General features: G+C 62.4%; 109 protein-coding genes and 1 pseudogene. 76 read left to right on the forward strand and 34 right to left on the reverse strand.

Translation table 11 applies throughout. The features are described from left to right. Window positions 1-110: 110 nt before the first annotated feature. Window positions 111-722 carry a S24 family peptidase gene (locus YUU_RS0147570; RefSeq protein WP_027528414.1) on the reverse strand — a complete coding sequence of 204 codons (612 nt, stop codon included), beginning with the start codon at window positions 720-722 and terminating at the stop codon, window positions 111-113. 171 nt (window positions 723-893) lie between these two features. Here YUU_RS0147570 and YUU_RS0147575 point away from each other — a divergent pair, with 171 nt between their 5' ends. Together YUU_RS0147575 and YUU_RS0147580 are read left to right on the forward strand one after the other, a co-directional pair. After that, entirely contained in the window at window positions 894-1,415 is a 522-nt protein-coding gene (locus YUU_RS0147575) for a GcrA family cell cycle regulator (RefSeq protein ID WP_027528415.1), read from the forward strand. 59 nt (window positions 1,416-1,474) lie between these two features. Further along, window positions 1,475-2,056, forward strand: a complete 582-nt coding sequence (locus tag YUU_RS0147580; RefSeq protein ID WP_027528416.1) for a hypothetical protein — start codon at window positions 1,475-1,477, stop codon at window positions 2,054-2,056. A 130-nt stretch (window positions 2,057-2,186) separates the two neighbouring features. Here the strand turns inward: YUU_RS0147580 and YUU_RS54665 are convergent, their stop codons facing one another. Together YUU_RS54665 and YUU_RS0147590 are read right to left on the reverse strand one after the other, a co-directional pair. After that, entirely contained in the window at window positions 2,187-3,185 is a 999-nt protein-coding gene (locus YUU_RS54665) for a DUF3592 domain-containing protein (protein WP_035665387.1), read from the reverse strand. A gap of 134 nt (window positions 3,186-3,319) precedes the next feature. After that, window positions 3,320-3,676 (reverse strand): hypothetical protein, encoded by a 357-nt coding sequence (locus tag YUU_RS0147590; RefSeq protein ID WP_027528417.1) that lies wholly within the window; start codon window positions 3,674-3,676, stop codon window positions 3,320-3,322. A gap of 200 nt (window positions 3,677-3,876) precedes the next feature. Between YUU_RS0147590 and YUU_RS0147595 the strand changes: the two genes are divergently transcribed. The 3 genes from YUU_RS0147595 to YUU_RS0147605 all read left to right on the forward strand — a co-directional run bounded on the left by YUU_RS0147595 (window position 3,877) and on the right by YUU_RS0147605 (window position 5,451). Next, the gene (locus YUU_RS0147595; protein WP_027528418.1) at window positions 3,877-4,341 is read left to right on the forward strand and encodes a hypothetical protein; all 465 of its coding nucleotides are present in this window, start codon (window positions 3,877-3,879) and stop codon (window positions 4,339-4,341) included. Window positions 4,342-4,797: 456 nt separating this feature from the next. Then, window positions 4,798-4,980, forward strand: a complete 183-nt coding sequence (locus YUU_RS0147600; RefSeq protein WP_027528419.1) for a hypothetical protein — start codon at window positions 4,798-4,800, stop codon at window positions 4,978-4,980. A gap of 129 nt (window positions 4,981-5,109) precedes the next feature. Next, window positions 5,110-5,451, forward strand: a complete 342-nt coding sequence (locus YUU_RS0147605) for a phasin (RefSeq protein WP_027528420.1) — start codon at window positions 5,110-5,112, stop codon at window positions 5,449-5,451. A gap of 284 nt (window positions 5,452-5,735) precedes the next feature. Here YUU_RS0147605 and YUU_RS0147610 read toward each other — a convergent pair whose 3' ends face one another. The 5 genes from YUU_RS0147610 to YUU_RS0147625 all read right to left on the reverse strand — a co-directional run bounded on the left by YUU_RS0147610 (window position 5,736) and on the right by YUU_RS0147625 (window position 9,588). After that, window positions 5,736-6,053, reverse strand: coding sequence for a cytochrome c (locus YUU_RS0147610; protein ID WP_027528421.1), 318 nt, complete (start codon window positions 6,051-6,053; stop codon window positions 5,736-5,738). A gap of 35 nt (window positions 6,054-6,088) precedes the next feature. After that, window positions 6,089-6,235: a hypothetical protein gene (locus YUU_RS59965; RefSeq protein ID WP_156944968.1), complete on the reverse strand. Its 147-nt coding sequence runs from the start codon at window positions 6,233-6,235 to the stop codon at window positions 6,089-6,091. A 110-nt stretch (window positions 6,236-6,345) separates the two neighbouring features. Continuing rightward, window positions 6,346-6,726 (reverse strand): hypothetical protein, encoded by a 381-nt coding sequence (locus YUU_RS0147615; RefSeq protein ID WP_198031991.1) that lies wholly within the window; start codon window positions 6,724-6,726, stop codon window positions 6,346-6,348. Window positions 6,727-6,839: 113 nt separating this feature from the next. After that, complete coding sequence (locus YUU_RS0147620; RefSeq protein ID WP_027528423.1) at window positions 6,840-7,670, reverse strand: alpha/beta fold hydrolase; 831 nt, start codon at window positions 7,668-7,670, stop codon at window positions 6,840-6,842. Between the two features lie 121 nt (window positions 7,671-7,791). Further along, a complete protein-coding gene (locus YUU_RS0147625) occupies window positions 7,792-9,588 on the reverse strand; it encodes a ShlB/FhaC/HecB family hemolysin secretion/activation protein (RefSeq protein WP_027528424.1) in 1,797 nt (598 codons plus the stop codon). A gap of 131 nt (window positions 9,589-9,719) precedes the next feature. Between YUU_RS0147625 and YUU_RS0147630 the strand changes: the two genes are divergently transcribed. The 3 genes from YUU_RS0147630 to YUU_RS0147640 all read left to right on the forward strand — a co-directional run bounded on the left by YUU_RS0147630 (window position 9,720) and on the right by YUU_RS0147640 (window position 14,937). After that, entirely contained in the window at window positions 9,720-10,880 is a 1,161-nt protein-coding gene (locus tag YUU_RS0147630) for a FecR domain-containing protein (protein ID WP_027528425.1), read from the forward strand. A gap of 63 nt (window positions 10,881-10,943) precedes the next feature. Further along, the gene (locus tag YUU_RS0147635; protein ID WP_027528426.1) at window positions 10,944-13,694 is read left to right on the forward strand and encodes an EAL domain-containing protein; all 2,751 of its coding nucleotides are present in this window, start codon (window positions 10,944-10,946) and stop codon (window positions 13,692-13,694) included. 61 nt (window positions 13,695-13,755) lie between these two features. Beyond that, complete coding sequence (locus YUU_RS0147640) at window positions 13,756-14,937, forward strand: OpgC domain-containing protein (protein WP_027528427.1); 1,182 nt, start codon at window positions 13,756-13,758, stop codon at window positions 14,935-14,937. Here YUU_RS0147640 and YUU_RS0147645 read toward each other — a convergent pair. After that, window positions 14,934-15,194 (reverse strand): hypothetical protein, encoded by a 261-nt coding sequence (locus YUU_RS0147645; protein WP_027528428.1) that lies wholly within the window; start codon window positions 15,192-15,194, stop codon window positions 14,934-14,936. The two genes, YUU_RS0147640 and YUU_RS0147645, sit on opposite strands and share 4 nt — an antisense overlap. Before the next feature lie 269 nt (window positions 15,195-15,463). On the opposite strand from YUU_RS0147645, the gene rocF reads away from it, so the two are divergent. The 4 genes from rocF to YUU_RS0147665 all read left to right on the forward strand — a co-directional run bounded on the left by rocF (window position 15,464) and on the right by YUU_RS0147665 (window position 18,798). Next, window positions 15,464-16,441 carry an arginase gene (gene rocF / locus YUU_RS0147650; protein ID WP_027528429.1) on the forward strand — a complete coding sequence of 326 codons (978 nt, stop codon included), beginning with the start codon at window positions 15,464-15,466 and terminating at the stop codon, window positions 16,439-16,441. Between the two features lie 170 nt (window positions 16,442-16,611). After that, complete coding sequence (soxC, locus tag YUU_RS0147655) at window positions 16,612-17,883, forward strand: sulfite dehydrogenase (RefSeq protein ID WP_051390309.1); 1,272 nt, start codon at window positions 16,612-16,614, stop codon at window positions 17,881-17,883. Then, window positions 17,870-18,409, forward strand: coding sequence for a c-type cytochrome (locus YUU_RS0147660; protein ID WP_027528431.1), 540 nt, complete (start codon window positions 17,870-17,872; stop codon window positions 18,407-18,409). The genes soxC and YUU_RS0147660 overlap by 14 nt, the downstream gene beginning before the upstream one ends. A 107-nt stretch (window positions 18,410-18,516) precedes the next feature. Next, the gene (locus YUU_RS0147665) at window positions 18,517-18,798 is read left to right on the forward strand and encodes a hypothetical protein (RefSeq protein ID WP_027528432.1); all 282 of its coding nucleotides are present in this window, start codon (window positions 18,517-18,519) and stop codon (window positions 18,796-18,798) included. Window positions 18,799-18,815: 17 nt separating this feature from the next. Here YUU_RS0147665 and YUU_RS0147670 read toward each other — a convergent pair whose 3' ends face one another. The 3 genes from YUU_RS0147670 to YUU_RS0147690 all read right to left on the reverse strand — a co-directional run bounded on the left by YUU_RS0147670 (window position 18,816) and on the right by YUU_RS0147690 (window position 22,346). Beyond that, a complete protein-coding gene (locus tag YUU_RS0147670; RefSeq protein WP_027528433.1) occupies window positions 18,816-20,030 on the reverse strand; it encodes a mandelate racemase/muconate lactonizing enzyme family protein in 1,215 nt (404 codons plus the stop codon). 615 nt (window positions 20,031-20,645) lie between these two features. After that, window positions 20,646-21,932 (reverse strand): NRAMP family divalent metal transporter, encoded by a 1,287-nt coding sequence (locus YUU_RS0147685; protein WP_027528434.1) that lies wholly within the window; start codon window positions 21,930-21,932, stop codon window positions 20,646-20,648. Between the two features lie 228 nt (window positions 21,933-22,160). Next, on the reverse strand, window positions 22,161-22,346 hold the full coding sequence (locus tag YUU_RS0147690) for a hypothetical protein (RefSeq protein ID WP_027528435.1): 186 nt from the start codon (window positions 22,344-22,346) through the stop codon (window positions 22,161-22,163). A 256-nt stretch (window positions 22,347-22,602) separates the two neighbouring features. Between YUU_RS0147690 and YUU_RS0147695 the strand changes: the two genes are divergently transcribed. The 9 genes from YUU_RS0147695 (at window position 22,603) to YUU_RS0147730 (ending at window position 30,836) form a co-directional block, all read left to right on the forward strand. Next, window positions 22,603-23,076, forward strand: coding sequence for a cupin domain-containing protein (locus YUU_RS0147695; protein ID WP_027528436.1), 474 nt, complete (start codon window positions 22,603-22,605; stop codon window positions 23,074-23,076). A gap of 1,375 nt (window positions 23,077-24,451) precedes the next feature. Further along, window positions 24,452-25,498, forward strand: a complete 1,047-nt coding sequence (locus tag YUU_RS54675; protein WP_051390310.1) for a tetratricopeptide repeat protein — start codon at window positions 24,452-24,454, stop codon at window positions 25,496-25,498. 438 nt (window positions 25,499-25,936) lie between these two features. Further along, window positions 25,937-26,236 (forward strand): hypothetical protein, encoded by a 300-nt coding sequence (locus YUU_RS0147705; RefSeq protein ID WP_027528437.1) that lies wholly within the window; start codon window positions 25,937-25,939, stop codon window positions 26,234-26,236. A gap of 56 nt (window positions 26,237-26,292) precedes the next feature. After that, window positions 26,293-26,736 (forward strand): GNAT family N-acetyltransferase, encoded by a 444-nt coding sequence (locus tag YUU_RS0147710; RefSeq protein WP_027528438.1) that lies wholly within the window; start codon window positions 26,293-26,295, stop codon window positions 26,734-26,736. A gap of 260 nt (window positions 26,737-26,996) precedes the next feature. Continuing rightward, window positions 26,997-28,259, forward strand: coding sequence for a CaiB/BaiF CoA-transferase family protein (locus tag YUU_RS0147715; RefSeq protein ID WP_027528439.1), 1,263 nt, complete (start codon window positions 26,997-26,999; stop codon window positions 28,257-28,259). A 55-nt stretch (window positions 28,260-28,314) separates the two neighbouring features. Further along, entirely contained in the window at window positions 28,315-28,785 is a 471-nt protein-coding gene (locus tag YUU_RS58125) for a glutathione S-transferase N-terminal domain-containing protein (protein WP_051390311.1), read from the forward strand. Further along, window positions 28,731-28,970, forward strand: a complete 240-nt coding sequence (locus YUU_RS63195) for a hypothetical protein (RefSeq protein ID WP_371260619.1) — start codon at window positions 28,731-28,733, stop codon at window positions 28,968-28,970. Before YUU_RS58125 ends, YUU_RS63195 begins: the two co-directional genes overlap by 55 nt. 63 nt (window positions 28,971-29,033) lie before the next feature. After that, window positions 29,034-30,263, forward strand: coding sequence for an acyl-CoA dehydrogenase family protein (locus YUU_RS0147725; protein ID WP_027528440.1), 1,230 nt, complete (start codon window positions 29,034-29,036; stop codon window positions 30,261-30,263). 9 nt (window positions 30,264-30,272) lie between these two features. Further along, window positions 30,273-30,836, forward strand: a complete 564-nt coding sequence (locus YUU_RS0147730) for a flavin reductase family protein (RefSeq protein WP_027528441.1) — start codon at window positions 30,273-30,275, stop codon at window positions 30,834-30,836. Window positions 30,837-30,870: 34 nt separating this feature from the next. Here YUU_RS0147730 and YUU_RS0147735 read toward each other — a convergent pair whose 3' ends face one another. Continuing rightward, window positions 30,871-31,779 (reverse strand): NAD(P)-dependent oxidoreductase, encoded by a 909-nt coding sequence (locus YUU_RS0147735; protein WP_027528442.1) that lies wholly within the window; start codon window positions 31,777-31,779, stop codon window positions 30,871-30,873. Window positions 31,780-31,957: 178 nt separating this feature from the next. Here YUU_RS0147735 and YUU_RS0147740 point away from each other — a divergent pair, with 178 nt between their 5' ends. From YUU_RS0147740 to YUU_RS0147765, 6 genes are all read left to right on the forward strand, one after another. Continuing rightward, a complete protein-coding gene (locus YUU_RS0147740) occupies window positions 31,958-32,941 on the forward strand; it encodes an ABC transporter substrate-binding protein (RefSeq protein ID WP_027528443.1) in 984 nt (327 codons plus the stop codon). 75 nt (window positions 32,942-33,016) lie between these two features. Continuing rightward, window positions 33,017-34,711 (forward strand): dihydroxy-acid dehydratase, encoded by a 1,695-nt coding sequence (gene ilvD, locus YUU_RS0147745; protein WP_027528444.1) that lies wholly within the window; start codon window positions 33,017-33,019, stop codon window positions 34,709-34,711. 123 nt (window positions 34,712-34,834) lie between these two features. Beyond that, complete coding sequence (locus YUU_RS0147750; protein ID WP_027528445.1) at window positions 34,835-35,680, forward strand: ABC transporter ATP-binding protein; 846 nt, start codon at window positions 34,835-34,837, stop codon at window positions 35,678-35,680. Next, the gene (locus tag YUU_RS0147755) at window positions 35,677-36,462 is read left to right on the forward strand and encodes an ABC transporter permease (protein ID WP_027528446.1); all 786 of its coding nucleotides are present in this window, start codon (window positions 35,677-35,679) and stop codon (window positions 36,460-36,462) included. The genes YUU_RS0147750 and YUU_RS0147755 overlap by 4 nt, the downstream gene beginning before the upstream one ends. Continuing rightward, window positions 36,459-37,226 carry an ABC transporter permease gene (locus YUU_RS0147760; protein WP_027528447.1) on the forward strand — a complete coding sequence of 256 codons (768 nt, stop codon included), beginning with the start codon at window positions 36,459-36,461 and terminating at the stop codon, window positions 37,224-37,226. The genes YUU_RS0147755 and YUU_RS0147760 overlap by 4 nt, the downstream gene beginning before the upstream one ends. A gap of 40 nt (window positions 37,227-37,266) precedes the next feature. Then, complete coding sequence (locus YUU_RS0147765; RefSeq protein WP_027528448.1) at window positions 37,267-38,313, forward strand: peptidase M29; 1,047 nt, start codon at window positions 37,267-37,269, stop codon at window positions 38,311-38,313. Here the strand turns inward: YUU_RS0147765 and YUU_RS0147770 are convergent. From YUU_RS0147770 to YUU_RS0147790, 5 genes are read right to left on the reverse strand one after another with little or no spacing between them, the layout of a single operon-like run. Then, window positions 38,310-39,302, reverse strand: a complete 993-nt coding sequence (locus YUU_RS0147770; RefSeq protein ID WP_027528449.1) for a 3-hydroxybutyryl-CoA dehydrogenase — start codon at window positions 39,300-39,302, stop codon at window positions 38,310-38,312. The two genes, YUU_RS0147765 and YUU_RS0147770, sit on opposite strands and share 4 nt — an antisense overlap. Next, window positions 39,299-40,393, reverse strand: coding sequence for an NAD/NADP-dependent octopine/nopaline dehydrogenase family protein (locus YUU_RS0147775; RefSeq protein ID WP_027528450.1), 1,095 nt, complete (start codon window positions 40,391-40,393; stop codon window positions 39,299-39,301). Before YUU_RS0147775 ends, YUU_RS0147770 begins: the two co-directional genes overlap by 4 nt. Then, window positions 40,390-41,925, reverse strand: coding sequence for a class I adenylate-forming enzyme family protein (locus YUU_RS0147780; RefSeq protein WP_027528451.1), 1,536 nt, complete (start codon window positions 41,923-41,925; stop codon window positions 40,390-40,392). The genes YUU_RS0147775 and YUU_RS0147780 overlap by 4 nt, the downstream gene beginning before the upstream one ends. 2 nt (window positions 41,926-41,927) lie before the next feature. Further along, entirely contained in the window at window positions 41,928-43,214 is a 1,287-nt protein-coding gene (locus YUU_RS0147785; protein ID WP_027528452.1) for an acyl-CoA dehydrogenase family protein, read from the reverse strand. Next, the gene (locus YUU_RS0147790) at window positions 43,211-44,041 is read right to left on the reverse strand and encodes an alpha/beta fold hydrolase (RefSeq protein ID WP_027528453.1); all 831 of its coding nucleotides are present in this window, start codon (window positions 44,039-44,041) and stop codon (window positions 43,211-43,213) included. The genes YUU_RS0147785 and YUU_RS0147790 overlap by 4 nt, the downstream gene beginning before the upstream one ends. A gap of 189 nt (window positions 44,042-44,230) precedes the next feature. On the opposite strand from YUU_RS0147790, the gene YUU_RS0147795 reads away from it, so the two are divergent. The 3 genes from YUU_RS0147795 (at window position 44,231) to YUU_RS0147805 (ending at window position 47,290) form a co-directional block, all read left to right on the forward strand. Further along, window positions 44,231-44,992, forward strand: a complete 762-nt coding sequence (locus YUU_RS0147795) for an SDR family NAD(P)-dependent oxidoreductase (RefSeq protein ID WP_027528454.1) — start codon at window positions 44,231-44,233, stop codon at window positions 44,990-44,992. Between the two features lie 38 nt (window positions 44,993-45,030). Next, the gene (locus tag YUU_RS0147800; RefSeq protein ID WP_027528455.1) at window positions 45,031-45,867 is read left to right on the forward strand and encodes an enoyl-CoA hydratase family protein; all 837 of its coding nucleotides are present in this window, start codon (window positions 45,031-45,033) and stop codon (window positions 45,865-45,867) included. A gap of 172 nt (window positions 45,868-46,039) precedes the next feature. Beyond that, on the forward strand, window positions 46,040-47,290 hold the full coding sequence (locus tag YUU_RS0147805) for a flavin-dependent oxidoreductase (RefSeq protein WP_027528456.1): 1,251 nt from the start codon (window positions 46,040-46,042) through the stop codon (window positions 47,288-47,290). Between the two features lie 11 nt (window positions 47,291-47,301). Here the strand turns inward: YUU_RS0147805 and YUU_RS0147810 are convergent, their stop codons facing one another. Both YUU_RS0147810 and YUU_RS0147815 read right to left on the reverse strand, forming a co-directional pair. After that, window positions 47,302-47,754: a cupin domain-containing protein gene (locus YUU_RS0147810; protein ID WP_027528457.1), complete on the reverse strand. Its 453-nt coding sequence runs from the start codon at window positions 47,752-47,754 to the stop codon at window positions 47,302-47,304. A 37-nt stretch (window positions 47,755-47,791) separates the two neighbouring features. Continuing rightward, window positions 47,792-48,967 (reverse strand): ABC transporter substrate-binding protein, encoded by a 1,176-nt coding sequence (locus YUU_RS0147815; protein WP_027528458.1) that lies wholly within the window; start codon window positions 48,965-48,967, stop codon window positions 47,792-47,794. Between the two features lie 301 nt (window positions 48,968-49,268). Here YUU_RS0147815 and YUU_RS0147820 point away from each other — a divergent pair, with 301 nt between their 5' ends. The 3 genes from YUU_RS0147820 to YUU_RS0147830 all read left to right on the forward strand — a co-directional run bounded on the left by YUU_RS0147820 (window position 49,269) and on the right by YUU_RS0147830 (window position 52,065). After that, window positions 49,269-49,760: a MarR family winged helix-turn-helix transcriptional regulator gene (locus tag YUU_RS0147820; RefSeq protein WP_027528459.1), complete on the forward strand. Its 492-nt coding sequence runs from the start codon at window positions 49,269-49,271 to the stop codon at window positions 49,758-49,760. Window positions 49,761-49,902: 142 nt separating this feature from the next. Further along, window positions 49,903-51,594 carry a benzoate-CoA ligase family protein gene (locus YUU_RS0147825; protein ID WP_027528460.1) on the forward strand — a complete coding sequence of 564 codons (1,692 nt, stop codon included), beginning with the start codon at window positions 49,903-49,905 and terminating at the stop codon, window positions 51,592-51,594. Between the two features lie 15 nt (window positions 51,595-51,609). Beyond that, window positions 51,610-52,065 carry a RidA family protein gene (locus YUU_RS0147830; protein ID WP_027528461.1) on the forward strand — a complete coding sequence of 152 codons (456 nt, stop codon included), beginning with the start codon at window positions 51,610-51,612 and terminating at the stop codon, window positions 52,063-52,065. Window positions 52,066-52,073: 8 nt separating this feature from the next. On the opposite strand, the gene YUU_RS0147835 is transcribed toward YUU_RS0147830, so the two are convergent. Beyond that, window positions 52,074-52,802, reverse strand: coding sequence for a CBS domain-containing protein (locus YUU_RS0147835; RefSeq protein WP_027528462.1), 729 nt, complete (start codon window positions 52,800-52,802; stop codon window positions 52,074-52,076). 218 nt (window positions 52,803-53,020) lie between these two features. Here YUU_RS0147835 and YUU_RS0147840 point away from each other — a divergent pair, with 218 nt between their 5' ends. Together YUU_RS0147840 and YUU_RS0147845 are read left to right on the forward strand one after the other, a co-directional pair. Beyond that, window positions 53,021-53,389 (forward strand): hypothetical protein, encoded by a 369-nt coding sequence (locus YUU_RS0147840; RefSeq protein WP_027528463.1) that lies wholly within the window; start codon window positions 53,021-53,023, stop codon window positions 53,387-53,389. 34 nt (window positions 53,390-53,423) lie between these two features. After that, window positions 53,424-55,277 (forward strand): alpha/beta hydrolase, encoded by a 1,854-nt coding sequence (locus tag YUU_RS0147845; RefSeq protein WP_027528464.1) that lies wholly within the window; start codon window positions 53,424-53,426, stop codon window positions 55,275-55,277. On the opposite strand, the gene YUU_RS0147850 is transcribed toward YUU_RS0147845, so the two are convergent. The 3 genes from YUU_RS0147850 to YUU_RS0147860 are packed head-to-tail and all read right to left on the reverse strand — an operon-like array spanning window position 55,274 to window position 58,794. Then, window positions 55,274-56,248 (reverse strand): CHAD domain-containing protein, encoded by a 975-nt coding sequence (locus tag YUU_RS0147850; protein WP_027528465.1) that lies wholly within the window; start codon window positions 56,246-56,248, stop codon window positions 55,274-55,276. The two genes, YUU_RS0147845 and YUU_RS0147850, sit on opposite strands and share 4 nt — an antisense overlap. An 8-nt stretch (window positions 56,249-56,256) precedes the next feature. Further along, a complete protein-coding gene (locus YUU_RS0147855) occupies window positions 56,257-57,798 on the reverse strand; it encodes a bifunctional aminoglycoside phosphotransferase/ATP-binding protein (RefSeq protein ID WP_027528466.1) in 1,542 nt (513 codons plus the stop codon). A 12-nt stretch (window positions 57,799-57,810) separates the two neighbouring features. Continuing rightward, window positions 57,811-58,794, reverse strand: coding sequence for a zinc-dependent alcohol dehydrogenase family protein (locus YUU_RS0147860; RefSeq protein ID WP_027528467.1), 984 nt, complete (start codon window positions 58,792-58,794; stop codon window positions 57,811-57,813). A 167-nt stretch (window positions 58,795-58,961) separates the two neighbouring features. Between YUU_RS0147860 and YUU_RS0147865 the strand changes: the two genes are divergently transcribed. From YUU_RS0147865 to YUU_RS0147885, 5 genes are all read left to right on the forward strand, one after another. Next, complete coding sequence (locus tag YUU_RS0147865) at window positions 58,962-59,804, forward strand: universal stress protein (RefSeq protein WP_027528468.1); 843 nt, start codon at window positions 58,962-58,964, stop codon at window positions 59,802-59,804. A gap of 165 nt (window positions 59,805-59,969) precedes the next feature. Beyond that, window positions 59,970-62,663 carry a bifunctional acetate--CoA ligase family protein/GNAT family N-acetyltransferase gene (locus YUU_RS0147870; protein ID WP_027528469.1) on the forward strand — a complete coding sequence of 898 codons (2,694 nt, stop codon included), beginning with the start codon at window positions 59,970-59,972 and terminating at the stop codon, window positions 62,661-62,663. A gap of 256 nt (window positions 62,664-62,919) precedes the next feature. Then, the gene (locus tag YUU_RS0147875; protein ID WP_027528470.1) at window positions 62,920-64,056 is read left to right on the forward strand and encodes an ABC transporter permease; all 1,137 of its coding nucleotides are present in this window, start codon (window positions 62,920-62,922) and stop codon (window positions 64,054-64,056) included. A gap of 2 nt (window positions 64,057-64,058) precedes the next feature. Then, on the forward strand, window positions 64,059-64,838 hold the full coding sequence (locus YUU_RS0147880) for an ABC transporter ATP-binding protein (protein WP_027528471.1): 780 nt from the start codon (window positions 64,059-64,061) through the stop codon (window positions 64,836-64,838). 3 nt (window positions 64,839-64,841) lie between these two features. Beyond that, complete coding sequence (locus YUU_RS0147885) at window positions 64,842-65,945, forward strand: MlaD family protein (RefSeq protein WP_027528472.1); 1,104 nt, start codon at window positions 64,842-64,844, stop codon at window positions 65,943-65,945. 6 nt (window positions 65,946-65,951) lie between these two features. Here the strand turns inward: YUU_RS0147885 and YUU_RS0147890 are convergent, their stop codons facing one another. Next, a complete protein-coding gene (locus YUU_RS0147890) occupies window positions 65,952-66,269 on the reverse strand; it encodes a cytochrome c (protein WP_027528473.1) in 318 nt (105 codons plus the stop codon). Between the two features lie 158 nt (window positions 66,270-66,427). Here YUU_RS0147890 and YUU_RS0147895 point away from each other — a divergent pair, with 158 nt between their 5' ends. From YUU_RS0147895 to YUU_RS0147905, 3 genes are all read left to right on the forward strand, one after another. Continuing rightward, window positions 66,428-67,141, forward strand: coding sequence for a Crp/Fnr family transcriptional regulator (locus YUU_RS0147895; RefSeq protein WP_027528474.1), 714 nt, complete (start codon window positions 66,428-66,430; stop codon window positions 67,139-67,141). Window positions 67,142-67,247: 106 nt separating this feature from the next. Then, on the forward strand, window positions 67,248-67,382 hold the full coding sequence (locus YUU_RS62560) for a hypothetical protein (protein ID WP_256375347.1): 135 nt from the start codon (window positions 67,248-67,250) through the stop codon (window positions 67,380-67,382). Window positions 67,383-67,670: 288 nt separating this feature from the next. Continuing rightward, window positions 67,671-68,399, forward strand: a complete 729-nt coding sequence (locus YUU_RS0147905; protein ID WP_027528475.1) for a Crp/Fnr family transcriptional regulator — start codon at window positions 67,671-67,673, stop codon at window positions 68,397-68,399. 12 nt (window positions 68,400-68,411) lie between these two features. Here the strand turns inward: YUU_RS0147905 and YUU_RS0147910 are convergent, their stop codons facing one another. Further along, entirely contained in the window at window positions 68,412-69,188 is a 777-nt protein-coding gene (locus tag YUU_RS0147910) for a cyclase family protein (protein ID WP_027528476.1), read from the reverse strand. 530 nt (window positions 69,189-69,718) lie between these two features. Here YUU_RS0147910 and YUU_RS0147915 point away from each other — a divergent pair. The 4 genes from YUU_RS0147915 to YUU_RS0147930 all read left to right on the forward strand — a co-directional run bounded on the left by YUU_RS0147915 (window position 69,719) and on the right by YUU_RS0147930 (window position 73,477). Further along, window positions 69,719-70,690: a TRAP transporter substrate-binding protein gene (locus YUU_RS0147915; RefSeq protein WP_027528477.1), complete on the forward strand. Its 972-nt coding sequence runs from the start codon at window positions 69,719-69,721 to the stop codon at window positions 70,688-70,690. Between the two features lie 66 nt (window positions 70,691-70,756). Then, entirely contained in the window at window positions 70,757-71,308 is a 552-nt protein-coding gene (locus YUU_RS0147920; RefSeq protein WP_027528478.1) for a TRAP transporter small permease, read from the forward strand. Beyond that, the gene (locus YUU_RS0147925) at window positions 71,299-72,591 is read left to right on the forward strand and encodes a TRAP transporter large permease (RefSeq protein WP_027528479.1); all 1,293 of its coding nucleotides are present in this window, start codon (window positions 71,299-71,301) and stop codon (window positions 72,589-72,591) included. The genes YUU_RS0147920 and YUU_RS0147925 overlap by 10 nt, the downstream gene beginning before the upstream one ends. A 79-nt stretch (window positions 72,592-72,670) precedes the next feature. Next, complete coding sequence (locus YUU_RS0147930) at window positions 72,671-73,477, forward strand: SDR family NAD(P)-dependent oxidoreductase (protein ID WP_027528480.1); 807 nt, start codon at window positions 72,671-72,673, stop codon at window positions 73,475-73,477. A gap of 15 nt (window positions 73,478-73,492) precedes the next feature. Here YUU_RS0147930 and YUU_RS0147935 read toward each other — a convergent pair whose 3' ends face one another. The 4 genes from YUU_RS0147935 to YUU_RS0147950 are packed head-to-tail and all read right to left on the reverse strand — an operon-like array spanning window position 73,493 to window position 77,777. Continuing rightward, window positions 73,493-74,191, reverse strand: coding sequence for a substrate-binding domain-containing protein (locus tag YUU_RS0147935; protein WP_027528481.1), 699 nt, complete (start codon window positions 74,189-74,191; stop codon window positions 73,493-73,495). Beyond that, window positions 74,188-76,320 carry a xanthine dehydrogenase family protein molybdopterin-binding subunit gene (locus YUU_RS0147940; RefSeq protein WP_027528482.1) on the reverse strand — a complete coding sequence of 711 codons (2,133 nt, stop codon included), beginning with the start codon at window positions 76,318-76,320 and terminating at the stop codon, window positions 74,188-74,190. Before YUU_RS0147940 ends, YUU_RS0147935 begins: the two co-directional genes overlap by 4 nt. Further along, entirely contained in the window at window positions 76,317-76,787 is a 471-nt protein-coding gene (locus YUU_RS0147945) for a (2Fe-2S)-binding protein (RefSeq protein WP_027528483.1), read from the reverse strand. The genes YUU_RS0147940 and YUU_RS0147945 overlap by 4 nt, the downstream gene beginning before the upstream one ends. A gap of 15 nt (window positions 76,788-76,802) precedes the next feature. Beyond that, window positions 76,803-77,777 (reverse strand): tripartite tricarboxylate transporter substrate binding protein, encoded by a 975-nt coding sequence (locus YUU_RS0147950; RefSeq protein ID WP_027528484.1) that lies wholly within the window; start codon window positions 77,775-77,777, stop codon window positions 76,803-76,805. A gap of 225 nt (window positions 77,778-78,002) precedes the next feature. On the opposite strand from YUU_RS0147950, the gene YUU_RS0147955 reads away from it, so the two are divergent. Together YUU_RS0147955 and YUU_RS0147960 are read left to right on the forward strand one after the other, a co-directional pair. After that, the gene (locus YUU_RS0147955; protein WP_027528485.1) at window positions 78,003-80,093 is read left to right on the forward strand and encodes a molybdopterin oxidoreductase family protein; all 2,091 of its coding nucleotides are present in this window, start codon (window positions 78,003-78,005) and stop codon (window positions 80,091-80,093) included. A 151-nt stretch (window positions 80,094-80,244) separates the two neighbouring features. Next, window positions 80,245-81,027, forward strand: a complete 783-nt coding sequence (locus YUU_RS0147960; RefSeq protein WP_027528486.1) for an enoyl-CoA hydratase/isomerase family protein — start codon at window positions 80,245-80,247, stop codon at window positions 81,025-81,027. Window positions 81,028-81,081: 54 nt separating this feature from the next. On the opposite strand, the gene YUU_RS54685 is transcribed toward YUU_RS0147960, so the two are convergent. Together YUU_RS54685 and YUU_RS54690 are read right to left on the reverse strand one after the other, a co-directional pair. Then, the gene (locus tag YUU_RS54685; RefSeq protein WP_156944973.1) at window positions 81,082-82,320 is read right to left on the reverse strand and encodes a hypothetical protein; all 1,239 of its coding nucleotides are present in this window, start codon (window positions 82,318-82,320) and stop codon (window positions 81,082-81,084) included. Window positions 82,321-83,650: 1,330 nt separating this feature from the next. Continuing rightward, window positions 83,651-85,399 (reverse strand): reverse transcriptase/maturase family protein, encoded by a 1,749-nt coding sequence (locus YUU_RS54690; protein WP_051390313.1) that lies wholly within the window; start codon window positions 85,397-85,399, stop codon window positions 83,651-83,653. A gap of 1,035 nt (window positions 85,400-86,434) precedes the next feature. On the opposite strand from YUU_RS54690, the gene YUU_RS60815 reads away from it, so the two are divergent. The 3 genes from YUU_RS60815 to YUU_RS0147990 all read left to right on the forward strand — a co-directional run bounded on the left by YUU_RS60815 (window position 86,435) and on the right by YUU_RS0147990 (window position 89,166). After that, a complete protein-coding gene (locus YUU_RS60815; RefSeq protein ID WP_371260620.1) occupies window positions 86,435-86,551 on the forward strand; it encodes a hypothetical protein in 117 nt (38 codons plus the stop codon). A gap of 301 nt (window positions 86,552-86,852) precedes the next feature. Next, complete coding sequence (locus tag YUU_RS0147985; protein ID WP_027528487.1) at window positions 86,853-87,914, forward strand: toprim domain-containing protein; 1,062 nt, start codon at window positions 86,853-86,855, stop codon at window positions 87,912-87,914. A 316-nt stretch (window positions 87,915-88,230) separates the two neighbouring features. After that, a complete protein-coding gene (locus tag YUU_RS0147990) occupies window positions 88,231-89,166 on the forward strand; it encodes a DUF2493 domain-containing protein (protein ID WP_027528488.1) in 936 nt (311 codons plus the stop codon). 386 nt (window positions 89,167-89,552) lie between these two features. On the opposite strand, the gene YUU_RS0147995 is transcribed toward YUU_RS0147990, so the two are convergent. Next, window positions 89,553-91,091, reverse strand: a complete 1,539-nt coding sequence (locus tag YUU_RS0147995) for a Fic family protein (protein WP_027528489.1) — start codon at window positions 91,089-91,091, stop codon at window positions 89,553-89,555. A gap of 931 nt (window positions 91,092-92,022) precedes the next feature. Here YUU_RS0147995 and YUU_RS0148000 point away from each other — a divergent pair. After that, complete coding sequence (locus YUU_RS0148000) at window positions 92,023-92,337, forward strand: DUF736 domain-containing protein (protein WP_027528490.1); 315 nt, start codon at window positions 92,023-92,025, stop codon at window positions 92,335-92,337. A gap of 13 nt (window positions 92,338-92,350) precedes the next feature. Here YUU_RS0148000 and YUU_RS63200 read toward each other — a convergent pair whose 3' ends face one another. Further along, on the reverse strand, window positions 92,351-92,770 hold the full coding sequence (locus YUU_RS63200) for a multiprotein-bridging factor 1 family protein (protein ID WP_371260618.1): 420 nt from the start codon (window positions 92,768-92,770) through the stop codon (window positions 92,351-92,353). A 106-nt stretch (window positions 92,771-92,876) separates the two neighbouring features. On the opposite strand from YUU_RS63200, the gene YUU_RS58145 reads away from it, so the two are divergent. The 23 genes and pseudogenes from YUU_RS58145 (at window position 92,877) to YUU_RS0148110 (ending at window position 113,746) form a co-directional block, all read left to right on the forward strand. Further along, window positions 92,877-93,158 (forward strand): DNA -binding domain-containing protein, encoded by a 282-nt coding sequence (locus YUU_RS58145; RefSeq protein WP_084802051.1) that lies wholly within the window; start codon window positions 92,877-92,879, stop codon window positions 93,156-93,158. 144 nt (window positions 93,159-93,302) lie between these two features. Next, window positions 93,303-93,497, forward strand: a complete 195-nt coding sequence (locus YUU_RS0148010; RefSeq protein ID WP_027528492.1) for a transcriptional regulator domain-containing protein — start codon at window positions 93,303-93,305, stop codon at window positions 93,495-93,497. A 58-nt stretch (window positions 93,498-93,555) separates the two neighbouring features. Further along, window positions 93,556-94,077 (forward strand): DUF2285 domain-containing protein, encoded by a 522-nt coding sequence (locus YUU_RS0148015; RefSeq protein ID WP_245288340.1) that lies wholly within the window; start codon window positions 93,556-93,558, stop codon window positions 94,075-94,077. A gap of 150 nt (window positions 94,078-94,227) precedes the next feature. Next, window positions 94,228-94,506 carry an AlpA family transcriptional regulator gene (locus YUU_RS0148020; protein ID WP_027528494.1) on the forward strand — a complete coding sequence of 93 codons (279 nt, stop codon included), beginning with the start codon at window positions 94,228-94,230 and terminating at the stop codon, window positions 94,504-94,506. A 2-nt stretch (window positions 94,507-94,508) separates the two neighbouring features. Next, window positions 94,509-94,934 (forward strand): annotated as a pseudogene (locus YUU_RS62235) (replication initiator protein A); the annotation flags it as partial. A 437-nt stretch (window positions 94,935-95,371) separates the two neighbouring features. Then, complete coding sequence (locus YUU_RS0148025; RefSeq protein WP_027528495.1) at window positions 95,372-95,827, forward strand: DUF2840 domain-containing protein; 456 nt, start codon at window positions 95,372-95,374, stop codon at window positions 95,825-95,827. Between the two features lie 4 nt (window positions 95,828-95,831). Continuing rightward, on the forward strand, window positions 95,832-96,338 hold the full coding sequence (locus tag YUU_RS0148030) for a S26 family signal peptidase (RefSeq protein ID WP_027528496.1): 507 nt from the start codon (window positions 95,832-95,834) through the stop codon (window positions 96,336-96,338). A gap of 2 nt (window positions 96,339-96,340) precedes the next feature. Next, window positions 96,341-97,234, forward strand: coding sequence for a lytic transglycosylase domain-containing protein (locus YUU_RS55945; protein ID WP_063621905.1), 894 nt, complete (start codon window positions 96,341-96,343; stop codon window positions 97,232-97,234). A gap of 263 nt (window positions 97,235-97,497) precedes the next feature. Continuing rightward, window positions 97,498-99,252, forward strand: coding sequence for a DUF3363 domain-containing protein (locus tag YUU_RS0148040; RefSeq protein ID WP_027528498.1), 1,755 nt, complete (start codon window positions 97,498-97,500; stop codon window positions 99,250-99,252). A gap of 111 nt (window positions 99,253-99,363) precedes the next feature. Then, a complete protein-coding gene (locus YUU_RS0148045) occupies window positions 99,364-101,364 on the forward strand; it encodes a conjugal transfer protein TraG (RefSeq protein ID WP_027528499.1) in 2,001 nt (666 codons plus the stop codon). A 9-nt stretch (window positions 101,365-101,373) separates the two neighbouring features. Beyond that, window positions 101,374-101,811 carry a hypothetical protein gene (locus tag YUU_RS0148050; protein ID WP_027528500.1) on the forward strand — a complete coding sequence of 146 codons (438 nt, stop codon included), beginning with the start codon at window positions 101,374-101,376 and terminating at the stop codon, window positions 101,809-101,811. Between the two features lie 951 nt (window positions 101,812-102,762). Beyond that, window positions 102,763-104,067 (forward strand): MFS transporter, encoded by a 1,305-nt coding sequence (locus YUU_RS0148055; RefSeq protein ID WP_245288343.1) that lies wholly within the window; start codon window positions 102,763-102,765, stop codon window positions 104,065-104,067. A 253-nt stretch (window positions 104,068-104,320) separates the two neighbouring features. Next, window positions 104,321-105,241 (forward strand): P-type conjugative transfer ATPase TrbB, encoded by a 921-nt coding sequence (gene trbB, locus YUU_RS0148060; RefSeq protein ID WP_035665402.1) that lies wholly within the window; start codon window positions 104,321-104,323, stop codon window positions 105,239-105,241. After that, on the forward strand, window positions 105,238-105,564 hold the full coding sequence (locus tag YUU_RS0148065) for a TrbC/VirB2 family protein (RefSeq protein ID WP_027528503.1): 327 nt from the start codon (window positions 105,238-105,240) through the stop codon (window positions 105,562-105,564). The genes trbB and YUU_RS0148065 overlap by 4 nt, the downstream gene beginning before the upstream one ends. Continuing rightward, entirely contained in the window at window positions 105,564-105,827 is a 264-nt protein-coding gene (locus tag YUU_RS0148070) for a VirB3 family type IV secretion system protein (protein WP_027528504.1), read from the forward strand. The genes YUU_RS0148065 and YUU_RS0148070 overlap by 1 nt, the downstream gene beginning before the upstream one ends. 10 nt (window positions 105,828-105,837) lie before the next feature. Further along, the gene (trbE, locus tag YUU_RS0148075) at window positions 105,838-108,279 is read left to right on the forward strand and encodes a conjugal transfer protein TrbE (protein ID WP_027528505.1); all 2,442 of its coding nucleotides are present in this window, start codon (window positions 105,838-105,840) and stop codon (window positions 108,277-108,279) included. Continuing rightward, window positions 108,276-109,010 (forward strand): P-type conjugative transfer protein TrbJ, encoded by a 735-nt coding sequence (trbJ, locus tag YUU_RS0148080; RefSeq protein WP_027528506.1) that lies wholly within the window; start codon window positions 108,276-108,278, stop codon window positions 109,008-109,010. Before trbE ends, trbJ begins: the two co-directional genes overlap by 4 nt. Beyond that, the gene (gene trbK-alt, locus YUU_RS0148085) at window positions 109,010-109,390 is read left to right on the forward strand and encodes a putative entry exclusion protein TrbK-alt (protein WP_027528507.1); all 381 of its coding nucleotides are present in this window, start codon (window positions 109,010-109,012) and stop codon (window positions 109,388-109,390) included. Before trbJ ends, trbK-alt begins: the two co-directional genes overlap by 1 nt. Further along, on the forward strand, window positions 109,387-110,604 hold the full coding sequence (gene trbL, locus YUU_RS0148090; protein ID WP_027528508.1) for a P-type conjugative transfer protein TrbL: 1,218 nt from the start codon (window positions 109,387-109,389) through the stop codon (window positions 110,602-110,604). The genes trbK-alt and trbL overlap by 4 nt, the downstream gene beginning before the upstream one ends. Window positions 110,605-110,654: 50 nt before the next feature. Further along, window positions 110,655-111,335, forward strand: a complete 681-nt coding sequence (gene trbF / locus YUU_RS0148095) for a conjugal transfer protein TrbF (protein ID WP_027528509.1) — start codon at window positions 110,655-110,657, stop codon at window positions 111,333-111,335. A 29-nt stretch (window positions 111,336-111,364) separates the two neighbouring features. Further along, window positions 111,365-112,306 carry a P-type conjugative transfer protein TrbG gene (gene trbG / locus YUU_RS0148100; RefSeq protein WP_027528510.1) on the forward strand — a complete coding sequence of 314 codons (942 nt, stop codon included), beginning with the start codon at window positions 111,365-111,367 and terminating at the stop codon, window positions 112,304-112,306. After that, complete coding sequence (locus tag YUU_RS0148105; protein WP_027528511.1) at window positions 112,303-113,499, forward strand: TrbI/VirB10 family protein; 1,197 nt, start codon at window positions 112,303-112,305, stop codon at window positions 113,497-113,499. The genes trbG and YUU_RS0148105 overlap by 4 nt, the downstream gene beginning before the upstream one ends. A 4-nt stretch (window positions 113,500-113,503) precedes the next feature. Then, complete coding sequence (locus YUU_RS0148110) at window positions 113,504-113,746, forward strand: DUF2274 domain-containing protein (protein WP_027528512.1); 243 nt, start codon at window positions 113,504-113,506, stop codon at window positions 113,744-113,746. The last annotated feature ends 15 nt before the right edge of the window (window positions 113,747-113,761 follow it).

The following is a 113,761-nucleotide window of genomic DNA, read 5'->3' on the forward strand; positions in this document are numbered from 1 at the left end:
CCCAGCCCGCCTCAAGGTGAACCGCAGTATTTCGGAAAATAAGAATATAGTCAAGCCTCGACTTCCAAAAATCGGAAATCGAGGCTCTGTGGTCTCGGGCAGGCCGCGCGTTACTTGCCCTTGCCTTTGCGTGCGCGTGCCGACTTGGCACGCAGCCGCTCGAGCTGGCCCTTGGGCATGGTGAGGCAGATTTCGCCGACCCACTCCAGCTTCACGCCGACGATCGGCTTGGCGTTGAAGCTGGCGAGATTGACGACCGAGGGGGTCTTGCCTCGTTCGATGGTCTTCAGATAGCGCTCCCCCGTCTTCAGCCGGACCACGGCCTCTTCGCCATAGAAGCTCGACAGCGGGAAACGCTGCTCCTTGTAGACCACGATCACGTCGCCGTTCTCGTACTTGGGCAGCATCGAATCGCCCATGACCTCGAAGGCGACGGTCTCCTCCATGATCGGGAAGGGCAGCACGATGTCGCCCAGTCCTTCCGGCGGGACCTGCTCATATTCCGGCTCGATCACGGCGCCGGCGCCGACCCGGCCCATGATCGGCGAGAGATTGAGCTCAAGGTATTCCATAATCGGGAGGATTTCCGACGCCTTGACCAGGCGCTCGCCGCCGAGGATTTCGGAGACCGCGCCCGGTCGGACGCCCATGGCCTGGGCCAGCCCGCCCTTGCTCTTGCCTGACCGCTTCAGGCCCCGTTCGATCATCGTCGCGTCCAGCATGGTGATTTCCCTCGTTTGTCCAGCTTCGTGACAACCTTAAACCGAAATTCGGAATTATCTATTACGAATATCAGAATTCTAGATTGACATTGTATTCGGAATATCGGAAAGTATGTCTCGCCTCAAGAACGTCGTTCGGACCAGATGGGGCGCATCACAGGGCAAGACAGCATGGAACCGGGCAACTGGGCGTCGGAGCATTCCGACGCGCTGCGCGACTATTTTCTCAAGGGATTGTCTTTCGCGGAGATCGGCAAGGAGATTAACGCAAGATTTGGAACGAATTACAGCCGAAACGCGGTGATCGGGCGGGCCAAGCGGATGGGGCTCGCTGCGACCAAGCAGATGCCAGCTCCGCCGATCGCGCCGCATCTGCCGAATGGATTGTTCCCGCAGCTCTGGCCAAACCCTGCGGGGAAAGGCGAGGCGTTCAAGCCGCCCCTCGTGCCGGCCGAACCGGTCAAGCTGCGCTGCGTCGGGATCCGGCCGCGGCTGGTCCCGTTGCTCGCGCTCGAACCCGGCGACTGCCGCTATCCGTATGGAGGGGACAAGGACGGGGAGCTGATCGCCTTCTGCGGTCATCCCCGGCGCCCGGGCTCCAGCTATTGCACGCCCCATTTTCACCTGACCTCCGGGCCCGACACGGCGCGAACGACCGGCCCGGTCATCCTGCGGCTCGTCGCGGCCGCCTGAACCTGGCCGCCCCGTGCTGGGAATCCGATTTTCATCGTTTTGTGTCAAGGAGTATCCAAGTGGCACGCGCCAAACGCAGCAAGACCTTTCGCCTGGGAGGGATCTACGAGCGCAGGTCACGCGACCTGCCGCTCCACGCCGAAGTGGCGGAAGTCGAGGTCGATAATCCCTTAGGCCTTGATCCCGGCGAGAAAATCATCGCGCTGCGCTCGATTCGCCACGATCCGTTGGGCCGGCTCCATTCCCATCACCAGATCGACGAAGCGCAGTACCGCGGCGGCCGTGCATTCCAGAACGACTGGGAGAAGGCGGAGCGGGGGCCGCAGGCGGTCGATCCGAGCCGCGAATATGTCGACGGCACCCTCGGCCGTGAGCCCGTCACTGAGAGCCAGCGCCAGGCAGTGTTGCGGCTGAACCGGATCGAGCGCGAGCTCGGCACGGACGGTGCGGCGCTCGTGCACGACGTTTTGGTGCTCGGACTGACAATGGAGCAGGTCGGCGAACGCCGCGCCGTGCGCAGCCAGCGCTGGAACGACTATTTCTCCAAGAGGCTGCAGGAATGCCTCGATCGGCTGGCACAGGTCTACGGCTTTGCGACTGACGGCGGCACGACGAGCCCGCCCGGCGCCAAAGCGCTGTGAGATCTTCATCGCGCTTCAGGTTTGTTGTTCGAGCATGATCTCCGCGCAAACGCGTTCCGCGTTTGTCGCGAGAGAAAACCACGTCACACTTTGCGCTAACGCGGCCCTCCGGGCCGGATCATGCGCTAGCTCAGGAGAAGCTGGCGCGAACTAAGATCCAGAGCAGGGCCGTTCCAACGGCGAAGCTGATTGCGCCGAAGATCAGCGGCGCGAACGAGCCCTGGCGGCTTTCCGGCTCGAGCACGGCATGGGACGGCCGCCGGGGATCGTAATGGACCGTCACAGCCTGGCCGGGCGGATATTTGCCGGCTGCGTTTTCGGCGAGCTCGCGAAGCCCATAGATGCCGGTCCAGCCCCAGTTTGGGCGGACGCCGACGAAATCCCGATTGCCGACGTGGTAGGCGTAGCGGAGATCGACCTGGTAGCGGTGGATCTTCTTGACGCGCGTCCGGTCGTCGTCGCTGCGCTCCTCGATCATCTCCTCGATCACGCGCGAAGCCGTCACGGTTCCCGGAATGGTCGGCCAGCGCAGGCTTGCGGTGGCGAGCCGGCGCATCCGGACAAAGCCGAGAATGGCGGCAACGGCCGCGGCGAAAGCGAGTGCGGGAAGCAGGAAGGCGAACAGAGGCACGCCGCCGGCGGCATAGAGCACCCGGCCGGCGACCACGTGCGCGATCAGAACGGCTGCGATGATGCCGAACGTCACGGTGAGGGCGATCTGTGCCGAAAGGTTGCTGACCTGCGAGGGATCGAGGACGGCATTGCCGGGGTCTTTCGGATCGACGTGAACGTCGACCACGGCCCCGACCGGATACTGCGCCGCCTGTCGCATGGCGAGCGTTCTCGTCGTCATTGCCGTGCCACCGATCCTCGTCCTGTCGCTCTCGAACTCCCGGCCGCCGACCCGGTAGCGATAGCGAACGAGCGGGGTTGCATCGTCCAGGTCATCGGATACGTACGCTGACGGCGCTTTCACGTCCGATGCGATGATGACGCCTTCGACGGCTATCCAGCTGGTGGCGGCCTGGATACGGCCACGCAGGCGAAGCAGGTTGAACAGCATGCCGCCAAACATCAATGTGCAGATGCCGGCGCCGATCTGGGTCCAGAGCAATTGGGTGCTATCCACGGTATGCGCTTTCTCGCTTGAGGAAGGGACAGGGACAGTCCGGCGCCGCTTTTTGTCGACATGCCCAAGAGCGCGAAGAGATTGGATGAATCGTCATCGCGCTCTGGGTTATCGTTCGAGCGTGATCACGCATCTCACGGATGCGGCATGATCTGGTACGGCGTCGTGTAGGGTTCGACGCGGAGCGAGGCGTTGGCCAGCAACCCGATCTTGGCGGTCGGCGCCTGCTGCAACTCGCCGTTCTGGCCGCGGTGGACGTTGTATTGCCATACGGTGAGATCGCCCTTCTGCGCCAGCGCATGGGCCACCGCGCTGGCGTCGGTGCCGCCGAGCGCCTGGAGCTCTTCGGCGTTCAGTCCGATGACGATTTCGTCCTTGACGGTGACGATCTTGAACAGGTTCATCTTGGCCTCCTGCGCCCATGCGCCGTGTGATGCGAGAGTGAAAAGCGCAACCGCCGCGCCCTTGACGAGATCGCTGCGAGAAAGCATGCCGTCTTCCCTTGCTGGACACGCGCCCGAATCGTTGGTCGAAAAAGTCAGCCAGGGCGCCCGTGATCTGCGTGGCCGTGTCGCACTGGGCCTTTGGTCGCCCGCTTGCGAATGACGGTTCATGTCTTTGAAAAATATCGTTGTAGGTGAACCGCGAGGCGGGGCCCCGCGTCCAAGTACGAGAATGAGGGGACCATCTGATGAAATTCGCCGGCGTCGTTTGCTTTCTTGCTTCTGTGGTTGCGGCCAGCATCGCTCACGCAGCTGACCCCTCCTACGTCGGAAGCTGGAAATTCACGAGCGCGCTGGTGGCGCCTTGGGCGGATCCGCAGCATAAGCCCGACAGCGCCGAGCAGGCGCGGCTGATGGGCAAGATGGTCCTCGTCAAGGCCAAGGAAATCTTGGGCCCGCGCCCCTTCGCGTGCGCCAAGCCGCAGTACAAGCTCACCGACTACGGCGCCGACATGATCTTTCAGGGCGCTTTCGACGAGATGCAGCACTCCAGCAAGAAGGCCGATCCGAAGGCGCTCGCCGCCTCGCTCGGCTTCACCGGCGACAAGATCAAGACGCTAGAAACAGGGTGCGAGATCGATTTCCACTTCGTGGATGATGCGACCATCGAAGCGGGCCTCAACGACTACGTCTACACGCTGAAGAAGCAGTAGCCCGATCAGTTCGCGGCCCCCGGCGTGGACTCCGTGCCCTGCCGGTCCCGAACCGGGGCGCAATCCCCCAAATCGAAATAATATGTGCGCATCGTGCCCCCCGTTCCCCGTTCATAATGGGAAACAAAATAAGCCGCGTTGTCGCATTGACGCAGATCAAGCCAAGGTGCAGCTATGACCTGCTGAATCCTGTCGCAGGCGGGGGTGGACCAGGTCCGTCATCCGGAATTTGCCGAGGTGCGGTGACGATGAAGCAACCCTCTCCCAGGAGTTTGGCTTGCCGGAAGGGTTGTTCCTTGTCATAATTGCAACCTCATCGGGTCCGCCCGATCCGTTGCGAGCATGCGGTTTGGCGGTCCGCCCGCGGTCGCCCGGCCGAGAGCTGTTCATGTCCGAGGTCCGGTTCTCGAATCACGTCTGCCGTCTCACGAAGGCCGTTCCTTTCATAGGTGCGAGATGAAAAACCTCAATTTCGCGACTGAATTGCACCTGAAGCTGGGGGCGCCTGCGAGTCAAACCGTCGAGAGCCTGCGACTGCTCCGCGCATTTCTCAAGCTCGCGCCGCGGCAGCGTTTCGAGGTCATCAAGCTGGTCGAAGACCTCACCACCGAAGAGATTCCCGAACATCCGCTTTCGTGAGGCGAGGTATCGCCCGTCGACGTCCGAACCAGAACCGACCGCCCCAGGGATCCCTGACGCCAGCCTAGCCGCTGGAATGCGATCCGATAAGTGTGATAAATCAGTTAGGGACAAGGGGAGGACGGCGACATGATCGAACCGAAGCTCGAAGTTCCGGCCGAATTGCGCGATCTGGCCGAGAAGACCATCGATCAGGCGGAGAAAGCCTTCGGCCTGTTTTTCGATGCTGCCACCAAATCGATGTCATCGGTGCCTGGAACCGGTACGGAGGTTTCCAAGCAGGCGCTTGCTTTTACCGAACAAAACATGAAGGCGGCGTTCGAGCACGCGCGCAAGCTGGTTCACGCAACCGATCTTCAGGAAGCCATGCGGATCCAGTCCGAATTCCTGAGAAGTCAATTCACCAACGCCGGCGAGCATATGCGACAGATCACCGGCAACCTGATGCAGCCCGGCAAAGGCAAGTCCTGAACCGCGGGCGGTCGCGCGTGCTCACAAATTGATCTTGCGTGAGAGCGTCGCGCAGAATTCAATCGCAGGGCAGGTCCATGATGGGCCACCGGATGAACATACCGTCCGCCGTCCGTCATCCTTTCTGCTGATCCCTGTCGGCTCAACCGGCAGGGATTTGCATTTGAGGGGCGCGTTGTCGTTTGAACATGATCTCCGCGCAAACGCGTGCCGCGTTTGTCGCGAGGGAAAACCGCTTCACACTTTGCGCTAACGCGCCCTCGGCCGGATCATGCTCTCACGTGCTACTGGCGCAGCGAGCCGATATAGGCGGCAATGTCGCCGGCCTCGACCCGGCTCAACGGGAAGTTCGGCATCTTCGGATGTGGATCGAGCAGGAAGAAGGCAAGCTTCTCCGGCGTGAAGTCGGGCCTGCGCGCGATGGCGGCAAAGGCGGGGACGTCCGCGCTCGCTTGTTTCTGTTCGCTCGTCACGACGTGGCAGCTCGCGCACCAGCGCTTTGCAAGATCGGCGCCGTGATCGGGATCGGCGGCGAAAGCCGGCGATCCGGACAGGCCGGCTGCCATGATCAGGGTTGAAAGCCGTCTGACAGGCGCGCGCATGGGGCGTCCTTGAACCATTTGTCCGGCGACCGTGCTCAACCGCAGCACGATCCGGGGAATTGGGAGAGGTCGATGCGGGCGATGATCGACCGGACCAGCCTGCGGGTGGAGCGGTAGAGGCGGCGAAGAAAGGCCGGCGCAGCCGCGGCGGGCAGCCTTAGACTTTGTGTGTAGTGCGACATCTGGGCTTCCCCGACGCTCGAGGTGTGCCTTGTCGCGCGTTCGGCGCCGAGCCGCCTTGATCTGCCGCAAGCTGGCCTGGATGGGACGTAAGCCACATTTGATGGCTGGACTATCCGAACAGCCAGGACTTGGGATTAGCGATCGGTTTGTGCTCGATGAGCAACAGGCTGCCCTTGACGACGCGGACCACTGACCAGACGAACCACCAGGCAAAAATCGGAAAGCCGATCAGCACCGTGCACAGCGGAATGGCGACCGCGAGGTACGCCAGTCCGATCCAGAAGGTCCTGATCTGAAACTGGTAGTGCGAGCGCGGCACGGGGTCCGCATCGTCGATCTTCACATGCGCGATGATGACGCCGATCAGCGCCGAAATCCCGGTAAAATAACCCACGCCGTAAAGCACGTAGACAACGACGGCGAGGCTGTCGTGCGAGACGACGGGGCGCTGGTTTTCGTAAGGGAGTGTTATGGCCGCCTCCGTTGCCACGGGATCGAACTCTGCGAACGCCCATTAGGTCGCTCTTGCCATGTTCCCGGTTCAACAAACCATGATTATTGGAGAAAAAGGGAACCTTGCGTGCCCTCGATTGACGAGTGAGCCTAGTAATCGCCTGGGTTCATGATCATCGGGCTCGTCGTATCGGTCGGCGCGAGCTCGCTGCTGGAGCTGCTGCGCAGGAACTGATCCAGCGTGGCCTGGATCTTCTCCTTCACCGAATCCGGGCCCCGGTCGCTCAACTCGGTGTGCTGGGCGCCTGTATTGATGATGTCGATGCCGCGCAATTTTGCCTGCTCGGGCGTTGGCAGGACGCCGGGATCGGTGACGAACTTCGGGTCCTTCGAGCGGAATGACAGGATCTTTAGGTGATCGCTGAGCACGAAGGGCACCCGCAGATTGTCGAGCGTGATCACCTTCGACACCAGCTCGGGATGCTGATGGGCGACATACATGGAGACGTCGCCGCCGTTGGAGTGACCAACCAGCGTGATGTGATCGTATTCCGCGTTCTCCTGCTGCTTCTTCAATTCGTTCAGGACGAAGAGGATGTTGGCCTCGCAGCGCATGTAAACGCCCTTGCGACCGACATAGGGCTGGCCGGCCTTGGTCATCAGGGGCGGATCGGTCGGCAGATCCTGCTGGATGCTGGCCACGAGATATCCGCGCGCGGCGAGCACGTTGGCGAGAAACGAATACTCGATGGCCTTGACCGTGTTGCCGTTGCTGATGACGGCGAGCGGAAGCTTCCAGAGGCCGAGATTGGCCTTGGTCTCGTAGTCGCGGCGCACGGCGATGTCGACCGAGACCGGCCGCTGGCGCGCGGCATCGAACAGGTTGAGCGTCTCGTGGCGGATCGCGAACTTGCTCACGGCGACATATTCGCCCGCGGCAAGGACGCAAAGGAACGCCAGAATCGCGAAAGCCCTCTTCATCGTTTCATCCCGATCACTTTTCACAGAGGTATGATGGGGAACTCGCGGATCGAGCGATTGTGAGGGCGAGACGGGATTAAATTTAGGCAAGCTTGATCGCAGGCTAACGTTAGGCCGGAAACTAGATGCAGTTCGCCTGGCCGCGCTCCGGGCAGAGCCTGAAGGCACTCGATAGCGTGAACAGGAACCGCGCGTTCCGCCGCTCATTGTCAGGCGCGCGATAGCTGAGCGGAACTGCGACGGCGAGATCGGCTCGCAAATCGTCCCACAGGAACAGGCGTATGCCGGCGCCGGCGGATGTCAGCGACAGTCCGTCACTCAGCCGATAGCCATCGTTCCACACCGCGCCGGCATCGGCAAAGCCGTAGATCTGGTAGCCGGTCCAGTAGCGGAAGTTGACCGTCTGGTCGAAGCGGAGCTCGATCGATCCGGCAAGCCCATTGTCGCCACTGATTTCGGCGGCGCCATAGCCGCGGCCGAAGGCGGCGCCGCCGAGATAGAATTGTTGCGAGCTGAACAGCGGCCGGGACGCGGTCTGGCTTGCGCCTGAGAGCTTGATCGACCAAGCGTCGGTGAGGGTCTGATAGCGCGTGAACCAGGCGTTCAACACCGAGAAGTTCGCCGAGGCGCCGTCGCGCGACAGAAGGTCGTCGGTCCAGTGCGAGGCGCCGAAGATGTCGAGTCCCTGGCGGTAGGTCAGGGTCAGATAGTTGGTGCCGCCGAAGCGGTCCTGCAGCCGGTAATCCGAGGTCAGGCTCGCGGTCCTGATGTGGTCATTGTACCACGGCCCAAACATATCGTGCTCCGATACGTTGCTGAACGCTAAGGCCGAGGTGAGCGTGAGCGAAGATGCTTGCGACTGAAGCGGGACGATGCTTGCCCGTAGTTCGAAGGCTTCCGTCGTCGTGATGTCGCTGTCGAGGCGACGGGCATCGCCCGGCCGCACCGCGCTGTACAGGATCGAGGCGCCGAGCCGTACGCCGTCGACGCCGACCGGCGCGTCATAGGACAATCGTCCGAAGCCAAGCTGACGTGGATCGTTCGCGATCGTCGACAGGTTGACCGCCAGCGTATCGCCGGGCGCGAGGTAAGAATTGAAGGCGCCGGTCGCATAGGTCTGCCACGGTCCGACCGACGATGATCCAAGATTGTCCAGGCCGAACGAGCTGAAGATGTGCCAGGTCTTCAGGAAGACCGTGAGGCGGAAACGGCCGCTCGCGGTGCCAATCTCCTCGAGCTCGGTATCTGCGATCCGCACCCCCGGCCATCCGTTGATCAGATAAAGCTGGCGTTCGAGCGTGGCGAGGTGCGAGGGATGTTCGCCGAGGACCGGCCCCAGCATCGGACGGATGCCGAACTGCTCGGCGCCATCGCCTTTCAAGTCGGCCTCGACGATGGAGCCTTCGATCACCCGGATTTGCACGCGTCCATCGTGGATGTCCTGCGGCGGGATGATGGCCCGGCTCAGATGGAAACCGGCGGAGCGATAGAGATCGCTGACGGCGCCGGCGATCACCGCGAGGTCCGCCTGCGACACCTGCTTTCCAAGATACGGTTGCCAGGTGCTGGTGATGCGCTCACGCGGAATGCTGTCCGCACCAACGATGCTGACGTGGCGAAGCACGAATTGCGGCCGGGCATCGGCGCCGACGTCGGGCCGGCCGAGACTCGGTAGTCTTACGGGAGTGCGGCTGCGGGAGTTCTGATCGGACTGTGTGTCGAAATATTTTTCGGTCTGTCGCGGATCGAAGCCCGGCTGGTTCGCTTGCTGCGCGAGACCTTGCGGAATTGCCGCAAGAGTGGGCACAAGCAGGGCCATTAGGGTCACAAAATGTCTCCACCGGCGGCTCCATCGAGACCGCTCTCCGTAGTTCAACGGAGCTCCTCCGCGGGCATGGTAAGAGATCGTTAGGCTCATGATTTTTCATAGTTTTTTATGGTCAACGATTGGTTAACGGAGCGATGGAACTTGCTGGGACTCCGGCTAATCCTATCTTGAGACATCTCCGATAAATCTCAGGCCCGCTGTTCGTGGACTGAGGACTCATCATGCTCGGCAGAGATGGAATGCGGCGCACCTTCCTGGCTGCGCTAGTACTGGGATTTGCTTCCAACGCCTTTGCAGCGGATGGCGGTGTCTGGTCGGTCAGCAAGGCGTCGGGCGACGTCTGGATCGCGACCGACGGCGCACAGCAGGTCTCGCTCAAGCAGGAAGAGACGCTGAAGCCAGGCGATACCATTCGGACCGGACGCAACGGGCGCGTGCTCCTGGTGCGCGGCGAGGAGACCATCCTGATCTCGCCGAATTCGGTCGTCGGTCTGCCGACGGAGCAGAAGGACGGGCTTTCGACCACCATTGTGCAGCAGGCGGGCTCGATCCTGCTCGAAGTCGAAAAGCGCAACGTCAAGCATTTCGAAGTCGAGACGCCCTATCTCGCTGCCGTGGTCAAGGGCACGCAGTTCAGCGTCACGGTGAACGCCGACAGCACCAAGGTCGGCGTCGTCCGCGGGCAGGTCGAAGTCTCCGATTTCCGCACCGGTCAGATCGCACAGGTGATGCCCGGTCAGGCCGCGACGGCCTTCGAGCATGGCAAGCCTGGCCTCAACCTGAGCGGCTCCGGCACCTTCAATCCGATCGAGCAGGGCAAGCCGCGCGCGTCGACCATCGAGCGAGTGCCGGTGCCGAAATCGGGCCTGTCGGCTCCGCGCAACGCTGCGAACGGCCACAGCTTCCATGCTCTCGTGCACATCGAGACGGGCAAGGCGGCCGGAGCGGCTTCCAAACCCCTGCAGGCGGCTGGCGAGTCTCACGTCAAGCCGGGCGTGGTCCGCATCTCCAGCTCGCTTGGTGAGGTGAAGCTGAATTTCCACAAGGTGACGCACGGGCTCGCACGCGGATCGGTTACGACCGCCGCCGTCAGAAGTGCGTCAAGCTCCAGCACCGATACTGTCTGGAGCGATAGCAAGACGAGCACGACGACGGTGTCCAACAGCGCCGCCCAGACGGCCGTGACGACGAGCAGCAGCACCACGAGCGGCAGCACGAGCACCTCGAGCACGACCACGACGACGGCTGCGACAACGGCCGGTTCGTCGAGCGATAATTCCAACAATGGCCATTCCGGCAATGACAAAGGCAACAACGGCAATGGCAACGGGAATGGCGGCGGCGACGGTAGCAACGGCCACGCGCATGGCCACAAGCATTGAGGCTATTTCGTAAGTGGACAAAGGGGGCGCGTCCGGATTGAGCCGGATGTGCGGGGGGACTGAGTGAAACGCTATCGACCGCATATTCTGGTTGTGGCTGCGCTTGCCGTCGTGCTGTCCACGGGATGGCACGGTGCACTGCGCAGTGCGCTCACCGATTTGCGCTTCGCCTGGCAATCGCGCGAGGCGAGCGGCGATATTGCCGTGGTTGCGATCGATGCGGCATCGATCGATCGGATCGGCGTCTGGCCATGGCCGCGGCGGCTGCATGCCGAGCTCTTGCGCAAGCTCGAAAGCGCCGGCGTTCGCGATGTCGCCTTCGACGTCGATTTCAGCACACCGTCCGATCCTGCATCCGACCAGGCTTTCGTCGAGGCGCTCACGGACGTCGGTGGTTCGACGATACTGCCGTCCTTCAAGCAACCGGCACCGAACAGCGGCGGGATCCACATCAACCGCCCTCTGACGCCGTTCGGCGAACAGTCGTGGCCGGCCGTCGTCAATGTTTCGGTGGAGTCCGACGGGCTGGTTCGACGCTATCCTTTCGGCGAGAAGCTCGGCGACGAGTTCGTGCCTTCGATGGCGGCGGTGTTGGCGGGGCAATATGCCAACCGGAGCGCGCCGTTTCTGATCGATTTCTCGATCCGCGCGTCTTCGATTCCGCGCGTCTCCTTTGCCGACGTTTTGCGCGGCGACGCCACGACCCTTGCCAAGCTGAAAGACAAGAAGGTCCTCGTCGGGGCCACTGCCTTCGAGCTCGGCGACCGCTTCAGCGTACCCAACGGCAATGTCGCATCCGGTCCCGTGCTACAGGCTCTGGCGGCGGAATCGATCCTTCAGCATCGCACGCTGCGCTGGACCTCCGATATCGGCATGATCCTGGGCCTCGGTGCTCTGGCCCTGCTCATGATGTTCTCCTGGCGCCGCCTCGGTCCGGGTGTTCGGGTTGTGATCCTCGTTGCGGCGGCGGCGGCAGTCGAGCTGCTCGCTGCCCTCGTGCAGCTGAAATGGCCGCTCGTCATCGACACGTCGCTGTTCCACATCGCGACGGTTGCCTATCTCACCGCGATCGCGCTCGACGAGATCGATTTCCGCAGCCTGCTCGGTCGCATCGCCGAGAGCCGCTTCCACCGCATCGCGATGTCGCTCGGCGACGGCCTGGTCTGCACCGACGAGAACCACATGATCACGGTGTGGAATCCCGGCGCGAGCGCGATCTTCGGCTACATGCCGGCGGAAATGATCGGCCGCCCCTTCGAAACGCTCTGCGCAGCGCCGACCGACGGCGCGGCCAAGCGCTTCTCGACACGTGACGCTGCGCGTCAGGCGCTGCTGGTCCCGGGCGGGGCCGTCGTCGTCGAGTTCGAGGGACGGCGCAAGACCGGCGAGGTGTTTCCGGTCGAGGCCAGCTTCTCGGGCTGGCAAGGCACGGACGGCTTTCAGTACGGCGCGATCCTGCGTGACATCTCGGTCCGCAAGCGCGAGGCCGAACGCGTGAAATATCTCGCCGAGTACGACTCGCTCACGGGCCTTGCCAACCGCAACACCTTGCATGCGGGGCTGGTCGGCCTGGTCGCGGCGGCGAAGCGGCAGTCGCACGAGGTCGCGCTCCTGGTGCTGGGGCTCGACGGCTTCCAGCAGATCAACGATATGTTCGGTCATGCGGCCGGTGATCTCGTCCTCAAGGCGGTCGCTGCGCGGCTGCGGGCCGAGGCCGGAGTCAAAGCGATCGTCGCGCGGCTCAGCGGCGACGAGTTCGCGATCGCGATCGACTGCGTCGAGGCCAATGAGCCGATCGCGGTGTTCACCGAGCGCGTGATGCGCGCGTTCGAGCTGCCGCTCGCGGCCGGCACGCGCCAGCATCGCGTCAGGATCAGCGCCGGGGTCGCCCTCTATCCGGACGGCGGGCAGAACGCCGACGACCTCCTGAGCAACGGCCATCTCGCACTCTACCGGGCGAAGACGACCCACCGCGGCGGCTACGTGATCTTCGAGAGCACCATCAGAGAGGAGCTCGAGAAAAGGCTGACGCTCGAGAGTGAGCTCGCGCAGGCCGCTGACCGCAAGGAATTCGAGCTGTTCTACCAGCCGCAGGTTCGTCTGGTTGATGGCGCACTCCTCGGCGCGGAAGCGCTGATCCGCTGGCGTCATCCATCGCGCGGCTACGTCTCGCCGGCGGAGTTCATGCCTGTCGTCAACACGTCCGCGCTCTCGGAACGGATCGCCGGCTGGGTGATGGAGACGGCCTGCAAACAGGCGCGGGCGTGGGAGCTGTCCGGCAACAACGTCCGCGTCGCGATCAATCTGTCGCCGTCGCAGCTTCATTCGGGGGATCTGGCGCATTCGGTAGGCGAATTGCTCGCCGCCACCGGGCTCACGCCCTCGCTGCTCGAGCTCGAGGTGACCGAGGATATCCTCCTCCTCGACGAGGCGCGGGTGCTCGACATGTTCAAGCGCATCCAGGAGCTCGGTGTCCGCGTTCTGTTCGACGACTTCGGCACGGGTTACGCGAGCTTGAGCTATCTGAAGAAGTTTCCGCTCGACGGGCTCAAGATCGACCGCTCCTTCGTGCTCGATCTGCTCGCCGATTCCGACGACGCAGCGATCGTCAGCTCGACCGTCGGACTGAGCAAGCAGCTTGGTCTCTCCGTGATCGCCGAGGGTATCGAGAACCGCGCCACGGCCGACTTCCTGGTCAGCATGGGATGCGAGGAAGGGCAGGGCTATTTCTTCGGCCGCCCGATGCCGGCCGCCGCATTCGGGCGTCAGTTTCTGACGGTGCAGCCGATCCAGGAGGTCGTCGGCGCCGCTTGAGTGCGACGCGCGGCGGTACAGACAATCCCGGCAGAATCGGTATCATGCAGTCTCGTGCGACATGCCCGTCGTTTCGAGGCTCATCGGGATCGTGACGGATTATCACCCGGAGTTGGCCAAGGGAGCACTTCTGCACGGACAGAAGGGCTACCGCGATCTGCGATTGGACGTCTGTCGCGGACTGGCACTGTGGTTCATCTTCATCGATCACATCCCGGATAATTCGCTGGCATGGCTGACGCTGCGCAACTACGGCTTCAGCGACACCACCGAGGTGTTCGTCTTCGTCTCCGGTTACACCTGCATGCTGGCCTATGGCGGCGCTCTGCCGGAGCAGGGATGGCTCACGGTGATCGCCCGGGCGCTGCGGCGGAGTTTCGAGATCTACTGCGCATTCTTGCTGCTGTTTGGGGCCTATGTCGCCCTGGTATGGCTGGTCGGCGGTGGTGAGCGGTACGTCGACGAAACCAACACGGGCTTTTTCTTCAAGGACCCCGGCGCGGCGCTCGTGCATGCGGCGATGCTGCAATATACGCCCGTCAATACCGATATCCTCCCGACCTTCGTGCTGCTGCACCTCGCGTTTCCGCTGCTGCTGTGGCTCCTGATCCGTATCCCCACGACGACGCTGGCCGCTTCGTTCCTCGTGTATCTGATGGTCCAGCTCCGGAGCTGGCACGTGCCGGCCTGGCCGACCGGCGAACTCTATTTCAATCCGTTCGCTTTCCAGCTCCTGTTCGTGTTCGGCGCTTGGTATGCCGGCAGCGGCGGTAACATGATCAGGCCACTCGTGCAGTCGCGGGTGACCCTGGTGGTTGCGCTGCTCTATCTGCTGTTCAGCCTTGTCATCGCCTTGAGCTGGCAGTTCGATGTGTTGCAGCTGCTGATCCCGGACGATGTCTCGGGATGGATCTATCCGATCTACAAGAGCCACCTGGCGCCGGTGCGCCTGGTGCACTTTCTCGCGCTGGCCGTCGTGGTTTCGCGGTTCACGCTCCGGGAGGGACGCCGACCGGTACCACCGCCTGCGATCGCGATGATCCGTTGTGGCGAGAACTCGCTTTCGATGTATTGCCTGGGAGTCCTGCTGTCCTTTATCGGTCAGGTCATCCTCAGCGATGTTTCCGGCGGCTTCGTCGCGCAGCTTTGGGTCAGCGTTGCCGGAATCGCGGTGATGATCGTCGCTGCCACACTGGCGACATGGGAGGCGCAGCTCGATCGGCGGGGACCAAAACTGTTCTAGCGCCGGCGCGCAATCGCGACGCCGAACAGGAACGCGACGAAAAGGCTCGCCAGCGGCGCCTCGCGCGTGATCGCGGCGACCGTCGAGAGCGGCTTGCCGGGCTTTCGTGCCTCCTCGATGGCCGCTGTAAGACGATCGACTGCGGCGTGCAGGCCGCCGGCGACCTCGCCGATCGTGCGAGAGACGTCGGTTGCGGTATCGATGGCGCGCTCGGCTATGCCTGGTTGCGAAACTGGTTCCGGTATGTCCACGCTCAAGGCTTACGACCTCCACGCCCGCGAAATGGCAGGGACCGGCACCTTTGGCTATCCTCGCGAGCGCTCGTTCTGAACAGCGGGTCCGAAGACCTTTGGCTATCCGCGACTGGCGCCGTCTTGACGGCGGGTGCCGGCCTACACTGAAAATGCCGCGGGCGAGGTTTGGTTCCCGTGGGCGTCGTCCGGCGATGGCATCGGACCCGGGAAACGACGGAGGCGAATCTCTGGTAGGCTGATGCCTCAGCGCAGACCTGATCAGGGAGATGGTCGTGACCGATCGCACAACATCGGATCGAACCAGGCGCATTGCGTTGCTCGGCGCTCCCATCGACATGGGCGCTTCGCAGCGCGGGACGCTGATGGGCCCTGCGGCCTTGCGGACCGCCGGCCTTGCGACCTTGCTGGAAAATCTCGACTTCGAGGTCGTCGATCATGGCGACCTTTCGGTCGCCGGCATTCCTGATCCGAGCGACGAGCCGCCCCAGAACGCCAATCACTACCGCGAAATCCAGCGCTGGACGCGCTTGCTGAGCCATCGCGCCTATGACGTCGCCAAGAGTGGGGCGGTCCCGATCTTTCTCGGTGGTGACCACACGCTGTCGATGGGGTCGGTCAACGCCATGGCGCGTCATTGGCAAGAGCGCGGGCGCAAATTGTTCGTGCTCTGGCTCGACGCGCATGCCGACTACAACACGCCGGCTACGACGATCACGGCGAACATGCATGGCATGTCCGCGGCGTTTTTGTGCGGCGAGCCCGGGCTCGACGGGCTGCTCGGCAAGGAGCCGCGCGCCTCGATCGATCCCGGCCAGCTCGAGCTGTTCGGCACGCGCTCGATCGACAAGCTCGAGAAGGAGCTGATGCGCACGCGGCGTATCCGCGTCGCAGACATGCGCCAGATCGACGAGTTCGGCGTTGCCGTCCTGATCCGGCGCTTCATCGAGCGGGTGAAGGAGAGCGACGGGGTGCTGCATGTCAGCTTCGACGTCGATTTCCTCGACCCCTGCGTGGCTCCCGGCGTCGGCACCACGGTGCCGGGCGGAGCGACCTACCGCGAGGCGCATCTGATCATGGAGCTGCTGCACGATTCCGGTCTGGTCCGGTCGGTCGACATCGTCGAGCTCAATCCGTTCCTGGACGAGCGCGGCCGCACCGCGCGGACCGCCGTCGAGCTGATTGGCAGCCTGTTCGGGCAACAGATCGCGGATCGCCCGACGCCAAGCAACGCGATCTTGCCAGGCGAGTAGAGTCCGAGACGCCGATCAGATTGTTCATGCGCTGCGGCGCCGGAAAGGAACTCCTCCGCGAGACCGCGGATTTAGATCAGCCGTCGCGACGATCGCCTGATTTTGAAACGCGCGCGAATTGCCAAGGCGCTCGCGAGGCGATTTCATGCGGCCGAGCACGAGGGCCCGCAATGACCAAGGCACGAACGACTGACGGCATCGACGCAACCACGCGCCGTCGCTTCCTAAAGTCCGGCGGCGCGGCCCTCAGTGCAGTCGTTTTCGGTGCCGGCACCGCCGCCACCGCGGCTGGGACGGACAATCTGCCGCCCGACATTCCCGAATGGATGAAGGCGCCGGGCGAGCCGATGGGCAGCCAGCCCTATGGGGCGCCGTCGCCGTTCGAGAAGAACGTCGTCAAGAACATCTCGAAAAACCTCAAGCAATACATCTCGGCTTCGAGCCGGACACCGTTGCAGGAGCTCGACGGCATCATCACGCCGAACGGGCTGTTCTACGAGCGCCATCACGGCGGCGTGCCGACGATCGATCCGGCGCAGCACCGCCTGATGCTTCATGGCCTGGTCGAGCGTCCCCTGATCTTCACCATGGATGACCTACGGCGCTTTCCGTCGCAGTCGCGCATCCATTTCCTCGAATGCTCAGGGAATCCCGGCTACACGAAACCGTATGGCAAGACCGCCTCCGACCTCGTGGGCCTGGTGAGTTGTGCCGAGTGGACCGGCGTGAGCCTGAAGCTGGTGCTCGAGGAAGCCGGTCTCAGGCCGGAAGCCAAGTGGGTCGTGGCCGAAGGCGCCGACGCCGCGGCGCTGACGCGCAGCATCCCGATCGAGAAATGCCTCGAGGATGCCATGCTGGTCTACAGCCAGAACGGCGAGCGGTTGCGGCCGCAGCAGGGCTATCCCCTGCGGCTTTTTCTCCCCGGCTTCGAGGGCAACATGAGCGTGAAGTGGCTACGGCGCCTGCACGTGACGTCGGAGCCCACCTATTCGCGCGAGGAGACCTCGAAATACACCGACCTGCTGCCCGACGGCACCGCGCGCGAATTCTCCTTCTACATTGAAGCCAAGTCGATCATCACGCGTCCCTCCGGCGGACAGCGCCTCGATGCGCCCGGCTTTCACGAGATCACCGGGATTGCCTGGAGCGGGCACGGCAGGATCGCCCGCGTGGAGGTGTCCGTCGATGACGGCAAGAGCTGGCAGTCAGCGCAATTGCAGGAGCCGGTGCTGACGCGCGCGTTGACGCGCTTCCGCTTTCCGTGGCGATGGGACGGCAAGGCCGCCGTGATCCAGAGCCGCGCCATCGACGAGACCGGCTACGTCCAGCCGACGCTTGATCAGCTCCTTGCCGTGCGCGGCGAAAACTATTTCTACCACAACGACGCGATCTGGCCCTGGCGCATCGCAGACAGCGGTGAGGTGACCAATGCGCTGGCGTGAATTTGGCGGCATCGCCTTCGCGATCCTGCTGTGCGCGTGGACGGGCGGCGCGTCTGCGCAAAGCCCGTACGGCATCGGACGGTCGGCATCGCCCGCGGAGATCGCAGGCTGGAACATCGACATCGGACGGGACGGCAGCAATCTGCCTGAGGGCCGCGGCACGGTCAGTCGGGGAGGCGAGGTCTTCGCTCAGCAATGCGCGTCCTGCCATGGCGACAAGGGCGAGGGCGGCTTGGGTGATCGGCTGGTCGGAGGGCAGGGGACGATCGGGACAGCGAGGCCGATCCGCACTGTCGGCAGCTACTGGCCTTACGCGACGACGCTGTTCGACTACATCCGCCGCGCCATGCCGCAGAACGCGCCGCAGTCTCTCAGCAATGACGACGTCTATGCGGTGTCCGCCTACATCCTGAGCCTGAACGGACTGCTCGGCGCGGATGCGACGCTCGATGCCAAATCGCTGGCCGCGATCAAGATGCCGAACCGCGAAAAGTTCGTCGGCGACGCGCGTCCCGACGTGAAGTGAAGCAACCGTTGAATTCCTCGGACTCTCGCGGAACCCACCTGTTCCAGCCGGAACCCGACGCGAGCTCACCGAGTTAACGACTCAGAGGAAACAGCCCAGAGTGTTCGATGGCAACAAGCTTCACGAACTCCCTTGCCGTTGCGCTTCGCCATCCCGGCGTAATCGCGCTCATCGTCGCAGGCCTCACCATTGCCGCGATGCTGCTCGTTGATCACGGCCCGTGGAGCCGGGCCAAGACGCAGCCCGCGCATGTTGCGATGTATCACACCACGGGTGAAGCCGCGCGCGCCGCAGGCGCCATGGTGCTGCCGACCGATCCGAGATCACGAATAGAGCCGGCGCGGCCGGGACCGAAGACATCCCCGGCCGTCAACCCCATAACGCCGTAGTTTTCAGCTCTTGGCTTTCACCTTTTGCGGCCATAGCTGAGCAGCCCGCCGTGGGTCTTCGGCGGATGCGCGGCAAGCGCCTCCTCGCTCGGCTCGGTGCCCCAGCCCGGGCGATCCGGAATCACGAGATGGCCGTTCGCGATCTCGGGCTCGTGCGTGAACAACTCGCGGTCCCAGGCCAGGCGATCGATGTCGATTTCCATGATGCGCAGGTTCGGCACCGCGGCGCAGAAATGCGCGTTCATCATCGAGCAGAGATGGCCGTAGAAATTATGCGGGGCGACGTTGACCTCAAAGGCTTCGGCGGCCGACGCGATCTTCATCGACTGCCAGACGCCATTCCACGGCGTGTCGATGATCGCGACGTCCATTGCCTGCTCGCGGAAATAGGGCAGGAATTCGCGTAAGCTGAGCAGCGTCTCGCAGGACGAGATCGGGTGCGGGCTTTGCCTGCGGATGTAGCCGAGCGCTTCCGGATTGAAGCTGTCGATCTCGACCCAGAACATGTCGATGTCGGCGATCGCGCGCAGGATCTTCAGATAGCCTTCGGTCTTGGCGTTGAAGTTGCAGTCGAGCAGGATCTCGACATCGGGGCCTGCGCCGTCGCGGATTGCCTCCAGATGCATGTGCAGGTCGCGCAGGATTTTGCGGTCGACATTGATCTCGGGCGCAAACGGCGAGCCGAAGCCGGGCCGCCAGCCCGTCGGCTTGCCGTCGTCATAGGAGAAGATGTTGGTCTTGAGCGCCGAAAATTTCTTCTCGCGCACCTCGCGCCCCATGGCCTTGACGTCGTCGAGGCTTTCGATTCCTGGCTTGTACCAGGAGGGATGATTGATCCGCCACGTCGCGCAATGCGACCAGTACACGCGCACGCGGTCGCGGATCTTGCCGCCGAGGAGCTCATAGCACGGCACGCCGAGGCACTTGGCCTTGGCATCGAGCAGCGCGTTCTCGATCGCGCCCAGCGCCTGCGCCAGCACGCCGCCGGCGGCAGGCCGCGTCGCTGCGAACAGCTCGGCATGGATGCGCTCGTGCTGGAAGACGTTCTGCCCGACCACGCGGCTCGACAGCCGCTGGATCGCAGCGCCGACGCCGGGCGAGCCAAAGCCCTCGTCGAACTCGCTCCAGCCGACGATGCCGTCTTCCGTCGTCAGCTTGACGAAATGGTAGTTTCGCCAGCCGGCGTCGCAGGCGAGGATTTCGAGACTGGTGGCCTTGGATGATGTCGTCATGTCGCTCCCCGGCGGCTGCTTAATGAGCCTTGTTGATCTCTTGCTTGTTAAGCCAAGGCACGAGCCCCGTGAAGCGACGGAGGCGCGCGGCGCTTATGCAGCGGCGTTGTTTTGCAGCGCAGAGGGTTGCCCGAAAGCCTGGGGATAGCCACGATCTTTCCGGGGACCGCCGCGAAATTGCGCCGGCTTCTGTCCCTTTTGGCCACAATCGGACCGCCACCATCAGCCCCATGCAAGCCTTGGCCGTTATCTCTATTCTGGCGCTGCTCACCTTGGGCGGGGCAACCGTTTCCGACCAGATTCTCACGGCCGATCAGCAAATCGTGCAGAGGGTTCAGTAAAGCGTTTTCCAGCGAAGTGGCGACCGGTTCGCGTAAAGAAAACGCGTCAAAACTAGAACCTAGAGCTCCGTTCCGATTCAATCGGAACGGAGCTCTAGGGCGCACGATTGGCGAAGGCGCATTGTCTTTGGGGGATGACAGATGCTTTCGGTAGACCAGTTTCTGAGACTGATCAGCGTGCCGGCCGTGTTCGTGGCCTTCATCATTGCATCGCAGGTTTCGGCGGCCCTGACGTCGAACTGAGCCTTCTTGCCGCGGGCGCTTTGGCGTCGCACTAGCCGACCACGGACGAGCCGAGCAGGGCCACGACCGCGAGCGCCATCAGCGCGGTGCCGAGCCAGCCGAGCGCGATCAGCCATGTCCGCGCCCTGAACTTGCCCATGACGCCGGCGTTCGAGACGATCAGCATCATCATCGCCATGATGGGGACGGCGACGATGCCGTTGAGCACCGCGCTCCACACCAGCATGTGGATGGAATCGATGCCGGTGAAGCCGAGCGAGAAGCCGATGACGGTCGCGGCCGCGATGATCGTGTAGAAGCCGACGGCTTCATCCGGCTTTGCCTCCAGCGTGGCGCGCCATCCGAAGATCTCCGCAACGCCATAGGCCGCCGAGCCCGCCAGCACCGGGATCGCCAGGAGGCCCGTGCCGATGATGCCGAGCGCGAACAGCAGGAAGGTGAAATCGCCGGCGAGCGGCCGCAGCGCTTCGGCGGCTTCCGTTGCTGAATTGATCCTGGTGACGCCGTTGGCGTGCAGGACTGAGGCCGTGGTCAGGATGATGAAGAAGGCGATGCCGTTCGAGAGCAGCATGCCGAGCGTGGTGTCGGCCCTGATGCGCGTCAGCTCGGGATCCCCGGTGCGCGGCGCCTTCGCCAGGGGCTGGCGATTCCTGTGGTTCATCTCCTCGACCTCCTGGGAGGCCTGCCAGAAGAAGAGATAAGGGCTGATGGTGGTGCCGAGCACGGCGACCACCATCAGGAAATAATCGGCACTGACATTGGCCTGCGGCCAGACTGCTGCGAGCAGCGCCGTGCTCCAGGGGATGTTCACGGTGAAGGCGGTCGCGACATAGGCGAACAGCGAGAGCGTCAAAAATTTCAGCACCGGCGTGTAGCGACGATAGGGCACGAAGACTTGGAGCAGGGTCGAGGATGCCGCGAAGATCAGCGCGTGCTCGTGGTTCAGCCCGCCGATGACGAGCGAGAGCGCCTCTGCCATCGCGGCGATGTCGGCCGCGATGTTGAACGTGTTCGCGGCAACGAGCATCGCGACCAGCGCCAGCACCAGCCAGCGCGGCACGAGCTTCATGACGTTGGCCGCCAGCCCCTTGCCGGTGACCCGGCCGATCCGCGCGCTGACGAGCTGGATCGCGATCATGAACGGCAGGGTGAGAAACACCGTCCAGAGCAGGCCATAGCCGAACTGCGCGCCGGCCTGCGAATAGGTGGCGATGCCCGACGGATCGTCGTCGGCGGCCCCAGTGATTAGGCCGGGCCCCAGCCGCTTCAGCACCATCCGGAGGGATTTTGGCGCTGCGGGAAGGATGGGGGCGGTCATGAAGGGCGGTGTCTCGCGTCGGCTGGCTTTTCCGAATTCTCCCGGCTAACTCGGGTTAGGGACGAAAAGTTCCCGCCGTCTGCTCGGTGGTTAGATTCGGATTGTCCGCATTCGCGGTTGACACGTCGGGCAAATCACCTGTAAACAGGCATCATCGCAGAAATCGTCGAGCCCGCGCCGTCACCGGTCGCGGGCTTTGTTGTTGGAGTAAGGGCGGATTGACCTGGACTAGCGGACGCTGACGAACATGCCCCACGCGGCCGCGAGGCCCGCGCCGGCAATGACATATATGGGGTTGTCGCAGAAGGCGCTTCCGTAAATACACACGGTGGCACCAAACGAGCCGATCTCGTTATGGCTCGCGGAATAGAACAGGCCTGACAGGCCAAGCAGTGCACCGGCGACGTAGTACATCGATCTCCTCCTCGATGGACTTCAAGCGTAGGGCCGCCGCGCAACGCTTGATCCCTCATCGGAGATGATGGTGGCGTGAAGAAGTTTCATTCCGCCAAATTCGATCTGGTGCATTTTAGATAAAGTTTGAAAGGTCGGGCAAACCACCTCTAAAGTGGCATCATCGAAAGAGTTCGCATCAACCCGCGCCCCCGCACTTGCGGGTCTGAGACCGGTGCCCTCCGGCTCCAACCGCCGACCCAGGAAGGATCGAGAGATGACGTACGCAATCTCCACAAGGCTGGCACCTTCATTGATTAGCCTTGCGACTGCGGCGTTTCTCGCGCTTGGTGGATCGACGCCGGCTTTTGCCCAGGATGCGGTTGTCGCAACGCTTCCTCAGGACATTCATTTCGAGGGACCCGCCGGAGCGGTGGGAATCGCTACCCTATATGGCGATCCGAAAAAGGCGGGAGTATTTTCGGAGCGGGTGAGAATCCCATCTGGCTTCAAGATCATGCCGCATTGGCATGGTGAGACGCGAACGGCCATCGTTCTGTCCGGCACCTTGTATTACGCGAACGGTGATCAGTGGGATGAAAGTAAATTCAAGGCCTACCCACCCGGCTCGTTCTTGATTGAACCGGCGAAAATCTCCCACTACGCGATGGCAAAGGACGGCGAGGTGGTTCTTCAGGCGACGAGTATCGGTCCGAGCAGCACCGTCAAGATTGAACAAGCGAAGAAGTAGGTCAGCGGTGGCACACGCCTCAGCCTGAATGTTCGCTCCTGGCCCATCGTCGCAAATCTGACACGTCCCGCTGACGTCCACTTTCGGGGGCGGAGCCGACTAGATTGCCCCATACAGAGTTTTTCGCCTTTTGAACCCGAAGCGGACATTCCGCATGGCTCGATGGTTTCGAGCCATGCTGTCTTGTGTCTCTATGCGGTGGGTGGGCGGCGTGGACTAGCGGCGGCCCGATTGCTCGGCGAATCGCTTTTCGCCGGGCAACTTGCCCCCGGCCAGCAGGCTGCTGCAAATCCACCGAGATTCTCTGGGTTGCGCTCCAAGGAAAGCCTTGGTCTCTACGCACTGCGCGTAAGTGTTGTAGCTGAGCGTGTCCGTGCACGTTGGCGAGAACATGCTACCATCCATTCCTCCCTGGCCAGCAAGGCTACATCCAACCCAGGGGGCGTTGCCGACCCTGAAACTTGTTTCGCAACCACCGTTGCAGCTGCGGGCCTCTCTCTCCAGCTTGGCAAGCCTCCCCAATGTTGAATTCGGCGCGAACACTGGCGTTTGAGCGGTTGAGGTGCCGGTTGTCCTGCGGGATGTCTCCGTGTTTGACGACCCCCGTTGCAGATGATGGGGCCTGGCCGCCTGCTCCGGCGCATTGACCGTGACACCGGGTAGCGTGCTGGTGGCCGAGCCTTGCGACGATGCCGGGCCACACAGGAAGACAGTTGCGAACATAGCGAGGATCGAGGGAGCGACAGCACTTGAAGACAATTTCATGATGATGCCTTTCCAGGACGGACAGGCCGTCCATTGGTCAAAATAAACCACGCGCAATTCGTAGCTTGTATTTTGCAACCTAGCTAGCGGTCGGCTCGCCAAAAAGTTGTGCACGCCGGCGTCGCGGGCAACGGCTCGCTCGAGCAAGCGCCCGGTGCAGCGCAACAATCGCGTTGGAAGGCTGCGGGCACCAGTGCTGTCTTCCGCTCATGGCCTTAAGGGACAAGCAGACATATTTCCAAGGAATGTCGGTCTGGAAACGTAGATCGGATTTTCTGAAAAAATAGGAAAAACCGAAAACAACTTGACGCGTCGGGCAAATCACCAGTAAAGTGGCATCATCGAAAGAGTTCGCATCAGCCCGCGCGGAGAAATTCGCCGCGGGTTTTTGCTTTGATACGAGCCTCCCAGGCGCGGTCGTTCTGTTGCAGGTGATTGGGAGCCGAACGTCCGCTTCCATTTGTGCCCCCTTCCGGCATCCGGAGTTGAACCGCGTCATTAGGTGAAGCGACTACAGATAGCCGGCCAATGCAAGACGCTGGAATTCTCCGACAGGCTCGAACGAACCGAGCCGGTACGCCCAGTTTTCGTTCTGTCCAAGATCACTCATATGAAGTTAATTCTGCGGGGCGCGCTGGCGGCTCTGGCTTTCGCATCGATAGTCTGGTTGGTGGCGGCGCCCTCGGCGGACGACGACGTCAATACGTGTGGAAAGGCATCTGGCGACGAGGCAATAGCCGCGTGCACACGTGGGATCGACTCCGGTCGATATAGCGGCCATCAGCTTGCTGCGCTCTTCAACAATCGTTGCTCCAAGTGGAACGGAAAGCGGGAAAGCGACAAGGCCTTTGCGGATTGCAGCCAGGCGATCCTGCTTGATCCGGACTACGCATTGGCGTTCTTCAACCGCGGCAACGCCTGCTTTGCCAAAGGCCAATACGACCGCGCCATCGAGGAATACAACCAATCGATCCGGCTCAATCCGAACTACGCGCATGCGTTCAGCAACCGCGGCAACACCTATGCCAACAAGGGCCAATACGACCGCGCCATCGAGGATTACAACGAGGCGATTCGGCTCAAACCGAACGACGCAGCTGCGTTCTACAACCGCGGCACCGCCTATGACGTCGAAGGCCAACACGACCGAGCCATCGAGGATTACGACCAGGCGATCCGGCTTGATCCGAACTACGCAGATGCGTTCTACAACCGCGGCATCGCCCATAAGGCGAAGGGTCAATACGACCGCGCCATCGAGGATTACGACCAGGCGATCCGGCTCGATCCGAACTACGTAAATGCGTTCAATAACCGCGGCACCTCCTATAGCGCCAAAGGCCAATTCGACCGCGCCATCGAGGATTTCAACCAGGCAATCCGGCTTAATCCAAACCACGCTGAGGCGCTCAACAACCGCGGCATCGCCTATAATGCCAAAGGTCAATACGACCGCGCCATCGAGGATTTCGACCAGGTGATCCGGCTTATGCCGAACCAGGCAATAGCGTTTTATAACCGCGGCTTTGCATGGGAACAAAAGAACGACCTGCAACGCGCATTGGCGGACTACCAGAAATTCTCCGAATTGGCCCCGTCCGATCCTGATGGTCCAAAGGCAGTTGAGCGCTGCACGAGGGTGTTGAGCGGTCGGTGACAGCCGTGCTTTCGATATTCCAATTGACCAAAAGTCAGTCTGCGACATCGAACGACCTGGCGTCGCAGTTTGAAGGCAAACTGCCACACCTCTGCAAATGTCGGTCTGGAAGGCAAGGCGGGCATTTGAGCCGGATAGGAAAATCAGAAATGGCTTGACACGTCGGGCAAATCGCCTCTAAAGTGGCATCATCCAAAGAGTTCGCATCAACCCGTGGCGGAGAAATCCGCCGCGGGTTTTTTTTATTCCAATACCGAGATCGGACGGCGGCGGCGCATCGCGGCCTCGCCCTCGTTGAAAACTTCTGGTCTGGGACAAAGTCCTGGGTCTTGGACGGACAGATGCGCTGGCAGGCTTTGCCTCGGTGACAGCAAATCTCGTGGTCTCATTTTATTTCGCCAAGCGTGGGTTCGAGAACGTCGCAAGGATCATCAAGCGGTGAGCATTCGGGACGACGAGATCAGGGCCATCGTTGTGGAAACGCTGGCCGAGCAGCAGAGGCTTCAGCACGAAAGTATCGACGCGATCGTCTCGAAGGCTGTCGCCTCGATCCTGGCATCGCTCGGCATTGAAGATGACGATCGCAAGGAATTGAGGGCGGACTTCCAGCACCTTCGCCGGTGGAGAAAGAGCGTGGAACAGGCTCAGAGCTACACCTTCAAGGCGGTCATTACTGTGATCGCGACCGGCCTGATCGGCGCGCTCTGGCTGGGCGTCAAGGTCGTGCTGAGTAAGTGAGCAAGGGCAGTGACATCGCGGCCGAAGATCCGTCTTGCTTTTCAGAGGGCGAACCCGTGTACCGTATTCGGGCTGTCGACAGCGACGACGACGAGGTCGCCGAGATCCTCCGCGATCTTCATCAATGGACCTTCTTCGGCACCGCAGCCGTTCCACAGTTCGGATCGGGATCCTGGTGGCTTGCCCATAGCGGAGCCAAGGCCGTCGCTTTTGCGGGCGTCGTGCCGTCCACGCATGCCCCCAACAGCGGATATCTTTGCCGTGTGGGAGTCTTGCAGGAGCATCAAGGGCGCGGGCTGCAACGCAGACTGATGCGGGCGGTCGAGGTGCAGGCCCGGCGGATCGGTTGGGAGAGCATCGTGTCGGACACGACCGACAACAGGATATCCGCGAACAACTTCATCAGGACTGGCTACCGGCTCTATGAGCCGGAGGTGCCCTGGGGATGGAGGAACACGCTCTACTGGCGAAAAAGGCTGAACCGGAGTTTAGGTGGGTGAGCTTCCGTGAAGCGGAATGCACCACGCAAAAGCAAAGCACGGCCTCGCCTTTAAGGGACGACGAACCACCGTCCGTTGCATGGAAGCGGCCCGGCAGCATCACGCTGCCGGGCCGCTTTTGCGTTTCGATCGGCTCGTTGTGCCGGCGATCTGCGATACTACTGCTGATCGGACGCGGGCGGGGGACTTGCGCTGCGCCGTGCCGCGGGCTTTAAAGTCGGTATTCGGCGGCCACAAGCCGATGTAGGGAGCAAGCCAGCATGATTGATCAGCCGCAACTGCCGGAGCGTCCACCGCGCGCCGGGAACGGGCCTACGGCACTTGACGGACTGCTGGTCATCGATTTCACGCGTGTGGTCGCAGGACCGGCCTGCACGCAAATGCTCGGCGATTTCGGCGCAGATATCATCAAGATCGAGAATCCCGACGGCGGCGACGATACGCGGGCCTATGAGCACGCCGAGATCGGAGGCGAGAGCGCCGCCTTTCTCAGCCTCAATCGCAACAAGCGCGGCATCGCGCTGGATCTCGCAGTGCCGACCGCGTGCGAGGTGGCGCGCGAGCTGATCCGCAAGGCCGACGTGGTCGTCGAGAATTTCTCGGGCGGCGTCATGAAGAAGTTCGGCTTGGATTATGAATCGGTCGCGCCGATCAATCCGCGGCTGGTTTACTGCTCGATCTCTGCCTATGGCCGGACCGGGCCGTTTGCCTCTCGGCCCGGCTTTGATCCCATCACCCAGGCCGAGAGCGGCTTCATGTCGCTGAACGGCTTCCCCGATGGACCGCCAGTCCGGACTGGTCCGCCGATCGTCGACATGGCGACAGGGTTGGCGGCCGGGAATGCCATCCTTCTTGCGCTGCTGGCCCGGGAGAGGCTGGGCCGCGGGCAGCACGTTGAAGTCGCGTTGTTTGATATTGCGATGGCCATGACTGGCTTCTATGGCATGGCCTATCTGATCAACGGCCAGAATCCCGGGCGGTTCGGCAACTCGCCGAGCGGTTCTCCCACGGTCGGAGTCTATGAGGCGTCTGACGGACCGCTCTATATGGCGTGCGGCAATGACAGGCTTTACCGGCGTCTGGTCGTTGAGGTGCTTGATCGACCTGACCTCATCACCGATCCTCGCTTTGCGACGCGGAAAGCGCGGGCCGAGAACAAGGAGAAGCTGCGCGCCGCCATTGCCGAGGTGTTTGCCGGCGATCGCCTCGAGAACTGGATGACGAAGATGAAGCAGGCCAATATCCCGGTTGGCTATCTTCGCACCGTCGAGGAAGGCTTCAATGCGCCAGAGGCGCGAGAGCGGCAACGGCTGAACCGGATCCCGCACCCCACGGCAGGCTGGGTGCCCAACATCGAATCTCCGGTGTCCATGAATCTCACGCCCGCAATTGAGCCCGTCGCGGCGCCGCTGTTGGGTGAGCACACCAGGGACGTCCTGCGCGAGACGCTTGGTTATGACGAGCGACGGCTCGGCGAGCTTGCGGAGAACGGCGCCTTTGGAGCCGGCCGGCGATTGGGGTAACCAACCCGGAACGTCGTCTCGCGTCGGAAGCGTCGGCGAATGGAGGGGAGTGACGATGGACATCCAACTATACGGTTTCTGGCGATCGATTGCGTCGTTTCGCGTGCGGGTGGCGTTGAAGCTCAAGGGGCTTCCGTTCAAGGAAATTCCCATCGACATCATGTCCGGCGAGCAGTTCACGCCTGACTATGATGCCGTGAACGCGGAGCGCGTCGTGCCGACTTTGGTGCACGACGGATACCGGGTGTTTCAGTCGCTTGCGATCATCGAATATCTCGACGAAGTCAGTCCCGAGCCGGGGTTGTTGCCGACGGATCCGGCCGATCGCGCGTATGCCCGGTCGCTGGCTCTGGTGACGGTTGCGGACGTCCATCCGCTGGTGACGCCGCGCGTGCGTAATCATTTGGCAAAGGCATTCGGGCAGATGGTGACGCAATCACAGGATGGGCCGAGCATTGGGCGCGCGAGGGGCTGGCGACCTATGAGCGGCTCCTCGCCAGGCGATCGCCGGCTCCGTTCGTCCTAGGCGCCACGCCCGGGATAGCCGATATCTGCATCGCGGGGCAGGTTGTGGGGGCCCATTTCCTCAAATGGGATATGGCGCCTTATCCGACCGTGGCCCGGCTCGCGGATCGCTGTTTCGCGCAGCCGGCCTTTGCGACGTCTCATCCTTTCGAGCAGCCCGGGTACAAGGCTGAATCCGGCCGCTGACATTGCATCGTCTTGATCTGGCGGGCTTTCGGCCGCATAACAGTGGCGAAACGAGGGACACGAATGGTGGCCGGCAATCCCATTTCAGGTGCGGCCCAGCCGGAGGCGGAGACCGGTGAGCATGCCTATGCCGCGATGATCGCGCGCGCCAGGGCGCTCGTTCCTCAATTGCGACAGCGCGCAGCGCGGACGGAGGAGCTTCGGCGCCTTCCGCCCGAAACCGAGCAGGACCTTCATGACGCAGGCCTGTTCAGGATTCTTCAGCCCAAGCGCTTCGGAGGGGCGGAGCTCGATTACGGCGCGCTGATCGATTGTGCCGACCTGCTGGGGCAGGCGGACGCTTCAGTGGCCTGGAATTTTGCCAACCTGGCGAGCCACCATTGGATGCTTGGCATGTTCGAAGAGAAGGCCCAGACTTTGGTCTGGGGCCACGATGCCAATACTCTGATCGCCTCGTCGTTCATTTTCCCCGCCGGTCGTGCCCGGAAAACCGATGGCGGTTATCGACTGCACGGAAGCTGGCCGTTCTCGTCGGGTGTAGCGTCCTGCGAATGGAACATGCTTGCAAGCGTGGTCTACTCCGATGACGAGGCCGACGGCATCGAATATCGCATCTTCTTGCTTTCCAGAAAGGACTACAAGATCCTCGACACCTGGAACGCAGCGGGACTGCGCGGCACCGGTTCGAGCGACGTGGAAGTTAGGGATGCCTTTGTTCCCGACTACATGACGGTCGCCGTCGGCAATCTGGCGGGAGGTCCGACACCCGGAAGCGCGGTCAATCCCAATCCGCTCTATGCGCTTCCGGTATTTTCATTGTTTCCGTACGTTCTGTCCGGCGTTGCGCTCGGAAACGCGCAGGCATGCCTGGATGACTACGTCGAGGTCGTTCGCCACCGCATATCGACCTACAACCGCGCCAAGCTGAGTGATTTCCAAAGCACCCAGATCAAGATTGCCGATGCTTCGGCGAAGGTCGACGCCGCACGCTTGATCATGCGCTCTGCCTGTGCGCTTGCCATGGAAGATGCGCGGCGTGGCCACGTTCCGAGCATGGCAGCCAAGACCAGGTACAGGCGTGACGGTGCATTCTCGGTCAATTTGTGTACCGAGGCGGTGTCGATGCTGTTCGCCGCGAGCGGCGCGCGCGGATTGTTCACGAGCGGCGTCTTGCAGCGGCAATTCCGCGATGCCCACGCGATCAACTCGCACCTCGCGTTCAATTTCGACGCGGCTGGTACGAACTATGGCCGCGTGGCGCTCGGCCTGCCGTCCGAGAACCTGACGCTGTGAGGCCGGCCGATGACTGATTTGCCCAAGCAGCCGCCGGCCGCAGACCCAGCCAACGAACTGGCGAGCGACAGCTCGCCGATCGATCCGCGCGATTTTCGCAACGCCCTTGGCAGCTATGCCACGGGCGTGACCATCATTACCGCCGCGGGTCCGGACGGCAAACCCTACGGTTTGACGTGCAATTCATTCGCTTCGGTATCTCTCAATCCACCACTCGTGCTCTGGAGCCTCGTGGTCTATTCGTCGAGCCTGACCGTATTTCAGAATGCCAGCCATTTCGCAGTCAACGTGCTCGGCGCCTCGCAGCAGGCGCTTGCGAACAAGTTCGCAAAATCTTCGGACGACAAGTTCATTGGTGTTGGCTGGAGTCCCGGGCTCGGGAACGCTCCGCTGCTTGCCGAAAGCGTTGCCAATTTTCAGTGCCGGTCTGTCAATCGATATTACGGTGGCGACCACGTGATCTTTCTTGGAGCGGTCGAGGCCTACTCCTACAATCGAAACGAACCTCTGCTTTTTGCGCGGGGGGCCTACGGGCGTTTTTTGCCGGACGATGATCGCCAGAACTCCTCGTAAGACGGACCAGTTCGGCGCCCGCATCCGAACCAATTCAATCTTTCGGCGCGGAGAGCTTGTAGATCTCCAGTGCATCGGCATCCGCGCCGCGGCTCGCGCTTGCAAGTCTGAACAGTTGCCCGGCGAGCGAGGCCATCGGCACGGGCGTCGAGGTGGCGTGAGCGACATCGGCGATGGCGTCGAGATCCTTCAGCATGGTCGCGATGTAGCCGAGCGGCGGGGAGTGAATGCCCTGAACCATCCGCGGGACGAAGAGCTGAAGGGGAATGGAATCCGCAAAGCCTCCGGCGAGGGCTTCCGGAAGCCGTTCTGCGTCGATTCCGGCGTTCACGGCAAGTCGCGTTGCTTCGGCTAGGACGGCCATCGCGCAGCCCACGATCACCTGGTTGCAGAGCTTGGTGGTCTGGCCGGCGCCGATCGGGCCCATGTGTGTGAGCCTGCGTGCCATCGTGAGGACGTACGGCCGCACCCTTTCGACATCTCCGGGATCTCCGCCCGCCATGACCGCTAGCGTGCCTTCCTCTGCTCCTTTTGTGCCGCCCGAGACCGGTGCGTCAATCCAGCCCATACCGTTTGCCGCCTTAAGCCGCGCAGCGATGTCGCGCGCGGCATCCGGATGGATGGATGAGAAGTCGACGACGAGCTTGCCCGCGCCGGGGGCTGCCGAAAGTCCTTCGGGGCCGAAGATCACCTCCTCGACCGCCGCGGCATCCGTCAGGCACATGAAAACGATGCCGGCACAGGTCAAAACGTCCCGGGGGCTGGCTTCGCGTTTCGCGCCGACTTCGACGAGCGCGGCCGCCTTCGCGGCCGAGCGGTTCCAGATCGCCACCTCATAGCCGGCCGCGAGGAGCCGTCGGGTCATAGGCGCTCCCATCAATCCGAGGCCGAGATAGCCGAGCTTCTCGGCGGGATGCGGGTTCGCGCCTGCGGATTCAGCCATGGGTCGCTTCCTTCTGTCGCGGTGCAATGCTGGTTGAATGTCGCCCTAACATACACGGGAGCTGATGGGGAAATTGCGTCGGTGCGCATGGCTTGCCTGACTGTTTGAACCATGAAACATTTGGTTCCTGGTCGGATTGGGTGGCGCCGGTCGGCGCCGAAGCAGCGGAGCGGGCATGATGCGGACGGTTTCAAAGTGGATCCTGGCATTTGGGGCGGCTGCGGCTATCGCCGCGAGCACGGGCTCATCGCAGGCGCAACAGACGATCCGTGTCGGCTGGACCATTCCGGCCGAGGAATCCAAATATTGGATGATGCGGCGGCCGGCCGAATTTCCCGACCTCGGCAAGACCTACAACATCGAGTGGACGCAATTCCAGGGCACGGCGCCCATGACGCAGGCACTCGCCGCCGGCGCGCTCGACTGCGCCACGCAGGCGCCCTTGTCGCTGTCCAATGGCGTGGTTGGCGGCAATCTCAAAGCCTACATCGTGGCTCAGCACGTGTTCGAGAAGCCGGGCGGCTTTTCGGTCTATTGGGCGGTGATGGACGACTCACCGATCAAGACGATCGCCGATCTCAAGGGCAAGACGGTCGGCATTTCAGTGATCGGAGGCGGCACCCAGGGGCCGTTCAACATGCTGCTCAAGCAGAACGGTGTCGATCCCGCAAAGGACATCAAGCTCGTCGAGGTCGGCTTTGCGGTCTCGGAAGACGCACTACGGCAGGGCCGGGTCGACGCCGTCAACATGAACCAGCCATTCGCTGCGCGCGCGGAAGCAAAGGGCGGCACGCGCAAGCTGTTTTCGCTGTCGCAGGCCATGCCGAACATCGTGCATATCCTCGAAGCCTGCCGCGCCGATTTCGTCGACAAGAATCCGGAGCTGGTGAAAGCCTACGTGCGCGACATCACCTCGGGCATGAAGAAGGCGCTGGCGAACCGCGAAGAGACGCTGAAAGTGGTCTCGGAGGTGCTCAAGGCTCCGATCCCGGTCCTCGACACCTACTTGCTGAAGGACAATGATTTCGGGCGCGATCCAGGCGCCGCGCCGAACTTCCCGGCGATCCAGAAGATGCTGGATATCTACGCCGAGACCGGCATGCTGCCGAAACTGGATGTTGCGCAGTTCAAGCATCCGACCATCGTTGCGCCGTTGCAATAGGCAACTTGGCGAATAGCCGGAACAATTTGCGGCGTCCCAATATTGCGTGGGACGTCGAATGTAGATGATACAGGCATGAAGAAGCTGCGCTCCCGGGTAACGACTGACGGCCTCGACCGCGCGCCGCATCGCGCGTTCATGCGTGCGATGGGTCTGGATGACGCAGCCCTTGCCAAGCCGATGATCGGCGTCGTCAGCATGAAGGGCGAGCAGACGCCCTGCAACATGACGCACGATTTCCAGGTCGACGCGGCCAAGGCGGGCATCGAGGAGGCCGGCGGAACTCCGCGTGAGTTCACGACGATCTCGGTGTCCGACGGGATCAGCATGAATCACGAGGGGATGAAATTCTCCCTCTTTTCACGCGAGCTGATCGCTGACTCCATCGAAGCCGTCGTTCACGGCCTTGCCTACGATGCATTGATCGGCTTCGGCGGCTGCGACAAGACGCTTCCCGGTGTGATGATGGGGATGATCCGCTGTAACGTGCCGTCGATCTTCATCTACGGCGGCAGCGCATTGCCAGGCCGACTCGAAGGAAAAACGCTGACCGTCCTCGATTCCTACGAGGCGGTCGGCAGTTTCATGACCGGCGAGATTGAGCGTGCCACGCTCGAAAAGATCGAGCGGAGCTGCCTGCCGACCATCGGCGCGTGTGCCGGACAATTCACCGCAAACACCATGGCGATGGTTTCGGAGGCGATGGGCCTCACCATCCCCAATTGCTCGATGATCCCCGGCGTCTATCCGGAGCGCGCGCAGGTCTCGCGGCGTGCGGGCCGGCTCGTCATGGAAATGCTCGAGCGCGGCGGGCCACTGCCGCGCGATATCGTCACGCGGAAGGCGCTGGAAAATGGTGCTGCAATTGTCGCCGCCACCGGCGGCTCGACGAATGCGGCCTTGCATCTACCGGCAATAGCGAACGAGGCCGGAATTTCCTTCGCCATCGATGATGTCGGTGAGGTTTTTGCCCGCACCCCCCTGATTGGAAATCTGCGTCCCGGCGGCAAGTACACTGCAAAGGACGTTTACGATATCGGAGGAGCGGCCGTCGTCATCCGAGAACTGATCCAGAGTGGACACATTGACGGAAGCTGCCTGACCATCACCGGTCGAACGATTGCCGACGAGTATGGCAGCTCCAACGCGCCGGATGGTGAAGTGATTTATTCGGCCGGTACACCCATTATGAGCGACGGAGGCGTCGCGGTGTTGAAGGGCAGTCTCTGCCCTGATGGTGCCGTGATCAAGGTTGCGGGACTGAAGAACTTGTTCTTTGAAGGGCCGGCGCGTGTCTTCGAAGACGAAGAGGCCTGTGTCGACGCCGTGCGCAACCGGAGCTACAAGGCGGGTGAGGTCCTCGTGATCCGCAATGAGGGACCGGTTGGCGGTCCCGGCATGCGCGAGATGCTCGGCGTCACGGCGCTGATCTATGGCCAGGGTATGGGCGAGAAGGTCGCCCTCATCACCGACGGACGTTTTTCCGGCGCGACACGCGGCATGTGTATCGGGTACGTGTCCCCTGAAGCCTTTGTCGGAGGTCCGTTGGCGCTGGTGCGCGACGGCGATAGAATAAGGATCGACGCCGGCGGCCGTCGCATGGACCTGTTGGTCGATGAACAAGAACTCGCAACCCGCCAGCGCGACTGGAAGCCGCGGCCACCGCGCCACCGCGCCGGGGCCCTCGCGAAATATGCGCGTCTGGTCGGTCAGGCTCCGGGAGGAGCGATCACTCACGAGGGGCCGGCGGAGTGGCCGTGGTTCAAGTGAACGGGGGCGAGCGTCGGAACGGCATTCGTCTGGCAAGTTTCTTGCTAGGTCGAGGCCAATCGTTAAGGGAATTGAGCAGGTCGTTCGTATTCGGAGTCGCGCACGCATGAGGCGAGAGACGGCATGAAGGTGTTGCCTTCGAGATCGAGCGAGATTATGGCCCAAGTGCCGGCGCAACAGCCCGCGACCGCAATGATCGAGATCGATCGTGTTTCGCAGATCTTTCAAACGTCGGCGCGCAAGGATCACCTTGCGCTGTCCGATATCTCGCTGGCGATCGAAGAAGGCGCATTCGTCTCCATTCTCGGACCGTCCGGCTGTGGCAAGTCGACGCTTCTCTATATCGTCGGCGGTTTCGTCAGTCCGACCAGCGGCTCGGCGAAAATGAAGGGCAAGACGATTACGGCACCCGGGCCCGATCGCGGGCCGGTGTTTCAGGAGTTCGCGCTCTTTCCATGGAAGACCGTCCTCGGCAACGTGATGTACGGGCCGCGTCAGCAAGGCGTCCGCGCGACTGAGGCGGAGGCACAGAGTCGCGCGCTGATCGAGATGGTTGGCCTCAAGGGCTACGAGAATTTCTTTCCCAAGGAGCTGTCGGGTGGAATGAAGCAGCGCGTCGCGCTGGCCCGTACGCTCGCTTACCATCCCGAAGTGTTGCTGATGGACGAGCCCTTCGGAGCGCTCGATGCTCACACGCGTACGCGGCTTCAGAACGACCTCCTCAACATCTGGGAACGCGACCGGAAGACGGTTCTGTTCGTGACTCACTCCGTCGATGAAGCGGTGTTTCTTTCAGACAAGGTCGTGATGATGTCGCGATCTCCCGGCCGCATCCGGCAGGTGATCGATATCGATCTGCCGCGGCCGCGCCGGCGGACCGAGCTGTTACTCGACCCGCGCTATCAGAAATACGTCGTTGATATCGAACGCATGTTCGATGACAGCGATGAAGCTGGTGCGAACGCATGACTTGGTCCGCAGCCATTGGCCGGCGCGTTGCTCCCTTGCTCGCTTGCGTTGGGCTGCTCGCCGCGTGGCAGGTGGCGGCGCTTGCGCTGAAGAACGACGGCTTCCCAACCGCGTTCGAGGCCATGCGTGCGGTTCCGGCCATCCTTGGCGACAAGGAGGCCCTGATCAATATCCTGGCATCGCTGCGTCGCATGACCATCGGCTTCGCCGCAGCCGTCGCCGTTTCGATCCCACTTGGGCTGCTGATGGGGCGGAGCCGGGCCGTGGCGGCTTTCTTCAATCCGCTTCTGATGGTGATCTATCCTGTGCCAAAGGCGGCGTTGATGCCGATCATTATGCTTTGGCTGGGCGTCGGCGATATCGCCAAGACGCTTGTCATCTTCCTCGGCGTCAGCCTGCCGGTGATCTATCACAGCTTTGAAGGCGCCAAGGCGGTCGAAGAGAAGATGCTATGGTCCGGGGCCGCCATGGGCCTGTCATCTGTACAACGCCTGGTCCGCATTGTGCTGCCAGCGGCAATGCCGGAAATCCTGACCGGTTGTCGTACTGGACTTGTGCTGGCGCTGATCACCATGATCACCAGCGAGATGATCGCCCGTCAGTCCGGCGCGGGCAATATCCTGTTCAATGCGCTCGACATGGGCCAGTACGACACCGTCTTCGCAATGATCATTATCGTCGGCGCCATGGGAATAGGCCTTGATGCTGCCTTCGAGAAGGTCCGGGCACGCCTGGTGCGGTGGTCGGAGCCCCAGTTCGACATTCCCCTGAGCTTTTCATGAAGTCGCGCGCGCTCTCAATGGACGTCCTCCTCGGGCTTCTGCCGATCGCCTTGCTCATCGCATTGTGGCAGGGACTGGTATCGTTTGGGGTGGCGCCAGTTGCGTTGCTGCCTCCACCGGGATTCGTTTTTACGCGGTTGCTGCAACAGCTTGCCACCGCCGGTTTTCAGCAGGAGATCATCGCAACCCTGTTCCGACTATTTGCCGGTTTTCTGATTGCGGTCGCGCTGGGAGTCGGCATCGGTATGGTGGCGGCTGCGAGTCCTGCGATCAACCGCGTCGTGCGGCCGCTCGTGCGGGTTCTCGCGCCGCTGCCAAAAGTCGCGCTTTATCCGGCGCTGCTGCTGCTGCTCGGCTTCAGTCATGAATCGAAGATCGCGCTGGTCGCTGCAGACGCGCTGTTCCCGATCCTTTTGTCCACCTATTATGGCGCCTCCACCGTAGAGCAGAAGCTGATTTGGTCGGCGATGGCGGCTGGTACGCCGCGGCGGGAGATCTTGCTCAAGGTCGTGTTGCCGGCCGCGATGCCGTCGATCCTGACGGGTTGCCGCATCGGACTTGTTATTTCCTGCATCGTGGTGTTCCTGGCCGAGATGATCACGTCGACCGACGGCCTCGGCCATGTGCTCATCACTGCGGCCCGCACGTTCCAGGCCGTTGACATGTTCGTGCCGTTGATCACGATCTCCCTGCTGGGATTGATCCTGAACGCCCTGTTGCAAGCCGCGCGGTCGTACCTGCTGCGGGGTTTTCCCGAGGCGTGATCTGAGCGAACAAGAGAATAAGAAAGTCGGGGAGTGAATCATGCTGGCAGATCGGATCGAGGCGAAATGGATCGACGCGTTCTGCGAGATTTTTGAGCGGTGCGCTGTCAGGGCCGGCGATACGGCAGCCATCCTTTCGGAAACCCAGTCGCGTGCGCTCAACGTGCAACTGGCGGAGCTCGCTCTGTTGCGTCTGGGCGCGCGACCGTTCCACGTCGTTATGCCCACGCCCAGAAACCGCCATATCGTGCCGGTCCGATCCACCGGGGCGAGCGAGGCGATCCAGGGGATGGCGCCCGTCATCAGCGCGCTCCAGCAGGCTGGTTTCGTGGTCGATTGCACGATCGAAGGCTTGATGCATGCCGTGGAGACGCCGGAAATCCTCAAGGCCGGTGCCCGCATTCTGGTGATTTCCAATGAGCACCCTGAAGCGCTCGAGCGCATGGTGCCGGATCCAGCGCTCGAGAAGCGGGTTCGCGCAGCGGCGAAGATGCTGCGCGGAACGAAGCGGATGCGCGTCACGTCGAAGGCAGGCACCGCGCTCGATGTCGACATGGTCGGGGCTTCGACGGTCGGGGTCTGGGGGTGGACCGACAAGCCGGGCACGCTCGCGCACTGGCCGGGCGGCATCGTCGTCAGCTTTCCGAAGAGCGGGACCATCAACGGGACTCTGGTCATGGCGCCGGGTGACATCAATCTCACCTTCAAGCGTTACCTGACATCGCCGGTGAAGATGACGCTGAAAGACGACTATGTCGTCGAACTCGAGGGCGAGGGCACTGATGCTGCGATGATGCGCGCCTATCTCGCTGCGTGGGGTGACCGGGAGGCCTATGCGGTGTCGCATGTGGGCTTCGGCATGAACCCGGGCGCGCGCTATGAGGCCTTGTCGATGTACGATCAGCGCGACACCAACGGCACCGAACTGCGCGCGGTCTCCGGCAACTTCCTGTTCTCGACCGGCGCGAACGAATTTGCCGGCCGCTACACTGCGGGACATTTCGACTTGCCGATGATGGGAACCACGATCGAGCTCGACGGCGTTGCGGTCGTGCGTGACGGCGTGCTGCAGGACGTGTTCGGCTAGTCGCGGTCGAGCACTGGCGGCCGTGCAAGGCCAAAGTGCCGGAGCAGGTCGACCATCGCCTTCAGCCGCGTCTCGCGATAGGCGTCGACATCGAGGCCTGAATAGTCGAGGAAGCCCGCGCCGGTACGAAGTCCGATCCGGCCTTCCTGCATGTTGCGGGAAATGACCTCGGGCGCCCGATAGCGGTCACTGCCAAGCGCGCCTTCGAGGTAGCGGCTGGCGTAGTAGAGAATATCGCCGCCGCCCCAATCGATGAATTCCAGGAGCCCCAGGACGGCATAGCGGAAGCCGAACCCGTAGCGGATGGCCTTGTCGATCTCCTCGGCGCTTGCAACGCCTTCCTCGACCATGCGCGCGGCCTCGTTCATGGCCAGCGCCTGGATGCGCGGCACGATGAAGCCGGGCGTTGCGGCGCAGACCACCGGCACCTTGCCGATGCCTTCGAGCGTCACCTTGACTTGATCGACAACGGCCGGATCGGTGGCAGCACCCGGCGAGACTTCGACGAGCGGGATGAGATAGGCCGGATTGAGCCAGTGCACGTTGAGGAAGCGGCCCGGATGTTCGATCACACCGGAGAGATCGTCGACGAGGATCGTCGATGTCGTGGAAGCAATGATGGTGTCACGCGGGACCTGCCTTGATGCGGCGGCGAGCACCTCGCGCTTGAGCGCGACGACTTCGGGGACCCCTTCGAAGACGAGGCCGGCGCTGGACAGGGCAGCTTCGCTTTCACTGGCCGGGACCACCAAGACTCGTCCGACGAGCATGTCGGCTTGCGCCTCGGTAAGTAGTCCCAGGCGCGCCAGACTCGCGAATGTCTTATGGACCTCGTTCAACGCGTCCGCCTCAAGCCTTGCGAACTCCTCCGCAGAACGGGCCTTGACATCGATCATGGTGACAGCATGCCCGGCATAAGCGAAGGCGACCGCAATCCCGCGACCCATGCGACCGGCGCCGAGACAGGCGATGTTGGTGCGGGCGGTCATCGGTCAAAGCCCTCACGCAGCAATGTCTGCAATTCGGCTTGGCTGAGTTGGCCGAGGCCCAGGCTTGCGAGGGTACGACCGCCTTGTGCAAAATCCTCGCCGCAGATGGCGCCTCCGATGGAGAGGAAGGCTTTCGCGAGCGGCGTAGCAACGCCGGCCAACTCAGCGACCGAGACGAGGAACGATAGCCCGAGCCGGAGATCTTCCCGCATGTAGCGGTGGTCCCTGAGCACGATCCGCTCGCGCCAATCGCCGGAGTCGGTGAGGCGATCGTGCGAGCCGCGGCCGTACATCCAGATCTCGCCCTCCTTTGCATAATGGTGGGCGAGCGGGAAGTGCGGGGCCCCGTAGCCGAGCTTTTCGCGCACCGCGATGCGCTCGGCATCGAGCGCATCCGTCACCCGGCGGATCGCGGCTTGCGTGCCTTCCTTGTGAATGTCCCAACGTTCAAAATGCTCGATCGGGCCGGCGTTCATGACGATCAGCGGCGGATGAATGATCGGTCCGGCGTTCATCAAGGCGCCGGAGAGAGCGTCTCCACAGGGTTCAATCGCACCTGGAAACGCACGGCCGATCACATCGAGCGCGTGCGGCGCCTGGCTGAGCGGGAACACGCCGACCGGCAATCGCTTGGCGCGGATCGTGATCGCGACCTCGAACGGCCCATGCTTGCGCGTCAGCCAGGGTAGCGTGCCGGTTTCGGCGAAGCTCACCTTGGCGCGATTGCCGCAATCGCGCAAAGCCTGAGCGAAGATCATCGAGCCGAAGGTTGCCGGTGGCAGAAACACGACCTGTCCGTCCCGTAGGTGCGGACCAAGCAGGCGAGCGATATCCGGCTGGGCAAAGGCCGGGGCCGGACACAGGATCAACTCGGTGTTGCTGATCGCCTCGGCAATGTCGGTGGTGACAAGCTCAAGCTTGACCTCGTGCCGGCCGCCGTGGTCTTTGACGAGAATGCGCGAGCCGGCCGCGCGGAGGGCCGCCGCTTGTTCTCCATCGCGCCGCCAGAGCCGAACCTCGTGCCTGGACAGAGCAAAATCGCCGGCGGCCGCGAACGAGCCATTGCCGCCGCCCAGCACGGCAATCTTCAAGAGACTTCTCCTTGCGCGCGCGACTGCGCGTCGAGCTTCTTCAGCAGGAAATGCTGCACCTTGCCCAGCGCCGTGCGAGGCAGGTCGGCGACAAAGACGATCTCACGCGGGACCTTGTAGCGTGCGAGCTGCGCCTGCAAATGCGCTTTTAACTGGTCCGCGTCGGGCCGACGGCCTGAGCGCGGGATCACATAGGCGATCGGCACTTCGTCCCAGCGCGGATCGGGCCTGCCGATCACGGCGCACTCGCTAACGTCAGGATGCTCCAGCAGGACGCGTTCGACCTCGGCCGGATAGACGTTTTCGCCACCGGAAATGATCATGTTCTTCTTGCGATCCCGGACCCAGAAATATCCGTCGTCATCGCACAGGCCAATGTCACCGGTGCGATACCAGCCGTCATGCAGCGCGTCGCGGGTGGCGTCCTGGTCGCCCCAATATTCGAAGAAGACGTTGGGACCGCGCACTGCGATCTCGCCAGGCGTTCCAGGCGGCACCTCGGCGCCGTCAGCGCCGATCACCTTTGCTTCACAGCAGAGGCCGGGCAGGCCGGTCGAGCCCGCGCGCGATAAATCGCCGCCGAGCCGGGTGTAGACGGCGATGGGGCAGGTCTCGGTCGAGCCATAGACCTGCAAGACCGGAACACCGCGCGCGACGAAGCGTTCGATCAGGTGCGGCGGCACGATGGTCGATCCCGTGGCGACGGCCTTCAATGACGAAAGATCGGCCGCACCCCAGCCGGGATGATCGCTCACCGCCTGGAGGATCGTCGGTACCAATACGGTCAGCGTTGGGCGGTCGCGCTCGAAGCTGGCAAGCGCTGCCTCCGGCGTGAAACGCGAATGAATCGTAACGGTCGCACCCAACTGCAGCGCCGGCGTGGTCTGGATATTGAGTCCGCCGACATGAAAGAACGGCAGCACCGTCAGGACGTGGTCGTCCGACGTCAGATTGTGCATGTGCTGACTCATGACGCCGTTCCAGAACAGCGCTTCCTGACGCAGCACCGCGCCCTTTGGCCGGCCAGTCGTGCCCGACGTGTAGACGATGAGGAGCGGGCAAGCGAGATCGGCATGTGGATTGCGCCCATCATGGTTGTCGCATTCCAGCAGTGAATCGAACGTGCTTCCGTCCGGCGGCGCGAAGTCGAGACCAACAAGGTTAATGCCCGGCAGGCTTCGATCCAGCTCAGGAATTACGCCGGAAAAAGCCTCTTCGAGCGCCAGCACCTTGGCGCCGGCATCCGTGAGAATGAAAAGCTGCTCGGCAACCGCGAGCCGCCAGTTCAGCGGGACCAGTATCGCGCCGACGCGTGCGCACGCGTAGAGCAGGACGAGGTAGTCGGGACGATTCAAGCTCAGGATCGCGACGCGATCGCCGCGGCCGACGCCGAACTCAGCCTTCAACGCGCTGGCGGTCCGCTCGATGCGCACGGAAAAGGCCGCATAGCTCAAGCTCTCGCCTTCGAAATGGATCGCAGGCTTGTCCGGCGCGAACGCTGCGTTGCGATCGATCAGATGACAGAGGTCCACAATCAGTCGTCCGATTCGCCGGGCTCGTACAGCGCCTCGCGCCCGATGCGATCGAGGCAGAGCTCGGCCGTCCAGGGCAGCATCAGCGAGCCGCAACGGCTGTCGCGATAGATACGCTCCAGCGGCAACGATTTGAGCATGGCCTGACCGCCGCAAGTGCGGATCGCCAGCGCTGCGAGCTCGTTGGCACCCTCCATGACCGAATATTGTGCGGCGTAGGCCCGCAACACCTGCTCCTTGCTCGGATTGGCGCAAGCCTCGGTGACCGCCTGAAACCAGATCGCCTTGATCTGCTCGAGCTTGATCTGCATTTGCGCGACCGCGATCTGCTTGGTCGGATACATCCTGCGCTTGACCGGCGGCATGCCGGGAACCTCGCCGCGCAGATAGCGCACGGTGAAATCATAGGCCGCCTGCGCAATACCCATATAGGTCGGCGACAACGTAAGGAACATGTGCGGCCAGCGCATTGCCGCCTGGAAATAGACGCCGCGCGGCATCAGCGCGGCATCTTCCGGCACGAACACGTCCTTGAACAGGAGCGTGCGCGAGACCGTCCCTCGCATCCCGAGCGGATCCCAATCCCCGACCACAGACACGCCTTCCGCCTTGGCGGGAATGGCGAGGTAGAGCGTGTTGCGGCGTGAGGCCTTTTCGCCTTCCTCGACTTCGGTGCAGAGCACGCCGTAGTAGTCGGCATGGCCCGAGAGTGAAGCAAAGATCTTCTTGCCGTTAATGATCCAACCGCCGCCAACGGGCTTCGCCTCGGTGCCGAAAGCAACGCCGCCTGCGGCCGCCGCGCCGCCTTCCGAGAAAGGCTGCGAATAGATCGCACCATCCTCGACGATGCGCTTGTAGTGGACTGCGCGACGACGCTCGTGCTCCGCACGCATTGCGTCATCCATGTCGAGGTCGTCCGCCAACGGCCCCGACCACAGGGTCGAACAGACATGCATGTTCCAGGTCAGCGCAGTCGCACCGCAATAGCGGCCGATCTCAGCCGCAGCCAGCGCATAGGTCTGGTAGCCGGCCCCCAGTCCACCATGTTTCTTCGGGACGGCGATGCCGAGCAGGCCGACGCGGTGCAGATCGCGGTAGTTCTCGGTCGGGAACACCGCGTCGCGATCGTAGGCCGCGGCGCGGCCGGCGAACACGCTCTGGCCGATCTCCCGCGCCCGGGCGATGATGGCCGTCTGCTCGGCGTTCAGGCGGAATGCAACGGGATCGAAGATCGGCGCGTCGAGCGCGACCTTGTTGGCTGTGCTGTTCTTGCTGACTTGCATGGTCATTGTCCGGTCACCTGTGTTTTGGCCACGCTTGATATCAGAAAATCATCGATTGCCGCGTTGAAGGCATCAGGACGTTCGAGATTGGCAAGATGGCCGATGCCCGCGAGCTCCACGTAGCGAGCTGAACGGACGTAGCCCGCCATTTTCGCCATCATCGGCGCAGGCGCATTGTTGTCCCTGGATCCGGACAGGAGCAGCGTCGGAACGGCGATGTCCTTGAGTGCGCTCCGCCGGTCGAACCCGATCAGGGCGAGCATCATCGCGCGATAGCTCGCCTCCGGCACGCTGGCCATGCAGTCACGCGCGACATCCATGCCCTTCGCGTCCGGATCCTCGCCAACCAGCTCCTTGACGAGCGAGGGCGCGAGCGAACTCATGGTCTCGCCGCGATCGAGGGGCCCGAGCCGCGCCGCAATGAACGATTTCTGCCAGTCACCGTCGGCCTTGCCGAAGGCTGGGCTGGTCTGCGCCAATACCACCGCGCGTGCGGCTTGAGGATGTTGCGTCAGCCATTGCTGCACGATCATCCCGCCGATCGAATGGCCAACCAGGACGGGTCCGTTGGCTTCGATCTGTTGCAGGAACTCCTGCAAGGCCTCCGCCAATGCGGGAATGCTCACGTCAGGGAGCGGTTTCGACCCGCCATAACCAGGCATGTCCCATGCAATTGCGCGAAAACGCCTGCCAAATGTCGCGAGCTGGTGGCGCCAGGCGCGCGCTGCGCCGCCAATGCCATGCAGAAAGACCAAAGGCACCGCATCCGGATCGCCTACGGCCTCATAGGCGAAGCGTCCATCCCTGGTTATCGTCGGCGTCGGTTGCTGCACGCGGCTCCCCTTGCTCGGCCCGCCGATGCTAACAGGCCTGTCGGGGATGGGAAGAGATAACTTTATACTTAAAGCAATTTCCGGACCGGCACCTCACGAGGGCTGAAATGGGGCCTTCCATTGCAATAATTTGAAGCTTAAAATATATTCGCAACGCTCGATCCACCGGTGCCTTCAGGGAGGCTGCGCATGTCCGGACTGCCGCGTTCTTCGCATGCGCTCGTGACGGGCGGTGGCCGCGGCATCGGTCGCGCTACCGCAGCAGCTTTGACGGAAGCCGGCGCCACGGTCACCGTGATCGGCCGAAACACAGTGACGCTGGAAGAAGCCGTCAAGGCAGGCGCCGCGCATTATGCTGTTGTCGCCGATGTTTCGGATGAGGCGGCGCTGAGGGCTGCGATCGCGAAGACGGCCGAGCGACAGCCCATCGACATCTTGATCGCGAACGCCGGGAGCGCCGAATCCGCGCCGTTCGCAAAATCCGACGCCGCGCTCTTTGCCCGGATGATGGATGTCAATTTCATGGGCGTGGTGCACGCCGTCCAGGCCGTGTTGCCCGCGATGAAGGACCGCCCCTATGGCCGCGTCGTCGCGATCGCATCGACAGCGGGCTTGAAAGGCTACGCTTACGTCAGCGCTTATGCGGCCGCCAAACACGCCGTGGTCGGGCTCGTGCGTTCGCTGGCGCTGGAAATGGCAAACAGCAATATCACCGTGAACGCCGTCTGCCCGGGCTTTACGGATACGGACCTCGTTGCCGATAGCATCGAGAACATCATGAAGAAGACAGGGCGGAGCCGCGAGCAGGCGATCGCCGATCTCGCGCGGCACAACCCGCAGGGTCGGCTCGTCACGCCACAGGAGGTGGCGGACGCCGTGCTCTGGCTTTGCGGTGAAGGTGCCGGCGCAATCACGGGGCAGGCGATCGCAGTGGCCGGTGGCGAAATATAGACCGCAGGGTAGCGCGACGAGAACGACAGAGAGTCCTCATGAGCAGACCAGCCAATCCTGTTACCGTGCCGCTGGCGGATTATTCCCCTCAGCATTTCCTGCTTGCAGTGGTTGACCATGTGGCTACGGTCACATTGAACCGCCCAGAACGAAAAAATCCCCTCACGTTCGAGAGCTATCGCGAACTCACCGACTTCTTCTGCGCCTGCGCGTTCGACGACGCGGTGAAGACCATCGTCGTCACGGGCGCCGGCGGCAATTTTTCCTCGGGCGGCGACGTGTTCGAGATCATCGGCCCCCTCGTCAAGATGGACACCAAGGGGCTCACCGCCTTTACGCGGATGACCGGCGACCTCGTCAAGGCGATGCGGGCCTGCCCACAGCCCATCGTTGCCGCGGTTGAAGGGATCTGTGCCGGCGCCGGCGCGATCGTCGCCATGGCATCGGACATGCGGCTGGCGGCAAGTGGTGCGAAGGTCGCGTTTCTGTTCAACAAGGTCGGGCTCGCCGGGTGCGATATGGGGGCCTGCGCCATCCTGCCGCGGATCATCGGTCAGTCGCGCGCCTCTGAGTTGCTCTACACGGGTCGCTTCATGACGGCGGAGGAGGGCGAGCGTTGGGGTTTCTTCAGCCGTATCGTCACAACCGACCAGGTTTTGCCGCAGGCGCAACTGCTGGCGAAACAAATCGCGGAAGGCCCGAGCTTCGCCAACACCATGACCAAGCGGATGCTGGCGATGGAATGGGCGATGTCGGTGGAAGAGGCGATCGAGGCGGAAGCCGTGGCGCAGGCGCTCTGCATGACGACGGCCGATTTCGAGCGCGCTTTCGAAGCCTTCGCCAACAAGGTCAAGCCGGTCTTCAGGGGGGATTAGCCGCTCCGCAGCAGAATATGCGAAGGCAGGAATTTCGAGGAGTTGTTAATTAAGGCTAAGCCCAAGAGCCGGGCGACGCGGAGGGTGAGGGCGATAAAGCCGCTTGCGGCGGAGTGACCGCCCATGCGACGTTAACCCCGTTGCCTGGCGTGTATCGAGTGGAGTTTGGGCGATGAAGGCGATAATCGTCGGTGGCGGTATCGGAGGTCTCACCACGGCGTTGATGCTGCGCGCGCGCGGCATTGCTTGCGAGATTTTTGAACAAGCCGATACCATTCGCGAGCTCGGCGTCGGCATCAACACCCTGCCGCATGCCATGCGCGAGCTTGCCGGGCTCGGTCTCTTGCCGAAGCTCGACGAGGTCGCGATCCGCACCGACCAGCTCTATTATCTCAATCGTCACGGTCAGGAAGTCTGGCGCGAAGCGCGCGGCATCGACGCGGGTCATGACGTGCCGCAATTCTCGATTCATCGCGGTCGTCTGCAGGGCGTCATCCACCGCGCGGTCGAGGAGCGGCTCGGGCCCGCGATCATTCACACCGGTTGTCGCCTGGGCGCCTTCACCCAGGACGAAGGCGGCGTCACCGCCTATTTCTTTGATCGCTCCGGCGGACACGTCCACACGGTGCGTGGTGACATCCTGATCGGTGCTGACGGCATCCATTCCCGTGTACGTGAGACGCTGTTTCCGAACGAGGGGCCGCCCTGCTGGAACGGCCTGATGCTGTGGCGCGGCGCGCGCGATTGGCCGGTGTTCCTCACCGGCAAGTCGATGATCGTCGCCGGTGGCCTCAACGCCAAGGTCGTGGTCTATCCGATCGCTGAGGGCTCGAGCCCCGCGAGCCGCCTCACGAACTGGGCGGTGCTGGTGAAGATCGGCGAGGGTAACGCGCCGCCGCCGCGCAAGGAGGACTGGTCGCGGCCGGGCCGGCGTGAAGAATTGATGCCGCACGTCGCGCGCTTCTCGGTGCCCTATATCGACGTCAAAAGCTTGATCTCGGCAACGCCCGAGCTCTACGAATATCCCACCTGTGACCGTGATCCCTTGCCCTATTGGTCGTCGGGGCGGGTTACGCTGCTGGGCGATGCTGCGCATCCGATGTATCCGGTCGGCTCGAACGGCGCGTCTCAGGCCATTCTCGATGCGCGCTGCCTTGCAGATCTGCTCGCGCGTTCCGAGCACCCGCGCCAGGCGCTGGTCGAGTATGAGAAGAAGCGTCTGCCGATGACGGCTGAGATTGTCCGCTCCAATCGTCGTGGCGGCCCCGAAGGGGTGATCGACGCGGTCGAGCAGCTCGCGCCCGATGGTTTCGACAATGTCGAGAACGTGCTGAGCTACTCGCAGCGTGAGGCGATCGTGCGCGGCTATGCGACGAAGGCCGGCTTCGCCGCGGTGCCGGGCTTGGCCGCCGTCAGGGCGTGACGCGGCGCCGTCTAGGATGGCGGCGGGGGCAGGAAGTGGATATTGAACTCCGCGGCCATCGCGACGACGTCCTCCGGCTTCTGCTCCTTCATGTTGTGAAGGCCCCAGAACAGGTCATAGAGCTTGCGGCTCGGTGAGACCCAGAACAGCACCTTCGCCGTCTGATCCGACTTGTTGAAGATGCCGTGCGGCACGCCCATGCCGAGGCGGATCAAATCGCCGGGCGTTGCCTGCGCTTCGGTATTGCCAAGCACGAAATCGAGCTTTCCCTCCAACATATAGAGATACTCGTCCTGGTCCGGATGGATGTGCGGCGGCACGAAGGTGCCGGGCGGCAGCGTCGCGTGCCAGGAGAAGCTGTGCTCGGCATAGCTCTTAGGCACATAGGTCTGGCCGAGAATGTTCCAGGAAATGCCCTGGATACCCTCATTGGCCCTCGTGATACCGGTGATCTCGCTCTTCACTTGAATTCCTCCCTTCACTCGACGCTCAACGCGGCATTCAGTTCGCCGGCTTGCAGTCTTTTGCGTAACGGTCGCCGTAGTTCTCGAAGACCTTTTGAACGATCTCGGTCTGGAATTTTCCGTCAGGGCGCTTGGCGACCTTGGTCAGATAGAAATCCTGGATCGGATAGCCGTTGGTGTTGAACTTGAAGGAACCGCGCAGCGAGGTGAAGTCGGCCTTCTTCAGGGCTGCGCCCACGGCGTCCTTGTTGGCGAGGTCGCCTTTCACGCCCCTGACCGCGCTGTCGATCAACATCGCGGCGTCATAGGCCTGGAAGGCATAGGTGCCGGGCACGCTGTTGTAGGCGGCTTCATAGGCTGCGACGAACTTCTTGTTTTGCGGGTTGTCGAGGTTGGGTGCCCAGTTCGCGCCGCCGAACATGCCCACGGCCGCGTCCTGCTGCGCCGGCAAGGTCGATTCGTCGACCGTGAAGGCCGACAGCACCGGGATCGTATCGGCAAGCCCTGCCTGCCGGTACTGCTTGACGAGGTTGACGCCAAGGCCACCCGGCATGAAGGTGAAGAGCGCGTCGGGCTTGAGCGAGGCGATCTTCGAAAGCTCCGGCTGGAAGTCCAGCGTGTTGAGCGGCATATAGGATTCCTCGACGATTTCGCCCTTGTAGTCGAGCTTGAAACCGGCCGCCGAATCCTTGCCCGCCTGATAGTTCGGCACCATCACATACATGCGCTTGTAGCCGCGGTCCTGGGCCACCTTGCCGAGGATCTCGTGCACCTGGTCGTTCTGGTAGGAGGTCACGTAGAAGAAGGGGCTGCAGTCCTTGCCGGCGAAGGTCGACGGGCCTGCATTGGGGCTGATCAGGAATGTCTTGGATTCCGTGACGGGGCGATGGATCGCCTGCAGGATGTTGGAGAAGATCGGCCCGACCACGAAATCGACCTTGTCGCGCTCGAGCAGGCCCTTGACCTTGGTCACCGCCGCATCCGGCTTCAGTTCGTCATCGACCACCACGACCTCGACATCGCGGCCGCCCATCTTGCCGCCGAGATCCTTGACCGCGAGCGCGAAACCGTCGCGAACCTGCTGGCCGAGCGCGGCGGCGGGGCCCGACAAGGTCACGATCACGCCGAGCTTGATCTTCTCCTGCGCAAGTGCCGGATCCAGTGCGGCGCCGGCGAGCAGAGCCAATCCGGCCAACTTCAGTTTCTTCTTCATGATCTCTCCCATGCTCGCGCTCATGCTGCAGCCCTGTCGTTCGATCCAAGCTTATTCTGATGACGGCGTCCGCGGCAAGCAGAGCCGAAGCTTGCTGCATCTTGCGTTGCGCCATCCGCCCGCGCATCAGCCCTGCGCTATATGCAAGCGGCGCGCCAATTGCTTGAAGCCTAAAGAAATTCGGTCCGCACGGGTTGTTCGGCGCGTTTTGGGCTTGCGGTGGGGCGGAAATTACTTGAAGCTCAAAACGACCGTTGGCTCGCTTCCGCCGCCAGTGCTGTGACATAGTGACCGCACCACGATGCTCGATTCCGAGACCAAGGCTGTCGAACTTCCGGAAGACCATGCCGAAGAGCTTCGGCTGTGGCTGCGTCTGCTGACCTGCACGACCCTGATCGAGGGTGAGGTGCGCAGCCGCCTGCGGGAGCGGTTCGACGTCACATTGCCTCGCTTTGATCTGATGGCGCAACTCGACAAGGCGCCGGACGGCATGACCTTGTCCGACGTCTCCAAGCGCATGATGGTCTCCAACGGCAATGTCACGGGGCTCGTCGAACGTCTCGTGGAATCCGGGCACCTCGACCGCCGCACCTCCGACACCGACCGCCGCGTCCAGGTCATCCGGCTGACGAAGCTCGGCCGCGCCGAGTTTCGCAGGATGGCCGCGGAACACGAGACCTGGATTGCCGACGTCTTTGCCGATCTCACGCCAAAGGACGTGCGTGAATTGATGCGCCTCCTGGCCAAGACCAAGGCCTCGGCCCAGAAATCCACCTCGCGCCGCAAAGCGTAGCCTGTTCCGCAGCGATCGCTCCCCCCTGCCGTCAGAAAAAGCACGCGTTGTCCAAAATCTGCTATTGCGCCAAATTATTTTAAGCCTAAAATGATTTCCAGATAGTGCTGCCGGGTGCTCTCCAAGCTGAAAGGAGCGTGCGATGGCTAACGCCGCCAAGGTGCAACTTCCGGGCTCATATGCCGGCAGGGCTGGAACGGCTCACGCCGACACCTTTGCCTTGCAACATCTGCCGCCCCGCGATCTATGGCCCGAGTTCATCTTCACGCGGCCGGAGCTGCAATATCCGCCGCGATTGAACTGCGTCAGTTACTTCCTTGATCGCTGGGTCGAAGAGGGGCATGGCGATGCGCCATGCTCGATCAGTCCTTCCGTCAGCTACAGCTATCGCGAGCTGCAACGGCTCGTGAACCGCATTGCCAATGTGCTGGTTGGCAAGCTTGGCCTGGTGACCGGCGGACGTGTCCTGCTCCGCTCGGCGAACAATCCAATGATGGTCGCCACATATCTTGCGGTCATCAAGGCCGGCGGCATCGTGGTTGCGACCATGCCCTTGTTGCGTGCCAAGGAGCTTCTGTATCCAATTCAGAAAGCCGAGATCACGCTGGCGCTGTGCGACGGCAAGCTATCCGACGAAATGGAGAAGGCGAAAGCGGCAGCGCCGGGGTTGAAGCACGTCGTCTACTGGGGCACAGGCGCTGCGGACTCGCTGGAAGCGCTGACCGCAGACGCAAGCCCCGAGTTCGAGGCGGTCGACACGGCGTCCGACGATGTTTGCCTGATCGCCTTCACGTCGGGTACGACCGGCGACCCCAAGGGCACGATGCATTTCCATAGGGATATGCTGGCAGTCTGTGACGGCTATGCACGCAACATCCTGCGGGCGAAGCAGGACGATCGTTTCATCGGATCGGCGCCGCTCGCCTTTACCTTTGGCTTCGGCGGCGTGTTGTTCCCGATGCATATCGGCGCGTCCTTCGTCGTTCTGGAGAAGACCACGCCGGACGATTTTCTTGCGGCCATCGAGCGCTACAAGACCACCGTCTGCTTCACGGCGCCGACTGCGTACCGCGCGATGCTCGGCAAGATCGCAGGCCGCGACATCTCGTCCTTGCGCAAATGCGTGTCCGCTGGTGAGACCTTGCCCAAGCCGACATTCGACGCCTGGCTGAACGCAACGGGCATCAAACTGATGGACGGCATCGGCTCGACCGAATTGCTGCACATCTTCATCAGCGCGACGGAAGAGGAGATTCGCCCTGGCGCCACCGGCAAGCCGGTGCCGGGCTACGAGGCGAAGATCGTCGATGATGACGGCAACGACGTGCCATCAGGCACGATGGGGCGCCTCGCGGTCCGCGGGCCGACCGGATGCCGCTACCTTGCCGACGAGCGGCAGCGCAAATATGTCCACAATGGCTGGAACATCACCGGCGACACCTATGTGATGGATGCCGACGGGTACTTTTGGTACCAGTCGCGCTCCGACGACATGATCGTTTCGGCCGGCTACAACATCGCCGGTACCGACGTCGAGGCTGCTCTTCTGACGCATCCGGCGGTCGCCGAATGCGGCGTCGTAGGGGCCCCCGATGAGGCGCGCGGCATGATCGTGAAGGCGTATGTGATCCTCGCCCCCGGCGTCGTGCCGGACACGCGGCTTGCGACCGATCTGCAGGAGCACGTCAAGCGCGAGATCGCGCCTTACAAGTATCCGCGCGCGATCGAGTTCGTGACGCAGTTGCCGAAGACCGAGACCGGCAAGTTGAAGCGCTTTGCCTTGCGGCAGATGGCGCTGGCGGCGGCTTCGTCGCCTGGCGTCGACACCAAATAAGAGAGGAATGGACGATTGTCTGCAACGACGCCGAAGAGCCCGCAGCTCGCAACGCTGCCGATCAGGGAAGATGCACCTCCGACCCGGATCCTGCAGCCCTCCGGATGGCCGATGCCGAAGGGCTATGCCAACGGCGTGGCCGCGGAAGGACGCATCGTCGTCACCGGCGGCGTGATCGGCTGGGACGCGGAAGAGCGCCTTGCGGATGGCTTTGTCGCGCAGGTTCGTCAGACGTTGAGCAACATCGCGGCGATTCTTGCGGAAGGTGGCGCGCGGCCCGAGCACCTCGTGCGTCTCACCTGGTATGTCGTTGATATGGACGAGTACCTGGCCAACCTGAAGGCGCTTGGCCAGATTTACCGGGAGATTCTTGGCGCGCACTATCCGGCAATGGCGCTGGTGCAGGTCGTCAGGCTGGTGGAGAAGGCGGCGCGCGTCGAAATCGAAGCCACCGCCGTGATCCCGCGCTGATGCACCGATCAGCTCGCCTTGGCGAGATCGTCGTCCTCCGGTGAGTTCAGATAGACGCCGGAGATCGTGTCGACCCAGCACAGATGGTCGTGCACTTTCTTCACGCCATCGATGTTCTCGGTCAGGACGATTGCCGCCCGGCGTGCGCTCTCGTCCGTGATGACGCCGCTCAAGTGTACGATGCCGTCGCTGACGATGACGTTCAGTCCGAACGGGCACCAGTCGTTCTTTTCCATCGCGTCAATGATGCGGCTGCGAATGTGATCGTCGTCCGCCGTGGGATCGGGCACCTGGCGGGCAAGGCTAGCGACAGCCTGGAGCAGGTTGGCGCGAGAGACGAGACCGACGACCTTGTCGCCGCGTACCACGGGCAGGCGCTTGATGTTGTTCTGCTCCAAGATGTCGACGATCTCGGCAAGTGCCGTATCCTCGGTGATGGTCACCGGTGACGTCGTCATCACTTCGGAAACCTTGCGGCCGTGTTCCTGAACGAAATCGCTGGCCGATTGGCCGGGGCCAAGGATGAATTTCAGCCAGCGGCCGCGCTTGCGCTGGGTTCCGATCTCGCTGCGCCGGATGAAGTCGCCCTCCGACACGACGCCGACCAGCTTGCCGGTTTCGTCGACCACCGGAAGACCGCTGACATGGCGTTTCAGCATGATGTTCGCGGCTTCGACGATGGTGGTGTCGGGCGTGACCGAGATGACCGACCGGGTCATGATCTGGTGGGCGCGCATGGCATAACTCCGCATGTCCTGGCAGAATTCTTGGCCTGTTCTTGGCAAGAATCCTTGGCAAGAATTCGATGTCGCGAGCCTAGTGCAGGCGGAACTTGGCGGTTTGACGCAGGTCAATGGGTCAGGGGGCGCGGCCGCGCTTGATGCAGCTCAAGGTGCGCAAGGCCCATGGTCATATTCTGGAACCTGGAAGTCCCAGAGCGAGCCAGGAGGTCACCTTGAGCGAACTCGCCAAACTGCAAGATTTTGCGCCCGAGAAGCTGGTGTCGGATCCCGCCCGGCGGGTCGCGGAGGCAAACCAGCGCACGTTCGATCTCATGTTCAGCGCGCAACGGCTGTTCCTCGACGAGATTGTCTTCGTCGCCAACGAGCTCCTGGACCGCACGCAGACCGAGACGCATTTGTTCGCAGAGTTCATCTCAAAGCTCGCGGGCTCGCACTCTGTCAAGGACTGGAGAACGCTCAGCGCCGAATGCGGTCAGCATCAGATCGATTTCATCCGGCGCGACTGCGATCGGATTTTCAAGCACGGCGACAGAGTGATCGCGACCACCACCGGCCTCCTCAATGTTGCGTCTCGCGATTGAGCCCGAAGCCGGAAATACGGACGAAATGCGAGCCATGAGCGCCAGAAAGACCTCTCTGCTCCGGCGGGCCGAGGAGCCCGCTCCAGTGGCCGATCTGATTGCCGACGTGCCAGCAGGCACTGAGGCCACAAGCCCCGAAAAAAAGCCCGAAGCGGTGGCCGCTGGCCCAATCCCGTCGGCGGACTCCTATCCGGTTGACCGAGCCTTGCATGCGATGCTGGCGCGGCTGACCGGCGGCATCTCGCCCATCGCCCTGTCGCTCGCCTATCTCGATTGGGCCTCGCACCTTGTGGCCGCGCCGCAGCGACAGATGGAGATTGCGAAGGATGCTGTTCGAGATGCGGGCCGGCTGCTCCAGGCCGCAGCACATGCGCCAAAACCCGATCAGGACCCGTGGTCCGTAATCAAACCGCAGGCTCAGGATCGTCGCTTCGCCAGGCCCGAATGGGAAAGCCCGCCATTCAACCTGCTGGCTCAGGCGTTTCTGCTGAGCGAGCAGTGGTGGCACAAGGCGACGACCGGCGTTCGAGGTGTGGCACCCGCCAACGAGGCCGTCGTGGAGTTCTCCGTGCGCCAGTTTCTCGACATGCTGGCGCCGTCGAACTTCGTCGCGACCAATCCTGAAGTGCTGCAAAGGGCCTTTCGGAGTGGCGGCCAGAATTTCGTGTTTGGCTGGCAGAATTGGTGGAGCGACTTTCTGCGGATGCGTTCCGCCAACAAGTTGGCCGGTGATGGCCAGTTCGCTGTCGGCAAGACGGTGGCGGCCTCGGCGGGAAAGGTGGTCTACCGCAACGAATTGATGGAGTTGATCCAGTATCACCCGACCACCGAGAAGGTCCGGCCCGAACCGGTGCTGATCGTTCCGGCCTGGATCATGAAGTACTATATCCTCGATCTGTCGCCACAGAATTCACTGGTGAAGTATCTCACCGGCGAGGGCTTTACCGTGTTCGCGATCTCGTGGCGCAATCCAGGCGCCGGCGACCGCGACGTTGCCTTCGACGATTATCGGAAGCTGGGTGTGAAGGCAGCGCTTGATGCGATCGCGTGCATTCAGCCGCGCCGGAAGGTCCATGCTCTCGGCTACTGCCTTGGGGGAACCCTGCTGTCGATCACCGCCGCCGCGATGGCGCGCGACGGTGACAATCGCTTGAAGTCCATCACATTGCTGGCCGCGCAAACGGATTTTACCGAAGCGGGCGAGCTGACGCTGTTCACCAACGAGAGCCAGGTCGCATTCCTCGAGGACATGATGTGGGAGCGCGGCTATCTCGACACCACGCAGATGGCCGGCGCCTTTCAGCTTCTGCGCTCGAACGATCTGATCTGGTCGCGGCTGTCCCACGACTATCTGCTGGGCGAGCGCGCGCCGCCGAGCGATCTGATGGCCTGGAATGCAGATGCCACGCGTCTGCCATATCGGATGCATTCGGAATATCTGCGTCAGCTGTTCCTCGACAACGATCTGGCGGAGGGACGCTATCACGTCGACGGGCGCAACATCGCATTGTCGGATATTCACGCGCCGATGTTCGTGGTCGGCACGCTGAGGGATCACGTGGCGCCCTGGCGATCGGTCTACAAGATTCACTATCAGGTCGATGCCGACGTGACCTTCCTCTTGGCCAGCGGCGGCCACAACGCCGGCATCGTTGCGCCGCCTGGCGAGCCCGGGCACAGCTATCAGGTGATGACCAAGGCGGCAGACGCGCCCTATGTCGGGCGTGACGAATGGGTCGAAATCGCGCCGCGTGTCGAGGGGTCGTGGTGGCCGGAATGGACCAGATGGCTCCTCGCGCGGTCCGGCGACCTCTGCGAACCGCCTCGTATAGGGCTCGGCAATGTCGACCATCTGCCGGATGCGCCTGGCGACTACGTCCTGACCTAGTCGGCAGGCTCCGTGCCGAGCGTCAATCCGGAGGCTCGAAAAGGCTTCGCCTTGTCGAGTTTCCTATAGGCGGTCGCCGCCGTCTGCAGCAGTTTCTTCTCGCGCTTGCGACCGAGGAAGTGGAGGCTGACGGCCGACCCCTCACCATTGAGCGCCCTGGCAAGCGCACGGCCTCTTGCGTCGTCGTTGAGCTGCCCAAGGCTGCGTTGTGCCCGGCGCAACTGTTTGAGAATGGCCTTCTGCTTCTCAAGCGACTCATCGACGAACAGGTCTTCGAGGGACTCGATCGCGTAGGTCAGTCGCTTGTTGCGAAGCCGCAAGCGATGCCGCTTCTTCACGCCGAGCTCGTCGAGCTTGCGCGACTTCTTCAGAAGGATCCTTTCCCACGCCGCCAGCTGCTGCGCGGCGTGTTCGGCGAGCGAAGCCCGGCGCAATCTGATGGCCTCCTTGGTTCGTCTGGTTGACCAGGGCCCGCTCTCGATCCAGCCGGATGTCTGCTCGATGAGGCGGCGACAGCGGGCCGATTGCAGCGCTCGCGCCAGAATACGATGGCTTTCGGCCCGTTTCTCCTGCCACAACTGAAGCTGGGCAATCAGGGCGAGTTCTTCGCCGCTGGCAGCGACAATTCGCTCGATCGCGACATCGAGATCGCGCACCATGCCGAGTTGCCTGTGCAGCCATTTCAGCTCGGTCCAGACGACCGGCCGCACGGTGTCGTCGACCATGGGAGAAAAGAAAGGGATGGCGGTGCGAAGATGCGTGAGCGCGATGCGAATCTGATGCAGGGCGTCGGGATCGCCGCTGCATGTTCCCTCGTGCTGGGCCATGACCGCATTGAGGTGACGACGGGCTACGATTCGAAATGCGGTATCGCAGGCCATTCCGGCACTGAGGCGGGCCGGCGAGGTGCTCCGTGCCGATGCCGGCTTGACGCGGGCGGGGGCCTCCGGTGTCGTGGTGCGTCGCGCCATCGTCCTGCTTACCTGTCCCCCGCCATCCCCGTCCGGCAACGGTCGCGCGTCTGCTCTGGTGTTCCTGAGGCGTCGATGATCCTCCAGTCCAGGTCGCCGATATTATAGCGCTCCTGAAGCTCGGCAACCTCTCGCGTTGCGTCTGATGCGTCGTCCCGCCGGCTGCCGATACGCGCCTGGCGCGTTGCCAGGTCCGCAACCAGGAAGAACCCACTCAGAGGGACGTTGCACGCCCGCGCCAATGCAGCCACCTCGCTCCGCTCGGACTGCTGCGCAAAGACCGCATCGACGATGACCGAATGCCCCTGTGCCAGAACGCGCCGCGCGCGCTCGGCCAGGGCATCATAGACCCGCGCGGTGACGTCGGGATGATAGGCAGATTGCGGCAGCCGGTCTGTTTCCTGGACCCCGAACAGCTGTTTTCGCACGACGTCGCTGCGCAGCACGACGGCACCCGGCTGTGGCAGGACGAGGGGAGCGAGCATGCGCGCGAGCAGCGATTTTCCAGTCCCCGAAAGGCCACCGACCGCGATCAAGCGGGGAGCCGGGGGACTGATCAGCGCCTGGGCCAGGCGAAAGTAGCGACGCGCATCTTCGATGATCCCGGTCTGATCGGCGTGAGGCCGTGCCAGCTTCGCGAGCAGCACCTGGGCGCGGATCGCTGCGCGGATGGACATGAATAGAGGAAGCGCGCCAAGCGCGTCGGCGTTTTCGGCTTCCGTCGTGACGAGGTAGCGATTGAAGACCATATTTGCTGCCGACTGCTGCTCATAGTGCAGCAGGTCCATCAGCGTGAAACCAAGGTCATAGAGAACGTCGATCGAAGCCATCTCCGGATCGAACTCGATCGCGTCGAACAGCGTTGGCTGATTGTCCATCAGCACGATGTTTCCCAGATGCAGATCGCCGTGGCAGCGTCGCACGAAGCCCCGGCGTCCACGATCCTCGAGTAGCTCACGAACGCGCACGAATGCGTCGTGTGAAGCCCGTGCCAATTCGTCGATCTCGGTCGTCGAGACATGGCCGCCGCGCCGCAGACCCTCACTATTTCCGTCGATCAGCGCCGGGATCTTTCCGATCCAGCGAGGTGCCTCGACGCGCGCTGCGATCGCGTGCGAGGCTGCGATCGCATCGGCGATGCCTGTCGCGAGATGCGGATCCAGTGGGCCGGCTTGTGCGAGATGATCCAGCGTCCGGTTTTCGTCGAAGCGGATCATCTCCACGGCGAACTCGATTGCCGGACCTTCTCCTTCAATCCTTAGCGAGCCGTCACGCTCCTCCGTGATCGCGACCACGCGCCGGTAGATCTGCGGCGCCAGCGGTTGGTTGATTCTGATTTCCTCCTCGCAGGCTGCCTTTCTCTTCTCCAGCGTCGAATAGTCGAGGAAGGGAAAGCGGACCGCTCGCTTGATCTTCAGTGCGCGGTTGCCGTCGAGAAAAACCGAGGCCGCATGCGTATCGATCCGCGTGACGCCCGGATGCGTCCTCGGATCGGTTAGGAATGCGAAGATCCGCTCTTGGGTCGAAGTGTCTGGGTGTGAGGGCGTCATGTGCTGATATCGTCAAGGCCGCAGCACGGCCGCTCCCAGGATCTGCCCGCCCCGCAGTCTGTCCAGAACCTCGTTGGCCTCGTTCAACGCAAAGACGGTCGTCTCGGTCCGGACGCCGGCCTGCGGCGCAATTTTCAGAAAATCCAATCCATCCTGGCGCGTCAGGTTGGCGACTGAAAGCAGCTGCCGTTCCTCCCAGAGCAGGTTGTAGGGGAAGCTCGGAATGTCGCTCATGTGAATGCCGGCGCAAACCACGCGGCCGCCTTTGCGGACCGCACGCAAGGCGGCCGGCACGAGCTCGCCGGCAGGTGCGTAGATGACGGCAGCATCGAGTGGGGCATCAGGCAGCTCGTCCGATGCCCCAGCCCAGACGGCGCCGAGCTTGCGCGCAAAATCCTGTGCCGCAATGTCGCCGCGGCGCGTAAAGCCGTAGACAGAGCGCCCCTGCCAAACTGCGACCTGGGCGACGATGTGGCCAGCGGCTCCGAAGCCATAGATCCCGAGCCTTTTCGCGTGTCCTGCCATCACAAGCGAGCGCCAGCCGATCAGGCCCGCGCATAGCAGCGGCGCGATCGCGACATCGTCGCCATCCTCGCCAAGCGGAAATGCGTAGCGTGCATCGGCAATGGCATGCGTCGCGTAGCCACCGTCGCGCGTGCAGCCCGTGAACAACGGATGATCGCAGAGATTTTCCATGCCTTCGCGGCAGAACCGGCAGGTGCCGCAGGTGTAGCCGAGCCAGGGGATGCCGACGCGATCCCCTAGCCGATGCGTGGTCACGACGGGCCCGATGAGATCGATGCGGCCGACGATCTCATGACCGGGGACAATCGGATAACGGATGTCAGGCAGCTCGCCGTCAACCACATGAAGGTCCGTACGGCAGACGCCGCAGGCACTGACCTTCACCCGGATCTGGCCGTCGCCGGGGATCGGATCGGCCCGTTCATCCATCCGCAGCCGCGCTCGTGGGCCGGGCAGCACCATCGCACGCATCAGTCTCTCCCGAACCCATCGCAGAGATCATAGCGATCCTAGCGTGTGAACACGGCAAGTCCTTGACGCCCATCAAGTCGTCGGCTTGCCGGACCGCCCTTGGCCTTGACGAGGATCAAGGGGCGGGCGGGGAGGCGGTATATCTTGACCGACAGAGGAGAATTCCGATGCCCATCAAGGACGTCTTTCTGCCGCTTGTTGGTGAACCGAGTAAGCCGGCACTGGCCGCGATCGAGACATGCGTGGCGGCAGCCGCCAATCTCGGTGCGAAGATCACTGCGTTCGCCGTGGAGGAGGATATTCTCGTCCGGCCGAAGGTGGTGATCTCGTCGGACCTGGACAATGCAGCGGAGGCTCATGCCGTGCGCAGTGTGACGGGAGTCCAGGACCTGCTGAATGCATTCAGGACTGCGGCATCCCGCTTGAACGTTCGGGCCGACGGCCAGTTGCACAAATTGGAGGCGGAGACGATTGCGTCGGCGGTGGCGGAGCGCGCGCGTTACAGCGATCTCACGCTGGTCCCGGTCAAGGGGAACGACAGCCGTTCGGAACGCCTGATCGAGCAGTTGATTTTCGAATCCGGGCGGCCTCTTTGGCTATGTCCCGAAGCGCATGCCGACAAGCTGCGGGTTGAATTCGAGAACATCATGATCGCGTGGGACCGTTCCGCGCCCGCGGCGCGAGCCGTCGGCGATGCCCTGCCGATCCTCCAGGCGGCTACCTCGGTTCGGATCATCACGGTGACGGATGACGCGACCGACGACGTCAGGAAATCCGGGGCGGGCCTCGTCGACCATCTCAGGGAGCACGGAGTCACTGCGTCCTTTGAAACCGTCAGGATCGACGGCAGCTCGATCGGCAAGGTGCTCGGAAGCTGGGCACGTGAGCACGCCATCGATGCGATCGTCATGGGGGCCTACCACCATTCCCGCCTGAACGAGATCGTCTGGGGCGGCGTGACCAAGACCGTCATCGGCGAGCCACCCTGTTGGGTTATGATGTCGCACTGAGCATGATCCGGAGAAGTGAAACGGTTTTCCGAAAAGATCATACTCAAGCAACAACCTAAGGCGCGATGACGTTTCATACCAATCTCATCGCGCTTTAGGTGCTTCAGCCATCCGTCATGGCCGGGTTCCAAGCACGTGGCCTGGCGCCGAGTGAATGATTGCGACATGTCGACCTATCGTCTGAGGAATTTGCTGTCGCCCCGATCGGTGGCGCTCGTCGGAGCCAGCCCGCGCCACGTGTCGGTGGGTCGTGCGGTTCTGGAAAACATCCGCAAGGCGCGCTTTGCGGGCGAACTGGGGCTGGTGAACTCGCGCTATGCCGAGATCGCCGGCGTTCCCGCCGTGGACAGTCTCGACAAGCTGCCATTCGTGCCGGAGCTGGTTGCAATTACCGCGCCGGCGAGCGAGGTTCCCGGCATCATCGAGCAGGCCGGTCGCCGCGGCTCGGCGGGCGCGCTGATCGTGACCGCGGGCCTCGGGCATAGGCCGGGATCCCTTGAAGAGGCGGCGCTCCTCGCGGCCCAAAGGTACGGCATGCGGCTGATCGGTCCCAATTGCCTGGGGATCATGATGCCCGGCGTGAGCCTGAACGCGAGCTTCTCCGCGCATATGCCCGGTGCAGGAAGCCTGGCGCTGATTTCGCAGTCGGGCGCGATCGCCGCCGGCATGGTGGATTGGGCAGCGCAGCGCGGCGTCGGCTTCTCCGGGATCGTCTCGATCGGCGACCAGCTCGACGTGGATATCGCCGATCTCCTCGACTACTTCGCGCTCGACCACAAGACGCGCGCGATCCTGCTCTATATCGAGGCCATCAAGGACGCGCGGAAATTCATGTCGGCGGCGCGCGCCGCGGCGCGGGTGAAGCCGGTGGTCGTCGTGAAGTCCGGCCGCATGGCGCAAGGCGCGCGCGCGGCCGCGACGCATACCGGTGCGCTTGCCGGCGCAGATGCCGTTTACGACGCGGCGTTCCGCCGTGCCGGCATCCTGCGCGTGTCCGATTTGCGCGAGCTGTTCGACTGTGCGGAGACGCTCGGGCGCGTCGAATCGCCGAGCGGAAAGCGGCTCGCTATTCTCACCAATGGCGGCGGTATCGGCGTTCTCGCGGTCGATCGCCTCGTCGAACTCGGCGGCATTCCCGCGCCCATGACGCCGGAGACGCGACAGAATCTCGACGCGGTGCTGCCGCCGACCTGGTCGGGTGCAAATCCCGTCGATATCGTCGGCGATGCCGATGCCGCGCGCTATGCGGCAGCGCTCGAGGTGCTGCTCGCCGATCCCGGCAACGACGCCGTGCTGGTTCTCAACGTCCAGACCGCGATCGCGTCCGCTTCCGAAATCGCGACCACGGTCACCGAGCTCCTCAAGAAATACCGCGAGCAGCATCGCAGCTGGGCCAAGCCGGTACTCGCTGCCTGGGTCGGGGCTGACCAGACGATCGTCGAGACGCTCTCAAGCGCCGGCATTCCCAACTACCCGACGGAGGACGATGCGGTGCGCGGCTTCATGCACCTGGTGCGACATCGCGAGCTGGTCGAGGAGCTCACGCAGGTGCCGCCGGCGATGCCCGACACGTTTGCGCCCGACGTTGAGGCTGCCAGAGAGATCGTGAGGGCCGCCATCGCCGACGGTCGCAAATGGCTCGAGCCGGTCGAGATCAAGCGGCTGCTCGGGGCCTACGATATCACCATGGTGCCGACCTATGCGGCCGCCGACGTCGAGCAGGCGGTTGCCTATGCCAAGGAGATGTTCGCACAAGGCGCGACCGTCGTGCTCAAGATCCTGTCACGCGACATCGTGCACAAGTCCGACGTCGGCGGCGTCGTCCTCAATCTGACCACGCCCGACGCCGTGCGTGCGGCCGCCGCGGACATTCTGGCCCGGGCGAGGAAGCTGCGGCCCGAGGCGCGTATTTCAGGCGTCATCGTGCAAGCCATGGTCGTGAAGGCGAAGGCGCGCGAGATCATCCTCGGACTTGCCGACGATCCGACCTTCGGCACCGTCGTCGTCTTCGGGCGGGGCGGTACCGCGGTCGAGATCATCAATGACAAGGCGTTGGCGCTGCCGCCGCTCGATCTGCAGCTCGCTCGAGATCTGATCGAGCTCACCCGCGTCTCGCGCCTGCTGCGCGCCTATCGCGACGTGCCGGCGGTCAAGCAGGACGCGGTCGCCATGGTGCTGGTCAAGCTCGCGCAGATGTCCGCTGACATTCCCGAGATCCGCGAACTGGACATCAATCCGCTGCTTGCGGATGAAACCGGGGTGACGGCGGTCGATGCGCGCATCGCCGTCGGGGCGCCGCAGCGAAAGTTCGCGGGCTCAGGGCCCGGCAATTTTGCCGTCCGCGCCTATCCGTCGCAATGGGAGCGCCACCTCGAGCTCAAGGAGGGCTGGCGCATCTTCGTGCGGCCGATGCGTCCCGAGGACGAGCCGACCATTCACGAATTCCTACGGCATGTGACGCCGCACGACCTCCGCCTGCGCTTCTTCGCGCCAATGAAGGAGTTCACCCATCAGTTCATCGCGCGTCTGACCCAGCTCGACTATGCCCGCGCCATGGCCTTCATCGCCTTCGACGAGGCGACGGGCGACATGGTCGGCGTGGTCCGCATCCATTCGGACTCGATCTATGAGAACGGAGAGTACGCTATCCTGCTGCGGTCCGACCTGAAGGGCAGGGGACTCGGATGGGTCCTGATGCAGCTGATTATCGAATATGCGAGGACGGAAGGACTGAAGGTCATATCGGGCGATGTGCTGCAGGAGAACATCGTGATGCTCGACATGTGCCGACAGCTCGGCTTCGAAGTGAAGCCGGACCCGGTCGAGCCTGATATCTGCGACGTACGGCTGAAACTCTAGTGCGGCGTCTCTGACGTCTGGTTCACTGGATGTCATTCCGGAGCGCGACGAAGTCGCGAGCTATGATGCGCAATTGCGCATCTGAGAATCCAGTCACCCACGTCTTCTGCGGCCCGATGGATTTCCGGGCTCCCTCGCTCCGCTCGGGCTCCGGAATGACAGAATGGTCTGTTTGAGGCAGGTCAAGCGCGCTGCCATGCGCCGGCCTAGAAACGCATGCTAGCTTGGGACCGGTCGTCCCGAGGAGGATGTGATCTTGAACGCTGAACCCCTGTTGGCGGCGATGCCGTCCGGCGATGTGCTCGAGCTGCGGCCGGCCGGGCCGTGGACCGCAGCCAATGTCATCAAGCTCGAATCGCTGTCGCAATCGGTGAAGGCCGACGTCGATCGGTCGAAGGCCGTGAAGCTGGACATGAGCGAGGTTAGCGAGCTCGACACGCTCGGTGCGTGGCTGCTGGAGAAGCTGTCCCGCCGGAGCCCGTCGACGGGCAGCGCCGCCGAGATCGTCGGCGTTGCCGACAATTACAGCGGCCTCATGGATGAGGTTCGTCAGGTCAATCGCCACAATCCGGCGCCCGCGCCGATACCCAACCCGGCTTTGCTGCGGTTGAACGATCTCGGCAGGGCGACGGTTGGTGCGCGGGAAGACATCGCGATCTTTCTGCAAATGCTGGGCGCGCTGTTCATGGCGTTGATCGGCGTCGTGCGGCGGCCGCGATCGTTGCGGCTGACCTCGCTGGTCTACCAGCTCTACCGCATCGGCTGGCAGGCGATCCCGATCATCATGCTGATCACCTTCCTGATCGGCGCGATCATCGCGCAGCAGGGCTTTTTTCATTTCCGCAGGTTCGGCGCCGAGTCATATACCGTCGACATGGTCGGCATTCTGGTGCTGCGCGAGCTAGGCGTCCTGATCGTCGCCATCATGGTCGCCGGGCGCTCGGGCAGCGCCTATACCGCCGAGCTCGGCTCGATGAAGATGCGCGAGGAGATCGATGCGCTCTCGACCATGGGGCTCGATCCGGTCGACGTGCTGATCCTTCCGCGCGTGATGGCGCTCGTCATCGCGCTGCCGATCCTGGCCTTCATCGGATCGATTGCCGCGCTCTATGGCGGCGGCCTCGTCGCGCAGTTCTACGGTGACATGGGGCCGGCGATCTATCTTGCGCGGTTGCATGAGGCGATCTCGATCACCCATTTCGAGGTCGGCATCCTCAAGGCGCCATTCATGGCGCTGGTGATCGGCATTGTTGCCTGCAGCGAGGGATTGCGGGTGAAGGGCAGCGCCGAGTCGCTGGGCAAGCAGACGACGACCTCAGTTGTGAAGTCGATCTTCCTCGTCATCGTGCTCGACGGCCTGTTTGCGATCTTCTTTGCCTCGATCGGAATGTGACGATGGCTGATGCTTCTCAGGAGTTCGCGATTCGCGTCCGCGATCTCGTGGTCGGATTCGGCCGCCAGATCGTGCTCGATCATCTCTCGCTCGATGTCCGCCGCGGCGAGATCCTCGGGCTGGTTGGCGCATCCGGCGGCGGCAAGTCGGTGCTCATGCGCACCATCATCGGCCTGATCCCACGCCGGAGCGGTGATATCGACGTGATGGGGCAGCCGATCGGCGCCACGCACGACCGCAGCACCCAGAGCGTCGCGAACCAATGGGGCATCTTGTTTCAGCAGGGTGCGCTGTTCTCGTCGCTGACGGTGCGGCAGAACATCCAGTTTCCGCTCCGCGAAAATCTCGTCCTGTCGCAGGAATTGATGGACGAGATCGCGACCGCAAAGCTCGAGATGGTTGGGTTGCGGCCACAGGACGGCGACAAATATCCGGCAGAACTATCCGGCGGCATGACCAAACGCGTGGCGCTGGCGCGCGCTCTGGCACTCGACCCGCCGATCCTGTTCCTGGACGAGCCGACCTCCGGCCTCGACCCGATCGCGGCCGGCGATTTCGATGCCTTGATCAAGACGCTCCAGAAGACGTTGGGGCTCACCGTATTCATGGTCACCCATGATCTCGCCAGTCTTACGACCGTCTGCGACCGTGTCGCGGCGCTCGCAGACGGAAAGATCGCGGCCATCGGGCCGATGCGCGAGCTGCTTCAATCCGAGCATCCCTGGGTGCGAGCCTATTTCCATGGCAAGCGCTCCCAGATGCTGCAACCCCAAATGAGATGAGACATGGAAACCCGCGCTCCCTACGTCCTGATCGGCGCCTTCGTGATGGCTGCGATTCTCGCGGTCTTCGGCTTCATCTACTGGCTGAACAACACCGGCGGCATCGGGCCGCGCACGAGCTACCACGTGCAGTTCCAGGGACCGGTACCGGGCCTTCTGGTCGGCGCCGGCGTGCTGTTCAACGGCATCCGCGTCGGCGAGGTCACCGCGCTCGCGCTGACGCCGGACAATCCGCGCTTCGTCAATGCGACGATCTCGGTTGCCTCCGTCACGCCGGTACGCGCCGACACCAAGGTCGGGCTCGATTTCCAGGGTCTGACTGGCGTTCCGGTGGTGGCGCTGGAAGGCGGCATGATCGTCGCAAAGCCGGGCGAGATGCCGGTGCTGATCGCCGATGCCGGTGCCGGACAGAGCATGACCCAGGCGGCGCGCGATGCTCTGCGCCGGGTGGATTCGGTGCTGGAAGAGAACTCTGGTCCGCTCAAGGATACGATCGCCAATTTCAAGACCTTCTCGGAAGGGCTTGCGCGCAACACCGGCAAGCTCGACGGCATTGTCGCGGGATTGGAGAAGATGACAGGCGGTGGTGCTCCCGCCCAGAAGATCACCTATGATCTCCGCGCCCCGCAAGATATCGGTGCTGTGGGCAAGATGCTTTCGGAGCAGCTTGCGATTCCCGAGCCGACCGCGGTCGCGATGTTGCAGACACAGCGGATGCTGTTCTCGCCGACCGGTGACTATCCCGGCTTTGCCGAGTTCCTCTGGGCCGACAGCATTCCCAAGCTTCTGCAGGCGAGGCTCATTGACAGTTTCGAGAATTACGACATCGCGCACGCCCCGTTGCGGACGAGCGACATCGGTCAGGCGGACCATCAACTCCTGATCGACATCAGGCGCTTCCGGATTGCGACGGACGGTGACCCGGTTGCCGAGATCGGCCTTTCGGCGAGGATCGTCGACAAGAACGGCAAGGTGATCGCCTCGCGCCTGCTGGAGGCGAGCGAGAAGCTCGACAAGATCGAGCCGGCTGCCGCGGTCGAGGCCTTCAACGCCGCGTTTGCGCGGATCGCCAAGGAGCTGATCGGCTGGACCGTGCAGTCGGTCTAGCAGCCGCTATTCCAGCGTCTTCAGATAAGACAGGAGATCGTGGATCTGGTCGGGATCGAGCTCGAAGGCGGGCATGTCGGCGTGGCCGGTGTAGATGCCCTCCGCGAGCGCTTCTCCGAGCGTCTCGATCGGGTAGCGTTGATGCAACGTCCTGAATGGCGGGGCAATCTTCAGCGGGCTTTCCGACCTGCGGTCGATGGCATGGCAGCGCGCGCAATTGGCGCGCGCGTAGGCCTCGCCGCGTTGCTCGGGCTTGGAGGCGGCGAGGGCTGGCGTCGCCAAAAGAAGCGCGATCAGGATCTGACGAAGCGCGAATTGCAGCATGGAAGGATTGGTCTCGAAGGGCGCGGCACAGAGAATACGAAGGCGACGCCCGGCAAAATTGATCTGGGTCAACTGCGTTTGTGACAAGGCAGTAAAATGCCGATGCGCGGCAGACCCGGCTTAGTGCCGAAGAGAGCGGCGCTTGGCTGGAGCGATGGATGAGGTCTTCCCTGGTTGCAATCGAACCCAACGGGCACTTCTGCAAGGAGTGTTCGATACGCGAGTTCAGCGTCTGCGCTTCGCTCGATGCGGCTGAACTCAGGGAGTTCGAGCATCTGGGACGCCGCGTGCATTTTACCGCCGGCGAGACGGTCTTCTCCGAAGAAGACATCACGACGTCCTTCTACAACCTTCTCGAAGGCGTGATGAGGCTTTACAAGCTGTTGCCGGATGGGCGGCGGCAAATCGTCGGTTTCGCGCTGCCGGGCGACTTCCTCGGAATGAATGTCTCCGGTCGCCACAACTTCTCTGCGGACGCGATCGGCCCCGTGACGGTCTGCCAGTTCGCCAAGGCCGCCTTCGGCCGTTTCATCGAGGAGAGGCCGCATCTCCTGCGCCGTATCAACGAACTCGCGGTGCGCGAATTGAGCCAGGCCCGCGACCACATGGTCCTGCTCGGACGCCGTTCGGCGGAGGAGAAGGTCGCGACCTTTTTCCTGACCTGGCGCGAGCGCCTGATGCCGCTCAACGGCCCGTCGAACACGGTGCCGTTGCCAATGAGCCGCCAGGACATCGCCGACTATCTCGGACTGACCATCGAAACGGTCAGCCGCACCTTCACCAAGCTCGAGCGCGTCGGCGTGATCGAGATCATTCATGGCGGTATCAGCCTGCTCGATCCGGCGCGCGCCGAGGCCCTGGCGGCAGCCTGAGAGACCTCTTTCCATGTTGATCGCTGATTTTTGATCGCGATCAACGACGGCGATCAGCCGCCGCGCATAATGCCCAGGTTGATGAGAGCTAAAGGGGAGAGGCACCGTGCCGACCGATGCGCTGTTGATGACCATTGCCGTTGTGACCGTCTTCGTTGCTTTCGCGGCGGTGTTGGCGTGGGCGGACCGCCAAACGAGGCCCAACCAGCTCAAGTCGAACGAAACAGCCCTCAAACATTGAAGCGGCTGGGGTCATAGCCGCATTGGCATGACTGGAATTGAGTCGGCCGAGCGTCCATCCCAGCCCTGCGGGGCGAAGACCGTGCATCGCCGCGGCATGGTTAATTCGCAACTCAGCATCGCGAATATCGCGCCGATGCAGCTTCTGGATGCAAATTTTGGACGGCGGGAGCGGTCCCTTTCCTGGCCCCCTGTCCAAAAGTGCATATATATGGTTTCCGGTTGAAAAGCCCGGCAACGTTGACTACGCAGGAACTCCAATACCTCGCAGTCTTAGGAGTCCGGCGGCGTGCCTCAGGACAAGACCAGCGATCCCCGGCAGTCGTCGGGCAACAAACTGTCGGTGCTGCGCAAGCATCCGATCTTCGCTGATCTGTCGCCGGAGGCGCTCGATCAGCTCTGCCGTTACGCCAAGCACACCACCGTCAAGCGCGGCGCGATGATTGCGGCGAAGGGCGATCCCGGCAACAATCTGTTCGCGGTCATCTCCGGAACGGTGAAGATTTCCTCTTCTTCGCCAGATGGCCGCAATGCCATTCTCAATTTGATCGGTCCTGGAGAAATTTTTGGCGAGATCGCGGTGCTCGATGGTGCGCCGCGGTCGGCGGACGCGACTGCCAACACCAATTGCGAGCTCTACATCATCGACCGTCGGGACTTCCTCCCCTTCGTGAAGGGCCAGCCGGAACTGGCGATGAAATTCATCGAGCTGCTCTGCGGCCGGCTGCGCTGGACCAGCCAGCAGGTCGAGCAGGTAATCCTGCAGAACCTGCCGGGACGGCTCGCCAGCGCGCTGCTTGGCCTGACCGAGGAGCGCAAGCTCGACTCCGGCAGCGGAACCCTCGCGATCACCCAGCAGGAGATCAGCGAGATGGTCGGCATGACCCGCGAGAGCATCAACAAGCAGTTGCGGGCCTGGGCCGCGCGGAGCTGGGTCCGCCTCGAGCATGGCGCCATCGTCGTGCTCGACATCGACGCGCTGCGCGAGCTCGCCGAAAGCGGTCTCGAAGGCGAGTGACAACGTTCGGTGTCAGCCGTCGATGATGGCGACGGCCCGCGTCCAGCCTGCCGAGGCGCGCTCGATCTTCACGGGGAAGCAGGAGACCGTGAAGCCCGTCGACGGCAGCTTCTCCAGATTGTGCAATTTCTCGAGATGGCAGTAGCCGATGTGACGCCCCGCCTTGTGGCCTTCCCAGATCAGCTTCGCATCCCCGGTCTCGGCGTATCTCTTCGCGGTATGGACGAACGGCGCGTCCCAGCTCCAGCCGTCGGTGCCGGTCAGGCGCACCCCGCGCTCGAGCAGATACATCGTGGCCTCATAGCCCATGCCGCTGCCTGAATTGACGTAGTCGGCGCACCCGAATTTCGCGCCGGCGCTGGTGTTGACGACGACGATCTCCAGCGGCGACAGCGTGTGCCCGATGCGCTCGAGCTCCTTCTCCACGTCGTACGCGGTCGCCACATAGCCGTCCGGCAGGTGGCGGAAGTCGAGCTTCACGCCGGGCTGCAGGCACCACTCCAGCGGCACCTCGTCGATGGTCCAGGCGCGCTCGCCGCGATTCATGGTGGGATGGAAGTGCCAGGGCGCATCGAGATGCGTGCCGTTGTGGGTCGATAGCGATACCTGCTCCACCGCCCATCCCTGACCATCAGGCAGATCCTCCGCCTTCAGCCCGTCGAAGAACTGCAGCATGCGCGGCAGGCCCTGCTGATGATCGATGTACTGGATCGTCGGATGGTTGCCGGGCGGGTCGGCCGGCACGTCATTCTGCAACGGCACAGAAATGTCGATCAGCTTCCGCGGCATGGCCGTTCCCTCAAGATGTCCCGTTCTGCTTCGGAGCATCTTGAAGGGACTGATCGATCGATGCAACTCCTGCATTGATCGATGCCGGATTTGGCTTGGACTCGGAAGGCTGCCCGTCCTAGGCACGACATTGGCGGACATCGCGCCGATGCAGCGCGTTCGCATAGGAATGGGACGACCGTCTCGTCCGAACCTCCAAGCCGCAACCAATAGCGGTCGAGCATAAAACGAGAGGAACATCCATGGATACGACGAGCATCGTTACCTCGCATCCGGCATTGGCCGATGGCGAGGCGCGATTGAAGGGAGGCCGGCACCTGCCACGCAGGTCCCCGCCGGAGAGGGCGCGATGACGGTTGCACTTTCCAGGGCAAGCGGAAACATTGGTTGGATTCCCTCGACTCCGTCGCTCAAATCCTACCAAAGTGGTGCGTTTGTGACGCTTGACTTCACCCCTGAAGGGGAGCGCCTTAAGGCGGCCCGCAGCACCTGCGCAACGACGACATAATCAATTGAGGAGGAAAGACCAGATGAAGACACTAGCCGGTATCATCGCCGCCGTTGCCCTGGCGGTCACAGCGCCCCTGGCGACCGCACGCGATTTCCGCTCTGCCGACGTACACCCCGCCGATTATCCGACTGTCGAGGCCGTCAAGTTCATGGGCAAGCAGCTCGCGACGGCGAGCGGCGGCAAGCTCGGCGTGAAGGTGTTTCCCAATGGAGCCCTGGGCTCCGAGAAGGACACCATCGAGCAGCTCAAGATCGGCGCACTCGACATGATGCGGATCAACGCATCGCCGTTGAACAACTTCGTGCCGGAAACCGTCGCGTTGTGCCTGCCCTTCGTCTTCCGGGACACGCAGCATATGCGTAACGTGCTCGACGGGCCGATCGGCGATGAGATCCTGGCGGCCATGGAGCCTGCAGGATTGATCGGCCTTGCCTATTACGACAGCGGCGCGCGGTCCATTTACACCGTCAAGGCACCGGTCAAGTCGCTCGCCGACCTCAAGGGCTTGAAGATACGCGTCCAGCAATCCGACCTTTGGGTCGGCATGATCCAGAGCCTCGGGGCCAACCCGACGCCGATGCCGTATGGCGAGGTCTATACTGCTCTCAAGACCGGCCTGGTGGACGCTGCCGAGAACAACTGGCCGTCTTATGAGTCGTCGCGCCATTTCGAGGCAGCCAAGTTCTACAACGTCACTGAGCACTCCCTGGCGCCCGAAGTTCTCGTGATGTCCAAGAAGGTCTGGGACACGCTGAGCAAGGAGGATCAGGCGATGATCCGCAAGGCGGCCAAGGAATCGGTGCCCGTCATGCGCAAGCTATGGGACGAGCGCGAGCAGGCGTCCCGCAAGACCGTCGAGGCGGCCGGCGTCCAGGTCGTTACGATCGCCAACAAGCAGGAATTCGTCGATGCGATGAAGCCGGTGTACACGAAGTTCGCCGGTGACGAAAAGCTGCAGAGCCTCGTCAAGCGTATCCAGGACACGAAGTAAGAACAGAGCGCCCGGGTTCCGGCGTCGCCGACCCGCGACGCCGGAGCCTCGCAGGGAGACGCGGGAATGACAGACCCACACGTCGCAAGCCACGAGCCGGAAGCCGCTGCGGCACGCCCGTCTACCGGCTTGCTGTCGCGGATCAATGCCACCGTCGCCCGCGTGGGCATGTATCTGTCCGTGAGCGGACTGCTCGTCATCGTCACCATCGTGTTCTACCAGGTGTTCGGACGTTACGTGCTCAATTCCAGCCCGACCTGGACGGAGAACCTCGCGCTGGTTCTGATCCTGTATGTCACGCTGATCGGCGCCGCCGTCGGCGTGCGCGATGCCGGACATATCGGCATGGACAGTCTGCTGGTGATGCTACCGGATCATTTGCGAGAGAAGATCGAACTGGTGATCCACGTTCTGGTGGCCTTGTTCGGCATTGCGATGGTCTACAACGGCTGGATACTCGGGGCGTCGGTCGGAACCGTGAAGATTCCCAATCTCGGCCTTCCTGAGGTCGTCCGCTACGTGCCGTTGATCGCCTCGGGCGTCCTGATCGTTTCCTTTTCAATCGAGCACATCATTGCTCTCCTGCGCGGCGAAGAGGTCGTCCCCTCATGGAATTGATCATTCTCGGCGCCACCTTCTTCGGCTTCCTCATCCTCGGCGTGCCGGTCGCCTTCGCGATCGGCCTCTCGGCGATTTGCACCATCCTTTACGAAGGCCTGCCGGTTGCCGTCATCTTCCAGCAGATGATGTCGGGGATGAACATCTTCTCCTTCCTCGCCATACCGTTCTTCGTCTTCAGCGGTGAACTGATGCTGCATGGCGGCGTCGCCGACAAGATCGTGCAGCTTGCCAAGAACCTCGTCGGGCACATCCGCGGCGGGCTCGGCATGTCGAACGTGGTCGCCTGCACGCTGTTCGGCGGCGTATCCGGTTCGCCCGTGGCCGACGTGTCGGCGATGGGAGCGGTGATGATCCCGATGATGAAAAAGGAAGGTTTCGACACCGACTACGCTGTCAACGTCACCACCCACGCTTCGCTGGTCGGAGCGTTGATGCCGACCAGCCACAACATGATCATCTATGCCCTGGCTGCCGGCGGCAAGGTATCGATCGGCGCGCTGATCGCCGCCGGCATCTTGCCGGCGCTCGTGCTGATGGCGTGCATGCTGGTTGCCGCCTACGCAGTCGCGGTGAAGCGAGGCTATCCGGCCGGCAAGTTTCCGGGCTGGGCCGAGGTTTTCCGCTCGTTCGCGGCCGCCCTGCCGGGTCTTCTGATCGTCGGCATCATCCTGGCCGGCATCCTGTCCGGCGTCTTCACGGCAACTGAATCCGCAGCCGTCGCAGTCACTTACACGATCCTGCTGACCTTCTTCATTTACCGTACCATGACCCTGCAGAACTTCCTGCGGGCCGCGGCCAAGGCGGTGAAGACGACGGGCGTGGTGCTGCTGCTGATCGGCGTCTCCACCATGTTCCAGTATCTGATGGGACTCTATGAAGTAGCCGACCTCGCCGGCGACATGATGAACAAGGTGTCCTCGGAACCCTGGATGATCTTTCTGCTCATCAATGTCATCCTGTTCTTGCTCGGCACCTTCATGGACATGGCGGCGACCATCCTGATCTGCACCCCGATCTTCCTGCCGATCGCGATGAAAGCGGGCATGGATCCGGTGCAGTTCGGCATGCTGATGCTGATCAACTGCGCCCTGGGGCTGAACACCCCGCCGGTTGGAACGACGCAATTCGTGGGCTGCGCCATCGGCGGCATCTCCGTGGGCGCGGTGATGCGCACCATCCTGCCGTTCTACGCAGCCCTGATCGCAGCGCTCATGTTCGTGACCTACGTCCCCGCCTTCTCGCTTTGGCTGCCGCGCCTGCTGATGGGGTACAAGGGATAGCAGCCGTGCGTACGCCGGCACTTGGCCGGCGTACGGGCCTTGCGATATTTTGCGTCGCAGCAACAGGGAGAATCTGTCTGTGACGGACTATCGCAAGCTCTTCGATCTCACCGGCAAGACCGCGGTCGTGCTCGGCGCCGCATCCGGCATCGGCAGATCGTCGGCCGAGGCGCTGGCCGGGCTCGGCGCCCGCGTCATCTGCGCCGATCGTGCGCTTGACGCAGCGGAAGCGACCGCCGCTGGCATTCGCGACAAGGGCGGCTGGGCCGAAGCGGCTGCGTGCGATGCTGCGAGCGCCGCGGATGTCAATGCGCTGGCCACGACCGTGATGCAGAAGTTCCCGCGGCTCGACATCGCTGTGACGACGCCGGGGCTGAACATCCGCAAGACCATTCTCGATTACACCGAGGAGGATCTCGACCGCGTCCTCAACCTGAACGTCAAGGGCACCGTCTGGTTCTTCCAGGCCTTCGGCCGCATCATGGTCGACCAGAAGGGCGGCAGCATCATCGCCTGTTCGTCGGTGCGCGCAGTCACCATCGAACCGGGCCTTGGCATCTACGGATCGACCAAGGCGGCGATCGGCCTCCTGGTGAAGGGTTTTGCCTCCGAGGTCGGCCATGCCGGCGTCCGTGTCAACGCGATTGCGCCGAGCATTGCCGAGACAGCGCTGACCGGTCCGTTCAAGCAGCGTCCCGACATCTATGATCTCTATGCCAGGCACACCGTCTTCAACCGCTGGAGCAGTGCCGACGAGGTCGCAACTGCGGTGGCCTATCTCGCCTCGGATGCCGCAAGCTATGTCAGTGGCAGCACGTTGTTCGTTGATGGTGGCTGGACGGCCGTGGACGGACCGCCGACCGGTCTCACGAAGCTCAGCAAATAGCACGCGTCGTCTAAACTAGCCGGAAAAGCCCATGCGGCGGCGCAGCTCGCTCCGGTCTGCGTCCGTCAGCAGCTCGATCAGGACGCGCGCCGCGGTGACATGTGCCGCGCGCGTCGCCACACCCGCTGTGTACATCGTCGCGAGCTCGTGTCCCGGCGGCAGCGAGCCGGACAGCACAATACCCTCTGTGGCGATGATTTCGGTCGCCTGCGTGCATCCGATCGGCCGTTTGGCATCGGATGCCGCCAGCTGCCGCATCGCGGTTGCGCCGTTCGGAAAGATTCTGAGGCGAGACGCAACCTCGTCGGCGATGCCGAGCCGGTCCAACGTCTTGGCGACGTGAATTCCGGCCGTGGAGGCCTTGATGTCAGGAACGAAGATCGCATCGGCCGCACGCAGCGCGTCGCGCAGGTCAGACCCGGTCTTGACGGTGACCTTGGGGTCGTTGGCGCGCACCGCAAGCGCCGTCTCGACCACTCCGACGTCGACGATCGAGGTCGGATCGACGAACTCTTCGTCGCGAAGCTTTGTCACGAGCGCGCGCGTCAGGATGACGATGTCGGCTGGCGTGCCCCCACGCAACTTGTCGGCCATCAGGCCGACCGCGCCGAACTCGCCCTCGATGCCGAGCCCGGTCTGCGCCTTGAGAGTCTCGGCAAGCTGGGCGACTAGGCCCTGTGCCGCGCCGCCGCTCAAAATATGGATCGCCGTCACGATGCAAGCTCCATTGCTGCAATCAGCCTCTCCCGCGTGATCGGCAGGTCGCGCACGCGGATGCCGAGGCAATCGAACACCGCATTGGCAATCGCCGCCGTCACCGGTCCATGCGCGGCTTCGCCGGCGCCGACCGGCGCGATATCGGGCCGCTCGATGACCTCGACGTCGACGGCGGGCGCCTCGCTGAAGGTCAGGATCGGGTAATCCGTCCAGGACGTGGAGGTGATGCGCGTGCGGTCGAAGCGGACGCGCTCCTTCAAGACCCAGCTCGTGGCCTGGATCGCACCACCCTCGATCTGGTTGATCACGCCGTCCGGATTGATGGCCTCGCCGACGTCGACGGCGAGCGTCAGCCGCTTGACGCGAATGTCCTCTTCGCCTTCGATCTCGGCAATCGCCGCGCAATAGGCGCCGGTGCTCTTGTAGCGCGCAAAGCCAAGGCCGTAGCCGATGCCGGCCTTCTTTTCCAGTTTCCATTTCGCGCGCGCCGCAACAGCGCGGATCACGTCCTTGGCGCGCTCGTCGCGCAGATGGCGCAGCCTGAACTGGACGGGGTCTTCACCGAGGATGGACGCGATCTCGTCGAACATGGATTCGATCGCGAACACATTCCCCTGCGCGCCGAGTGTCCGCAGCGCCGAGGTGCGTATGGGCATGGTGAGGAGGCGATGGGTTTCGATTGTCCAGGCGGGCAAGTCGTAGAGTGGAACGGAGTTGCGATCGCTGCCACCGCCGTTGGCCACTGGAGGGTCTGACGAGATGAGGCGCGGGTAGGGCCTTGCGAGCTCTGTTGCGGCGAGCAGGGCAGGCTGCGCCGCGCGTCCCGGCCGCGCCGTATGGCCGTTGCTCCAGATCGCGTGGCGCCAGCCGACGATCTCGCTATGCGCGTCGAGATCGGCCTCGATCTCGACTGCCATCGCTGCACCGAACGGCGCAAGCGACATTTCATCGTGTCGCGACCATTGCACTCGCACAGGACGTCCACCAGCTGCTCGTGCCAGCAGCACGGCGTCGAGCGCAACGTCATCGGCCGCATTGTGGCCGTAACAGCCGGCGCCTTCCATGTGCTCGACGGTGATGCTCTCGACCGGCAGCTTGAGCACGATCGCAAGGTCGGCGCGTAGCATGTAGACGCCCTGGCTGTGCGTCCAGACGTGGACGAGATTTCCCTCCCATTGCGCCATCGCGCAGGACGGTGCGATCGAGGCATGCGCGATATAGGGACGGGTGTATTGCCGGCGGATCGTGCGTGCGACCTGCTTCGGTGCGGCTGCGGTTTTGGTGTCGATGACCCTGGTCTCGACCGGCTGGCCCTTCAGGAACGCAGCCAGATCGTCCTCGTCCGGCAGCGTCTCGCCCGCCGACCATGTTGCGCCCTTGCGCAAAGCTTTCAACGCAGCCTCGGCGCCGTCCTCGGTTTCGCTGACGACGCCCGCGAAGCTGCCGTCCCGCACGATGGCGACGAACCCGCCAACCGCGCGCGTTGCCGCTTCATCGAGCGCGACGAGCTTTGCGTCCGACACCTCGGGCCGCAGCACACGGCCATGCAGCATGTTCGCCAGCGGCGTGTTGTGAATGAAGCGCGGCCGCGCGAACACCTTATCGGGAATGTCGATCCGTTGAATCGATTGCCCGGCAACGCGGCGCGCGGCGGCCGGCTTCGCGACCGCTTCCGCGGTCGCGCTGCAATCGAGCGAGACCTCGCTGGCGAGCTCCCAGTAGCTGGTCCGGACATTGCCCGGTCCGGACATCGTGCCATCATCGACGTCGAGCGTCGATGCTTCGACGCCGAGCCGCTCCGACGCTGCTGCGAGGAACAGCCGGCGCACCTCGGCGCAGACCTGGCGAAGCGCGCGGCCCGATTGCTGGATCGAGAGGCTGCCCGAGGTGACGCCTTCGTTCGGGCTAGCAGGCGTTGAGGCACGGATCATCGCGATCCGGCCGATATCGACATCGAGTTCGTCGGCGGCGATCTGTGCCAGCGCCGTAACGATGCCCTGGCCGATCTCGACCTTGCCCGGCGAGATCGCGACGCGTCCATCGGGCGTGAATTTCACCCAGGACGACAGCCCTGGATTGGCAGCCAGGCTGGGCGGCAATTGCGGAGCAGGGGGCGAAGTGCTCATGGCGCGGCCATTTCCGATGCTGCGCGCAGCACCGCCCGCACCATGCGGTTTTGCGAGCCGCAGCGGCAGAGGTTGCGATCGAGCGCTTCCCTGATTTCCGTCTCGGTCGGTGACGGTCTGCGTTGCAGCAGCGCCGCTGCGCTGATCAAAATACCCGGCACGCAGTAGCCGCATTGCATCGCCTGTTCGGCGATGAAGGCACGCTGCAGCGGATGCGGATGTTCGGGCGTGCCGAGACCTTCCACGGTCGTGACTTCCTTGCCGGCCATCGACCACAGCGGCATGTCGCAGGAAGCGAGTGCGTGCCCATCGACCATGACGTAGCACGCGCCGCATTCATTGGCGCCGCAGCCGAAATGGCTGCCCGTGAGGCCAAGCGTGCCGCGAAGCGCTGCGAGCAGCGTCTGATCGGAAGCGGCGTCGATCGCGGTGTCGGAGCCGTTCAGGCGAAATCGGATGGTTGGCATTGACGGACGACGACCTCAGGACCTGTCGAATTTCTTGACGACATCGGCCCATTTGACGATATCGCCGCGCAGGAATTTTTCGAACTCGTCTGGCGTCATCGCCATCGGCACGGCACCCTGTTCCTTCCATAGCTTGACGATGTCGGGCCGTTTCACCAGTGCCGTCACGGCGGCGTTGAGCTTGTCGATGACCGGTTTCGGCGTGCCCGCCGGCGCCATCAGGCCGAGCCAGATGGTTGCCTCATAGCCGGGGACGCCGGCTTCGCCTGCGGTCGGAACGTTCGCCAGCACCGCGGAGCGCTGCTTGCCGGTGGTCGCGAGCGCGCGCACCTGGTTCTCCGTCACGTTCGGAGCCATCGCCGGGACAGCGTCGATCATCATCTGCACCTGCCCGCCGATCACGCCGCTGCGCGCCTCGCCACTGTTGCGATAGGGGACGTGCACGACGTCGATCCCGGCCATGGCTTTGAACAGCTCGCCCGCCATGTGATAGGGCGTGCCTTGTCCTGATGACGCGTAGTTCAGCTTGCCCGGCTGCGACTTGGCGAGCGCAATGAAATCCTGAAGCGACTTCGCCGGGACCGAGGGATGAACGACGATGACGAGATCGGAATAGTTCACCGGCGCGATCGGCGCGAGGTCGCGCATCAGATCGTATTTGCGCTGCGCCGGCGTCAGCAGCGATTCGTTCGCGGTCTGGGTGTTGGACATCATCAACAGCGTATAGCCGTCGGCCTGCGACTTCGCGGCCTCCAGAGTACCGATGACGCCGCCGGCGCCGGTGCGGTTCTCGATCACGAAGGGCTGGCCAAAACTTTCCTGGAGAGCATTGCCGATCAACCGCGCTGCAACATCCGCGGGCCCTCCGGCGCCGAAGGGCACGATGATCCGGACCGCATGCGCGGGATAATCCTGCCCGAAACAGCGCGGCACGGAGAATAGGGTGAGCAGCCCGGCGGCCAATGCCAGCGCGAATCTTGGGCTTGTCATGGGCGGCTCCCTGATGTCGTTCTTGTTGGCGCGCACTGTAGCGACAGGCCAAGCAGCCTGTCGACGCCTCACAAAGTCGACCCAGCCAGGAATCTTGACCAGGAATATTGTGCGGTTTCCGGGGTGGCCGCATCCGGAACAGGCCGGGTCGGCCCCGCTATTTGCATGGGCAATCCCGGATAAATGCGCTCGGCTGGCCGGTGCTTTGATGTTACGAAGTTGGCCATGAACCAGCACGCCAAGATCGCGATCCGTCACTCCACCTGTCCGCACGACTGCCCGTCGGCCTGTGCGCTCGACGTCGAGGTCATCGAAGGCCGGAGCATCGGTCGCGTCCGCGGCTCGAAACAGCAGACCTATACGGCGGGCGTCGTCTGCGCCAAGGTCGCGCGCTATGCCGAGCGCATTCATCACCCCGAGCGGCTGATGTATCCGATGCGCCGCACCGGGCCGAAAGGCTCGGGCCAGTTTGCGCGGATCTCCTGGGACGTGGCCCTGGACGAGATCGGGCATCGCTTCAACGCGGTCGAGCGCGAATTCGGCGCCGAGGCGGTCTGGCCCTATTACTACGCCGGCACCATGGGACTGGTGATGCGCGACGGCCTCAACCGCCTCACGCACGTAAAGAAATACTCGCGCTTCTATTCGACGATCTGCGCCAACGTCGCGCGCGTCGGCTTTGCCGTGGGCGCCGGCAAGATCGCCGGCGTCGATCCGCGCGAGATGGGTGTCTCCGACCTCGTGGTGATCTGGGGCACCAACCCGGTCAACACCCAGGTCAATGTGATGACGCACGCCTCCCGCGCCCGCAAGGAGCGCGGCGCGAGGATCGCGGCCGTCGACATCTACGACAACGACACCATGAAGCAGGCTGACATCAAGATCATCCTGCGCCCCGGCACCGATGGCGCGTTCGCCTGCGGGGTCATGCATGTCCTGTTCCGCGATGGCTATGCCGACCGCGCCTATATGGACAAGTACACCGATTGTCCCGGTGAGCTCGAAACGCATCTGAAGACGCGCACGCCGGAATGGGCGTCCGCGATCTGCGGCGTGCCGGTCGCCGAAATCGAGGCCTTTGCGAAGGCGGTCGGCGAGACGAAGCGGACGTTCTTCCGCCTCGGCTATGGCTTCAGCCGAAGCCGCAACGGTGCGGCCCAGATGCATGCCGCGGCCTGCATTCCCGGGGTGACCGGCGCCTGGCAATATGAAGGTGGCGGTGCCTTCTTCAACAATTACGCGCTGTGGCACTTCGACGAATCCATCATCGAAGGCTACGACGCGATCGATCGCGAAACGCGCGCGCTCGACCAGTCCCAGATCGGCCGCATCCTGACCGGTGATGCCGAAGCACTACAGGGCAAGGGGCCGGTCAAGGCGATGCTGATCCAGAACACCAACCCGGTGACCGTCGCGCCGGAGCAGGTGCTGGTGCGCCAGGGCATTGCGCGCGAGGACCTGTTCGTGGCGGTACATGAGCAGTTCATGACCGAGACGGCGCAGATGGCCGACATCGTGCTGCCGGCGACCATGTTCATGGAGCACGACGACCTCTATTACGGCGGCGGCCATCAGCACATCTCGGTCGGCCCCAAGCTGATCGACCCGCCCGGCGAGTGCCGCTCCAACCACGAGGTGCTCCAGGCATTGGCGCCTCGTCTCGATGCCAAGCACCGGGGTTTCGAGATGTCGCCGCGCGAACTGATTGATGCGACGCTGAAGCTGAGCGGCCACGGCGATATCGAGGCGCTCGAGGCGGATATCTGGCGCGATCTCCAGCCGGATTTCCGCACCTCGCACTTCCTCGACGGTTTTGCGCATGCCGACAGGAAATTCCATTTCAAGGCCGACTGGGCGCATCCGCCGTTCGGCCTGAAGATGGGCGATTTCGACAAGATGCCATCGCTGCCGGATCATTGGGCCGTGATCGAAGAGGCCGACCAGGACCATCCGTTCCGGCTTGCGACGAGCCCCTCGCGCAGCTTCCTCAACACGACCTTCAACGAGACGCCGTCCTCGCAGGCCCGCGAGGGCAAGCCGAGCGTGATGGTCCATCCCCTGGATGCCGCCTCGCTCGACATCGCCGAGGGCGATGCCGTGACGCTCGGCAACACCCGCGGCGAGACGACGCTCATTGCGACGCTGTTCGACGGTGTGCAGCGCGGCGTACTGATCGCGGAATCCGTCCATCCGAACAAGCACCACATCGGCGGTCGCGGCATCAACGTGCTGACCGGTGCGGACACGATCGCGCCGATCGGCGGCGCGCCGTTCCACGACAACAAGGTCTGGTTGCGGAAGGCCGCCGCGGCCTGAGGCACGCACTGCTTTCGCCGTCCTGCTTAGGTCGCGATGCAAAGTTGTGTCGAGTCGCTAAAGCGGCGCGATGTCGCGGATTTGCGCTTGCGCCCGTAGCTTCACATGTCGCAAATGTCTCCCGAACGAGAGCAAACAAAGCGAGCAAGCCATGACCGGTACGAGCAGCGTCATCACCGAGAAGCGCGGGCAGGCGTTCTGGATCACCATCAACCGTCCGGAGAAGCGAAATGCGCTCAATGGCGAGGTGATCGCCGGCATCGCCAAGGGCTATCGCGATGCGCATGACGACAAGGACGTCCGCGTCATCGTGCTCACGGGGGCGGGCGACAAGGCATTCTGTGCCGGCGCCGACTTGCAGAATTCCGGCGCCGCCTTCGCGATGGACTTTTCCAGGCCTAACGTCGACTACGCCGATCTGTTGCGGCTGTCGCAAGATGCAACGAAACCCGCGATCGCGCGAGTCAGTGGCGTCTGCATGGCTGGCGGCATGGGCCTGTTGTGCATGACCGACATGGCGGTCGCCGCCGATCACGTCATTTTCGGCCTGCCCGAGGTGAAGGTCGGTGTGTTTCCGATGCAGGTGCTGAGCCTGTTGCAGAACATCGCGCCGCCGCGACTTGTCAACGAATGGGCGCTGACGGGCGAGCCGTTCGACGCGAAAGCTGCGCAGGCAGCGGGGCTGCTCAACTACGTGGTGCCGGCAGCCGAGCTGGACGCCAAGGTCGACTGGTTGATCGGTCGTATCGTCGACAAGTCGCCGACCGCGATCCGGCGCGGCAAATACGCTATGCGCGCCATCGCTTCGATGTCGTTCGACGAGAGCATCGCCTACACCGAAAGCCAGATCGCGCTGCTCGCGATGACCGAGGACGCCAAGGAGGGACTGAAGGCGTTCAGCGAAAAACGCAAGCCATCCTGGACAGGGAAATAACTATCTTAAATCGGCGGTCCGAGTCTTGGAGGCCCCCAATAGCCCACGATGCTGTTATTCAGACGAGCGGTTAGTGGCGATTCCGATAAGGGCTGCTCGTGCTCGCTCTTCGTGGCGCTTCTTGGAGCCCGCGATCAGCTGTTTGCGCGTGCGTTTGGCATAGGTTGGCAGTTGGCGTGCCGATCGATGACGACCCGCTGCGCGTAACTCGGCATCAGTGAGATCACTGTCTGCACCTTCAGTAAATCCACCGTGACGGAATGAGGTACAAGAAAGTTCACTCCGAAGCTCAGCTGCCGCGACGATTCTTTTTACGACACGGCGCAAATAACGCAGGTCCCTGCGTTCCGTGATCCAAGGGAGCTGTGTAGGCGATCTGCGATGTTCGTGGTCGCGCCGAAAGACCAGCCCCGAGACCACGGTTTCCTTGATGGCGTCGAGCTCCGCCATCAGTTCGGGGAAGAGAGGCTCGCCCATTTCGTCGAATAGTGGCCACCAGGCTTCCTCGCCGTTTTTCGGATGCACGATCTTCACACTGTTCGGCCGCTCTTTTGGCCGATAGTGCGAGATTTCGAAAGCTCCAAAGACGTGTTCTTCGCGCTGCAACCACTCCCATGTCAACAGCGCGGCAGTTCCGACTGAGCGGTAACCGAGTTTCGTCGCCGTTGCCCTGAACGCGACGAGTTCGTCCCAAGTCGCCGTAGGCGTCTGGCGGACGAGCTGGCCAGGCGCACGGGTCTTTAGGCCCATCCGCGAAAATGGATTTATCGCGGGCACTTTCGTTTCTTGGGCACGCTGCCCAACAAACCATGCGCGCCTGCAAGAGACCATGGCCGCATTTGCATAGCGGCGACGCTCGCGCTTGACGACGTTCCCATATGCGTCCCTCTCTTCTACGACAAGCAGTTTCGCGTAGATCGCGTCGACGAAGCCTTTCGTAAAATCAGAGAGCTGCTTCGAGCCCGCGCGGCTACCATCCTTCAGCGTGTGGTTGGAAAAGAGTGCGAGGCCTTGCTTGTAAAGACGCTGTGTTTTTTCGTCTATTTCTCTCCATTTCTGATGAGCTTGGAAGATGCTGACCAGCCAATCGAAGCTGCCGGACGCAGGAGAAGGCGGAATCATATCGGTCAACCCTCGTGAACGCCAACTGTCGAAGGCGGGAAGGAGAAGATTCTCAACCCGTTCAACGGCAGCGGCATATTGTTCCCCTAACGCTTCAGCCTTGACGTTGCAGCCCTGCTGGCGGGCCCAGGTCGGCGGTTCAAAGAAGTACGCCCATCGATCGCTCTTCAATAGCTTTCGTCGGCAGTAGCGCGGAAGTTTTGGCTGGGGTGGCTTCATACGAGAGAAGCCAAATCTTGAGATCTAACTGGACCCATTGTCCTCGCCGGTGTCGCGAAGTTTTCATCGATAGCAGCCTTGGACCAAATTGGCTGTCGCGCGCGCCCAATTCCGCGATAGCCAATGGGAGGTGGGGCCTCGCCGCAACCAACGGCGCGTGCGAGTTCAGCTGTATCGCGATAATCGAGATAGGCAGCGGCCATGTCGGCGCGCATGAGTGCAGGCCATGTGCCGATGGGCGGATAACGGGCAGGAAGGGCAGGGCGAAGTGCCATGAGCGCGGGTCAATGATCTAGATGTCTGGGCTGGGCCATCAAATCCTTAAGTCTATTGAGAGGCTTCTGGCCGGTGGAAGGCCCAGATGGTAACGATTTGGATGGTTCAGCTTACCCTCAAACATCTTGCCTCTTGCGCGCATACTTTCACGCCCCCCGTGTCACCAGCACCTCGATATTGAAGGCCAAGGCGCCACAGAAAAAGGAGAGCAGAGAGCTCGTGTGGCAATCGGCGGGCATGGCGTGCAAATAGGACGAACGATATAGCCTAACTGAAACGATCACGATCGCACGCGATATAGTCGGCGCTGACGGGTTCAACAGAATAGTGGCCGCAAGGCGCCGACAACCTCTCGCGTCGCATCTTGTAGTGGCAGGATCGCCGTATCTGCGCCGACACGAGCACAGTAGTCTAGGACGCGTGTCTCACGGATCGCTAGCTGCGCTACCAAAATGGCTGCGCTTGCGGACCAAGCTCACGCTCGCATAGAACGCCGATGGGAGTTGTACGGATTAGCAAATACGAAGTTCGATCTGGCGATGGGAGCGCAATTGCGGAATGCGTAGCGACACCGATCGGTAAACCAAGCGCTTCGGCTTCCGCGGAGTAATGAGTGGTGCATGCAAGACGACGGATGCCAAATTTTGGTGCTAAAGCGCCTATCCTTGCCCTCTGACAGAGAGTCAGCTGATTCTGCTGGACTATCAGTATTCGATCCGACAAACTTATTGATCAACCTGCATTACAGGGCGCAACACGTCTTCTCTTTGTAGGAATGATGCGCATCGTAGGTACAGCAGTGTAGTCCGGCTTCTCGTGGGCTCGGCTGGAGTTCTAGGACATTCGCGATGTTGCGATTGGGATGTCGCCGCCAGAACGTAATCGCCGCCGTTGAGACATTGATCTGCGTCATCGCGCGTGCGGCGTTTGCCGCAACGGGCTCTCGTGAACCGAGCCGCTCTGCGTCTCGTAGGGTACGCGTGGAACACCTCCGCGGAGGATGTCCCTACGCCTCCCCCCAAACCGTGCGGGCACCTTTGCGATGCACACGGCTTTCCATATGCGTATACTCTCGATTGGAAACGGCCACCCGGCACGACGGGCACAGGACGATCGTCTTGCGCCGCCAGCCGGACCGTTTCCAGACTATCAGCGACCCACTCTGCAGGTCTCGAACGCGGCGGAGGTGATGCATCTCGAATGGTCCTGTCGCGCCGCCACATGCTTCGCATCGGCGAGCATGCAGCCGGTCGATTAGGTCATTCGAGTTTATGACCCACCACGCGCCTCTTGTGAGATCGTCAATTCCTTGACTTATCCAAAAGGTTCGCGTGAGGTGCTTCAGTCTCCACAGTTTGATCGTGCGAAGCTTGCCTCGGACTACAGAGGACACCTCGTAATCCGACCCTTTCCACAGACGGGCCATGATTTGTGCCCTCGTCGTTCGATGGCGCAACGCCAGCGTCTTGATGAGGCTGCGGAACACAACGAGCTCCAGCACTCCCAAGGCACGTTTGTTGTCATCGGCAAACGAGTAATAGTTGGCAAAACCACGGAACTCCGAGTTATAGGCGAGCACGGTCGCGGTGTCGCTGGTGACCAAGAACTGCTCACGAGCACGGCCGGTCTTCCTGGCGAGGTCGCCATACCCATGCCGTTTGCAGAACTCGGTTATCCGCTTGCGTGGCACACGCAGACTGATGTTGCCGGTAGTCGGCCGACGCGTAACGCGCCATGTCCGTGCTGCCGGTCCCTTGCGGTTGGACTTTCGTCCACCCCCGTAGGACGTGTACGCCGCGATGCGGTAGCCGAGGAAGGTCACTCCCTTTGAAGCGGCCTGAATCCCACTCTTCTCAGGCGAGATCGCGAGCTTCAGCGTCTCTGTCAAGAATCGCTCAACAGAGGCCATGGTCTCACGAGCCTCCTCCTTGCTGCCGATGATGCCGATCAGGAAGTCGTCGGCGTATCGACAGTAGCGGAGCCTTTTGAAATTGGGATCCATGGGATCGACGGAAGGTAGTTTCCGTCTCTCCTTATTGATGGCTTTGATCTCTGCCAATGCGGCATTGATCTCGGCCAGCTCCGCGCCGTTGGCGCGCAGCCGCTCAATCTTCCGGCGGAGGCCCAGGACGCGCCTTTGCAACGCCGCATAGGGCGGGAATGCGCGTCGGTCGCGGCCTCTATCGAATCCCGCCTTCATTGTCTGCATGTGCTGATCCAGCTCGTGCAGATAGATGTTGGCGAGCAAGGGCGATACGACTCCGCCCTGTGGTGTACCGCTGTATGTGCGTCCATAGACCCAATCTTCCATGTAACCCGCTTTCGGCATTCCTTCGATCAGACCGATGAATATGTCATCATCGATCCGCTTCTTGAGAAGCCTGAGCAGGACGTCATGGTCGATGTTGTCAAAGAACCCACGCACATCCACTTCGATCAGCCACTTGCAACCCGTCCAAGTCTTCTTGACGAGATTTAAAGCGGTGTGACAGGACCGCCTCGGGCGGAACCCATGCGACTCACCGAGGAACACAGGTTCATAGATTGCTTCGAGGATGGTCCTGACCGCCTCCTGAACGAGTCGGTCTTCCACCGTGGGAATTCCCAGCGGTCGTGTCTTGCCGTTGCCCTTCGGGATATAAACCCGTCGGACAGGTCGGAAGCGATATGTGCCCTCTGCCACGCGACGGGCGAGGTCGGCGAGCTTCGCCAGCGACATGCCGTCGAAGGTCTTGCCGTCAACACCAGGCGTCAAGGCTCCCTTATTTTGGGAGACCTTTTCTAGGCCCGCTCAAAGAGAAATGGAGATCTCATCAGGCGGTGAAGGCCATTGATCCGCTTGCCCGACCGCGACAAGGTCGGAAGTGATTCAATTCTCCTCTGGATGGTAGCGGCCTGCATCAGCAGAACCTCTCCGTCGAAGAATCTCTTCTACGCATACTGCAAATGCCTTTTTAGCGGCATCGTCCTTCCCCCGATCGGAGGCGCTTTCGATCCGGTCACCCGGCCTTATACGCATGATCGTCCGCCTTGCGGCGGCTGTCCCGGCCGTTACGCCAGGCATTTGGGTACTACGACGGCTCCGTCGCCATACAGGCTCGCGAACGAACCTGCTGCAGGCGATCCCGTAGTTGCGTGTGTGGGGAGTTGCGGTGTGTTTAGGTGTCCCATTTGCTTCCTTGACCCTCCGATGGAGGTCGTCCCACGCGGACTGGTGGCAGATCGCACTGGCCGGTGCGTTTTGCCCCGCGTGGCGTAGCGTGTCAGCCGCGTTCGCTACCGCCAACCCTTTAGCGACTGGAAACTGGGATTCAGGCAATACAGCTTTCACCGTGCACACCTTACTCTGTGCTCTCCACCGGGCTGCGGCGCCCGATTTCGACGCGTTTCCCGACATGCTCTGGTCCGTTTCTCTTTCGAGGTCTCAGTCGTTTCCGACACCGGTAAGTCGGGCAAGTAAGAGCCAAACCAGTAGGCTCCATTCTTTCGAACACTCCCTTCTTCTTCACGCCACAAAGGCGCACGGCCAACGGCTTCGATCCCTCGCGCACCGGATTGTGTCTCTCGCCGGAGGCACTCGGTCCCGGGTTCCGTCGCGTTCCGCGGCGGCGCTGTGCTAACCCTCCTGCGGGTGCCTTCTTAACCGGTCTCGAGACTGCAGTCGGTCCCGCGTCCCGCCTGACGGCGGCGCTATGCTGACGCTCCTGCGGCTGCCTTCTATGGCCCGCCATCGCGGGCCACCAAGAAGTATGCCTTAGAGGAGTTGATCGCGGAACTGTGCGCCGCATTCGTGCATGCCGCACTCGGCATTGCGCCGACGATGCAGCGCACCGACTACATCGCCTCATGGCTTGAGGTGTTGCGAGGACAGTCGGGCGATTGTCCGCGCAGCAAGCCAAGTTATTGAGGCATCGGATTAAATCATTGGCTTTTTGCCAGATCCGGCCGTCGACATAGCAGGTGAGGGTACGGAGTGTGAGGCGGCTTGAAGCATCTCGTCGCTACTCGGAAGAAGAGTGAGAGGGGAGGTGGAGTTTCCGCGACGGGTTGGAAGCCAAGAGAGAGGCTCTCGGCCGCCCGCCGTGGAGCATCGAAATGGTGGAAGCTGTCCCGACGATCACCTCGTTTCCAGACTATGACTTTACCTTTAACAAGCTGGCGCTGGAGCGCCGCCAGATTGAGTACATCGGCCAGCGGGAGGCGGCGTGATGTCAGGCGGCGCTTCCGAACTGACGCGTCGCCTCGCGCGAGAGGCCGAGGCGGTGTGCCGTCACTATCTCTCGAACGGTCGGCGGCAAGGCCGCTATTGGCTGGTTGGCGATGCCCGCAACACGCCGGGACGCTCGATGTTCGTCCGATTGAAGGAATCGCCCAAGGGGCCAGCCGGGAAATGGACTGACGCTGCAACGGGCGAGCACGGCGACTTGCTCGACATTATTCGCGAAAGCTGCGGGCTCCTCGACTTCCACGACGTGGCGAACGAGGCGCGCCGGTTTCTCAACTTGCCCCGCTCGGACTCAGAGCCGTCGCCGAAACTTGCGCGCAGCAGAGCGTCAGTCGGTTCGCCCGAGGCGGCTCGGCGACTCTTCGCTATCTCGCAGCCAGTTGCCGGAACTCTCGGTGAGGTCTACTTGCGCAATCGGGGCATTTTAGCGTCACGCGACGGTCGTGCGCTGCGGTTCTACCCGCGCTGCTACTACCGGCCCGACGAGGACGCGCCCACCGAGATCTGGCCGGCATTGATCGCACGTGTCACGGATCTTGATGGTCGGATCACCGGCGTGCATCGCACCTGGCTCGATCCCGACGGCTTCGATGTTGTGCGCCTGGGCAAGGCGCCGATCGATACGCCGCGACGGGCTATGGGTGACCTTCTCGGTAACGCGGTTCGGTTCGGGACGGCTGACGACGTGCTGGTGGCGGGAGAGGGCATCGAGACCATGCTGTCGCTCCGCCGGGCATCTCCAACGTTACCAGCGGCTGCCGCGCTTTCCGCGAACCATCTTGCTGCCCTGCTGCTTCCGCTGCAGCTGCGCCGGCTCTACGTCGCGCGCGATCGCGATGCCGCCGGCGACTTCGCCGTAGCGGCCCTGACCAAACGCGCCTTCGACGCCGGTATCGAGGCGATGCCGCTGTTGCCCCGGCTTGGGGACTTCAACGAGGATCTGCTCACCTTTGGTCTCGATGAGCTTCGTGAGGCCTTGCGCGCTCAACTCGCTCCGCAGGACGTCGTGCGCTTCATGTCCTTGACGGCTGGTGAAACGGGTTGAACGTGGGTCGCTTGGAGGAGGTCACGATCGGTTGTTCAGGCCGCGGCGGCCGGACATAGTCGCGCCCCAGGCCTTCCAGAGGGCGATTGGACGGCAGGCGAGTGCGGCCCTGCAATGGCAGAGGTTGCGGCTATTTTCCGCCGGCGCGCCTCGCGCCTTTGCATCGCGAAACAAAATAGCCGCATCTCTGCCATCCTCCGCTGTCGCTTCGGCCCTGCGCATTCGCTTCTGGTTCTGGTCCTTTCCGCCCGCCGTCAAGTGATCGCCACGAAGGCCGCGATGGGCGCGGCCGATCCAGCAAAGGGCCTTACCTATGATGACCGACCAGGACGACTCCGATTTCGAAGCGACGCACGCTCCGTCTGCGACCGACCACATCCTCAGCGAGCTTCAGCTCTATGGGTACCGCCCATTGCAAGATGAACCCGATCCAAGGCCACTTCCGGAAGGCAAGGCCATCGCTGGAGCCGTCGCCGACATCTTCGATGCCCTCGTCTCGACACTGAATGACACGCGCCTCGAACCGGATCTTGAGGACTTGCTTTGGTCGGCCGTTAATCTCTTCCATCGTGCGGCGGACCGCATCGAACGCGAGCTCGACACAAACGAGCAGGCGCAGAAGAAGAGTCTCCGTGAGCAAAATGGCTCGGAGGTGCGATCCGTCGAGCTAGAACGGCTCACCGCCGAGGGCATCACGATCATAGAGCGCCGCAACGTCATGGAAGTCTTTCGCGACCAAGCTGCCGAATGGTTCGAAGTCCACACCGGTTCGCTCTGGCGGCCGCGCGCTGGATCAATCATCAACCACGGCACGCTCACCGCCGCGATGATCGACAGCCGCGATTTCCTTGCCGCCAAGCGTCGGTCCGAAACCGAGGCAGTGGTGCCAGCCGGGCCGAAGATCGCGCTCACCGGCGGGCTTGACTTCAACGACGTTTCGTTGGTGTGGGACCGGCTCGACAAGGTCCACGCGAAGCATCCCAACATGGTCCTGCTGCACGGCGGTTCACCGAAGGGTGCTGAATTGATCGCTGCAAAATGGGCCAGCAATCGCAGGGTATCACAGATCACCCTCAAACCAGACTGGACGAAGCACGCCAAGGCTGCACCATTCAAGCGCAACGACGCCATGCTGGCAGTCATGCCGGTCGGAGTTATGCACTTCCCGGGGACCGGCATACAGGACAACCTCGCCGACAAGGCAAAGAAGCTCGGTATTCCGGTCTGGAAATTTCGCAAAGACGGCGCGTGAGCGCCGTCTTACTCGACGCGAGCTAAAAATCGTTTCGCGTAGCAACGCCAGATGGAGCCAGCCCGCTCGTCAAAGCGCATTTCATCCGAGACCTCACCTTTGTCATCGTGTCTTGATCTAAACATCGAGATGCGCCGTGACGGTGGAAGGCTGACCATGGATTTGTCCTCAATGTCGCTGGGCTCACCCCTTTTTTCTGGCTGACCTTTCTCTCGCGACATATGCCCTCTCATTCGTTGCAGTTGAGATCGGCTCTATGAGATAAGTGCTTCGAGGCTAGAGAGGAGTGTCTTGCGTTGCCAGCGCCCGATCGGGAGGTGCTTGGGTCAAAACGCCGATCTGATTGACTTGTTCTTCGCCAGACGGCCTTGAATCAGTACCGTCAGTCACTCTCGGCTTTGGCCGAACGCGTCTGCGTATAGTTGTTCAATCTTTGAAACCTCGTCCTCCGTAAGCGCAGCAAATTCATTCTCTCTTGCGCGCTTCGACAGCTTGCCCTGATTCTGTCCGAGGAAGGCGAATAGATTGTTCAGCGTGCGTTCTGGCATGTCGATCATGTTCTCGATGCCGGCGCGGAACGTATCGAAGCCGAGAAGAACGCTGGTTTCGTTCGGAAGATCCCGCTCTATTGTCTGACGCACGCAGGCGTACAGAAATTCCGCGTGCGGCGTCGCATCGAAGAACCGGTAGAAGTCTGCCGTATCGTTGAGAACCCTGACATTGCCGCCTGGGGTCGGCTCCCACCTGATGCAGGAAAGCAGCCTGCCCGAATAGCTCTCAAGCACGTTCTTGTACTCGGCGATCCGATCTAGGATGGCCGAGGACACAGGGAAGTGCACGCCCGCCGGGTTGAAACCCCGACGTGCGAGAACATGATGCATCAGATAGCGATGAATGCGCCCGTTGCCATCCTCAAACGGGTGGATATACACGAATCCGAACGCGAGCACGGCCGCCGCGACAACGGCATCGAGGTTGTTCTCGGCGCTGTGGTCGAAGGCGATCAGTCCAGCCACGAGCGAAGCGATGTCCTGATGCTGCGCACTGATATGATCCGGAATAGGCCGTTGCGTGTCGCGGTCGTGCTCGCCGACAAAGCCGTCGTGCTTGCGAAGCCCGAGCTTCACAAAACGCTCGTCCCCGATCACAATGCGCTGCAGGCGAAGAAACTCCTGCTCGTCGAGCGGTGCGCGACCTGCTTCGCCAATGGCGCGGCCCCATCGCTGGATTCGATCCTGCGGCGGCCTTTCTCCTTCTATCACGTAGCTGCACTTCGAGTCCTTCAGCAGAAGGAAGGCGGCGGTGCGGGCAAGCAGATCCTTCGGCACTTGGCTCACGACGGCGCGCGCGCGTTCTTTCCAGTCCTGCGCGATGAATTCGTTCAGCGCAGAAGTCTTAAATACGAGCGGACAAAATTCGGGCGTGCCGGGAAGGTTGTTGCGGACGCGATGCCGAGCCGAATTCTGCCCCGCGCCTCCGTACTGGATGTCGGTATCGACAGCATCTACATACGAGACCTTGTCCGAGGTAGGCAGACTAAGCTCGCGGCCAAGCAGCCATTCGTACAAGAACCAAATGCGGCGCGTGTACACCCCTGTAGGCTTCTGCCGCACAATTTCAGCAACGTCTTCGTCCTTGACTGCGAGGAAAAGCCGCTTGAGGAGGGCGAGATCCACGCCCTCGTACTTGAGCGCAAAGGTCAGGTGCCCCTCGAGCGAGGCCTCAGGCGCATGGCGCGGCGTATAGATGTGCCAATCGCCCTGTTCAATGATGCGATGCTTGGTGCCGATCGCCGAAAGCGCCCGGGGAACCGGGACAGGCAAATGGTAGGCGTCGATCAGGGCGGCGTAGCCTACCGGAATGGCCGTCTCAGGAAGCCGGCGGTTGTGAAAAATGCTCACTGGTCCTGAAAATTGTGCGCACATGACAAAATTCCCGAAAAAAGCTCCCGCCTCCTGAATTTTCTTCGCAGAAGTGCTCAAGAACCATCGAAACATAAATAGTTCATGAAAAATAATCTCAAAAAAAGATTATTGTGAAAAATGTTCACCGGATGCTTCTGCTTGCCGGTCTGGCGTCCTGTCTTCCGTTGGGACCGGCCGTCCTCCGGCCCCCCCGCGATGCCGAGCGCGTCGTGCGCTGATCTCCGAGAGCGTCAGCGGCCACTCTTCCCTCTGAAGACGGCCAGATCGAAAGAACATGCGAACCACATTCGCGCGACTGCGCTATTGCCGGCGGCCCTTGCAGCACTGTCACTGCGACCCGAGGTCAACCCGGTCGGAAATTCGCATGTACACGGCAGGCCAATCGGAACGTTGTGTCGTGCTGGCCAATCAGCAGCAAGGAATGGAGGCCGGATGCTCTGATCGTGTGATGATTGAAGGAGTTGAGATCAGCTTTTGACGGCACTTTCGGCCCTACCTTAGCCCTGCACGCGGAAACGCGCGCGTGCGATGTGGTTCGCTGACCTTTGCCGAGGCGCGTCTTCCTTGCCGTTAACGCGCTGCCGTCAGCATGTGTCCGATCGATCCGGCTTAAGCCCTTGTGATGCGTCCGCGTCGGAAGCCATGGTCGCCTGCGTCGGTTCGTTCACGGTGCGCGTCCAACGCAACCTCGAATGGGCTGATCAGGCCCGAGGACCGGCAAGAGCCTCGATCGCCTTCCCGCAACGGCTGCGCCTGCTTTTTTCCCCTGCCGCGATGAGGCGGCATTCCTCGCGGGAGACAAAAAAGCAGCCTTGTCGCCGTCCTCCGCTGGCGCTGCGGGCCTGAAGGCTGCGGGCCGATCGCTCCCCCGGGCCAACGATCGCCATCGAGGCTGCGATTGGCGCAGCCCGAGCAACAAACGGAGACTATCATGGCTACCATCATCGGCACCTTCACCGCTTCGGACAACGGCTACGTCGGCTTGATCAAGACGCTGACGCTGAACATCAAGGCAAGGTTCGTCGCGTCCGAGAAGGACAACGACAAGGCGCCCGACTACCGCATCTTCGCCGGCATGACCGAGTTCGGCGCCGCCTGGAAGAAGACCGCCCGCGACAGCGAACGCGAATACCTCTCCGTCAAGCTCGACGATCCGAGCTTCCCGGCCCCGATCTACGCTTCGCTGGTGAAGGTCGAAGGCGACGAGGGCTTCACCCTGATCTGGTCTCGCCGCAACGGCGACTGATCCCTTGGAACCATCAGCCCCGCCTTCTCGGAGGCGGGGCTTTTTTGCGTTCCGCCGCTTTGAAGAAAGCGGAAAGGAGCTTTCCTTTTGAAGGGATTGCTAAGGGCCGCCCTCGCGCCCGCAAGGGTGAAGCACGATTCCGTGTTGGCCGGAGCGGTTTCCCCGGTCTTCCGCGCAACAGATCTTCATCCACGCCGGCCGAATAGTGGCATCTTTCGATCGAGTTGACATAGGTGCGATCGATTTTCGCGCGGTGCGCCAACTCTTCCTGCGACAAGCCTCGTGCCTGCCGAAGCTTCCGTACATTCAGCGCCAAAACCTCCCGGATCTTCATAACCGGGAGGGCAGCGCCTTGATGAGTATTTCTGCACGGAGTATTCCTACAATCGCGGAGATGGAGCGTCTCGACTGCGCTATCCGAAGAATAATTCATCTCTGGTATGCACAAAACCTGTAGACCGGTGGGCGTGTCGGTACGAAAATGAAGGCAGTTTGGATTTGCTCGATCGAAGCTTCTAGGACCATAGGAGTTTCATACTGTGCCGCCGCGTGATCCGAAAGTTGCAGATTTGGCGCCCAGCGAGCCCACTCTAACATCGTATGACGAGCAACATGCTGTCACGTATATGCGTCTCCTCGACGCCGAAGCTGACAACGCCGACTGGCGCGAAGTTGCGCGGATCGTCCTTCACCTTGACCCTGCTCTCCAGCCGGATCGCGCTCGCCGCAGTTTCGAAAGTCACCTGGCTCGCGCGAAGTGGGCTGCGCGCCACGGCTATCGTCATTTGCTGCAGAGGGGTTGGCCAAAGGATGAAAAATGAATGCCGTTTGAAGCAAACATGACTTCTTGGTGACGCTCAATAGTGAGGGGCAATCGGGCTATTCGGGTGACCTATCGACGCAACCTGAAATTGTCACATTTGTCGTGCTGCAATTCTTCGTATTGCCAGTGAGGAATGAGTACGATGTCAGTCTTTGATTGGAAATCACAGTCTGCCTATGACAAGGTCTACGAGGCCGAGACCACAGATGTCGCATGGGAGTGGCTTCGCCGAAATGGCGAATACCAAAGAGCCTATAAAGGCCTGACCAACGCCCAACGATCGAGCGGGATGACTGACGATTTCAGACAGCAATGGGGGCTGTCTTTTCGCAGCTGATCCTCAGAAGGCGTTCGATCAGCAGACAATCTTCTGGTCACCCGAGGCTCTATCCACCGTGCTGGCTGTCCGCACGGTAGTCGCGCCTTCGGATTCCAGACGGTACGATCTCGACCTGACGATGCTGCGAAGTGGTGAGCTTCGTCATGCGGCGGACGGATGGCATGCCATCCTGCCGCTGGGAGGGACGAACCACCGCCTGTGGCTACAAGAACTGCCGGCCAGCGGTTCATCAATTGCTGTCGAGCTGCAATTCGATTCCGATTTCGGTACTCGATCGCAGGCAGCATTTCGGTTCTGGTCGGCGCTCGAACGGCGGCCGCTCGGGCCATCTCTTCTTCCACTTTCCGTCCAGCGACGTCAGCGCACTATCCTCGCCATGCGCGCCCTGGACGGGTGGTTGGCGGGAAATAGCTATCGCGATATCGCAACCGGCTTGTTCGGGCGACAGCGCCTTCCCGAGCGAGGCTGGAAGACACATGATTTGCGTAACCGCACGATACGCCTCGTTCAAACGGCGATGTCGATGATGCGCGGCGGCTATCGCGCGCTGCTGCGTCGAGCAAAGCGAAACCGGTAACTCATTCCTCGAATTGTCCTATCCGCGACCGGGTATCGAAAATCGCCACCCCTATCTTCGGCATCCCTCTACGCAGATCCACTCCGCGATCATGACCGTCGACACGCGCTGCAAGTCGGGAGCGCGCCAGATGATCATGGAGCCTTTCAAATGTCCGATGCGAATGCCGGCTTACCGCCGCGATACCTACGCACGCCCGAGGCCGCGCGCTTCGTTGGCCTGTCCGGTCGCACGCTCGAAAAGCATCGCACCTATGGCACAGGCCCAACCTATCGTAAGCTCGGTGGTCGCGTCGTTTATGCACTCGATGACCTGAAGGACTGGGTTGATCGCGGCGCCAAGACGTCGACCAGCGATCCCGGTGCAGGTGGTGTGTTGCCCCCCAAGCGGCACACGCCCATTCCCTATGCGGGAAAAGAGCGGCGCTGACCATGTCCGACAGCAAAACCTCTACGCACCGCCGTCGCTCCGGGCGCGATCAGCTCGATCCATCTCGTGCTCTTCCCGGCGATCTTGCACCACGCGATGCTCAAGACTTGACGGCTTATCCTTTCTTTTTGCTGGCGAAATCCAAACGGATCGTGCCGATCGACTTCCAAGCGGGAAGAGTCTCGATTCGTGTCGAAACCGTGCCGCAACACGGCATGGCGACGATTTGGGATGCGGACCCCCTGATCCGGGCCGCTTCGCCGTTCGTGGAAGACCGTGACTTCGGCCCTCGGCTCATGGCCGCTACACCGTACGAGATCCTAACTTTCGTCGTCCGTGGCACCAACATGCGCGATTGCGACCGCCTCAAGGCTGCGCTCGACCGGCTGCAGTCGGCCACGGTGGTGATGACGTCAATCCGCCAGCCGACGGTGCTATCGGGGACCAAGATTCTCGCGCCATCGGGGACCGGATCCTCGGGCTATCAGGGACCAAAATTCTGGCCAACATCTTGCTGCGCAAGGACTTCCCGCTCTCTTAACTTTCCTAGCTTAGAGTCCTTCGGATTCCTTCTGACGGACGCGAACGCCCTGTGCGTTGGTCCCCAAGGTCTCGCGAACTGGTGCCTGGCGTTGCGAAACCGCTCCTCGACTGGCGAGCTCGAGCTACTCGCCTGGAGCCGGATCACGTGCCGATCCGCCTCTCGCCAGTGCCGACTTCCACGCACAGTCAGACGGTTAGCAGGAGAGAAGACACCGGGTTTTCCGTTGGCCCAGCGGACGCTAGTGCGGTTCACCCAGGAATCGAATGGATCTGCAATTGGCCGCCCCGATCGCATTCCTTCTCGGCGATACGGAGCTGCAACATGAACGATTTCACGACTGTCGAGCTCATGTGGGTCGAAAAGCGGATCGAGAACCGGATCCGGTTCGGCCATCCGGTACGCGAACAGATCATTGACCGTCATCGCCGCGTCCTCTGGTTTGCGCCCGGCAGCATGTTCGCGTTCGTTCGTTGTACCTCCAATGACTTCGGCGCGGTATTGTCGCGCGTCGATATCTTGCGCGCGGCAGAGCCCGGTCGGCGCTACTCGACCGTCCCTTGCATCTGTCCCGGTGGTGAGAGCCTGCTGCGATTATCTGGCTGGCCGAAAGTCGAGCGCGTCCTGCAACTCATTGACGTGGTTGAGGCGCTCGGCATCGATCCCGCCGAGGCCGCACCCGACTATTGGCATCACGTGCACAACCGTCTGTCGGTCAACGAAACACCAAGAGCCTACACGCGGGCCCGCCACCAGGCGTGGCTGCATCGGCGGAGGTAACGTCATGACCAATCGGATGTGCACCGCTCTGACTCTGGGAACTCTAACGCTTGTGCTCGCTACGATCGACGAAGCCCCTCCATCCTACATCTGGAACGTCTCAGAGAGCGTTCCGCTCGGTCTGTATCATTTGCAACCGCTCGAGCAACTGACCGTTACCGAGCTCGTGGCAGTTCAACCGCCGGAGCCGCTTGCGAGCTTTCTCGACTTGAACGGTTACCTGCCGATCGGCGTGCCCATGCTCAAGCGAATCCTCGCATTGCCCGGGCAAACCGTTTGTAGGAGCGGACTCACGATCACGGTCGATCGCATTGAGATAGGGCGGGCCCGCGAGCGCGATAGCCGCGGCCGGCCATTGCCAAGCTGGCAGGGATGCCGCGTGATCGACGCCGGCGAAATCTTCGTCATGAATTGGCAGTCGGCGGACTCTCTCGATGGTCGCTACTTCGGGCCCATTCCGGCATCCGCTGTGATCGGACAAGCGCTTCCTGTGTGGACCAGGGGGGAGTGAGCATGTTCACGACATTTCATCCGCTCTATCCGCGCGTGCTCTCGCTGCGCCATTCCTCCATCCCGGCTAATTCTTTGGAGCCCATTGCGCAGAGCCGCTCTTCGGAGCAATGGCGATGCCGTTGCGTCCGTGCGCGCTGTTGGGCAGCCACAATCGCAGCCAAACGACTTCAAGTGCGTACGCTTCTCGTTGGCCTTATCGCAGCGCTGCTGACGGTCGAATTGCCATCACGGGCGACAGCCGAGAGCCTACCGGCCTCGCCTTCGTCTAAAATCGTGCCGACAGTCCCATACGCGCCATTTGTGAGCGAGGCATGCCGCCGATTTACCATTCCGGAGCATTGGATCCGGACGGTGTTGAAGACCGAAAGCGGCGCCAACGCGCATGCGGTATCTCTTCGGGGGCCACTTGGCTTGATGCAGATCATGCCTGTGACCTGGATCGAACTGAGCGTCCGCTATGAGCTGGGAATCGATCCCTTTGATCCCCACGACAATATTTTGGCATGGACCGCTTTTCTGCGCGAGATGCTCGACCGCTTCGGAACGGAGGGGTTTCTTGCGGTATATAACGCAGGCCCCGGTCGATACGAGAAGCTCTTGGCAACGAGCCGTCGGCTGCCCAAGGAGACGTTAGCCTATGTTCGAGCGATTGAATCGGAGATTGGAATAAAGCGCCGTCAGTTTGTAGCGCGGTTCGACGCACGCGCTGCTTCCCCGTTGGAAGATGCGGTCGCAGCTGGGCCCTCAACGACCTCATCCGCTGGTAAGCGCTCGACAGCGGTTGCTCACCAACTTGGTCGCTTCAGCGATCTACCCAAGTTGGATGCGTCTGCGCTGATACCTCGTGCGACGGGGCTGTTCGTGCAGCCTTCAGCCGCAAGACTGTCACGATGACCGCGATCGCATTCCGCCGAATGGCATCGAACATTGTCGTAAGTCCGGAAGCGGGAAGGATCGAGCGGGAGATAGCCGCCTAGCCGCCTAGCCGACCGGGGATGGCAAGGGAAAAGGCCGGCCGTCGGTCCGGCCTATGTGGTTGGTTGGGTGGGCGATTTTTGTCATGCGGGCGATGGTCCGTGCCGTCGCTTTTCGCGATTTCTCTTGCGCAACCAATCCATCCCGCGCCATACGCCTGTGTCAGGCCGAGGTTTTCAGCCGTGACGTCACGTGACGACGACCTGCGGATCCGCCCCGGGCGCATCCACCACGGCAACCGTGGGGCCAAGCGCCCGAAGAGCTTTGTCGGGGAGGTGATGCGGTCAGCAAAGAGGGCGGGTCATGTCGGGGACAGTTTCCGGTCAAGCCAGGCTCACAGTCGTTCCCGCTTCGGGCGCGGCCGTCGCGCGGCAGTCTCGATCCGCCTGCGCTCGAATGCCCGGCGGGTCGTCACAAAAGCACGCGTCGTGCGTCACAAGGGCTCGCGCTTTCGATCGGCGCCCCTGCCCAAGCACCTGGCCTATCTCAAGCGCGATGGCGTAACGCGCGACGGCGAAGACGCGCGCATGTTTGACGAGTCCTCTGATGCGACGGACGAACGCGCCTTCGCCGCGCGTTGCGAAGAAGATCGTCATCACTTCCGGTTCATCGTCTCGCCCGAGGATGGCGCCGCGCTGGGGGAGGACCTCAAGACATTCACGCGCGAGCTGATGCGTGACGTCGAGATAGATCTCGAGACCAGGCTCGACTGGATCGCAGTCGATCATTGGAACACGGACAACCCGCATGTCCACATCCTCATCCGCGGGCGTGCTGACAACGGTCAGGACCTCGTGATCAGCCGCGAGTATATCAGCCGGGGCTTGCGCGATCGGGCGGCCGACCGAGTTACGCTTGAGCTGGGGCCGCGAAGCCAGCACGAGATTCGCGCAAGCCTTGAGCGGGAGGTCGATGCGGAGCGCTGGACCAGTCTCGACCGTGCGCTGCGGGATATCTCCGACGCAAATGGGGGAGTGGCAGATCTCAGGCCGAGCCTCGATATCGAGGATCCAGAACTGCGCAGCCTGCTGCTCGGCAGGGCCGCCAAGCTGGAGCGACTTGGCCTGGCAGAGCCGGCAGGCCCCGCCTGTTGGACCCTGAAGCCTGGCCTTGACCAGGCGCTTCGCCAGATCGGAACGCGCGGCGACATCATCAAGACGATGCACCAGGCCCTCAGTGGGGCCGGTCGCGAGCCGGATGTCAGCACCTTTGCCCTGCATGGCGAAGAACCGGCCGATCCCGTTCTGGGGCGCCTCGTTCAACGTGGTCTCGACGATGAGCTCAAAGGGTCCGCTTACGCGATCATCGCCGGCGTCGATGGTCGCACGCACCACCTGCGCTTTGCAGACATTGAGATGACCGGTGATGCGCCGGCCGGCGCCATCGTCGAGGCACGCGCCTACGATGACACGAACGGGCGCCGGCGCGTGTCGCTGGCCGTCCGATCGGACCTGTCCATTGAGAAACAGGTAGTGGCAAAAGGCAGTACATGGCTCGACCGCCAGCTCCTCGCCAAGGACCCGCCGCTCAGCCGTGGCGGTTTTGGTGCCGAGGTCCGGGATGCAATGGAAGCGCGCGTCGATCACCTCGTTGAGGAGGGCTTGGCTCGGCGACACGGACAGCGCGTGGTGTTCGCGCGCGACTTGCTTGCAACGTTGCGACGTCGAGAGCTCGAGAACGCCACTAGCAAGGTTTCGGCTGAAACGGGGCTTGACCACCGTTTGGCCGCCGAGGGCGATCCTATCTCCGGCATCTACAAGCAACGAGTGACCCTTGCCTCGGGCCGCTTTGCCATGATCGATGATGGTCTAGGTTTCCAGCTCGTACCATGGCGGCCAGCCTTGGATCAGCATCTTGGAAAGCAAGTGACAGGCGTCATGATGCCGGGCGGCCGGATCGATTGGGATTTTGGTCGTAAGCGTGGACTGGGCCTCTAGCGATATCGACCAGATCCTGATCCATCCGATTTCTGCGCGGGGACCGCACAACGCACCCATGTGGACGTCTTGTCCTTGATGTCGGGCGGGTAGCCCTGCTGCATCTCCACCATGTCGACAACCAAAGTGCTTTGGGGCCAGATCACGCTTGTCCTTGCCATCGTGCTCATCACCACGTGGGCAGCGACGCAATGGGTTGCCTGGAGGTTGGGATTTCAGCCGCGACTCGGCCCACCCTGGTTTGAGCTTGGCATGCCCATCTACCTTCCGCCCGCTTTCTTCTGGTGGTGGTACGCATACGATGCCTATGCCCCCAAAATCTTCGTCGAGGGGGCCTGTATCGCGGCGTCCGGCGGGGTGATCTCGATCATCGTCGCCTTCGGGATGTCGATCTGGCGGGCGCAGGAGGCGCAGACCGCGGCAACCTATGGTTCGGCCCGGTGGGCGCTGCAGAATGAAATCCGGAGCGCGCAGCTCTTGGGCCCGGACGGTGTTGTGCTCGGTCGCTTTGATCGCAACTACCTTCGGCACGACGGCCCCGAGCACGTGCTCTGCTTTGCGCCGACGAGGTCGGGCAAGGGCGTCGGTCTCGTTGTACCGACGCTGCTGACATGGCCGGGCAGTTGCATCGTCCACGACATCAAGGGGGAGAACTGGCATCTGACATCCGGTTTCCGCGCCTGCCATGGAAAGGTCGTGCTGTTCGACCCGACCAACCGCAACTCGGCGGCCTACAATCCCCTCCTGGAGGTTCGTCGCGGCGAATGGGAAGTTCGGGACGTCCAGAACATCGCCGACGTGTTGGTTGATCCAGAAGGTGCCTTGGAACGGCGCAACCATTGGGAGAAGACCAGTCATTCCCTGCTGGTCGGCGCGATCCTGCACGTCCTTTATGCCGAGCAGGACAAGACCCTGGCGGGCGTCGCAAAGTTCCTGTCGGATCCCAAGCGCCCAATCGAGGCGACCTTGCGTGCGATGATGTCGGCGGCTCATCTTGGCGATGCCGGCGTTCACCCGGTGATCGCTTCCGCGGCCCGCGAGCTTCTGAACAAGAGCGACAACGAACGCTCCGGCGTGCTGTCGACCGCGATGTCGTTTCTCGGGCTCTACCGCGATCCCGTCGTGGCGCAGGTAACACGGCACAGCCACTGGCGGATTCGCGACCTGGTGGAGGCAGACCAAGCGACCACGCTTTATCTGGTGGTGCCGCCCTCCGATATCAGCCGGACCAAGCCGCTCGTACGGTTGATCCTCAACCAGATCGGCCGTCGCTTGACGGAAGATTTGAATGCCACGAGACGCCAGCACCGTGTGCTGCTGATGCTCGACGAGTTTCCGGCACTGGGCAGGCTGGATTTCTTCGAGTCGGCGCTGGCGTTCATGGCGGGCTATGGGCTCAAGAGTTTTCTGATCGCCCAGTCACTCAATCAGATCGAGAAGGCCTATGGCCCGAACAATTCAATTCTCGACAACTGCCATGTCCGTGTGTCCTTCGCCAGCAACGACGAGCGTACCGCCCGGCGCGTGTCGGAGGCGTTGGGAACAGCAACCGAATTGCGTGCCATGAAGAACTATGCCGGCCACAGGTTAAGCCCGTGGCTCGGTCACCTCATGGTGTCGCGACAGGAGACCGCACGTCCGCTTCTGACGCCCGGCGAGGTGATGCAACTACCTCCGGACGATGAGTTGGTCCTGGTCTCGGGGTGTCCGCCGATTCGTGCAAAGAAGGCGCGCTACTACGAGGACCCACAATTCCGTGAACGAGTGCTTCCGCCGGCGACGTCAAGCAGGGTGGAGAGCCGCATTTCGCCTGCGGAGGATGACTGGAGCAAGTTGCCCCTGCCGGTCACCCCGCGCAACATGCAGAAGCCAAAGGTTCAGGAGGAGCAAAGTGGATCCATAGACGATCCCGCCAATGGCGGCATCAGGCGAGAGCCGGAGCTTCCCGAGCATGAAGATGTGGCGCCAGAGCCGACTCCCGCGAAGACCGAGTTCCAATTCACCGACGACGATTCCGATGATGACATCCAGCGCGCAGGTGAACTGCGTCGCGCGGCGGCCAACGTAGCCCGTCAGGCGGCGATGGATCCCGATGATGGCCTTGATCTCTAGGGTGAGGCGATGCGGAGCAAGCATACATTTCGCCTGCCACCCGATCTTGCCAGCCAGTTAGCGGACTATGCCAACCGTAAGCGAGTGCCACAGGCCCTCGTCGTCGAATCGGCGCTGTCATCATTCCTGTCCCCGGATGGCTCCGAGCGCATGGAAGCGGCTCTCGGCCGGAGGTTGGACCGGCTGACGCGCCAGGTCGAGCGCCTTGAGCGTCACGTGACAATTTCGAATGAAGCGCTGGCATTGTTCGTTCGCTTCTGGTTGACGGCGACGCCGCCCCTGCCGGATACCGCACAACCTGCTGCACAGGCCAAAGGGCGCGAGCGTTATGAAGGGTTCATCGAAGCCTTGGGCCGGCGGCTCGCCCGGGGCCAGAGCCTCGCGCAGGAAATCACCTTGGACGTCGGGCCGCGTGCTCCGTCTACGGACAAACCTGATCCCGCCTGATCGACCCGCCATTTCTTTCTCATCCTACGCCAGACTACGACATCGATGCCTGTGCGGTTGAAGCAATCGCAGGACTGTCCCTTCTGTCCCCCACCGCCGTTGAAGACGGCTCATTCGCTTGATCGGATCTCGCCTCGCTGATTGCGAGCGCGAGCCGCACCGATCGATTCAGTTGCACGGGGAGGGAAGATTATGACGGTCGAAGGCGAACGCGATGGACAGGTCAGCCTTAGTTTGGATCAAACAGAGGCGAACACCTCGCCGATCCCGCTTCGAACCAGAAAGGTCAGCGTTCAGCTCTCTGAGACGGTTTTCGAACGGTTGGAAGCTGCAACCGGCCGGCTGGGCGCCGGCAAGAGCACGGTCGTGGAGGCCGCTCTTGAATGTTTCTTGAATCCGGATCCGCCGGAAGGCGTGGTTCACGAGGCCTTCCATCGGATCGGCGATCAAATTGATTGTCTGCAGGGCGAGCTTGCGATTATCGCCGAGACGGTCGCGTTGCACGCCCGTTATCACCTCACGGTGACGCCCCCGATGCCGCCATCGCAACAGCGCGACGCGTGTGTGTTGGGCTATCGGCGGTTCAAGGCCCTGGCCGAGCAGGTTGATCGGCGTGTGCGCTTAGGCCGGCCGCTGATGCGAGAGACTATCGCCGGTCTCGGCATGACAGAGCGCGACGTCTCTCCATCCGATAGCGATGGGAAAGCCGTGCCCGGTCGTTCGGAAGATCAGGCTGACATTCTTCCGGACGTCGTCGCACGCGTCGAATCCGAGCAGATGGCTGCCGTCCAGGAGGACGGCAGCAACCGCAACTTTCGAAATTTGCCAACGCGTTCTGCTGACTCGATTGAGCCGGCCGGAAGGTGCGCGGGCCAGATCCCGCGCGTCCCATCTGCCGCCCCCGGATTCCCGGAGGCAAGTGCCGCGTGGCGACTACCGAAATGGCGGTTGATATTCAGCGTTTTCCTGCCGTTTGCGGCGGGCTACTATCTCTCCTATCTGTTCCGAACGATCAATACGCTGATTTCAGAACCTCTGTCGGCCGAGCTAGGCCTGAATGCCGGCAGTCTCGGGTTGTTAACATCAGTGTACTTCCTGATTTTCGGGGCCGCCCAAATCCCTATCGGAATCTTGTTGGATCGCTTTGGTCCGCGCCGGGTTCAGAGCGCCTTGTTACTCGCCGCTGCTCTAGGGGCCGCTCTGTTCGGTGCTTCGAACGGACTATTGTCGCTCCTGCTCGCCCGCGCAATGATTGGGCTCGGCGTCGCGGCGGCATTGATGGCTGGTCTGAAAGCGATCGTACTCTGGTTTCCCAGAGAACGGGTCGCGCTGATGAACGGCTATATGATCATGCTGGGTGCTTTGGGTGCGGTGACGGCAACCCGACCTGCCGAATGGTTGCTGAACGCGATGGGGTGGCGCGGAATATTCGAGGTTTTGGCGATCACAACGTTCGCGGCCGCCTTTCTGATCTTTCTAGCGGTCCCGGAGAGCAAGATTGCACAGCAAGCGCGACCGGCGGGACTTCGGCTGGAAGCGATCTTCAGGGATCGCCGTTTCTGGCGAATTGCACCTCTTTCCGCGAGCTGCGTTGGGTCGGCTTGGTCGTTGCAGGCATTGTGGGCCGCGCCCTGGCTCAGGGATGTCGAGGTAGTGAACCGCGAAGCCTTGGTGACCCAATTGTTCGTCATGGCGATTGGCGTATGCGCCGGCGCCTTGCTGCTGGGCACGATTGCCGACCGGTTGCGAAGACGTGGCGTCGGCTCGGAAACGCTGCTCGCAGTGATGGCGCTACTGTTCGTCTTGGCTGAGCTCACACTGATCGTGCGTCTGCCGCTCCCGTCTATGGTGCCATGGTCAGTGGTTGCCGTTGTCGGCGCCGCCACTGTCCTCAGCTACGCGACGATCGCAGAATACTTTCCAACGGAACTTGCAGCTCGCGCCAATGGAAGCCTGAACGTCCTGCATTTCGGATGGGCCTTCGCGGTCCAGTGTGGAACCGGCCTCATACTCGAGCAATGGCCCCTTCAAGATGGACACTACCCGTTGATTGCCTACCAGGTTGCCTTCGGGGTGAGCGTTGCCGTTCAGGTCGCGGCGCTGGCTTGGTTCAGCGTTCCCTGGATTCGTGAATTGGGCGGGTGGATTGTCAGACCCCTCCTGCATCACCACTCGCGACGTGGGGACTCGGTTGAAGCGATCATTCCGCCTGCTGATATCTCGATTATGGAGGCGTATGACAGCGTGGAGTGGTAGCACCACCCCACGTGTCGTTGCATTCAGGCGCTCAGCTTGTATGCGGCAGAGCTCACGCTCTCTCTCTGGCATCTTGCCCAATCTTTCTTTTCCTACGCCAGGCTACGAACGCGATCAGCCAATCGTTGTGCCGACCAGTGTCCTGCCTTTTCTAATCATCCCCATCTGAGGCGCTTGATTTGCCCTCAGTGGTTGGGGGACAGCGGTGCCAATCCATTCGCTTCAGTCGGAGGCGATCTCGCGTGGGGCGCGAATGCTGCGCACCGCGCTTGGCCCCGCCATCGCGCGGTTTCTGGAAGACCCGTCGATCGTTGAGGTGATGCTCAACCCAGACGGCCGGTTGTGGATCGACCGGCTATCGCACGGTCTGATGGAGAGCGGCGAAACCCTGTCCGCTTCCGATGGAGAACGTATCGTCCGGTTGGTTGCCCATCACGTGGGGCAGGAAGTTCACGCCGGAGCGCCGCGCGTCTCGGCCGAATTGCCTGAAACAGGTGAACGGTTCGAGGGCCTGTTGCCGCCGGTCGTCACCGCGCCCGCATTCGCTATCCGCAAGCCAGCGGTGGCTGTGTTCTCGCTCGATGACTACGTTGCCGCTGGGATCATCACATCAGATCAGGCCGACGCCCTACGCAGGGCCGTCACCGGTCGCAAGAACATTCTGGTCGCTGGCGGCACCTCGACTGGCAAGACGACGCTGACAAACGCGCTGCTTGCGGAAGTCGCCAAGACCGGCGATCGCGTCGTTCTCATTGAAGATACCCGAGAGCTTCAATGCGAGGCGCCAAATCTTGTGGCACTGCGCACCCGGGATAGTGTTGTCTCGCTCTCTGACCTCGTGCGCTCGTCGCTGCGCTTGCGGCCTGATCGTATTCCGATCGGCGAAGTCCGTGGAGCGGAGGCGCTCGACCTGCTGAAAGCCTGGGGTACAGGCCACCCCGGCGGTATCGGCACCATCCATGCCGGCACCGCACTCGGCGCATTGCGCCGGCTTGAGCAACTCATCCAGGAAGCCGTCGCCACCGTCCCGCGCGCCCTCATTGCCGAGACCATCAACGTCATCGCCGTGCTCGTCGGCCGTGGTGCCGATCGTAGGCTTGCAGAACTGGCCCGTGTGACCGGGCTCAGTCCCTCGGGCGACTACAGCCTCTCACCAATGGGAGATCAGCCATGAGTTATCGTTCGTTTCGCGGAAGGACCGTTCTTTCGACTGGAGCATTCACCGGGTACTGCCTGATTGCCGTCCCCGCGTGGGCCGCGGGTTCCAACATGCCCTGGGAGCAACCGCTCAACCAGATCCTACAATCGGTCGAAGGTCCCGTCGCCAAGATCATCGCAGTCATCATCATCATCGTGACGGGCCTGTCGCTGGCATTTGGCGACACGTCTGGCGGTTTCCGACGGTTGGTCCAGATCGTGTTCGGCCTGTCGATCGCCTTTGCCGCCTCAAGCTTCTTCCTGTCGTTCTTCTCCTTTGGCGGCGGCGTGGTGATCTGATGGAGGAGCAGATCGCGGGGTTTGTCGCGCCCGTGCACCGGGCCCTGACCGAGCCGATTCTGATGGGCGGCGCACCGCGATCGGTTGCCATCCTCAACAGCACCTTGGCCGCAGCGTTAGGGCTCGGCCTGCGCCTTTGGCTGGCCGGCCTACTTCTCTGGTTTGTCGGCCACATGATCGCCGTGTGGGCGACCAAACGCGATCCCGCCTTCGTCGAGGTCGTGCGCCGGCACGTCCGCATCCCCGGTCACCTCAGCCTGTGAGCCCCTCATCATGATGTACCTTGCCGAATATCAACGCTCGAACACCCGCTTGTCGGACTTTCTTCCCTGGGCGGCGCTGGTCGATGAGGGAATTGTTCTGAACAAGGACGGTTCGTTCCAGCGGACCGCAAAATTTAGAGGACCGGATCTCGACAGCGCTGTGCCGGCCGAACTCGTCGCAGTCGCCGGTCGTCTGAACAACGCGCTTCGCCGCCTTGGATCTGGATGGGCGGTCTTTGTCGAGGCACAGCGGCATTCCGCGGGCGCCTATCTACAAAGCACGTTTCCCGACGTCGCATCGGCCCTGGTCGACGCGGAGCGGAGAGCGCAGTTCGAGGAAGCGGGCGCCCACTATGACTCAAGCTACTACCTGACGTTCCTCTACCTGCCGCCCGAGGAAGGCGCCGCGATGGCAGAGCGTCTCCTCTATGAGAATAGCAGCCGCACGGTAGGTGGTGATGCACGCGGGGTGCTGAGCGGATTTGTCGACCGGACCAACCGCGTGCTCCAGCTCATCGAAGGATTTATGCCGGAGTGCGCCTGGCTCGATGATGAGGCAACGCTGACTTACCTGCACTCGACAGTTTCGACCAAGCGGCATCGTGTGCGCGTGCCAGAGATCCCCATGTATCTCGATGCGTTGCTGGCCGATCAACCCCTGACCGGCGGCCTTGAGCCGACGCTGGGCGAAGCCCACGTGCGCGTTCTGACCGTCGTGGGATTTCCGACAGCGACCACACCGGGGATCCTCGACGACCTCAACCGTCTTGCGTTCCCGTACCGCTGGTCGACCCGCGCGATCATGCTGGACAAGACGGATGCGACAAAACTTCTCACCAAAATTCGTCGTCAATGGTTTGCCAAGCGCAAGTCGATCGGCGCGATCCTGAAGGAGGTGATGACCAACGAGGCTTCCGCACTTCTCGACACAAATGCGCACAACAAGGCCGTCGATGCCGACGCCGCGCTCCAGGAACTGGGGACGGATCAGATCGGCGAGGCCTTCGTCACCGCGACGATTACCGTCTGGGACAGGGATGGCCGCGCCGCCGACGAAAAACTGCGTCTCGTCGAGAAGGTGATTGAGGGGCGTGATTTCACCTGCATGATCGAGACGGTGAATGCGGTCGAGGCCTGGCTCGGCAGCCTGCCGGGGCACGTCTATGCCAACGTCCGTCAACCCCCGGTCTCGACCCTGAACCTGGCGCATATGATTCCGCTCTCAGCGGTATGGGCGGGAGAGGCGAGGGACCATCACTTCAAAGCGCCGCCTCTGTTCTTCGGCAAGACGGAGGGATCGACCCCGTTTCGGTTCTCCCTCCACGTCGGCGATGTCGGGCACACCCTGGTCGTCGGCCCGACGGGCGCCGGCAAGTCGGTGCTGCTGGCGCTGATGGCGCTGCAGTTTCAGCGCTATCCGGGTTCCCAGATCTTCGCTTTCGATTTCGGTGGATCGATCCGGGCGGCCGCGATTGCCATGGGTGGTGACTGGCACGATCTTGGCGGCGCCGTTGCCGGAGAGGTCTCCGAGTTCGTCTCCCTCCAGCCGCTCGCGAGAATTGACGATGTCGCTGAGCGCGGCTGGGCTGCCGAATGGATCACCTCGATCCTGACGCGCGAACGGATCGAGGTCACACCCGAGGTCAAGGACCATGTCTGGTCGGCTCTGTCGTCGCTCGCTTCAGCGCCCCTTCCAGAACGAACCCTCACAGGGCTTTCCGTGCTCTTGCAGTCGAATCCCTTGAAGCGGGCGCTCAAGCCCTATTGCCTGGGCGGTCCCTATGACCGGTTGCTCGACGCCGAGAGTGAACGACTGGGCGACTCCTCGGTCCAAGTCTTCGAAACCGACGGATTGATCGGCACGGCGGTTGCGCCCGCCGTCCTGTCATACCTGTTTCATCGGATCGAGGACCGGTTCGATGGCAGGCCGACCCTGCTCATCATCGATGAAGGGTGGCTCGCGCTCGACGACGTCGACTTTGCCGGCAAACTTCGCGAATGGCTGAAGACACTGCGCAAGAAAAACGCCTCCGTCGTCTTCGCAACCCAATCGCTGGCCGACATCGACGGCTCAGCGATCGCACCCGCCATCATCGAGAGCTGCCCGACCCGGATCCTGCTTCCCAATGACCGCGCCATCGAGCCACAGATCACCGCGATCTATCGCCGCTTTGGGCTGAACGACCGCCAGATCGAGATCCTCGCCCGCGCGACACCGAAGCGGGACTATTACTGCCAGTCGCGTCGCGGCAACCGCCTGTTTGAACTTGGTCTTGGCGAAGTGGCTTTGGCCTTTACCGCCGCCTCCTCGAAAACCGACCAGGCGTTGATCGAGAAGGTGCTGGTCGAAGAGGGCGACGAGAACTTTGTGCTCGGTTGGCTGCAGGCCAGGGATATCGGTTGGGCCTGCGATCTCATTCCACATCTCACCAACCTTGAGAGCTCCTCATGAGTCTCCTCCGTCGTGTCGTGGCGGCAGGCGCCATCGCAATTGTCCTTGCCGGCAACCCCAAGCCGTCGTCGGCGCAATGGATCGTATTCGATCCCAACAATTATGCGCAGAACGTGCTGACTGCCGCGCGTGCCTTGCAGCAGATCAACAACCAGATCATGTCCCTCCAAAATCAGGCGCAGATGCTGATCAACCAGGGGAGGAACCTGGCAACCCTGCCGTTCTCGTCCGTGCTGCAGCTCGAGCAATCGATTCTGCGGACCCAGCAATTGCTCGGGCAGGCTCAGCGCATTGCCTACGACATCCAGCAGATCGATCGGGCGTTCTCGACGACCTATGCGCAGGCATCATCGAGTTCGTCGGACCAGGCCCTCGTGGCGAATGCACAGGCGCGGTGGCAGAACGCGGTCGCGGGACTGCAAGACGCGATGCGGGTGCAGGCCACCGTCGTCGGCAATCTCGACACCAACCGAACTCAAATGTCGGCGCTTGTGACCGCAAGCCAAGGTGCGACCGGCGCACTCCAGGCAAGTCAGGCAGGTAACCAACTCCTCGGATTGCAGGCCCAGCAGCTCGCCGATCTCACCGCCGTCGTCGCTGCACAGGGACGAGCTCAGAGCCTGGAGTCCGCGCAGCGCGCCGCCGCACAAGACCAGGGCAGGGAACAGCTCCGCCGCTTCCTGACGTCAGGCCCAAGCTATCAGCCCACAACCGTGCAGATGTTTCACTGATGATCACAGATAGGTTCAACCGCATTTCGATCGGGGTGGCGGCACTGCTCCTCGCCGTGGCCGTCGGCGCCTGTGCATTCCAGTTGCGCGGCGGCGCGGATCAGACCGCCGCTGCTGCATCGGCTACCCAGGAATCTGATCCCCTCGCATCCAAGCTCGGGCAGTGCCGCACCGTCAACTACGAGAAGGATGCGCTACTCGAATGTCGGAAGGTCTGGGCCGAGAAACGGCGTCAATTCCTGAGCCAGAGAGAGGACAGTGCACGGCAAGTGATTGATGGAGCGTCAGCTAACAGCCCAATTCCACCATCACCGAAGGACGAAAGCCGTTTGCCGTCTGGCTACCCCTCCGTGCCGACGCTAGGGGGCAACGAGCGATGAACAGCACCGGTGTCATCGACCAGTTTCTGGAAACCTTCACGCGCTACATCGACTCCGGATTTGGGCTGCTCGGCGGTGAGGTCGGCTATCTCGCGACCACGCTCGCAGCGATCGACATCGCACTGGCTGGGCTGTTCTGGTCCTGGGGCGGCGATGAGGATATCGTCGCCCGCCTCGTCAAGAAGACCCTGTTCGTCGGCGTCTTTGCTTATCTCATCGGCAACTGGAATAGCCTCGCTCGGATCGTGTTCGAAAGCTTCGCCGGCCTCGGCCTAAAAGCCTCCGGCACAAGCCTTTCGTCCGCAGATTTCTTGCGTCCCGGCCGGATTGCGCAGGTTGGCCTCGACGCCGGGCGGCCGATCCTCGAGTCGATCTCCAGCCTGATGGGCTATGTCAGCTTCTTCGAGAACTTTGTCCAGATCGTCGTTTTGTTGTTCGCCTGGGTCGTCGTCCTGCTCGCCTTCTTCATCCTGGCGATCCAGCTCTTCGTCACCCTGATCGAGTTCAAGCTGACGACGCTGGCGGGCTTCGTGCTGATTCCCTTTGGCCTGTTTGGGAAGACGGCCTTCGCCGCGGAGCGAGTGCTCGGCAACGTGATTTCTTCCGGCGTCAAGGTTTTGGTGTTGGCCGTGATCGTCGGCATTGGTTCGACGCTTTTTGCGCAGTTCACGGCGGGATTTGGCGGTAACCAGCCGAGCATTGAGAGTGCGATGGCGCTGGTGTTGGGCGCGCTCTCATTGCTTGGTCTCGGCATCTTCGGCCCCGGCATCGCCAACGGAATCGTTTCTGGTGGACCACAGCTCGGCGCAGGTAGCGCTGTCGGCACCGGCCTAGCGGCTGGTGGCGTGGTTGCGGCCGGAGCCGCGCTCGCAGCCGGTGGCGCCGCGCTGGCCGGAAGTGCCGTCGGGGGAGGGCGCGCTATTGCGGGCGCCACCTCGAGCGCCTTTCGTGCAGGTCGTCTGTCCGGCGCAACCGAAGCAAGTACGTCGGCTCCGGCTAGCCCCCTACGCTCTGCTGCCGTCCACTCCGGCGGACCGAGCGGCAACTCATCTGGCGGCGATTCCGCGTCGTCCGAGAGAGCACCCGCGTGGGTTCGCCGCATGAAACGGACGCAAACGATCAGTCATGGAGCCTCAAGCGTCACGCAGGCGGTACGCGCAGGCGATCACGGCGGAGGCGGCGCGTCCGTCGATCTCTCACAGGGCGAGAGCTAATGCCTGCGATCACCCAACTGCCGTTCCCATTCATCTTCTGAGGTCAGAGCATGTTCAAACGATCGGCCGTCCACTATGGCCGCACGCCTGCACCGGTCACCCCCTATCAACGAGCAGCTCAGGTCTGGGATGACCGCATCGGCTCGGCACGAGTCCAGGCCAGAAACTGGCGCCTGATGGCATTCGGCTCTCTGTTCCTATCCGCCGGTTTCGCCGCAGCGCTTGCTTGGGAATCTGCACGGGGCACCATCACCCCCTGGGTGGTCGAGGTGGATCATCTCGGCGAAGTGAGAGCCGTCGCATCCGCAGATGCTTCCTACCAAGCCAGCGATCCCCAGATTGCCTTTCATCTGGCTCGGTTCATCGAACATGTTCGCGGCCTTCCCATGGACGCGATCGTGCTGCGCCAGGATTGGCTCCGCGCCTACGACTTCACGACGGATCGCGGCGCGGCAGCCCTCAATGACTACGCGCGCAACAACGATCCCTTCGCCAGGGTGGGGAAGACCCAGGTGGCCGTCGAGGTCTCCAGCGTCATCAGAGCCTCACCCGACAGCTTCCGCCTGGCCTGGATCGAACGACGCTATGAAAATGGCCAGCTAGCTGCCTCGGAGCGGTGGAGCGCAATTCTCACGATCGTCTTGGAGCCTCCTCGCGACGTCGATCGCCTGCGTAAGAATCCCCTTGGCATCTACGTCAACGCAATCAACTGGTCGAAGGAGCTGGGATGAGCAAGCCCTCCATTTTTCACACCTCGGGAATGTTGCCGCGGAGCTTGGCGTCGGTTCTTCTGATCTCGATCACGGCGCTCGGCGGATGCACCACCTTCAAGCCTCCGCAGATCGGCTACGACGGCGATGTCCCGCCGCTCCCGGATCCGCCGGCGGTGAGCGACGATCGGCCGCGACCGCTCCACGTGCCGCCCTCCTGGACTCCGGCGCGCGGCGGCAAGCAGAAAGAAGCCAAGGAGCCGATCGAACGGATCGAGAGCGCCAACGATGCGGCCCGTGTTCAGCCCCGCAAGGCGGCATATTTCAACGCAGTGCAGGTGTTTCCCTATAGCCCGGGCGCGCTCTACCAGATCTATGCCGCACCCGGACAGATCACCGACATAGCGCTCGAGCCGGGCGAACAATTGATCGGTTCGGGACCTGTCGCTGCCGGCGATACCGTGCGATGGGTCGTCGGCGACACCGAAAGTGGTAGCGGGGATACCCGCCGCGTCCACATCCTGGTCAAGCCGACCCGGCCGGAAGTCTCGACCAATCTCGTCGTCAACACCGATCGGCGCACCTATCTGCTCGAGCTGCGCTCCCGCGAAAAGCCGTACATGCCTTCGGTGACCTGGTTCTATCCCGAAGATCGCGCGCGTGGCCGGGCCATGCCACCAACGCCGTTCATTCCCGATCCGACCCAGCGCCGCTATCGCTACACCATCGAGGGTGACAACCCACCCTGGCGTCCGATCAACGCCTACGACGACGGACGCAAGGTTTACATCGAGTTCTCACCTGGCATCGGACAGGGAGAGTTGCCACCCCTCTTTGTCATCGGGCAGGACGGGAAGACCGAGCTCGTCAATTATCGCGCTTTCGGAAGCCTACTGATCGTCGATCGGCTGTTCGCCGCTGCCGAGTTGAGGCTGGGAAGTGAGAGCCAGCAGAAGGTGCGTATCGTCAGAGCCGATGGGAGGTCGTCATGACCGATACAAGCGGTGGTCCACCGAATCGGAATGCTGTGCCGCCGCAGGCGCAGGACGATGCCTCAAGAGCCTTCCAGTTGCGTCCTGAACGTCCCGGTGTGACGCGGATCTCGCGTAGGGTCCTGATCGGAGGCACCGCCCTGGTTCTTGCCCTTATCTCTGGAGCCGTGTTCGTGGCGCTGCAATCCAGCAAGAAGCGCGCTCCTGCTTCGGAAGAACTCTACTCGACCGATCACCACAATGTCGCCGACCAGCTGGCCGGCCTGCCGAAGGACTACGCAGGCGTCTCGAAAGACGTGCCACCGCTTGGCCCGCCTTTGCCCGGCGATCTGGGGCGACCGATCGTTGCAGCGCAGACGCAGACTGGCCCATTGGCGGTTGATGCCGAGCAACAGCGCGTGAATCAGGAGAGCGAAGCGGCTCGCACGAGCAAGCTGTTCGCCTCCACGAATGTCCGGCCGCTCTCCGCAACAACGGCGTCGAATGACGCTCCTGCGAGCGGGGCGACATCATCCGACGAGGCGTTCGCGCAGAACGGCCAGGACCGAAAGCTCGCGTTCGTGAATGCGGCGATCGATCGACGCACCACGAGCCCCGATCGTCTGGTCAAACCCGCATCGCCGTTCGTAGTGCAAGCAGGGGCAGTGATTCCTGGCGCGCTGCTGACAGGAGTCCGCTCAGATCTCCCTGGCGTAATCACAGCTCAGGTGACCGAGGCGGTGTACGATTCTCCTACGGGCCGGGTCCTGTTAGTTCCCCAGGGAGCACGGCTGATAGGTACGTACGATAGCCAAGTCGCATTCGGGCAATCGCGTGTGCTCCTAGTCTGGACCAGGCTGATCATGCCCAACGGCCGCTCCATCGTGCTGGAACGGCAGCCGGGAGCCGACGCTGCGGGGTATTCCGGCCTCGAGGACCATGTCGACAACCACTGGAAGGAATTGTTGGGCGCGGCTGCACTCTCAACTCTGCTCGCCGTCGGGACCGAGGTGAATTCGGGTAGCGATGTCAACAACACAAACAGCGCACTCATCCAGGCGTTGCGGCGCGGGGCAGGCGATTCCGCCAACCAAGTCGGGCAACAGCTCGTTCGGCGCAATCTCAATATCCAGCCGACGCTGACGATCCGGCCGGGATTTCCGGTGCGGGTTATCGTCAACCGCGACCTGTTGCTTGAACCGTATAGGGAATGAGACCATGGCCAAACTCAAGATCGGTGCTCTCGCCGACGACAAGCCTGTCAAGGTCATCCATGAACTGCCGGCAAACATTCATCGGGATCTTGTCGCCTACGCCGAGGCGTTAACCCGGGAAAACGGGCAATCGATCAGCGATCCCGCGAAACTGATCGCTCCAATGCTGGCGCGCTTCATGGCGACAGACCGAGCTTTTGCAAGGCTTCGTCGCACAAATCAGCTTGCCAAGCAACGTGAGGGTTAACGCTCGGTCGACCTA

The sequence above is a fragment of the Bradyrhizobium sp. Ec3.3 genome (assembly GCF_000472925.1).
Classification (GTDB): domain Bacteria; phylum Pseudomonadota; class Alphaproteobacteria; order Rhizobiales; family Xanthobacteraceae; genus Bradyrhizobium.

Coding starts and splice junctions, on each gene's coding strand:
- YUU_RS0147755 (WP_027528446.1), top strand. CDS start 35,677: ATGACTTGGTCCGCAGCCATTGGCCGGCGCGTTGCTCCCTTGCTCGCT.
- YUU_RS0147640 (WP_027528427.1), top strand. CDS start 13,756: ATGCCCGTCGTTTCGAGGCTCATCGGGATCGTGACGGATTATCACCCG.
- YUU_RS55945 (WP_063621905.1), top strand. CDS start 96,341: ATGTTCACGACATTTCATCCGCTCTATCCGCGCGTGCTCTCGCTGCGC.
- YUU_RS0148000 (WP_027528490.1), top strand. CDS start 92,023: ATGGCTACCATCATCGGCACCTTCACCGCTTCGGACAACGGCTACGTC.
- YUU_RS0147715 (WP_027528439.1), top strand. CDS start 26,997: ATGATTGATCAGCCGCAACTGCCGGAGCGTCCACCGCGCGCCGGGAAC.
- YUU_RS0147595 (WP_027528418.1), top strand. CDS start 3,877: ATGAAATTCGCCGGCGTCGTTTGCTTTCTTGCTTCTGTGGTTGCGGCC.
- YUU_RS0148010 (WP_027528492.1), top strand. CDS start 93,303: ATGTCAGTCTTTGATTGGAAATCACAGTCTGCCTATGACAAGGTCTAC.
- YUU_RS0147805 (WP_027528456.1), top strand. CDS start 46,040: ATGAAGGCGATAATCGTCGGTGGCGGTATCGGAGGTCTCACCACGGCG.
- YUU_RS0147850 (WP_027528465.1), bottom strand. CDS start 56,248: ATGGCGCGACGCACCACGACACCGGAGGCCCCCGCCCGCGTCAAGCCG.
- YUU_RS63200 (WP_371260618.1), bottom strand. CDS start 92,770: ATGAATTATTCTTCGGATAGCGCAGTCGAGACGCTCCATCTCCGCGAT.
- YUU_RS0147860 (WP_027528467.1), bottom strand. CDS start 58,794: ATGCGTGCGATGGTGCTGCCCGGCCCACGAGCGCGGCTGCGGATGGAT.
- YUU_RS0147880 (WP_027528471.1), top strand. CDS start 64,059: ATGGCTGATGCTTCTCAGGAGTTCGCGATTCGCGTCCGCGATCTCGTG.
- YUU_RS0147915 (WP_027528477.1), top strand. CDS start 69,719: ATGAAGACACTAGCCGGTATCATCGCCGCCGTTGCCCTGGCGGTCACA.
- YUU_RS0147570 (WP_027528414.1), bottom strand. CDS start 722: ATGCTGGACGCGACGATGATCGAACGGGGCCTGAAGCGGTCAGGCAAG.
- YUU_RS0147610 (WP_027528421.1), bottom strand. CDS start 6,053: ATGCGCGCGCCTGTCAGACGGCTTTCAACCCTGATCATGGCAGCCGGC.
- trbB (WP_035665402.1), top strand. CDS start 104,321: ATGCTGCGCACCGCGCTTGGCCCCGCCATCGCGCGGTTTCTGGAAGAC.
- trbF (WP_027528509.1), top strand. CDS start 110,655: ATGTTCAAACGATCGGCCGTCCACTATGGCCGCACGCCTGCACCGGTC.
- YUU_RS0148050 (WP_027528500.1), top strand. CDS start 101,374: ATGCGGAGCAAGCATACATTTCGCCTGCCACCCGATCTTGCCAGCCAG.
- YUU_RS0147735 (WP_027528442.1), bottom strand. CDS start 31,779: ATGGCTGAATCCGCAGGCGCGAACCCGCATCCCGCCGAGAAGCTCGGC.
- YUU_RS0147760 (WP_027528447.1), top strand. CDS start 36,459: ATGAAGTCGCGCGCGCTCTCAATGGACGTCCTCCTCGGGCTTCTGCCG.
- YUU_RS0147825 (WP_027528460.1), top strand. CDS start 49,903: ATGGCTAACGCCGCCAAGGTGCAACTTCCGGGCTCATATGCCGGCAGG.
- YUU_RS0148070 (WP_027528504.1), top strand. CDS start 105,564: ATGGAGGAGCAGATCGCGGGGTTTGTCGCGCCCGTGCACCGGGCCCTG.
- YUU_RS0147785 (WP_027528452.1), bottom strand. CDS start 43,214: ATGACCATGCAAGTCAGCAAGAACAGCACAGCCAACAAGGTCGCGCTC.
- YUU_RS0147885 (WP_027528472.1), top strand. CDS start 64,842: ATGGAAACCCGCGCTCCCTACGTCCTGATCGGCGCCTTCGTGATGGCT.
- YUU_RS0147670 (WP_027528433.1), bottom strand. CDS start 20,030: ATGACGACATCATCCAAGGCCACCAGTCTCGAAATCCTCGCCTGCGAC.
- YUU_RS0147590 (WP_027528417.1), bottom strand. CDS start 3,676: ATGCTTTCTCGCAGCGATCTCGTCAAGGGCGCGGCGGTTGCGCTTTTC.
- YUU_RS54675 (WP_051390310.1), top strand. CDS start 24,452: ATGAAGTTAATTCTGCGGGGCGCGCTGGCGGCTCTGGCTTTCGCATCG.
- YUU_RS0147820 (WP_027528459.1), top strand. CDS start 49,269: ATGCTCGATTCCGAGACCAAGGCTGTCGAACTTCCGGAAGACCATGCC.
- YUU_RS0147960 (WP_027528486.1), top strand. CDS start 80,245: ATGACCGGTACGAGCAGCGTCATCACCGAGAAGCGCGGGCAGGCGTTC.
- YUU_RS0147985 (WP_027528487.1), top strand. CDS start 86,853: ATGTCAGGCGGCGCTTCCGAACTGACGCGTCGCCTCGCGCGAGAGGCC.
- YUU_RS0147945 (WP_027528483.1), bottom strand. CDS start 76,787: ATGCCAACCATCCGATTTCGCCTGAACGGCTCCGACACCGCGATCGAC.
- YUU_RS0148065 (WP_027528503.1), top strand. CDS start 105,238: ATGAGTTATCGTTCGTTTCGCGGAAGGACCGTTCTTTCGACTGGAGCA.
- YUU_RS0148025 (WP_027528495.1), top strand. CDS start 95,372: ATGAACGATTTCACGACTGTCGAGCTCATGTGGGTCGAAAAGCGGATC.
- YUU_RS0147845 (WP_027528464.1), top strand. CDS start 53,424: ATGAGCGCCAGAAAGACCTCTCTGCTCCGGCGGGCCGAGGAGCCCGCT.
- YUU_RS0147895 (WP_027528474.1), top strand. CDS start 66,428: ATGAGGTCTTCCCTGGTTGCAATCGAACCCAACGGGCACTTCTGCAAG.
- YUU_RS0147575 (WP_027528415.1), top strand. CDS start 894: ATGGAACCGGGCAACTGGGCGTCGGAGCATTCCGACGCGCTGCGCGAC.
- YUU_RS0148020 (WP_027528494.1), top strand. CDS start 94,228: ATGTCCGATGCGAATGCCGGCTTACCGCCGCGATACCTACGCACGCCC.
- trbL (WP_027528508.1), top strand. CDS start 109,387: ATGAACAGCACCGGTGTCATCGACCAGTTTCTGGAAACCTTCACGCGC.
- YUU_RS59965 (WP_156944968.1), bottom strand. CDS start 6,235: ATGTCGCACTACACACAAAGTCTAAGGCTGCCCGCCGCGGCTGCGCCG.
- YUU_RS0147990 (WP_027528488.1), top strand. CDS start 88,231: ATGACCGACCAGGACGACTCCGATTTCGAAGCGACGCACGCTCCGTCT.
- YUU_RS0147865 (WP_027528468.1), top strand. CDS start 58,962: ATGCCCATCAAGGACGTCTTTCTGCCGCTTGTTGGTGAACCGAGTAAG.
- YUU_RS0147690 (WP_027528435.1), bottom strand. CDS start 22,346: ATGTACTACGTCGCCGGTGCACTGCTTGGCCTGTCAGGCCTGTTCTAT.
- YUU_RS0147630 (WP_027528425.1), top strand. CDS start 9,720: ATGCTCGGCAGAGATGGAATGCGGCGCACCTTCCTGGCTGCGCTAGTA.
- YUU_RS0147950 (WP_027528484.1), bottom strand. CDS start 77,777: ATGACAAGCCCAAGATTCGCGCTGGCATTGGCCGCCGGGCTGCTCACC.
- YUU_RS0147955 (WP_027528485.1), top strand. CDS start 78,003: ATGAACCAGCACGCCAAGATCGCGATCCGTCACTCCACCTGTCCGCAC.
- YUU_RS58125 (WP_051390311.1), top strand. CDS start 28,315: ATGGACATCCAACTATACGGTTTCTGGCGATCGATTGCGTCGTTTCGC.
- YUU_RS0147695 (WP_027528436.1), top strand. CDS start 22,603: ATGACGTACGCAATCTCCACAAGGCTGGCACCTTCATTGATTAGCCTT.
- YUU_RS0147920 (WP_027528478.1), top strand. CDS start 70,757: ATGACAGACCCACACGTCGCAAGCCACGAGCCGGAAGCCGCTGCGGCA.
- YUU_RS0147910 (WP_027528476.1), bottom strand. CDS start 69,188: ATGCCGCGGAAGCTGATCGACATTTCTGTGCCGTTGCAGAATGACGTG.
- trbK-alt (WP_027528507.1), top strand. CDS start 109,010: ATGATCACAGATAGGTTCAACCGCATTTCGATCGGGGTGGCGGCACTG.
- YUU_RS0148105 (WP_027528511.1), top strand. CDS start 112,303: ATGACCGATACAAGCGGTGGTCCACCGAATCGGAATGCTGTGCCGCCG.
- YUU_RS0147925 (WP_027528479.1), top strand. CDS start 71,299: ATGGAATTGATCATTCTCGGCGCCACCTTCTTCGGCTTCCTCATCCTC.
- YUU_RS0147940 (WP_027528482.1), bottom strand. CDS start 76,320: ATGAGCACTTCGCCCCCTGCTCCGCAATTGCCGCCCAGCCTGGCTGCC.
- YUU_RS0148030 (WP_027528496.1), top strand. CDS start 95,832: ATGACCAATCGGATGTGCACCGCTCTGACTCTGGGAACTCTAACGCTT.
- YUU_RS0147800 (WP_027528455.1), top strand. CDS start 45,031: ATGAGCAGACCAGCCAATCCTGTTACCGTGCCGCTGGCGGATTATTCC.
- YUU_RS0147685 (WP_027528434.1), bottom strand. CDS start 21,932: ATGACCGCCCCCATCCTTCCCGCAGCGCCAAAATCCCTCCGGATGGTG.
- YUU_RS0147995 (WP_027528489.1), bottom strand. CDS start 91,091: ATGTGCGCACAATTTTCAGGACCAGTGAGCATTTTTCACAACCGCCGG.
- YUU_RS0147730 (WP_027528441.1), top strand. CDS start 30,273: ATGACTGATTTGCCCAAGCAGCCGCCGGCCGCAGACCCAGCCAACGAA.
- YUU_RS0147665 (WP_027528432.1), top strand. CDS start 18,517: ATGGCAACAAGCTTCACGAACTCCCTTGCCGTTGCGCTTCGCCATCCC.
- YUU_RS0147795 (WP_027528454.1), top strand. CDS start 44,231: ATGTCCGGACTGCCGCGTTCTTCGCATGCGCTCGTGACGGGCGGTGGC.
- YUU_RS0147890 (WP_027528473.1), bottom strand. CDS start 66,269: ATGCTGCAATTCGCGCTTCGTCAGATCCTGATCGCGCTTCTTTTGGCG.
- YUU_RS0147660 (WP_027528431.1), top strand. CDS start 17,870: ATGCGCTGGCGTGAATTTGGCGGCATCGCCTTCGCGATCCTGCTGTGC.
- YUU_RS0147815 (WP_027528458.1), bottom strand. CDS start 48,967: ATGAAGAAGAAACTGAAGTTGGCCGGATTGGCTCTGCTCGCCGGCGCC.
- YUU_RS0148110 (WP_027528512.1), top strand. CDS start 113,504: ATGGCCAAACTCAAGATCGGTGCTCTCGCCGACGACAAGCCTGTCAAG.
- YUU_RS0147835 (WP_027528462.1), bottom strand. CDS start 52,802: ATGCGCGCCCACCAGATCATGACCCGGTCGGTCATCTCGGTCACGCCC.
- YUU_RS0147870 (WP_027528469.1), top strand. CDS start 59,970: ATGTCGACCTATCGTCTGAGGAATTTGCTGTCGCCCCGATCGGTGGCG.
- soxC (WP_051390309.1), top strand. CDS start 16,612: ATGACCAAGGCACGAACGACTGACGGCATCGACGCAACCACGCGCCGT.
- YUU_RS0147600 (WP_027528419.1), top strand. CDS start 4,798: ATGAAAAACCTCAATTTCGCGACTGAATTGCACCTGAAGCTGGGGGCG.
- YUU_RS0147765 (WP_027528448.1), top strand. CDS start 37,267: ATGCTGGCAGATCGGATCGAGGCGAAATGGATCGACGCGTTCTGCGAG.
- ilvD (WP_027528444.1), top strand. CDS start 33,017: ATGAAGAAGCTGCGCTCCCGGGTAACGACTGACGGCCTCGACCGCGCG.
- YUU_RS0147740 (WP_027528443.1), top strand. CDS start 31,958: ATGCGGACGGTTTCAAAGTGGATCCTGGCATTTGGGGCGGCTGCGGCT.
- YUU_RS0147855 (WP_027528466.1), bottom strand. CDS start 57,798: ATGACGCCCTCACACCCAGACACTTCGACCCAAGAGCGGATCTTCGCA.
- YUU_RS0147725 (WP_027528440.1), top strand. CDS start 29,034: ATGGTGGCCGGCAATCCCATTTCAGGTGCGGCCCAGCCGGAGGCGGAG.
- trbG (WP_027528510.1), top strand. CDS start 111,365: ATGTTGCCGCGGAGCTTGGCGTCGGTTCTTCTGATCTCGATCACGGCG.
- trbE (WP_027528505.1), top strand. CDS start 105,838: ATGATGTACCTTGCCGAATATCAACGCTCGAACACCCGCTTGTCGGAC.
- YUU_RS0147605 (WP_027528420.1), top strand. CDS start 5,110: ATGATCGAACCGAAGCTCGAAGTTCCGGCCGAATTGCGCGATCTGGCC.
- YUU_RS0147620 (WP_027528423.1), bottom strand. CDS start 7,670: ATGAAGAGGGCTTTCGCGATTCTGGCGTTCCTTTGCGTCCTTGCCGCG.
- YUU_RS0147625 (WP_027528424.1), bottom strand. CDS start 9,588: ATGAGCCTAACGATCTCTTACCATGCCCGCGGAGGAGCTCCGTTGAAC.
- YUU_RS0148045 (WP_027528499.1), top strand. CDS start 99,364: ATGTCGACAACCAAAGTGCTTTGGGGCCAGATCACGCTTGTCCTTGCC.
- YUU_RS0147770 (WP_027528449.1), bottom strand. CDS start 39,302: ATGACCGCCCGCACCAACATCGCCTGTCTCGGCGCCGGTCGCATGGGT.
- YUU_RS0147750 (WP_027528445.1), top strand. CDS start 34,835: ATGAAGGTGTTGCCTTCGAGATCGAGCGAGATTATGGCCCAAGTGCCG.
- trbJ (WP_027528506.1), top strand. CDS start 108,276: ATGAGTCTCCTCCGTCGTGTCGTGGCGGCAGGCGCCATCGCAATTGTC.